This window comes from Actinacidiphila alni (assembly GCF_900112845.1).
Taxonomy (GTDB): Bacteria; Actinomycetota; Actinomycetes; order Streptomycetales; family Streptomycetaceae; genus Actinacidiphila; species Actinacidiphila alni.
The window spans coordinates 1-114558 of sequence record NZ_FONG01000005.1 but is presented as its reverse complement, the minus strand read 5'-3'; the positions used below and the strand labels follow the sequence as shown (position 1 = coordinate 114558).

Sequence of the window (114558 nt, the reverse complement as noted above, 5' to 3'; positions counted from 1 at the left end):
TGGACTCGCCCATCGCGTTCGGCAGCCAGGTGTGCAGCGGCCACAGCGGCGCCTTCACCGCGAAGGCGAAGAAGAAGCCGAGGAACAGCCAGCGTTCGGTGGACGTCTCGATGTGCAGCTTGCCCGAGCCGCGCGCCGCCAGGATCTCCTGGAGCGAGAAGGTGCCCTGGCCGAGCTGCTTGGCGGTGACCGCGTAGAGGCCGATCACCGCGGCCAGCATGATCAGACCGCCGGCCAGGTTGTAGAGCAGGAATTTGACCGCCGCGTACGACCGCTGCCGGGCCGCCTCCTCCTCACCGGCCGCGTGCGCCCGGTCGCCGAAGCCGCCGATGAGGAAGTACATCGGGATCAGCATGGCTTCGAAGAAGATGTAGAAGAGAAAGACGTCGGTGGCCTCGAAGGAGAGCACCACCATCGCCTCGACCAGCAGGATCAGCGCGAAGAAGCCCTGCGTCGGGCGCCACCGCCGGTTGGGGTTGACGTCTTCCAGGGGGTCGGCGTCGTGCCAGCCGGCCAGCATCACGAAGGGAATCAGCAGCGCGGTCAGGGCGACCAGCGTGACGCCGATGCCGTCCACGCCGAGGTCGTAGCGGAGCCCGAAGTCCTTGATCCAGGCGTGCGATTCGGTGAGCTGGTAGCGGTCGCCGTCCGGGTCGAAACGGACCAGGGCGACGATCGCGAGCACCAGCGTGGCCACCGAGAACAGCAGCGCCGTGTACTTGGCGGCACTCCGTTTCGCGGCGGGGACCGCCGCGGTGACGACGGCGCCGACCGCGGGGACCGCGGCCGTCACTGTGAGCAGAGGAAACGACATCAGCTATCAGACCGCCCTCATCAGAAGAGTCGCGGCGACGAGCACCGCTGAGCCGCCGAGCATCGAGACGGCGTACGACCGTACGTAGCCGTTCTGCAGCTTGCGGAGGCGGCCGGACAGGCCGCCGACCGAGGCGGCCGTGCCGTTGACGACGCCGTCGACCAGGGAGTGGTCGAGGTAGACCAGCGAGCGGGTGAGGTGCTCGCCGCCGCGGACGAGGACGACGTGGTTGAAGTCGTCCTGGAGCAGGTCGCGGCGGGCCGCCCGGGTCAGGAGCGAGCCGCGCGGCGCGACCGCGGGGACCGAGCGGCGCGCGTACATCGCCCAGGCGATGCCGACGCCGATGACCAGCGCGACCATCGTGCCCGCGGTGACGGTGCCGGCGCTGACCGGCGAGTCGCCCTCGCTGTGCCCGGTGACCGGCTCCAGCCACTTCACGAAGGAGGAGTTGATGCTGAACAGGCCACCGGCGAGCACCGAGCCGAACGCCAGGATGATCATGGGGATCGTCATGGACGACGGCGACTCGTGCGGGTGCGGCTCGTGGCCATCGGCGTCCGGCACCCACCGCTTCTCGCCGAAGAACGTCATGATCATCACGCGCGTCATGTAGAAGGCGGTGATCGCGGCGCCCAGCAGGGCGCAGCAGCCGAGGATCCAGCCCTCGGTGCCGCCCTTGGCGAAGGCAGCCTCGATGATCTTGTCCTTGGAGAAGAAGCCGGACAGGCCCGGGAAGCCGATGATCGCCAGGTAGCCGAGGCCGAAGGTGACGAAGGTGACCGGCATGTACTTGCGCAGGCCGCCGTAACGCCGCATGTCGACCTCGTCGTTCATGCCGTGCATCACGGAACCGGCGCCGAGGAAGAGGCCGGCCTTGAAGAAGCCGTGCGTCACCAGGTGCATGATCGCGAAGACGTAGCCGATCGGGCCGAGCCCGGCCGCCATGATCATGTAGCCGATCTGCGACATCGTCGAACCAGCGAGCGCCTTCTTGATGTCGTCCTTCGCGCAACCGACGATCGCACCGAACAGCAGCGTGACCGCGCCGACCGTGACCACGGCCGTCTGCGCGTCCGGCGCCGCGTTGAAGATCGCGCCGGAGCGGGTGATCAGGTAGACGCCCGCGGTCACCATGGTGGCGGCGTGGATCAGGGCCGAGACCGGGGTCGGGCCCTCCATCGCGTCGCCGAGCCAGGACTGCAGCGGCACCTGGGCCGACTTGCCGCAGGCGGCCAGCAGCAGCATGAAGCCGATACCGGTGACGGTGGCGTGCTGGGTGGTCGACGCCTCCTGCGCCTTCGGCAGGATGTCCGCGAAGGCGAACGAGCCGAAGGTGGTGAACATCAGCATGATGCCCACCGACAGGCCGATGTCGCCGACCCGGTTGACCAGGAACGCCTTCTTCGCCGCGGTCGCCGCGCTCGGCTTGTGCTGCCAGAAGCCGATCAGCAGGTACGAGGCGAGGCCGACGCCCTCCCAACCGGCGTACAGCAGGAAGTAGTTGTCGGCGAGCACCAGCAGCAGCATCGCCGCCAGGAACAGGTTGAGGTAGCCGAAGAAGCGGCGGCGGCGCTCGTCGTGCTCCATGTAGCCGATCGAGTAGATGTGGATCAGCGTGCCCACACCGGTGATCAGCAGCACGAACGTCATCGACAACTGGTCGAGCTGGAAGCCGACGTCGGCACGGAAGCCGCCGACCGGCACCCAGGTGAACAGGTGCGAGTGCAGGCCGCGGTCGTCGGCGTCCTTGCCGAGCATGTTCGCGAACAGGGCCACGCCGAGCGCGAACGACACCAGGGCGAGCAGCGTGCCGAGCCAGTGGCCGACGCGGTCGAGCCGCTTGCCTCCGGTCAGCAGGATGCCCGCGCCCAGCAGCGGCGACGCGACCAGCAGTCCGATCAGGTTCTCCACTGTCGCAGCCCCTCTACAGCTTCATGAGATTGGCGTCGTCGACCGAGGCCGAGTGGCGGGAGCGGAAGATCGACACGATGATCGCCAGGCCCACCACGACCTCCGCGGCGGCCACGACCATCGTGAAGAACGCGATCACCTGGCCGTCGAGGTTGCCGTGCAGCCGCGAGAAGGTGACGAACGCCAGATTGCAGGCGTTCAGCATCAGCTCGACGCACATGAAGACCACGATCGCGTTGCGCCGGATCAGTACGCCCGCCGCGCCGATGGTGAACAGCAGCGCCGACAGGTACAGGTAGTTGGCCGGATTCACTTGGCACCTTCCTCGGCCCGCTCGGATTCGTGCTCCCGGCCGGACTCGCGCTCGGTCCGCTCCTCGCGGCCGGCCCGGTCGCCGCCGGGACCCTGCGCGAGCCGCACCGGCTCGACCCGGTCGGGGTCGCGCTCCAGCCACTCCTCGGAGCGCTGCTCCAGCGCGGCCAGCCGCTCCAGCGCGTCCGCGGACACGTCACGGATCTGGCCGCGGCCGCGCAGCGTGCCGAACACCGACTTCTCGGCGATCGAGCCGTCGGGCAGCAGCGCGGGCACGTCCACCGCGTTGTGCCGGGCGTACGTGCCGGGCGCGGGCAGCGGCGCGACGTGCACGCCCTCGCGCACGCGCGCCTCGGACAGCTCCCGCTGGGTGCTGCGCCGTTCGGTGCGCTCGCGGTGCGTGAGGACCATCGCGCCGATGGCCGCGGTGATCAGCAGCGCGCCGGTGATCTCGAAGGACCACACGTACTTGGTGAAGATCAGCCGGGCCAGACCCGGCACATTGCCCGCCGAGTTGGCCTGGCCGGTGCCGGCGAAGGTGTCGAGCGAGGCGTTGCCGATCCCGGCGATCAGCAGGATGCCGAAGCCGAGCCCGCAGGCGGCGGCCAGCCAGCGCTGGCCCTTGAGCGTCTCCTTCAGCGAGTCGGCGGCGGTGATGCCGACCAGCATGACGACGAAGAGGAAGAGCATCATGATCGCGCCTGTGTAGACGACGATCTGCACGATGCCCAGGAAATACGCGCCCTGCGCCAGGTAGAAGATCGCGAGCACGATCATCGTCCCGGCCAGCGACAGCGCGCTGTGCACCGACTTCTTCATCAGGACGGTGCCGAGCGCGCCGAGCACGGCGACGGTGCCGAGGATCCAGAACTGGACGGCCTCACCGGTGGAGGTCTGGGTCGCGGCGGCGGCGAGCTGCATCATGCCTCCGCCCCCGTTCCCGCGGGAGTGCCGCCGCCGGGCGCGGACGCCGTCTCCGTACCGAAGTCCGGGGCGCCGCCGTCCGCGGTCGGCTCGACGTTCTCGTCCGGCTTCTCGCCCTTGGAGACGGCGACCTGCCGTACGGTGCCGGGCGCGGCCTCGGTGACCGCGCCGCGGTAGTAGTCGCCCTCGTCCATGCCGGGGAAGATCGAGTGCGGGGACTCGACCATGCCCTCCTCCAGGCCGGCCAGCAGCTGCTCCTTGGTGAAGATCAGCGACTCGCGGGTCCGGTCGGCCAGTTCGTACTCGTTGGTCATCGTCAGCGCGCGCGTCGGGCACGCCTCGATGCACAGGCCGCACAGGATGCAGCGGGCGTAGTTGATCTGGTAGACGCGGCCGTAGCGCTCGCCCGGGGAGTAGCGCTCCTCCTCGGTGTTGTCCGCGCCCTCCACGTAGATCGCGTCCGCCGGGCAGGCCCACGCGCACAGCTCGCAGCCGACGCACTTCTCCAGGCCGTCCGGGTGCCGGTTGAGCTGGTGGCGGCCGTGGAAACGCGGGGCGGTGGGCTTCTTGTACTCGGGGTACTGCTCGGTCAGCCGCTTCTTGAACATGGCCTTGAAGGTCACGCCGAAGCCTGCGACCGGGCCGAGGAACTCAGGCATCGCCGTCCTCCGTCTTCTCCTGCTCACTGTCCGCGGTGTCGGAGCCGGCGGCTCCCACGAGTTGTGGCTGCGCCCGGCTGGGCCGCCGCGGCACCCGCTGCGCCTGCTGTCCCGGCAACGGCGGTACGGGGTAGCCGCCGGCCATCGGGTCGAACCGGTCCGGTGGCGCCTCCCCCAGCCTTCGGCCGGGGGTGCCCCCACCGCCCTGCGCGGTCTTCTTCTCCTCGCGGTCCCGGAAGATGTCCGCGATGAGCGAGATCAGCAGCAGGGCGATCACCACCCCGCCGATGTAGAGCACGATCTTGGTGAAGCTGTAGTCCTCGTTGCGCATCGCGCGAACGGCGGCCACCAGCATCAGCCAGACCATCGAGACCGGGATGAGCACCTTCCAGCCGAGCTTCATGAACTGGTCGTAGCGGACCCGGGGCAGGGTGCCGCGCAGCCAGATGAAGAAGAACAGCAGCAGCTGGACCTTGACGATGAACCAGAGCATCGGCCACCAGCCGTGGTTCGCGCCCTCCCAGAAGGTGCTGATCGGCCAGGGGGCCCGCCAGCCGCCGAGGAAGAGGGTCGTCGCGACCGCGGAGACCGTCACCATGTTCACGTACTCGGCGAGCATGAACAGCGCGAACTTGATCGAGCTGTACTCGGTGTTGAAGCCGCCGACGAGGTCGCCCTCGGACTCCGGCATGTCGAACGGGGCGCGGTTGGTCTCGCCGACCATCGCGATGATGTAGATGATCAGCGAGACCGGCAGCAGGATCGCGTACCAGCGGTCGTGCTGCGCCTCGACGATCGTCGACGTCGACATCGAGCCGGAGTAGAGGAAGACCGCCGCGAAGGACAGGCCCATCGCGATCTCGTACGAGATCATCTGCGCGGACGCGCGCAGGCCGCCGAGCAGCGGGTAGGTGGAGCCGGACGACCAGCCCGCGAGCACGATGCCGTAGATGCCGACCGACGCGGTGGCCAGGATGAACAGCAGGCCGATCGGCAGGTCGGTGAGCTGGAGTGCCGTGCGCTGCCCGAAGATCGACACCTCGTTGTCGGCGGGGCCGAAGGGGATCACCGCGAAGGCCATGAAGGCCGGGATCGCCGCCACGATGGGCGCGAGGATGAACACCACCTTGTCGGCCCGCTTGACGATGATGTCTTCCTTGAGCATCAGCTTCACACCGTCGGCGAGCGACTGGAGCATGCCCCAGGGGCCGTGCCGGTTGGGGCCGATGCGCAGCTGCATCCAGGCGACGACCTTGCGCTCCCACACGATGGCGACCAGCACGGTGAGCATCGCGAAGGCGAAGCAGAACACCGCCTTGACCAGGATCAGCCACCAGGTGTCGTTGCCGAACATCGACAGGTCCTCTGTCGTGGCGGCGAGCTGGGTCATGGGCGCGCTCATCGCGGACCTTCCTCTTCCGTGACCTCGGCGGCAGCGCCGACGGAGACGACCTGGCCGGGTCGGGCACCGGTGTCGGAGGCGACACCGCCGCCGGCCGAGTTGAGCGGCAGCCACACCACCCGGTCGGGCATCGCGGTGACCACCAGCGGCAGCGCGACCGTGCCCGCGGGCCCGGTCACCGTCAGCAGATCGCCGTCGGCGGCGCCGGCCTCGGCGGCGGTCGCGGCCGACAGCCGGGCGACGGCCGCGTGCCGGGTGCCGGCCAGCGCGTCGTCGCCGTCCTGGAGCCGGCCCTGGTCCAGCAGCAGCCGGTGTCCGGCGAGCAGCGCCTGCCCCGGCTCGGGGCGCGGCAGCGGCGCCGCGCTCTCCAGCGGGGCGGAGCCGTACGGGCCGTCCCAGCCGGCCAGCCGGTCCAGTTCGGCGCGGGCGCCGCGCACGTCGGACAGGCCGAGGCGGACGTCGAGCGCGTCGGCGAGCATCGTCAGGACGCGGGCGTCGGGCAGCTGGTGCCGGGTGACGGCCTGGTCGGGCTTGATCGCCGCCTCGAACATCCGGGCGCGGCCTTCCCAGTTGAGGAAGGTGCCGCTCTTCTCGGCGACCGCGGCGACCGGCAGCACCACATCGGCGCGGTCGGTGACCTCGCTGGGCCGCTGCTCCAGGCTGACCAGGAAGCCGACCTCGTCCAGTGCCCGGCGGGCGCGGGCCGGGTCCGGCAGGTCCGCGACCTCGACACCGCCGACGACCAGCGCGGCCAGTTCGCCCGCGGCGGCGGCCTCGACGATCTGGCCGGTGTCGCGGCCGAAGCGGTGCGGCAGCTCCGGCAGCCCCCACACCGAGGCGACCTCGGCGCGGGCCCGCGGGTCGGTGACCGGACGGCCGCCGGGCAGCAGGCCCGGCAGGGCGCCCGCCTCGACGGCGCCGCGCTCACCGGCCCGGCGCGGGATCCACGCCAGGGTGGCGCCGGTGGCGGTGGCCAGCCGGACCGCGGCGGTCAGGGCGCCGGGCACGGTCGCGAGCCGCTCGCCGACCACGATGACCGCGCCCTCGGCGCGCAGCGCCTCGGCGGCGGCCACCCCGGCCTCGTCCAGCCCGATCCGGCCGGCCAGCGCGTCCAGCCACTCCGGTTCGGTGCCGGGCGCGGCCGGCAGCAGGATGCCGCCCGCCTTCTCCAGACCGCGGGTGGCGTGCGTGGCCAGCGCGTACGTCTGCTGCTTGCGCTTGCGGTGGGCCTTGCGCAGCCGCAGGAAGACCCCGGGGGCCTCCTCCTCGGCCTCAAGTCCGGCCAGCAGGACGGCCGGTGCCTTCTCCAGCTCGGTGTACGTCAGGCCCGTGCCGGACAGGTCCAGGCCGCGCCCGGCGACCGTGGCGGCCAGGAAGTCGGCCTCCTCGGCGGAGTGCGGACGGGCCCTGAAGTCCACGTCATTGGTGCCGAGGACGACGCGGGCGAACTTCGCGTACGCGTAGGAGTCCTCGACGGTGAGCCGGCCGCCGGTCAGTACCGCGGCCCGGCCGTGCGCCGCGGTCAGCCCGGCCGCGGCGGCGGCCAGCGCCTCCGGCCAGGAGGCCGGGACGAGTTCGCCGTCGGCGTTGCGGACCAGCGGGTGGGTCAGCCGGTCGGGGCGCTGCGCGTAGCGGAAGCCGAAGCGGCCCTTGTCGCAGATCCACTCCTCGTTGACCTGCGGGTCGTCGGCGGCCATCCGCCGCATGACCTTGCCGCGCCGGTGGTCGGTGCGGGTGGCGCAGCCGCCCGCGCAGTGCTCGCACACCGACGGCGACGACACCAGGTCGAACGGCCGGGAGCGGAAGCGGTACGCGGCCGAGGTGAGCGCGCCGACCGGGCAGATCTGGATGGTGTTGCCGGAGAAGTACGACTCGAAGGGGTCGCCGGTGCCGGTGCCGACCTGCTGGAGGGCGCCGCGTTCCAGCAGCTCGATCATCGGGTCGCCCGCCACCTGGTTGCTGAAGCGGGTGCAGCGCGCACACAGCACGCACCGCTCACGGTCCAGCAGCACCTGGGTGGAGATCGGTACCGGCTTCTCGTACGTGCGCTTCTTGCCCTCGAAGCGGGTGTCGGGGTCGCCGACCGCCATCGCCTGGTTCTGCAGCGGGCACTCGCCGCCCTTGTCGCAGACCGGGCAGTCCAGCGGGTGGTTGATCAGCAGCAGCTCCATCACACCGCGCTGCGCCTTCTGCGCCACCGGTGAGGAGAGCTGGGTGCTGATCACCATGCCGTCGGTGCAGGTGATCGTGCAGGACGCGACCGGCTTGCGCTGGCCCTCGATCTCCACGATGCACTGGCGGCAGGCGCCGACCGGGTCGAGCAGCGGGTGGTCGCAGAACCGCGGGATCTCGATGCCGAGCAGTTCGGCGGCCCTGATGACCAGCGTCCCCTTGGGGACGGACACCGGGATGCCGTCGATCCGCACGGTGATCAGGTCCTCGGGCGGGACCGCGGAACCGCCCCCTGCGGAGGCTGCGTTGGTAGTGACGGTCACGCGTGGGCCTCCGTACGGGACGTGTCGGCCCAGGCGGTGGAGCGGGCCGGGTCGAAGGGGCAGCCCCCGCGCTCGATGTGCTCCTCGTACTCCGCGCGGAAGTGCTTCAGGGAGGAGAAGATCGGGGCGGCGGCGCCGTCGCCGAGTGCGCAGAAGGACTTGCCGTTGATGTTGTCGGCGATGTCGTTGAGCTTGTCCAGGTCCTCGGGGCGGCCCTTACCTGCCTCGATGTCGCGCAGCAACTGGACCAGCCAGTAGGTGCCTTCACGGCACGGCGTGCACTTGCCGCACGACTCGTGCGCGTAGAACTCGGTCCAGCGGGTGACCGCCCGCACCACGCAGGTGGTCTCGTCGAAGCACTGGAGCGCCTTGGTGCCGAGCATCGATCCGGCGGCGCCGACGCCCTCGTAGTCCAGCGGGACGTCCAGCTGCTCGTCGGTGAACATCGGGGTGGAGGAGCCGCCCGGCGTCCAGAACTTCAGCCGGTGCCCCGGGCGCATGCCGCCGCCGAGGTCGAGCAGCTGCCGCAGCGTGATGCCCAGCGGCGCCTCGTACTGGCCGGGACGGGCGACGTGTCCGGACAGCGAGTAGAGCGTGAAGCCCGGGGACTTCTCGCTGCCCATCGACTTGAACCAGTCCTTGCCGCGGTTCATGATCGCGGGAACCGACGCGATCGACTCCACGTTGTTCACCACGGTGGGACACGCGTACAGGCCCTCGACGGCCGGGAAGGGCGGGCGCAGCCGGGGCTGGCCGCGGCGTCCTTCCAGCGAGTCGAGCAGCGCGGTCTCCTCACCGCAGATGTACGCGCCGGCGCCCGCGTGCACGGTCAGCTCCAGGTCGAAGCCGCTGCCCTGGATGTCCTTGCCGAGGTAGCCGGCCTCGTACGCCTCGCGGACGGCCTCGTGCAGCCGGCGCAGGACGGGGACGGTCTCGCCGCGCAGGTAGATGAAGGCGTGGTTGGAGCGGATCGCGTAACAGGCGATGATCATGCCCTCGATGAGGGAGTGCGGGTTGGCGAAGAGCAGCGGGATGTCCTTGCAGGTGCCCGGCTCCGACTCGTCCGCGTTGACCACGAGGTAGTGCGGCTTGCCGTCGCCCTGCGGGATGAACTGCCACTTCATGCCGGTCGGGAAGCCGGCGCCGCCGCGCCCGCGCAGCCCGGAGTCCTTCACGTACGCGATGACGTCGTCCTGCGCCATCGCCAGGGCCTTGGCCATGCCCTGGTAGCCGTCGTGCCTGCGGTAGCTGGCCAGCGTCCAGGACTCCGCTTCGTCCCAGTGCGCCGACAGCACCGGCGCGAGCAGCTTCTCCGCCGAGTCCACGGTCATCACTCGCCCTCCTCCTGGTTGGCGTTGTCGGCCACCGGGTCGGCCGGGTGCGCCGGGTCCGACTCGGCGGTGCGGCTGGGCGCGTCGTGCGAGCTGGGGTGCTCGGCGGGCGACGGGGTGCCGCTCGGCGTCGGGGCCTGGTCGCCGAAGTCGGCGGCGGAGCCGCCGCGCTGGCCGACCACCCGGGAGGGCGCCTCGCCCTTGTGCAGCCGCAGGCCCGCCAGCGAGGCGGGGCCCGCGCCGCCGCTCGCCTCGACGGCGCCGGGGCGCTCGTCGGGGAAGCCGGCCAGGATGCGGGCGGTCTCCTTGTACGTGCACAGCGGGGCGCCGCGGGTCGGGCGCACCTCGCGGCCGGCGATCAGGTCGTCCACCAACTGCTTGGCGGACTCCGGCGTCTGGTTGTCGAAGAACTCCCAGTTGATCATCACCACGGGAGCGAAGTCGCAGGCCGCGTTGCACTCGATGTGCTCCAGCGTGACCTTGCCGTCCTCGGTCGTCTCGTCGTTGCCGACGCCGAGGTGCTGCTTCAGCTCGTCGAAGATCTGGTCGCCGCCCATGACCGCGCACAGCGTGTTGGTGCAGACGCCGACCTGGTAGTCGCCGGACGGCTGCCGCCGGTACATGGTGTAGAAGGTCGCGACCGCGGTGACCTCGGCCGTCGTCAGGTCCAGCATCTCCGCGCAGAAGCGGATGCCGGTCCTGGAGACGTACCCCTCCTCGGACTGCACCAGGTGCAGCAGCGGCAGCAGGGCGCTGCGCGATCCGGGGTAGCGGGCGATCACTTCCTTGGCGTCGGCCTCCAGCCGGGCGCGGGCGTCGGCCGGGAAGTCCGGGGCGGGCAGCTGCGGGATGCCGAGCGAGACTCCTGCGGTGGCACCCATGGCCATGTCTGTCATCGGTCGACGCCTCCCATCACGGGGTCGATGGACGCCACCGCGACGATGACGTCGGCGACCTGGCCGCCCTCGCACATCGCCGCCATGGTCTGGAGATTGGTGAAGGACGGGTCCCGGAAGTGCACCCGGAACGGTCGGGTGCCGCCGTCGCTGACCGCGTGCACCCCCAGTTCGCCCTTGGCCGACTCGATCGCCGCGTAGGACTGTCCTGCCGGGACCCGGAAGCCCTCGGTCACCAGCTTGAAGTGGTGGATCAGGGACTCCATCGAGGTGCCCATGATCTTCTTGATGTGGTCCAGCGAGTTGCCCATGCCGTCGGGGCCGAGGGCGAGCTGCGCGGGCCAGGCGATCTTCTTGTCCTCGACCATCACCGGGCCCGGCGCGAGCCGGTCCAGCACCTGCTCGACGATCCGCAGGCTCTGGTGCATCTCCTCCAGGCGGACCCGGAAGCGGCCGTAGGAGTCGCAGGTGTCCTCGGTGGGCACCTCGAAGTCGTAGTTCTCGTAACCGCAGTACGGGTCGGACTTGCGCAGGTCGTGCGGGAGTCCGGCGGCGCGCAGAATCGGTCCTGTGGCGCCGAGCGCCATGCACCCGGCCAGGTCCAGGTAACCGACGTCCTGCATGCGGCCCTTGAAGATCGGGTTGCCGGTGGCGAGTTTGTCGTACTCCGGCAGGTTCTTCCGGAAGGTCTTGACGAACTCCCTGACCAGGTCGATCGCGCCGGGCGGCAGATCCTGCGCGAGGCCGCCGACGCGGACGTACGCGTGGTTCATCCGCAGGCCGGTGATCAGCTCGAAGATGTCGAGGATGTACTCGCGGTCGCGGAAGCCGTAGATCATGATCGTGGTCGCACCCAGCTCCATGCCGCCGGTGGCGATGCAGACCAGGTGGGACGCGATCCGGTTCAGCTCCATCATGAGCACACGGATGTCGGTGGCGCGCTGCGGGACCTGGTCGGTGATGCCGAGCAGCTTCTCGACGGCCAGGCAGTACGCCGTCTCGTTGAACAGCGGCGTCAGGTAGTCCATGCGCGTCACGAAGGTGGACCCCTGGGTCCACGTCCGGAACTCCATGTTCTTCTCGATGCCGGTGTGCAGGTAGCCGATCCCGGACCTGGCCTCGGTGACCGTCTCGCCGTCGATCTCCAGCATCAGCCGGAGCACACCGTGGGTGGACGGGTGCTGCGGGCCCATGTTGACGATGATGCGCTCGTCGTCGGCCTTGCCGACGCTCTCGGCCAGCTCGTCCCAGTCGCCGCCGGTGACCGTGAAGACCCGGCCCTCGGTGGTCTCGCGCTCCTCGGCCTGCTGGGGTGCGTGGTGCGTGCTCATCAGCTGTACGACCTCCGCTGGTCGGGAGCCGGGATCTGGGCGCCCTTGTACTCGACGGGGATGCCGCCGAGCGGGTAGTCCTTGCGCTGCGGGTGGCCGGGCCAGTCGTCCGGCATCATGATCCGGGTGAGCGCGGGGTGGCCGTCGAAGACGATGCCGAAGAAGTCGTACGTCTCGCGCTCGTGCCAGTCGTTCGTCGGGTAGACGGAGACGACCGAGGGGATGTGCGGGTCGGCGTCGGGGACGCTGACCTCCAGGCGGATCAGCCGGGAGTGGGTGACCGACCGCAGGTGGTAGACGGCGTGCAGCTCGCGGCCGGTGTCACCGGGGTAGTGCACACCGCTGACGCCGAGGCACAGCTCGAAGCGGAGCGCCGGGTCGTCGCGCAGGGTGCTCGCCACCCGGACCAGGTGTTCGCGGGCGATGTGGAAGGTCAGCTCGCCGCGGTCCACGACGGTCTTCTCGATCGCGTCGGCCGGCGGCAGGCCCTGCTCCTCCAGGGCGCCCTCCAGCTCGTCGGCGATCTCGTCGAAGACGCCGCCGTACGGCCTGCTGCTCGCGCCGGGCAGCCGCACGGTGCGGACCAGGCCGCCGTATCCGCTGGTGTCGCCGCCGTTGTTGGCGCCGAACATGCCCTTGCGGACGCCGATGATCTCGCCGGCGGCGTCGCGCTGATCGGGCAGGTTCTCCGGAGTCTGAGGTGCGTCGGTCACCGCAGCAGCCCCTTCATCTCGATCGTCGGGAGCGCCTTGCGGGCCGCCTCCTCCGCCTCGCGGGCCGCCTCTTCGCGGTTCACGCCGAGCTTGGAGTGCTGGATCTTCTCGTGCAGCTTGAGGATCGCGTCCAGCAGCATCTCGGGGCGCGGCGGGCAGCCGGGCAGGTAGATGTCGACGGGCACGATGTGGTCGACGCCCTGCACGATCGCGTAGTTGTTGAACATCCCGCCGCTGGAGGCGCAGACGCCCATCGAGATGACCCACTTGGGGTTCGGCATCTGGTCGTAGACCTGCCGCAGCACCGGCGCCATCTTCTGGCTGACCCGGCCGGCCACGATCATCAGGTCCGCCTGCCGCGGCGAGCCGCGGAAGACCTCCATGCCGAACCGGGCCATGTCGTACCGCCCGGCGCCCGCGGTCATCATCTCGATGGCGCAGCAGGCGAGGCCGAAGGTGGCCGGGAAGACCGACGCCTTACGTACCCAGCCGGCGGCGGTCTCCACGGTCGTGAGCAGGAATCCGCTCGGCAGTTTCTCTTCGATACCCATGCGTTGGCTCCTGGTCCCCTCTGGTCCCCTGGTCCCCTCGGTGTTCCCTCGTCCCTAGTCCCACTCCAGGCCGCCGCGGCGCCAGACGTAGGCGTAGGCGACGAAGACGGTGAGCACGAAGAGGAGCATCTCCACCAGCCCGAACATCCCCAGGCGGTCGAAGGTGACGGCCCACGGGTAGAGGAAGACGATCTCGATGTCGAAGACGATGAAGAGCATCGCCGTCAGGTAGTACTTGATCGGGAAGCGGCCGCCGCCGGCGGGCTGCGGGGTGGGCTCGATGCCGCACTCGTACGCTTCCAGTTTGGCCCTGTTGTACCGTTTCGGCCCGGTAAGTGAGGCCATGACAACGGAGAAGATCGCGAAGCCGGCCGCGAGGCCGCCCAGCACGAGGATGGGCGCGTAGGCGTTCACCGTCCCCCGCTCCTTCCTTTTCAGTCGCCAGTGACTGCGTGGGGGGTCTCCGCCGGCGGGCGGAGCACCTGGCGCCGACCTGCGGACCACCCCGCGAAACGACGAAGATCGCTTCTATGTGAGGCAGTTCACAAGCCTGAGCCGCCTGCATCCTATGCCTCCCGGTCTGTGATCTGCGACACGGGGTACGCCAAGACCTTTGTGATCTCCACCACCTGACGAACGATCATGAAGTCGGATGAGCGGTGATCATGGTGCACAACGCCCGCAAACGATCACTTCATGTCACAATCATCGACATCGTCGCTGGTCAGGGCAGTGTGCGCATTATCAAGGCGTGGGCCGCGGAAGCAAATTGGCGCTGGACGGAACGCCGTGATAGCGCGCGGCGAGCCGGCGGCCGGGGTCGCGGAGGCCGGGATTCACGCGGGATTCACGCGCGTGAAAGCGTGCACGAGCACATAGGCGGCAGCTCATTTCAAAACGGACCAAAGCGCTCGCCAAGCAAGATCGCAAACAGGGCATTTGAGCCGTGAGCACGTCAACTGTGTCGCATCCCACCTTTGTTGAACGGAACCATTCGTTCCTGATAGCCAGGGACGCATGTCCCCGAACCAGTTGCGGACCTCAGCGTCCGATCCCCATACCGCTCCGCAGGCCGACTCGCATATACGCCGCCGGCGGCACGCCGCGCCGGGCCGCCCGAACTGGGTGCGCAGGGCAGGACTCGTCGGCGGCGTCGTCAGCGCGATCGCTCTCGGCGGCTCGGCCGCCCCGGCCCTGGCCGACAACACCGACACCACCCCGGCGCACACCCCGGCCCACGGCATCCCCGCCGTGACCCCGGCGGACCTCGCCGCTTCCCTGAGCACCGCTGTCAGCGCGGAGGACGCCGCCGCGGCGATCGACCAGGCCGCCGCCGACCTCTCGCTGGACGCCGCCAAGGACCAGGCGGTCGCCGCCGCGGCCAAGGAGGCCGCCGCCACGAAGAAGAAGGCCGACGAGAAGGCCGCCGCCGAGGCGAAGGCCGCCAAGGCCGCCCAGGAGGCGCGTGAGCGCGCCGCCGCGCAGGCCGCCGCCTCCCGCTCCGCCGAGCGCACCACGCTCTCCACGGCGGCCACTTCGGCCCCCTCTCCCTCGGCGACCCCGTCCCCGTCCCCGTCGAGCACGCCGTCGAGCGACTCCACGGTCACGTCCACGGCCACCGGCAGCGCAGGGAAGCTGATCAGCTTCCTGAAGTCGCAGATCGGCAAGCCGTACGTCTACGGCGCCACCGGCCCCGACTCCTACGACTGCTCGGGCCTGACCCAGGTCGCCTACGCCACCGTCGGCGTCGACCTCCCGCGCACCTCGCAGGAACAGTCCAACGTCGGCACCCCGGTCTCGGTCTCCGACGTCCAGCCCGGCGACCTCATCTTCTGGGGCGGCCAGGGCAGCGCCTACCACGTGGGCGTCTACATCGGCGACGGCCAGTACCTGGACGCGGCCAACCCCTCGACACCGGTGGCGATCCACCCGATGTCCGACTACATGCCCGACTGGGCGGTCCGGGTCCTCTGACCCGCTCCACCCCTTTTCGGACGCTTTCCCCTTTTACGCCAGAAGGCCGCCGCAACGCCCTCCGGGGGCAACTCGCGGCGGCCTTCTGTCTGTTATGCGGCTTTCCTGCGCTTACGGCGCACCACGGAATTCCCGCTCAGACCTCCGGGAGGGACGGGTCAGGTGTCCACGGCTGGGGTGCGGCGGACGCGGGCCAGGGCGAAGAAGGCGCCGCCGATGGCGAGGGCAGTGGCAGCGCTCCAGGCGACCGGCCGGGCGCCGGAGTTGCCGGTGGAGGCGAGCGAGCCGCTGTCGTTCCCGGAGCCGCCCGTGGAACTGCTGGCGACGGCCGGGATCGCGGCCCCGTGCTGTCCGTCCGGCCGCGCCGAACCGCCGGTCCCCCCGGCGGAGCCCGTGCCGCCCGTCGCCGACGGGTCCGGGGACGGGCTGCCGGTGGCACCGCCGCGTACGCGGACGGTCAGCGGCGCGGTGTCGTCGGCATGCCGGGGGTCGAACGGCAGATCCTCGTCACCGTAGACCGTGGTGGTACGGACCAGGCCCTCGGTCACCGCGGGCGCGCCCGCGTCGATCCGCAGGGTGAAGGGCAGCCGGACCACCTGACCGGCCTTGAACGGGGCGTCGACCTCGCAGACGTACCTCGGTGCGCCGGGCTTGGACCCGGCGGGGCCGTCGCCCGCCCACACACCGCAGTTGCCCGGCACCTTCACCGCGGTGGTGCCCTTGGGGATGTCGACCATGACGCCGAGCTGACCGTCGGTGCCCAGCGCGTCCACGTCCACGGTGGCCGGGCCCTCGTTGCGCATCGACGCGATGACCACCACCGTGTCGCCGACCGACGCGCGGGCACTGTCGCCCCCGGCGACGAGATCCGCGGTGTTGTCGGTGCTGATCTTCCAGTCGGCGGTCACGGCGTCGCTCGCGAGGGCGGGGCCGTCCGGTACGAGCGAGAGCACCGGGCCGTGGCCGGCGGCCGTAGGCGCGTCACCGGTCGCCACGGTCACGCGGTAGCGCACCAGGTCCCACAGCGCGCGGTTGTTCACGTCGAGGCCGAGCGGAGCGGACAGCCTGTACTTGGTGCCGGGCGCCAGCGTGGCGGCGAAGTGGCACAGGGCGTCGTCGGCCAGCGACGGGAACGCCTTGTCGACGGCCTTGGTGCGGTAGACACAGTTGGAGAAGTGCCGCGTGAAGCCGAGACCGAGCGTGGTCGTCAACTCCAGGTCGGCTCCGGCGGCGGGGAGTTGGCCGGTGTTGGACACCGTGATGCCCGCGTCCAGCGTGTCGCCCGGTGTGGAGTGTTCCGTCTTCGGAAGCTGATTGACCACCAGCGCGACCTTGCCCACGGTGACCTTCACCGTCGTCGGGGTCAGCGTCGCTCCGTCCGCCGTGCCGGACAGCACCGCCGTGCCGCTGTCGCCGACCTCCGCGCCCGGCTTGGCGGCGAGTTCGGCCAGACCGCCCGCACCGAAGTGGAGCACGGGCTGCTTCCACTCACAGGTGTAGCCCGTGCACACCGTCGACGGCGTCACGTCGGCGAACGAGCTGATGCCCGACATGTCGAGGGTGACGTCGATGTTCGTGACGGCGGTGTTGTCGTCGTCGGAGTCCACCCGCCAGTCGATCTGCGGAAGGTGGAACGGGTCGGTGGGCTGGGGCAGCCCCACGGTGCTGAGCGCGATCAGCGGCAGCACCGGCTCATCGGCGGCCCGGACCGGTCCCGCGAAGACCGCCAGACCGAACAGCACGGCCGCGCCGACCGCCGGCGCGGCGGTCGAACGGCGCCATATCCCAAGAGCTTTCACAGTCGGCATCCCCCGGACACGTCCCTCGGAACCCGGCGTTCCTGTGCACCACAAGCGACTGCCGACAGTCCTCGAAGGTTGTACGGATCACACCGGTTCCGAGTTTGACCGCCCTTGAGGCCCGCCACGAACGCGGCGAACGCGTCCGCGCCGAAGCCGAGCACCGGCCCGGCCGGATCCTTGGAGTCTCGCACGGCAACGCCGCCGCCCGCGGGCGGGACGGTGCTGGTGACGCTCGCCGGGTGGCAGCCCAGTCCGGCTGTGGGACGCGGTCGAGGAGGCCGTCGGGCTGTGGGAGCACGCGGGTGCGCCGCATCTGGCGGAGTTCACGATGGCCGTCACGGCGGAGGGGCAGCGGGTGCGGATCGGCTCGGGCGACGGGCCGGGCTGGGCGCTGCCCGTATAGACGCGCGGATAGCGTCGAGGGTCGGGACGCACGGGAGGACGGGTATGGACGCGGAGGACGTACGGCGAACGGTGGCGGTCGGAGGGCTTCGCACGGCTGCGGGCCGCGCTGGAAGAGGGTTAGTCGGCGGACTCGTCCGCGACCGAGGAAACGCTGAGGAGTTCGGGGAAATCGGCGAGTTCGGCGACGAGACGCGCCGGATCGGTGGTGCCCTCGACGTCGACGGCGACCAGCGCCGTACCCGCCTCCGGGGCGGGGGCGTCCTCGTCGTCGGGGTGCCGCGCGGCGCGGTCGACCCGGACCTGGACCACACGGAAGCCCTGCGCGGCGGCGTGTTCCAGCACGCGGGTGAGGACACCGGTGCCGATCCGGTACGCCAGATGCAGCCGGGTGCGCTCGGGCGTGGCCAGGAAGGCGACGCGGCGGGTCAGCCACGGATAGCCCTGGACCACCAGGAAGTGCGCGAAGGTGACCCCGATGGCCAGCAGCGGCAGCCCGCCGCCGCAGGCCATGCCGACCGCGCAGGTCAGCCAGACGGTCGCCGCGGTGGTCAGCCCGCGGACCGCGTCGCGGCGCACGAAGATCAGGCCGCCGCCGATGAAACCGATGCCGGAGACGATCTGCGCGGCGACCCGCGACGGGTCGAACGACACGTTCTGCAGGCCCAGCACGGCGTTGAACCCGTGCTGGGACACCTCCATGAACAGCGCGCTGCCCACCCCGACCAGGGTGTGCGTGCGCAGCCCGGCGCTCTTCTGCTGTGTCGCCCGCTCGGCGCCGATCAGGGTGGACAGCAGCAGCGCGAGGCCGAGTTCGGCGAACTGCCGTGCCCCCTGGCCGGCGGCCGGGTCGAAGAGCGGGAAGGCGAGCTGTGACATCGGCTAGGCCCTGGGCGTGATCTTCGTCAGACCGTTGATCACGCGGTCCATCGCGTCGCCGCCGGTCGGGTCGGTGAGGTTCGCCAGCAGCTTCAGGCAGAAGCGCATCAGCATCGGGTGCGTCAGGCCGCGCTGGGTGGCGATCTGGAGGACCTTCGGGTTGCCGATCAGCTTCACGAAGGCGCGGCCGAGCGTGTAGTAGCCGCCGTAGGTGTCCTTGAGGATCTGCGGGTAGTTCTGCAGGGCCAGTTCGCGCTGCGCGGCGGTGGCGCGGGCGTGCGCCTGGGTGATGACGTCGGCCGCGATCTGGCCGGACTCCATCGCGTACGCGATGCCCTCGCCGTTGAACGGGTTGACCAGGCCGCCCGCGTCGCCGACCAGGACCAGGCCCTTGGTGTAGTGCGGCTTGCGGTTGAACGCCATCGGGAGGGCGGCGCCGCGGATCGGCTGCGTCATGTTGTCCGGGGTGAAGCCCCAGTCCTCCGGCATCGACGCGCACCACGTCTTGAGCACCTCGCGCCAGTCCAGCTCGCGGTAGGCGGAGGAGGAGTTGAGGATGCCGAGGCCGACGTTGGACGTGCCGTCCCCGAGGCCGAAGACCCAGCCGTAGCCGGGCAGTTGGCGGTCCTGCGGCCCGCGCCGGTCCCACAGCTCCAGCCACGACTCCAGGTAGTCGTCCTCGTGCCGCGGCGAGGTGAAGTACGTACGGACCGCGACGCCCATCGGCCGGTCCTCGCGGCGGTGCAGGCCCATCGCCAGTGACAGCCGGGTGGAGTTGCCGTCGGCGGCGACCACCAGCGGCGCGTGGAAGGTGACCGGCCGCTTCTCCTCGCCGAGCTTGGCCTCGACGCCGGTGATCCGGCCGGTGCGCGGGTCGGTGACCGGGCCGCCCACATTGCACCGCTCGTACAGCGTCGCGCCCGCCTTCACCGCCTGCTGGGCGAGGATGTCGTCGAAGTCGTCGCGCTTGCGGACCAGGCCGTAGTCCGGGTACGCGGCCAGGTCCGGCCAGTCCATCTCCAGGCGGACGCCGCCGCTGATGATGCGCAGGCCCTTGTTGCGCAGCCAGCCCGCCTCCTGCGAGATGTCGATGCCCATCGACACCAGCTGCTTGGTGGCGCGCGGGGTCAGGCCGTCGCCGCACACCTTCTCGCGCGGGAAGGCCGTCTTCTCCAGCAGCAGGACGTCCAGCCCGGACTTGGCCAGGTAGTACGCGGTCGTCGAGCCGGCGGGACCGGCGCCGACGACGATCACATCGGCGCTGCGCTCGGACAGGGCGGTGTCGGTCACGGTGGGCTCTCCCGTTTCGGCGAGTGACTGCTCGGTGGTGCCCGAGTCTATTTGGCCCGGCGGCCGGACGCGGCGGCGCCCGCCCCAACCGCGGGCCCGGCGGGTCGCCGGCCGGCCGCCCCGGGCGGCGTCGAGTGACGAACGTCCGTCGCCGGGCGGGCCGTTACGGCTTGTCCGGGCGTTCCGGGGTGATCAGGCCGAGGTCGAGGACGGGCGGCCCGGCCGGCTGCGGGGGTACGGACGGCTGCGGGGGCACGGCCGGCCGGGGCGGTACGGCGCCCCCGTACGCCGGGGCCGCCGCGTACGCCGCCGCCGCGTACGCCGCCTCCTCCCGCAGCAGCGCGGGCCGCGGACCCGTACCGCCGCCGAGGGCCCGCCGTACGTACGGTCCCGCCGCGACGGCGGCCACCGACCACAGCAGGCCGAAGAGCAGCGCGAACGCCACTCCCCCGCCCACCGACTGCCGGTTGGTCCAGGCGGACGCGTCGGACCCGCCGGACGCCGAACGCGCCGCCCCGAAGACGGACGTGGTGTCCGTGGAGGCGCCGCCCACCGCGACCAGGGCCGTGAACAGTACGGCGAACACTCCGGCCGCCAGGAAACCTTCGCCGCGCGTCGCCGTACGCCACGACACCAGCACGCCGTAGCCGACCGCGCACACCACGCCCGCGGCGACCGCGAGCACGCACGCCCAGCCGCCCCACACATGCGTCAGGTCCGACAGGCCGACCGTGTGGTCCGCCGTACGGGAGTCCTCGCCGCCGTACAGCGAGAAGGTCACCTTCAGCGGGCCGCCCCAGCCGACGGCGAGGCCCGCCGTGCCCAGATTCGGCAGCAGGACGGCGGCGGCCAGGACGCCCCAGCCGGTGATGTCGTCGCCGTACGCGACAGCCACGGCGAAGGCGATCGCGCCGCAGAGCAGGACCGCCAGGACGAGGCCGAGCGCGGCGGTCGTCACGACGCGCAGGGCGGCACGCGCCGCCGGGCGGGCGGCGAGCCAGGCCGCGCGGCCGGGCGCGGGCAGCGCCGCCAGGCCCGTGACCAGGCCGAGCAGCAGCGCGCCGCACACCACGGCGACGGGGCTCGGCGTCAGGCGCGTGCTGTCGATGGTCAGCGGCGCGGCCAGCGCCAGCGCCAGGGCGGCCACCGCGGAGACGACCGCGGCCCGTACCGCGGCTTGGTGGCCTCCGGCCCGGACGAAGTAACGCAGCGCCAGCCACAGCACGGCGATCCACAGGAGTGTCACGGTCAGCGGGACCACCGTGTACGACGCGTGGGCGGACGGCGCGCCCGTCAGGCCGGAGCCGGCGATCGTGCCGTCGCTGGAGGAGAAGGCTTCTCCGTAGCCGACGCCGGTCTCGCGCAGCGAGGTCTTCGCGGTCAGGGAGGGGCCGATGCCCTGGAGGAGGGCGGCCAGGGAGATGCGGGTGCGGTCCCACCAGCCGACGGTCGGTTCGTGGACCGCCGGGCCGGTTGCCGCGCCGATCACCGCGGCGAGGGTGAGGAGTGCCCCTGCCGGGGCCGCGCCGGCCGCTGCCGGGCGGGACCACGGGCCCGCTCCGAACACCCCGTTGATCTGCATCGGGCCACCCTATGGTCCCCCGCCCGGACCCGCCCGGCCTTTTCCCGACCCGCCCCTGCGCGGAGGAGGGTGCCCCTACCAGGGGCATGCGGAGGAGGGTGCCCTTCCAGGGGCGCGGGGAACTGCGCGCTCAGGCCGCGCGGGGCTGCTGCTGACAAACCGCCCCCAGCGGGGCAGACGCTGTTGTTTGTGCGACCACCGGCCGGTGGGGGCGGGCCGCGCAGTTCCCCGCGCCCCTATCGGGCACCCACTTCCGCCGGCGCAGCGCGCGTCCCCGCGCCCCTAAAAGACATCGGGCACCCTCTCCCCCCGGAGGGGCACCGCACTCCGCAGGAGTCAGGCCGTGGCCCGGTGGAGGGCGACGATGCCGCCGGTGAGGTTGCGCCAGGCGACGGAGGACCAGCCGGCGGACTGGAGTTGAGCGGCGAGAGCCGCCTGATCCGGCCAGGCACGAATGGACTCGGCGAGATAGACGTACGCGTCGGGGCTGCTGCTCACGGCGGTGGCGACCGGCGGAAGGGCCCGCATCAGGTACTCCGTGTAGACGGTGCGGAAGGGCCGGAAGGTGGGGTGGCTGAACTCACAGATGACCAGCCGCCCGCCCGGCCGGGCCACCCGCCGCATCTCCCGCAGCGCGGCGGCGGTGTCCTGGACGTTGCGCAGCGCGAAGGAGATGGTGACGGCGTCGAAGACGCCGTCGGCGAACGGCAGCCGGGTCGCGTCCCCGGCGGTGAGCGGGAGTTCCGGCCGCCGCTTCTTGCCCTCGCGGAGCATGCCGAGGGAGAAGTCGCACGGCACGACGGACGCGCCGGCCGCGACGAAGGGCAGCGACGACGTACCGGTGCCCGCGCCGAGGTCGAGGACACGTTCGCCGGGGGTGACGTCGAGGGCCTGGGCGACGGCCCGGCGCCAGAGCCGGGTCTGCCCGAGGGACAGTACGTCGTTGGTCAGGTCGTACTTGGCCGCCACGTCGTCGAACATGGCGGCGACGTCCTGCGGCTGCTTGTCCAAGGATGCCCGGGTCACGCCCCCACCTTATTCCGCCCCCGGCGGCCGGGGACGTCAGGCCCTGCGGTGCACGATCCGCCCGCCGAGCACGGTCGCCACGCACGACCCCTCGCTGTCGAAGACGGCGAGGTCGGCGCGCCCGCCGGGCGCGAGGCCGGGCGAGGTGGTGCCGGGCCACAGCCGCAGCAGCCCGGTGCGGTCGACGGCGGCCCGTACGTCCCCGTCGGTGAGGTCGTCCACGACGCCGGTGACCCCGCGGGTGAGCAGCCCGTGGATGCCGCGCCGTACGGACTCGGTACGGTCCCGGGCGCGCCCGGGGTCGTTCGGGTCCTCGTGGTAAGTCTCCTCCAGCAGCACCCGGACCCCGTCGGCGACCAGGCCGGGGCCGATGGTGCCGCGCCAGCGCCGTACCCGGGCCTCGGGGTGCGCGGCGGCGACCTCGTCCATCGGCCCGACCGCGACGACCCGGCCGCCGTCGACGAGGACGGCGCCGTCCGGGGCGGCCTCGCCGTCCGCGGTGAGCCGGAGCAGCGGGGCCACGTGAAGCGTCAGCATGCCTCCATGATCCAGCACGGCCGCCGCGCACGGGTGGCGCACCCCGATTTTCGTACGGAACCCGTAGGGATCCCCGAAAGGATCCCCGTAAGGAAAAGGGGTCAGTGCGAGGCGGAGCTGCCGAGCAGCTTCAGCTCCGGGTGCGCGGTGCCGCCCTCGATCGCGGTGGACGACAGGTGCGAGACGACGTGGTCGTTGACCGGGTCGTCCGCCGGGTCGTCGTGCACGACCAGGTGCTCGTAGGTGGTGGCGCGCTGCGCCGGGACGCGGCCGGCGGAGCGGATGAGGTGGATCAGCTCCATGCGGTTGGAGCGGTGCTTGGCGCCGGCCGAGGACACCACGTTTTCCTCCAGCATCACCGAGCCGAGGTCGTCGGCGCCGTAGTGCAGGGAGAGCTGGCCGACCTCCTTGCCGGTGGTCAGCCAGGAGCCCTGGATGTGCGCGACGTTGTCGAGGAAGAGCCGGGCGATGGCGATCATCCGCAGGTACTCGAAGAGGGTCGCCTGCGTCTGCCCCTTCAGGTGGTTGTTCTCCGGCTGGTACGTGTACGGGATGAAGGCGCGGAAGCCGCCGGTGCGGTCCTGCACGTCGCGGATCATCCGCAGGTGCTCGATCCGCTCGGCGTTGGTCTCGCCGGTGCCCATCAGCATGGTGGAGGTGGACTCGACGCCCAGGTTGTGGGCGGTCTCCATGATCTCCAGCCAGCGCTCGCCGGACTCCTTCAGCGGGGCGATGGCCTTGCGGGGGCGCTCCGGCAGCAGTTCGGCGCCGGCGCCCGCGAAGGAGTCGAGGCCGGCCGCGTGGATCCGGCGGATCGCCTCCTCGGCGCTGACGCCGGAGATCTTCGCCATGTGCTCGACCTCGGAGGCGCCGAGGGAGTGGATGACCAGCTGCGGGAAGGCCGCCTTGATCGCGGCGAAGTGCTCCTCGTAGTACTCCACGCCGTAGTCGGGGTGGTGGCCGCCCTGGAACATGATCTGGGTGCCGCCCAGCTCCACCGTCTCCGCGCACCGCCGCAGGATGTCGTCGAGCCCGCGCGACCAGCCCTTGCCGGTGTCCTTGGGCGCGGCGTAGAAGGCGCAGAACTTGCACGCCGTCACGCAGACGTTCGTGTAGTTGATGTTCCGCTCGATGATGTACGTCGCGATGTGCTCGGTGCCCGCGTACCGGCGGCGGCGTACGGCGTCGGCGGCGGAGCCGAGCGCGTGCAGGGGTGCCGAGCGGTAGAGGTCGAGCGCCTCCTGCGGGGTGATCCGGCCACCGGCCGCGGCACGGTCGAGGACGGCTGCGATATCGCTCACCGGGGAAGTCACCGGGCAGGTCCCTTCGGAGGGGGTTCAGGTCGGACCCGCCCAGCGTACGCCAGGGGCCGGGGCCGTCCCCGGGTGCCCGAAGCCCCCGTAGTCCCCGTAGTCCCCGTAGACGCGAGTGCGCCGCGGCGGACGGTGTCGTCGCCGCGGCGCATCGCGGAGCCGGACCGGCCCGTGCGTCCATCCGTAGGGACGTACGGGCGGCGGTCGGCCGTGTCAGCCGTTGACAGCTGCGTCAGCCGTTGAGGCCCTTGGCGAGCTGCTCGTCCGCCTGCTGGAACGCGTCGGCCGCGCTCTCCAGGAACTTGCCCATGCCGTCCAGACCCTCGATGGTCTTGGTGGCACCGGTGTTGAACTCGCTGTACGACTGGTCGAACTGCTTCGACGAACGGTCCGTGACGTACCCGCCGTTGACGAGGTCCTGGACGAACTTGTGCAGCGTGTTCAGCTTCTCGGTGATCTCGTGCTGACCGTTGCGCAGCTTCGTGGCCGCGTCCCGCATGTCCTGATACGTAACGTTGACATTAGCCATAGCGGCTTACCTCTCGTCGAACGTGCCGCAGGGCCGACCCCCGTGGCTCCTGGTCGCAGATGTGTCTGATGGTCTGCTGATGCTTCAACCTACAGGGGTGGACGCGGCGGGTGCAGCCCCCGGTTCCCGGTACCGAAACGTTGACGTGACCGCGTCGAAGATATCGAAGAAGGAGTCGGCGAGGTCCAGCACGGCGCTGCTGCCCGCGACCAGCGCGACCTTGTCGGCCTGGCCCGGAAGCGGAATGAAGGTCTGCATCAGCACGGTGCGGACCGGGCGCGAGTCGCCCGGCACGGTCACGTCCTCGATGCCGTACGTCCGTGCCGCCAGGCCCGTCTCCGGGATCTCGACGGTGGTCACCTTGCGCCACGGGTCGCCGTCCTTGACCGCCTCCCGGGCGCGCAGGCCGGCCACGATCGACGCCGGGTCGGCGGCCAGCAGCTGGCCGTCGGCGGTGCGCGCGCCCACCAGCGACACCGTCACCGACGCGGTGAGCGGCAGCGCGCCGAAGTTCTGCGCCATGCAGCCGATGTAGACCGCGCCGCTCTCGTACGCGTCCCGCGCCGCCTTCTTCAGGAACCGGCCCAGCACTTCCCGGTGCTCGGCCAGCGCCGGATTCTCCTTCACCCGCTGCGCGATCATGCGCCGTACGCTGTCGTCGCGGGTGGCCGGGTGCAGGTCGAACTCCCACCACGTCATCGGCACCGTCAGCGAGAAGCCCTCCCGCTCGACGGGCATCACCCGTACGGGGCGCGGGCGTTCGGTGTCCTGCTGCGTCATTTCCCGTTCCCGTTCCCGTCCCCGTCCGCGGACTTCGCCAACTGGTCGGCCAGGTCCTTGTCCGCCTTCTGGATCTCGCTGACCGCGGTGTGCGCCATCTTCGACAGGCCCTCCAACTGCCCGTCGATCTCCTTGCGGCCGTCCTTCCAGTTGTGCTCGAAGCCGTCCAGGGCGCCGGACACCTTGTCCGAGCCCATCTTCGCCTCGTACGAGTCGAACAGCTTCCGCGTGCCGTTCATGGTCGTCCGCACCGACTCCAGGGTCCGCGCGAAATCCTCAAGACCGGTCAGATCGACCGCCAGCCGGTCCGGCGTCCCGCCCATGTCCTCCCCCTCCCCCGTCCAACCCCACCCGCCCACCTTCCCGCACCCCACCGTTTGCCGCCACCCGCCGTCACCTGGCGCCGCCTTCCGGTCCCGTCAGCAGCCCCGCCGTCCCGCCGTCGGGCGGGGCCGCGGTGACGCGGAGCAGGTGGGGCGGGAGGTCGGCGTCGGGGTCCAGGGTGAAGCCCGCCGAGCCGAGCACGGCCGCCAGTGCCGGGCCCATGGCACGCTCGATCTCGCCGAACCGCCGCATCGTCCCCGCCGCGACGTCCCGCGCGGCCACCGCCCGGTCCGCGGCGGCCGCCAGGCTGGGGTGCGGGCGCCAGGACACCACGACGCCGGGATCCTCGTCGTCGAGCGCGTCGATCTCCACCCGCACGCCCCGCGCCACCAACGGGTGCGCGCCGGTCGCCGACGGCAGCCCGGCCAGGGCCAGTTCGTCCTGCACCTGCCCGGCCAGCCGCCGCATCGCCGCCGTCGTCCGGCCGCTGGGACCGGGTCCCGGCGTCACGGGATGTGTCCCGGGCGGGTGGGGTCGACGCGGACGTCGGTAATGACGTCGGCGCGGACGGTGATCCAGACCCAGTAGTCCTTGTGGCACACCGGGCACTCGACGTAGCCCTCGTTGTCGTAGTCCCCGCCGACCGGCCGCTGCTTCGGCTCGCGCAGGCCCTTGGTGCCCCAGTCGAGGATGTCGCCGACGCGGTAGTCCCGGAAGTCGAGGCGCCCGAAGGTGAACTCGATCTCGACGGGGCCGGTCTCGCCGTTGCGCGGGCAGGTCGTGGTGGCGTGCAGGATGTTGTACGACCCCACCGCGACCTCCGTCAGCCCGCCGGGGCCGGTCATGCCTGGTTCACCCACTCCCGCACGGCCCGGCCCACCGACTCCGGCGTCGCTGTGTCGGCCGGCGACTCCATGCCGAGCAGCCCCAGGGGGAAGAGCAAGACCTCCACCCGCGGCTCCTGCCCGGACGCGTTCCATTCTCGCAGGGCGTCCAGGGCACGCGAGACGCCGAAGTAGGCGGGGCTGATGTCGGCGTACTCGGGCCGAACCACCGGTTGGCCCTCGGCGTCCAGCATCGCCGGGCGCGTCGCGGGCACGACCACGAGGCCGGGGTAGCCGTCCCCCCGCCCGTTCCGCAGAATCTGCGCCCGCCCCGGCGTCGGCCGCCCCCCGTACCGTCCGTGCGCGAACATCCCGGAGACCATCACGGCGTCGGCCGGTACGTCACGAGGTTCGGCCTTCCACAATTCCACCGGAAGACCGGCGCCCAGGTGCTGCCGCCACACATCGAGGAGCTGAGCGTTGTCCGAGGTGACGATGACGTCCATGGCGCGTTCCCGTCGGAGATCGGATGGTTTGCGTATCAGGGCAGGGGCATGAAGGGCAGGATACGGACCCGTCCCGCGTGGGCCATCTCCTCCACGGACAGGGCCAGCGCGTCGATGCCACCGCCCGCGTCCGCCAGGTGGTCGATCAGGCTCTCGGGGTTGATGGCGTCCTTGTGGATCACGGATCGGACCAGCGTATAAGGGCCTTCCTCCTTGTACGCCTTGAACGCGGCGCGGGCGTAGGCCGCCGCGCCTTCCATCGTCGTCGAGAAGTACTTCGTCTCGATGCCGAGGACGTTCTCGAACCGTCGGGTCTTGAGGAGTTGCGCCAACTCCTTGGACTGGACGGCGCGGTAGATGAAGATCTCGCCGGGCTTGAGCGCGCGGCCGACCTCCGTGCAGGGCGACAGGCCGAAGGGGTCGATCTCGTCGTACGGATTCTCGACGTACGTATGGTGATTGGGCGCCGGGACCAGGCCGAGCGGATCCGGACTCTGATAGCGGGCGGTGACCGGGTCGTAGTACCGCAGATGGTTGTAGTGGAGTCCGGTCTCGGCATCGGCGTACTGGCCGGGGAAGCGCAACGGACAGCCCGTCCGGCCGCCGACGACGGGCCCGCGGTCCCACACGGTGGCCGTGCTGCGCCACGCCACGCCCCCGTCCGAATCGACGAGTTCACTCGGGGCACCGATGAGATCGGTGACGATGGCGTAGAAGCGCTCGTCGATCTGTGCCAGCGGTCGGTGGGTGCCCGGCGCGTACTCCCATGTCGTGGTCGCCCGACCGGCCGTCTCCTCGGTCATCCGTGCGCCGTCCCAGACGAACACCGTCTCGGCCGCCACGGTGTCGCCGTCCAGCCGCTGCTTGGCGATCCGGCGGCCCAGCCCGTCGTACAGATACCGCCATACGACGCCGTCGGGCGTCGTGACACCCGTCATCCTGTCCTCGGCGTCCCATCGGTACTCCCACACACGGCGACCGCCCGAGAGCAGCCGCCGCGTGTGCCGGATCACCCGCCCCTGGCCGTCGTAGGCGTAGGACGAGCGGCCCGCGTGGTGCAGCAGCGTGCCCTCGACCGCGCGGGCGCCTCCCGCGGCCGCCGTTCCGTCCTCCGTGCTCAACGACGCGTTGATGTTGCCCAGCGGATCGTAGGAGAACGACTCGCGTTCGGCGCCGTCAGCAGCCAGGACGCCGACGACCCGGCCGGCGGCGTCGAGCCGGAAGTCCAGATTGTCGTCGGGGTCCGAGCCGCTGCGGCCGGAGAGCCGGCCGTCGGGGCGATAGGTGTAACCGCGCTCGAAGCCGCTGGAACTGTCCCCGCCCACCACGGTCATGGTCTGGCTCGACAGCCGGCCCATGGAATCCCGGCCCTGGTCGAGGGTCAGCACATCGGCCAGCGTCCGCGTCCGCTCCCGCCCCGCCGCGTCGTGGGAGAACGCCAGCGTGTCCCCGCCGACGGTCAGGCTCCGCGGCAGTCCGGTGACTCCGTAGCTCCACACGGAACGGCGTCCGGCCGGCGTCACGCGCTCCACACGCCGCCCGAGCTCGTCGTAACGACTGTGCGTCGTACGGCCGTTGACCGACTCGGCCATGACCGCGCCCATCACGTCGCGTTCCATGAGAAGCAACGAATGGGCGTTCTCCGCACGCACCAGGCGGCCCACGGGGTCGTAGCCGTATGTGGTGGCCGTGCCGTCGGTGTGCCGCACGGCCACCAGTCGGCCGACGGCGTCCCGCTCGTACGACACGCGCTCCCCGGCGCCGTTGGTGCGTCCGAGGACCCGGCCCGCCGCGTCGCGCTCGTAACGCACCGTCCTGCCGTTGAAGTCGGTCTCCTCGACAAGACGGCCGGCCGGGTCGTACCGGTAGTTCCAGCGGGAGCCGACCGCGTTGACCACCTCGACCAGCCGCAGTTCGGTGTCGTAGCGGAACGTGGTACGTGCGCCGTCCGGGCCGGTTCTCGCCGCGACGCGGTCGAAGGGCGCGGTCTCGCACCGGGTCACGGCGCCCAGCGGATCCAGGTGTTCGACGAGATTGCCCTCACCGTCGTACGCCCAGCGCTCGGTCGCGCCGTCGGGCAGAACCCGCGATGCCATGCGGCCTTCCACGGTCCACGACAGCCTGGTGACCTCACCGAGCGGATTGCGTTCCATGACGATCCGGCCGAACGCGTCCCGCTCCCAGCGGGTCACGGAACCGTCGGCCTGCTCCACCGCCACCGGAAGCCCGTCGGGGGCCGACATGAACCGCTGGCGGTGGCCGAGCGCGTCCGTCACCTCGCGAAGGCCGCCGATCCCGTCGTACGTCACCGATGTCACCGCGCCCCGCGGATCGGTCGTCGTCAGCGCGTTGCCGCGCGCGTCATAGGTCTGCGACCACACCGCGCCGTCCCCGGTGGTGATCCGCAGCGGACGGCCCGGACCGTCGAATTCCGCTTGCGTGACCGTGCCGTCGGGGTGGGTGATACGGGTGGGGTTGCCATGGGCGTCGTAACGGTAGGCGGTCACACCGCCGAGCGGGTCGGTGAGGGTGAGGAGGTTGTCGCGGGTGTCCCAGGTGCGGTGGGTCGTGTGGCCCAGGGGGTCGGTTTCGCGGAGGAGTTGGCAGCGGTCGTTGAACTCGTACGTGGTGGTGTGGCCGAGGGAGTCGACGGCCTCGGTGGTGCGGGTGCGGTCGTCGTAGCGGTAGGTGTAGGCGAGGATGCCGTCGGTGCCGGTGGTGCGGACGCAGCGGCCGGCGGTGTCGTAGGTGTAGCCGTAGTGGGTGGCGTTGCGGTCCTGCCAGGTGGTGATGCGGTCGGCGTCGTCGTAGCCGAAGGTCAGCGGCAGGCCGGAGGAGTTGGTGACGGTGGTGAGGCGGCCGTCGGTGTGGCCGAAGGCGAGCAGCAGGGGCCGGTCGGGGTCGGACAGGAGGTGCAGGGCGGTGATCCGGCCGTCGGCGGTGGTGACGCCGACGCGGTAACCGGCGTGGTGGACGGCCTCGGTGGGATGCCCGGCGTCGTCGTAGTGGTACGTGATGTGGTTGTCGTTGCGGTCGGTGACGGCGGCGAGCGGCAGTTCGGCCGGGCTGCGGTCGGGCAGCGGGCGGAAGTGCAGGGTCAGGCCGGACTCCGGCTGGGCGACGGACATCGTGCCGCCGGGGGTGCCGTCCCAACTCAGCGGCCATTGCGGGCCGGTGACCGGCAGCACGGGGCGGTCGGCGTCGGGTATCGGGTAGTCCAGGGTCATGCCGTCGGCGGTGGTGAACCGCACGCCCTGGTCGTCGGCGGTCAGCCGCTGGTCGAGGGTGGAGGCCCAGGACGCGCCGAACCAGCGTCCGCCGCGGAAGCCGGTGCGGTGGGTGCGTTCCAGCACCAGCGGCAGCACGCCCGGCAGTTCGACGTCGGTGGCGCCCATGACCATCTCGCCGGTTGCCATGTCGATCGGGTCGCCGCACGTGAACAGCTTCTTCAGCATGCGGCTGGTCTCACCGATGCTGCTCGCGCCCTTGCGGATGCTGTTGGCGATGTTCTCCAGCGCGCGCCCGGACTTGAGGAGGGCGGGGAGCTCGCGGGCCATCTTCAGCAGGCCGCCGGCGGTGGTCAGGCCCTTGAACATGGGGATGCAGTCCAGGGCCGCGAACAGCACGTCCCACAGGCTGGCTTTGCCTTGCAGGTACTTCATCACCGTGTCGGCCAGCACCAGCACCGCCGCGGCCAGGACGAGCCAGGCCAGCGGGCCGCCGATGATCAGGACCACAATGCCCAGCACGGCGACGATGACCTTGCAGACGGCGATGATGTCGTCCCAGTGGTCCGCGACCCAGTCGACCGCCTTCTCCCACCAGTGCTTGTTCTTGATGCCCGCATCCGACGCCTCGTGCAGGGCGTGCTGGGCCGTCGAGGCCGCGTCGTCCCTCAACTGGGCGGCGTCAGCCGCCAGTTGCTTCGCGGCGTCGAGCTTGGCCTGGGCGTTGTGGACGGCCGTGGACGCGGTGGTGTGCGCGTTGTTCGCGTCCGTGGCATTGCGGGCCGCGGCCCGCACCTCCTCCGCCGACGGCGGCGGCACGTTCGGCTTGGGATCGTCCTGGTAGGACTTCGACTTGTCCTGGGCCCGCTTCACCCACGCATCGGCATTGGTCAGCTGCGACTGCGCGGAGTCCAACTCCTGCCGTGCCGTACGCCCCTGGGCCAGCGCCCGGTCGGCATCCGCCTGCGCCGTCTCCAGCTTCGGCCAGTAGTCGTCCAAAGCACCCGACGCCAGCCGGTAGGAACGCTCCAACTTGTCCAGACGCCCCGGGAGTTCACCGAACTGATCCCGGTACGCATCCCCCGACAGCCCCGCCCACTCCTGGACGGCCGTGTCACCGTTCAGCCCCTTCACCGACCGCAGCGCCGAGGCGACGTCATCGGCGAAATCCCCCAGCTTCCGGGCGAGTTCCTTCACCTCGAACGGATCACCCGGCACCGGATCCCGGTCCAGATCCAGCACATCCCAATCCGTCGGCCGCCCCGTCACCCGTCAGCACCCCCGCCGCCGTACGACAACACCTCTGGGCATCATGCCCACTTGGCGAATTCATTGCCATGGACGAGGCAGAAGGGGGTGCTGGTTCCCGGGGGCCGGGCCGCCGGCCCGGGTGGGGTCAGATCAGGTCGACGCGTGCGGACGGGGGGAAGCCGACGCGGCGGGCGAATTCGGCGATGCCGGTGAGCTGGTCGGCGCCGAGGGAGAAGTCGAGGGTGGTGAAGTAGCGGCGCAGCAGGTCCTGGTCGAAGGACTCCCAGCGGGCGGCCTGCTCGGCGACCTTCTCGACCTCGTCGAGGGAGAGGTCGCGGGAGGCGAGGAAGGCGCGGTGGACGTCGTGGACGGCGTCCGGGTGGGCGGTGTAGTAGTCGCGGCGGGCGGCCCAGATCGCGAAGACGAAGGGCAGGCCGGTCCAGTCCTTCCACATCTGGCCGAGGTCGTGGACCTCCAGGCCGAGCCGGGGCGCGTCGTGCAGCGAGGCGCGCAGGGCGGCGTCGCCGATCAGGACGGCGGCCTGCGCCTCCTGCATCATCAGCGAGAGGTCCGGCGGGCAGCGGAAGTAGTCGGGCGCGACCCCGTACCGCTCGGTGAGCAGCAGCTCGGCCAGGCGGACCGACGTACGGCTGGTGGAGCCGAGGGCGACCCGCTCGCCGTCCAGCCGCTCCAGCGGGACCTGGCTGACGATCACGCAGGACATGACGGGGCCGTCGCAGCCCACGGCGATGTCCGGCAGCGCGACGAGCTGGTCGGCGTGTCGCAGGTACTCCATGAGGGTGACCGGGCCGATGTCGAGGTCACCGTCGACGAGCTGGGCACTGAGCTTCTCCGGAGTGTCCTTGGTCAGCTCCAGGTCGAGCAGCGCACCCGTTCTGGCCAGGCCCCAGTAGAGGGGGACGCAGTTCAGGAACTGGATGTGGCCGACCCGGGGGCGGGTCCGGCCGCTTTCGGCGTCACGCTCTGATGTGTCCACCTGATGGACGCTACTCCTGGGGGCCGCGGGAGCCTCGCCGGGGGCTCCCGGGCAGCGGCCGGGGGCTCCCGGGCAGCGGCCGGGGGCTCCCGGGCGACGTGGAAGAGGTGACGTGGAAGTGGCCTCCGGGCGACATCCGAACGCCCAGAAAGACCGATCTTGAGACCCTTCCCCGGCCTCGACCCTGCGTGCTACGCTCATCGCAAGTTGCAGTTTGGTTTCCCTTGCAGTACAGAGCCTGCGGAGCATGTAACCCGCAGGCTTTTGTAGTTTTCAGACTTCGCAGTAGCAGGTTCTGGAGCAGGGCAACCCTTTGGGCCCAAGGAGGGCTTTATGGCTACCGGAACCGTGAAGTGGTTCAACGCTGAAAAGGGCTTCGGCTTCATCGCCCAGGACGGCGGCGGCCCGGATGTCTTCGTTCACTACTCCGCGATCAACGCCTCCGGCTTCCGCTCCCTCGAGGAGAACCAGCCGGTGACCTTCGACGTCACGCAGGGCCCGAAGGGTCCGCAGGCGGAGAACGTCACCCCGAACTAGTCCTTCACGGACCAGCTCAAGGGTGGAGATCAATCGCCCGAACCTGCTGTACCAAGGGGCCCCGCACTTCGGTGCGGGGCCCCTGCCTTTCGGGAAGTCGGGACGCGCCCTACCGGGGCCGCTTGCGGTACAGCTCCTCGATGTCGGCGGCGAAGTCGCGCGCCACCGCCGCCCGCTTCAGCTTCATCGACGGTGTGAGATGTCCGCCGTCCTCCGTGAATTCCACCGGAAGCACCCGGAATTTCCGTATCGACTCGGCTTGTGACACCGAGGAGTTGGCGTCGTCCACCGCCTTCTGGAGTTCCGCGAGCAGCTCCGGGTCGGCGGCCAGTTCGGCCGGCCGCAGCCCCTCCTTGTGGTGCATCCGCTGCCAGTGGCCGAGGCCGTCCGCCTCCAGGGTGAGCAGCGCGGCCACGAAGGGGCGGTTGTCGCCGATCACCATGCACTGGCCGACCAGCGGGTGCGCGCGCAGCCGGTCCTCCAGCGGCGCCGGGGCGACGTTCTTGCCGCCCGCCGTGATCAGGATCTCCTTCTTGCGGCCGGTGATCGTCAGATAGCCGTCCGCGTCCAGCTCGCCGATGTCCCCGGTCGGGAACCAGCCTTCAACGGCGGGTACGCCGCTGTCGGAATTCCAGTACCCGGCGAAGATCTGGCCGCCGCGCAGCAGCACCTCGCCGTCCGGCGCGATCCGTACGGCGGTGCCCGGCAGCGGCCAGCCGACCGTGCCGAGCCGCGGGCCCAGCGGCGGCGTCACCGTCGCCGCGGCCGTGGTCTCGGTCAGCCCGTAGCCCTCGAAGACCATCACGCCGGCGCCCGCGTAGAAGGCGGCGAGGCGCTCGCCCAGCGGTGAGCCGCCGCAGATCGCGTACCGCACCTTGCCGCCGAGCGCGGCGCGGATCCGCCGGTAGACCAGCGGGTCGTACAGCGCGTGCGCCAGTCGCAGCCCGAGCGAGGGGCCGGCGCCGCGGCCGGCCTGGCGGGCGACGACGGCCTCGCCGTACCGCCGCGCGATCGCCGCGGCCCGGTCGAAGGAGGCGGCCCTGCCGATCTTCTCGGCGGTGGCGCGGCCGGTGTTGTACACCTTCTCCAGGACGTACGGGATCGCCAGCAGGAAGGTCGGCCTGAAGCCCGCGAGGTCCGCGAGCAGGTCGTCGGTCGCGATGCTCGGCGCGTGCCCGAGGCGGACCCGGGCGCGCAGGCAGCCCACCGCGACCATCCGGCCGAAGACGTGCGACAGCGGCAGGAACAGCAGCGTCGAGGCGGGCTCGGTGCTCACCGACTTGAAGACCGGGTGCAGCAGTTCGGTGGCGTTGTCGACCTCGGCGAAGAAGTTGGCGTGCGTCAGGACGCAGCCCTTCGGGCGGCCGGTGGTGCCCGAGGTGTAGATCAGCGTCGCGACGGACGCGGGGGTCAGGCCCGCACGCCTGCCCTCCACGAGCGCGTCCGGCAGCTCCCGGCCCTCGGCGGTCAGCTGGGCCACCGCGCCCGCGTCCAGCTGCCACAGGTGCGCCAGGTCCGGGAGGCCGCGGCGTTCGCCGCTGACCAGGCGGGTCTGGTCGACGTTCTCCACCACGCACGCGGCGGCGCCCGAGTCCTTGAGGATCCAGGCCGTCTGGGACGCGGAGGACGTCGGGTAGACCGGCACCGTGATCAGGCCCGCGGCCCAGCCCGCGAAGTCGATCAGCGTCCACTCGTACGTGGTCCGCGCCATGATCGCCAGGCGGTCGCCCGGTTTCAGGCCCGCCGCGATCAGGCCCTTCGCGACGGCCACGACCTCGTTCCTGAAGTCCCGCGCCGTCACGTCACGCCACGTGCCCGTGCCGTCCTTCCTGCTCAGCAGCGGTTCCTCCGCGGCCTCGGCCGCGTTCGTGAACGGAATGTCGGCCAGGCTCCCCTTCGGGGGGAGCTGCACCAACGGCGGCACCGCGGCTTGGACGACGCGGTCGCCGTCCGCCTGTATCTCCGGTGCCCCGGGAGTACGGGTCTGCATTCGTCGGCTCCAGTTGTCGAGGGTGTCCGTGCCCGCACGTACGGATGGGGGTGCTCTTCAGGGGGTGCTCTTCCGGGAACGCCCTTCCGGGGGCACCCCTTTACGCAAGCGGACCGCAGGTCAGGGGCGTTCCAGGACGGCGGTGACGCCCTGGCCGCCGGCCGCGCAGATGGAGATGAGGCCGCGGCCGGGCGAGCCGCGCTCCGCGAGGAGCCGGGCCAGGGTGGCGACGATGCGCGCCCCGGTCGCGGCGAAGGGGTGCCCGGTAGCGAGGGAGGAGCCGGCGACGTTGAGCCGGGACCGGTCGAGCGAGCCGAGGGGACCGTCAAGACCGAGCCGCCCGACCGAATACTCCTTGTCCTCCCACGCGGCCAGCGTCGCCAGCACCTGCGAGGCGAACGCCTCGTGGATCTCGTAGAGATCGAAGTCGCCAAGGCCGAGCCCCGCCCGGCCCAGCATCCGCGGCACGGCGTACGCGGGCGCCATGAGCAGCCCCTCCTCGCCGCCGACGTAATCGACGGCGGCCGTCTCGTACGCGGTGAGGTACGCGAGCGGTTCGAGCCCGCGCTCGCGCGCCCACTCCTCGCTCGCGAGCAGGACGACGGCGGCGCCGTCGGTGAGCGGGGTGGAGTTCCCGGCGGTCATGGTGCCGCCGGGCCCGCCGTACACGGGCCGGAGTTTGGCGAGCTTGTCGACGGTGGAGTCCGGCCGCAGGTTCTGGTCCCGGTCCAGGCCGCGGTACGGCGTGAGCAGCGGCTCGAAGAAGCCGCGGTCGTACGCGGCGGCGAGGTGCCGGTGGCTGGCGGCGGCGAGTTCGTCCTGCGCCTGCCGGGTGATGCCCCACCGCTCGGCGGTGAGCGCGGCGTGCTCGCCCATGGACAGACCGGTGCGCGGCTCGGCGTTGCGCGGGATGTCGGGGGCGAGGTGCCGCGGCCGTACGGCGGCGAGCGCGCGGGCCCTGGCGCCCACGGACTTTGCGCGGCGGGCGGCGAGCAGGACGCGCCGCAGCTCGTCGTTGACGCCGAGCGGCGCGTCGCTGGTGGTGTCGGCGCCGCCCGCGACACCGCAGTCGATGACGCCGAGGGCGATCTTGGCGGCGACCGCGAAGACGGCCTGGAGGCCGGTGCCGCACGCCTGCTGGATGTCGTACGCGGGCGTCGTCGGGTCCAGCGCGCTGCCGAGCACCGTCTCGCGCGCGAGGTTGAAGTCGCGGCTGTGCTTGAGGACGGCGCCGGCCGCGAATTCGCCGAGGCGCGCGCCGCGCAGCCCGGTCCGGTCGGCCAGGCCGTCGAGCGCGGCGGTGAGCATGTCCTGGTTGGAGGCGGTGGCGTACGGGCCGTCCGAGCGGGCGAAGGGGATGCGGTTGCCCGCGACGACGGCGACACGGCGGAGGGTCTGCATACGGTTCTCCCGGTTCCCCGAGAGCGGGCTCGGGGCTCTCTTCAACGGACACGCGGCGGGCATGCGGCGGACCTGGTGCTGGTCCGGGCCCGGCCCGGGACCTCCGGACCGACACGGCCCGGACCGACCTGGACCGACCCGGACGGGCCCTGGCGGCCCTTTGCCGGAACAGTGACTCACCAGTAGCCTTACCGCCGGTAAACTTACTCCAGAGTAAGGAGAAGGCCAATGGCCGATCGCTACCTTCGTCTGACGGGCACGGCCCCCGGCCGCTTTCTCACCCGCCGCCTGGGCCTGCCCCAGCCGACGCCGCTGCGCCGCTGGTCCGCCGAGCACCCGGCGCTCGACGGCGCCGTACTGCGGCTGACCGCCGGCGACATCGCCGAGCCGCGCGCGGAACCGCTCGCCGCCGTCGTGCTCGACGCCACCGCGATCGCCGAGCCCGTCGGGCTCGGCGCCGTGCACGCCTCCCTCCACCCGCTGGTCCGGTCGCTCGCCGCGTGCGGCCGGGTCGTCGTGCTCGGCGCGCGGATCGACCCGGCCGACCCGCACCAGGCCGCCGCCCAGCAGGCGTTGGAGGGTTTCGTCCGCTCGCTCGGCAAGGAGATCGGCCGCGGCAGGACCGTACAGCTGGTACGTCTCGCGCCCGGCGCGGACGCGGAGGCCGCGCTCGGCTTCCTGCTGTCGCCGAAGTCCGCGTACGTCAGCGGCCAGGTCATCGAGGTCGGTCCGGCGCCGGAAGGCGGTCCGGGCGGTCCGGGGAAGCGGCGGGTCGCCCTCGTCACGGGCGCCGCCCGCGGCATCGGCGAGCAGGTCGCGGCGACGCTGGCCAGGGACGGCGCGCACGTGATCTGCCTGGACGTGCCGCAGGCCGCCGACGCGCTCACCGCCGTCGCCGACCGGCTCGGCGGCAGCGCGCTGCCGCTCGACATCACCGCGCCGGACGCGGGCGAACGGATCGCTGCGGCCGTCCAGGGCGACGGCGGTGAGCGCGTCGGCGGCCTCGACGGACCGGGCGGCCTCGACGTCCTCGTGCACAACGCGGGCATCACCCGCGACCGCAAGCTCGCCAACATGCCCGCCGACCGCTGGGACCCGGTCCTCGACGTCAATCTCGGCAGCGTGCTGCGCACCACCGACCACCTGCTGAAGTCCGGCGCCCTCACCGACCGCGCCCGGATCGTCGCCACCGCCTCCATCAGCGGCATCGCGGGCAACGCCGGGCAGACCAACTACGCCGCCTCCAAGGCGGGCATCATCGGCTTCGTCCGCGCCCTGGCCGCCGTGCCCGAGGTGCGCGAGCGCGGCATCACCGTCAACGCCGTCGCGCCCGGCTTCATCGAGACGCGGATGACCGCCGCCGTACCGCTGTTCATCCGTGAGGCCGGCCGCCGGATGAACTCGCTCGGACAGGGCGGGCTCCCGATCGACGTCGCCGAGACCGTCGCCTGGCTGGCCGCGGCCGGCTCCGGCGGCATCACCGGGCAGGTCGTCCGGGTCTGCGGGCAGTCCCTGCTGGGGGCCTGACGTGGCGGCCCTCATGCTCACCCTCGGCCGCGGCGCGCTCACCGGGATCGGCAAACACCCGTCCGCCGAGGCCGAGTTGCCGCCCGTGCGGCTCACGGCGCCGGCCGTACGGATCGACCCGGCGCGGCTCGCCGCGTACGCGGAGGTGTGCGGATTCGCCTCCGGCGGGGGTCGGTTGTCCGGCCGCGGCCGGCTGCCGCTGACGTATCCGCACATCCTCGGCTTTCCGCTGGCCGCGCGGATCATGGCGGCGCGGGCCTTTCCGCTGCCGATGCTCGGGCTGGTGCACACCTCGATCGACCTGGTCGCGTACGCGCCGCTGACCGCCGCCGACCGGCCGGACATCACCGCCTACGCGGCCGGTCTGCGCCGCCACCGGCGCGGCACCGAGGCCGAACTCGTCACCGAGGCGCGGCTGGACGGCGAGCTGGTGTGGCGGGACCGCAGTACGTATCTGGCCCGGCACGGGTCAACTCCCGTACGGGAGAAGGGTTCCGCTCCCGCGGAGGGGACCTCGGAGGGGGCCGCGCTGCCCGCCGTCGCCGAGTGGCGGCTTCCCGCCGACCTCGGGCGGCGGCACGCGCGGGTGTCCCGCGACTGGAACCCGATCCATCTGTATCCCCTGACGGCACGCCCCTTCGGCTTCCCGCGCGCCATCGCCCACGGCATGTGGACCGTCGCCCGTTGCGCCGCGCAGAATCCGGACGCGGAGCGGCTCCGCGCCGCTTTCCATGCCCCCGTCCTACTCCCGACGACGGTCACGTACGCGGCGAACGGCTCCGCTTTCGAGGTGCGCTCGGGTACACGGGTGCACCTGACCGGCACGATGTGACGGGGCCGCTGGTGGCGGCACGGGGTCGCCGAGCAGCGTCGCTGCGCGTGCCCGGCACGGTATCCCCTCCCGGGTCAGCGGGACGGGGTCCAGCGGTGGCCGGTCATCAGGTTGTCCAGGCCGGACCAGGCGAAGTTCATCAGGGTCGCGGCGGACTCCTTGCCGGAGGGGCGGCCGGGGCCGGTGGTCCCGGCGTTCCAGCCCGCGAGGGATTCGGCGGCGCCGACGAGGGCGTGCGCCAGGGCGGCGACCTCGCGGTCGGCGAGGGACTGGTCGGCGGCTTCGCAGTCGGCGTCCCGGGCCGCGGCGGCGATGAGGCCGGTGACGAAGGCCACGATCTCGGCGCGCATCACGGCCACTTCGGCGGCGAAGGGCTCGCCGACGGTACGGGCCTGGCTGTAGAGGACGGTCCAGCCGTCGGGGTGGGCCGCGGTGTGCTCGAAGAAGCCGAGCAGGCCGCTCCAGAGCTGGCGGTCGGCCGGGGCGTCCGGTTCGACGGCGGCGCGGACGGCGGCCTTCAGCGCGTCGGCCTCGCGGCGGATGCAGGCGGTGAAGAGTTCGTCCTTGGAGTTGAGGTAGAGGTAGACGAGGGGTTTGCTGACCCCGGCGGCCTCGGCGATCTCGTCCATGGAGGCGGCGCGGTACCCCCGCCGCGCGAAGGTCGCCACGGCGGCGTCGAGCATCTGCTGCTCGCGCACGGCCCTGGGCACCCGCTTGCCCTGCACTCCCACCGGATCCACCTCTCCCCTTGTGTCCCCGGAGGCAAGCCTACGGGGAGGGGTCAGGCGGTGTGCGGCTCGCCGTCGCGGGTGGCGTCACGGGCGGCGTCGTCCGCCTCGTCCTCCATGGTGATGTTCGCGGACAGGTTCTGCCGGGTCCGCTCGACCCGGTCGGAGACCTGCCGCGCGGCCTGCTCGCGGGCGCCGCGCAGCAGCACCCAGCTCAGCGGGGCCGACACGACCAGGGCGAGCAGGATCACCCACAGGTAGTTCGAGTCCCCCAGCCCCGCTGGCAGGACATGCAGCCGGACCAGCCCCCAGATGACGCCGAAGGAGGCGACGATGAGGCCGAAGCGCAGTGCGGTGTAACGGAACATATCCCCAGTGAAGCACGCCTCCGGCGCGGCATCGGAAGAGGGTCGCACCCGGTGGGTGCCGCACCTGGCTAGAGGGTCAGGAGCATCACGATGTCGTCGCGGTCGTCGCCCGGGGCGACGCGGATGGCGGCGGGGATGCGGCCGACCTCCTTGTAGCCGCAGGTGGCGTAGAAGAGGTCGACGCCGGTGCCGCCGCGGCAGGTGAGGCGGATGGCCTCGATGCCGTGGAAGCCGCGGGCGGCCTCCTCGACGGCGGCCAGCAGGGAGCGGCCGTAGCCCTTGCCCTGGCGGCCGGGGTGGACCATGACGGTGTAGAGCCAGATCCAGTGCGTCATCAGCCGGTGGCTGTTGTACGCGAGGAAGGCGGTCGCGACGACCTGCCTCTCCTCGTCGCGCCCGACGAGCAGCCGGCGCTCGCCCGCGCGGACGGCGGCCAGCGAGCGGTCCAGGTCGGGGCGGATGTCCTCGCCGGTGACGGGCGGGACGAAACCGACGGCACCGCCCGCGTTGGACACATCGGTCCACAGCGCGAGGATGCCGTCGGTCAGTTCGTCGTCGATCAGCGGATCGAGTTCGCACGTAAGGGCCATAGCGGCAGCTTAGCCATTACCCGCGGATCACGCTGTCAGCGGCGTCACACCCGCATCGGCTGCGGCGACTCGCGCCGCGACCCGTCCGGGCCCGGGTACTCGCGGATGATCTCGTAGCGGGTGTTCCGCTCGACCGGCCGGAAGCCCGCGTCCCGGATGAGGTCCAGGATGTCGTCCCTGGTCAGCTTGTTCGGCGTGCCGTAGTCGTCGGCGTCATGGGTGATCTTGTACTCCACGACCGAGCCGTCCATGTCGTCCGCGCCGTGGTTGAGCGCGAGCTGCGCGGTGGACAGGCCGTGCATCACCCAGAAGACCTTGACGTGCGGCACATTGTCGAACAGCAGCCGGGAGACCGCGAAGGTCTTCAGCGCCTCGGCGCCGGACGCCATGGTGGTGCGCGCCTGGAGGGTGTTGCGGACCTTGCCGTCCTTCATGTCCACGAAGTCGTGCTGGTAGCGCAGCGGGATGAAGACCTGGAAGCCGCCGGTCTCGTCCTGGAGCTCGCGCAGCCGCAGGACGTGGTCGACACGGTGCTTCGGCTCCTCGATGTGCCCGTACAGCATCGTGCAGGGCGTCTTGAGTCCCTTGGAGTGCGCGAGCCGGTGGATCCGGGACCAGTCCTCCCAGTGGGTGCGGTGGTCCACGATGTGCTGCCGGACCTCCCAGTCGAAGATCTCGGCGCCGCCGCCGGTCAGCGACTCCAGACCCGCGTCGATCAGCTCGTCCAGGATGTCGGAGGCCGACATCCCGGAGATCGTCTCGAAGTGGTGGATCTCGGTGGCCGTGAACGCCTTCAGCGACACCTGCGGCAGCGCTTCCTTGAGCGCCTTCAGCGACCGCGGGTAGTAGCGCCAGGGCAGCGACGGGTGCAGGCCGTTGACGATGTGCAGCTCGGTGAGGTTGTCGCCCTCCATCGCCTTGGCGAGCTTGACCGCCTCCTCGATGCGCATCGTGTACGCGTCCTTCTCCCCCGGCTTGCGCTGGAAGGAGCAGTACGCGCAGGACGCGGTGCACACATTCGTCATGTTGAGGTGCCGGTTGACGTTGAAGTGGACGACGTCGCCGTTCTTCCGCGTCCGGACGTGGTGGGCGAGGCCGCCCAGCCAGGCGAGGTCGTCGGACGCGTAGAGCGCGATGCCGTCCTCGCGGGTCAGCCGCTCGCCGGCGTAGACCTTCTCCTCCAGCTCGCGCTTGAGCCCAGCGTCCATCTGTTCCTCCTACTACGGAATCAACCTCACCGAGGCTACTCCCCCGGCCTGGTCAGGCTTCCTCGGGCAGCGCCCCGACCCGGTTCTCCCACTTGCTGGACAGCACGATCGTGGTACGCGTCCTGGCCACGCCCTTGGTGCCGGACAGCCGCCGGATGGTCCGCTCCAGGTCGTCCACGTCGCCGACCCGGACCTTGAGCATGTACGAGTCGTCGCCCGCGATGAACCAGCAGTCCTCGATCTCGTCCAGGTCGCGCAGCCGGGTGGCGACCTCCTCGTGGTCGGCGGCGTCGCTGAGCTGGAGGCCGACCAGCGCGGTCACGCCGAGGCCGAGCGCGGCGGGCGCGACGGTGGCCCGGTAGCCGGTGATCACCCCGGCCTGTTCGAGCCGGTTGATGCGGTCGGTGACACTGGGGCCCGACAGGCCCACCAGCCGGCCCAGCTCCGCGTACGACGCGCGGCCGTTCTCGCGCAACGCCTGGATGAGCTGCCTGTCCACCGCGTCCATCAGAATGGACCCTCCCGTTCATGCCGTGACTGCGCTGTCAGGACAAGAATCTAAGGCATCGGCGGGGGCGTGCCCTGCGTATCCGCCCGTCCGCCGCCCAGTTCGCCGCGCCAGCGGCGGTACAGCTTGTGCGGCACGCCCGCCGCGTCCAGGGCGCGGCCCGCCACGAAGTCGACCAGGTCCTGGATGTGGGCGGCGCCCGCGTAGAAAGCGGGCGACGCCGGGAGCACCACGGCGCCCGCGTCGTCCAGCGCCACCAGATGGCGCAGCGTCCGACCGCCGAGCGGGGTCTCGCGGACCGCGACCACCAGCGGGCGGCGCTCCTTGAGGGTCACGCTCGCGGCGCGCTGCAACAGATCCTTGGACAGGCCGAGCGCCACACCGGCCACACACGCCGTGCTCGCCGGCACGATCAGCATGCCCTTGGCCGGGTACGAGCCGGACGACGGTCCGGCCGCCAGGTCGCCCGCGGGCCAGTGGTGGACGGCCGACAGATCAGCGGTGCCGGAGGCGTAGTCGGCGAAGAAGCCGGGCGAGCCGTCGGCGCCGCGGGCCAGCCAGCGGCCCAGGTCCTCGCGCCAGTGCGCGTCCCGGAACGGCTCACCGGTCTCGTCCAGCAGCGTCAGCCGGGCGGCCCGGCTGATCACCAGGTCCACGGCCTCGCCCGCGTGCAGCAGCCCGCGCAGCACGGCGGCGGCGTACGGCGTGCCGGAGGCCCCGGACACGCCCACCACCCACGGCCTGCGCCCGCCCACGCCCACGCCCACCTCGCACCCGCTCATCACGCCCGCTCGGGGACATCCGGCCCCCGACTCCGCCGAGCCTAATGCGCGCCGAACCCGTACGCGCGAGCGGGAACCGTACGGCCGGTCACGCACGTTGTGCAGAGCAGAGGACTCAGTGGGGGGGCTTCGATGACCTACGGATACGGACAGACCACGGGCCGCCCGTCCGCGGGGACGGGCCGGACCGGTGCGCTGCTCGCGCCGCTGCGCGGCGGCGGCCGGGTGATGACCGCCGGGATACTGATGCTGTCCTGGGTCGCCCTGCTCTGGGTGCTGGAGGCGGTCGACGTGATCGCCGGGCACCGCCTGGACACCCTCGGCATCGTGCCGCGCAAGCCCGGCGAGCTGGTGGACATCGTGCCGTCCGCCTTCACCCACTTCGGCTTCGAGCACGTCGCCTCCAACAGCCTCCCGCTGCTGGTCCTCGGCTTCATCGCCGCCCTGCGCGGCATAGGCCGCTTCCTCGCGGTGGCCTTCACCATCATCGTGATCGGCGGCCTCGGCGTCTGGCTGGTCGCCCCCGCGCACACCAACACCGCCGGCGCCTCCGGGCTGATCTTCGGCCTCTTCGGCTATCTACTGGTCCGCGGCTTCGTGGACCGCAGACCGCTGGACATCGTGGTCGGCGTGATCGTCGGCGCGCTGTACGGCTCCATCCTGTGGGGCGTGCTGCCGACCGCGACGGGCGTCTCCTGGCAGGGGCACCTGTTCGGGCTGATCGGCGGTGTCGTGGCCGCGTTCGTGTTCCGCGAGCGGACAGTGGCCGTCACAGCCTGATGCCGCGGTGGGCACGGCCCGATGTTGCGAAGTCGTGACGTGCGGCGGGTGCGCCGCCGCCCGCACTCGCTGAAGTGCGGCGATGCCGGAAAAACCGCCTCGATACACAGCAACCTCATGGCTACCCTCGTAGTCATACTTTTGTCAGACAGTTCCGGAGCCTCGCCCGAGGCTCGTCGCTCGTCCTAGGAGACCGTCATCAACACCATGCGCAAGGGCCTCGCCGCCGCCGGAGTCGTGGCGTTGATCGCCGCCGGTTCCGCCGCCTGCGGAACGGCCGCTGCGGCCACCCCGGACGTCAAGGTCAAGAAGGGCCTCGACAAGCTCAGCGACGAGAAGGCGCTCAGCCTCGGGCTGCACTTCGGGGGCTCCGCCGACCAGATCTGGTCCTCCCTCCAGGGCGAGGACGACTTCACCAAGGACGACGCGGCACTGCTGGCCAAGCTGCGCGTCGACCTCTCGCTCAGCGCGGACAAGGCGCTCAAGGACGTCGAGGAGGGCGACACCAGCTCGGGCGCCTTCAGGATCTCCGCCGACGGCTCGGGCAAGAAGAGCCTGCTGGAGCTGCGCTCGGTGGACAAGAAGCTCTACGTCCGCCTGGACCTCAAGGGCTTCGAGGCGCTGGACACGGGCACGTCCTCCAACAAGGACCTCGCCGAGCTGGACAAGTTCCTCGGCTCCGCCGACGACCTGCCGTCCTCCCTCGGCTCGGTGAAGGCCGCGCTCAACGGCGACTGGGTGAGCATCGACCCCAAGGCGTTCGGCGACTTCGCCAAGTCGATGTCCAAGAACGCCGGCGGCGACTCGCCGCTCGGCGCCCTGCCCGACACCAGCAAGGGTCTGGACGCCAAGTCCCAGAAGCAGCTGGTGGACGGCCTGCGCAAGGCGCTGAAGGACAACGCGAAGTTCAAGGACCTCGGCAATCACGACGGCGCCGACCACGTCCAGGTCACCGTGCCGGCCCGGCAGGTCGCCAAGGAACTGGAGGCCAGCCTCGGTTCGCTGACCAAGCAGATCCCCGACTTCAAGCCGTCCGACCTGGACGACGTGCCGAACAAGTCGGTCTCGCTGGACGTCGCCGTCAAGGGCGGCAAGGTCTCCGCGATCACCTTCGACGCCGCCCAGCTCGACGACGGCGCGAAGGGCAAGCTGCCGATCGTCCTCGACGTCGACACCGACGCCGACGCGGTCGAGGCCCCCTCGGGCGCCAAGACGCTCAACCCGCAGGACATCATGGGCCTGATCATGTACAGCTTCGGCGGCGGCCCGGACAGCTCCTCCGGCTCCGGTACCTCCGACTCCTCGGCGGACGACAGCCTGTACTCGTAAACGGCGCCCAGCCGTAAGTGCCCCGCGTGCGCGGCCTCGGACTCCTCAGAGTCCGAGGCCGCGCACGCTCAGGTCCAGCAGCGCGCACACGAACAGCGCGATCCCGATGAAGCCGTTGACCTGGAAGAACGCCCGGTTGAGCCGGCTCAGGTCGTGCGGCTTCACGATCGAGTGCTCGTAGAGGAAAGCGCCGCCCACGATCGCCAGGCCGACCCACCAGAAGGCGCCCGCGTGCGTGGCGGCGCCGTACCAGATCAGCAGGCCGGTGGTCACCGCGTGGCAGGCGCGGGCGCCGTAGAGGGCGGCCGGGATGCCGAAGCGGGCCGGCACCGACTTCACGCCCTCGGCGCGGTCGGCGGCCACGTCCTGGCAGCCGAAGATCAGGTCGAAGCCGCCGATCCACACGCCGACCGCGAGGCCCAGGATCACCGCGTCCCACGACCAGGAGCCGGTCACCGCCAGCCACGCCCCGATCGGGCCCATCGCCTGCGCCACGCCCAGGATCGCGTGCGGGAAATTGGTGAAGCGCTTCCCGTACGGATAGACCACCATCGGCACCACCGCGATCGGCGCGAGCGCCAGGCACAGCGGGTTGAGCAGCGCGGCGGCGCCCAGGAAGACCACGACGGCGATCAGCGCGCCGGTCCACGCCGAGCGCACCGAGACGGCGCCGGTGACCAGTTCGCGGCCGGCCGTCCGAGGATTGCGGGCGTCGATCTCCCGGTCGATGATCCGGTTGCACGCCATCGCGAAGGTCCGCAGACCCACCATGGCGACGGTGACGAGCAGCAGCTGCCACCAGTGCACGGACGCGTCGTCCAGGAACATCGCGGTCAGCGCGGCGATGTACGCGAAGGGCAGCGCGAAGACCGAGTGCTCGATCATCACCAGCCGCAGAAAGGCCCTGACCGGCTCACCCCCGCTTGTGCTGGGAGGCCCAGCCTTCGCGCTGCCTCCGTCCAGGATCGCCTCGCTGCTCACAGGCCGTACTCCTTCCAGCGTTTTGTCACCCGTTCTGACGTCTCCGGGTCGGAGAGCACCATGTCCGGCCAGCCGCCGTCGCGGGTGTAGCCCTCCTCGGGCAGCTTACGGGTCGCGTCGATGCCCGCCTTGCCGCCCCAGAACTGCTGGTACGAGGAGTGGTCGAGGTGGTCGACCGGGCCCTCGACGACGGTCAGGTCGCGGGCGTAGTCGGTGTTGCCGAGTGCCCGCCAGGCGACTTCGTGCAGGTCGTGGACGTCGCAGTCGGCGTCGACGACGATCACCAGCTTGGTGAGGGACATCATGTGCGCGCCCCACACGGCGTGCATCGTCTTCTGCGCGTGCTTGGGGTACTTCTTGTCGATCGAGACGATCGCGCAGTTGTGGAAGCCGCCCGCCTCCGGCAGGTGGTAGTCCACGATGTCCGGCACGATCACCTTGAGCAGCGGCAGGAAGAAGCGTTCGGTGGCGCGGCCCAGCGGCCCGTCCTCGGTCGGCGGCCGGCCGACGACGATGGACTGGAACAGCGGCCGCTTGCGCATCGTGACGCAGTCGACGGTCAGCGCGGGGAAGGGCTCCTGCGGGGTGTAGAAGCCGGTGTGGTCGCCGAAGGGCCCTTCCGGCAGCGTCTTCCCGGGCTCCAGCCAGCCCTCCAGCACCACCTCGGCGTGCGCGGGCACCTGGAGCGGCACGGTCTTGCAGTCGACCAGTTCCACCCGCTTGTTCTGCACGAAGCCCGCGAAGAGGTATTCGTCGATGTCGCCGGGCAGCGGCGCGGTGGAGGCGTACGTGACGGCCGGCGGGCAGCCGAAGGCGATGGCGACCGGGAGGCGTTCGCCGCGCCGCTGGGCGACCTGGTAGTGGTTGCGGCTGTCCTTGTGGATCTGCCAGTGCATGCCGATGGTGTTCCGGTCGTGCCGCTGGAGCCGGTACAGGCCGAGGTTGCGGACGCCGGTCTCCGGGTCCTTGGTGTGGGTCAGGCCGAGGTTGAAGAAGGAACCGCCGTCCTGCGGCCAGGTGAACAGGGCGGGCAGCGCGTCGAGGTCGACGTCGTCCCCGGTGAGCACGACCTCCTGGACGGGACCGTCCTTGACCTTCTTCGGCGGCACGTGCGTCATCCCGGCGAGCTTGCCGAACGCCTCGCGCATCCCGACGAAGCCGTGCGGGAGTTCCGGCTTGAGCAGGCCGCCGATCTTGTCACTGATCTCCGCGTACGAGGACAGGCCGAGGGCCTTGAGCAGCCGCCGGTCGGTGCCGTACACGTTCATCGCCAGCGGGGCGACCGAGCCGCGCACGTTCTCGAAGAGCAGCGCGGGGCCGCCCGCCTTGTTGACCCGGTCGGTGATCTCGCCGACCTCCAGATACGGGTCGACCTCGGCCTTGATCCGCCGGAGGTCGCCGTCCTTCTCCAGGGCCCGCAGGAACGAGCGGAGATCGTCGTAAGCCATGCGCCCCAGTCTCCCATCCCGCCCCGGCCGGTGGCGCGCGCCCTTGGTTGGGGCCTGTCCGGTGGATCATGGGCGGTCCAGGCGGTGTCTGGTGCGTGTGAGCGCAAGGCGCCGGAAGGCCCGCATAGCGGAGCTATATGGGTCTTTTGGCAACGCGGCGGGCGTGCGTGCCAGGCGCCGAAGGGGCCGTTCATGATCCGCCGGACAGGCCCTAGGCTGGGGACTTCGTCATTGCGTCGTGGGGGTCGTTGTGCTGCGGTATCTGCCGTATCTGATGGTGATCGCGCTGTGGATCTACGCCTTCGTGGACTGCCTCGGCACGCCCGAGCGGGAGGTGCGGGGCCTGCCGAAGGTGGCGTGGGTGCTGATCATCCTGTTCTTCGGCGAGGTGCTGATCGGCCCGGTGGCCTGGCTGCTGATCGGGCGGCGGCGCGGCCCGGCGCCGGTGCGCGGCCGGGGCGGCGCGACCCCGGCGGAGTGGCACCGGGAGTACGAGGGCGGGCGCGCGGACCCGGAGAGCGAGGTGCGCGGCTTCCGGGAGCGGCGGCGCGACCGCGAGGTGGCGGAGCCGCGCCCGCGCCGGGTGTGGGTCGCCCCGGACGACAATCCGGAGTTCCTGCGCTCGCTCAGCGAGCTGAACAAGCAGAACAGGAACCGCGAGGACGGCGGTTCCGCGCCGTCCGAGGGCGACCAGTAGCTCCTGTACCGGCTCAGACGCCGGCGTAGGAGTGCTTGCCGGTGACGAAGATGTTCACGCCGTAGTAGTTGAACAGGAAGCAGGCGAAGGCGATCAGCGCCAGGTAGGCGGCCTTGCGGCCCTTCCAGCCGGCGGTGGCGCGCGCGTGCAGGTAGCAGGCGTAGGCGACCCAGGTGATGAACGCCCAGGTCTCCTTGGGGTCCCAGCCCCAGTAGCGGCCCCACGCGGCCTGCGCCCAGATGGCGCCCGCGATGATGGTGAACGTCCACAGCGGGAAGACCAGCGCGTTCATCCGGTACGCGAACTTGTCGAGGCTGGCGGCGGCGGGCAGCCGGGACATGATGTCGGCCCAGCGGCGGTTCTGCTCGCGGTTGGCGGCCAGCGCCGTCTCGTAGCGGTCGCGGAAGAGGTAGAGCATCGTGCCGACGGCGGCGAGGTAGAAGATCGCGCCGGAGATGATCGCGCACGACACGTGGATCCACAGCCAGTACGAGTGCAGTGCGGGCACCAGCTGGTCGCTCGATGTGTAGAGCACCGAGGTGGCCAGGCCCAGGTCGAGCAGGACCGACGTGGTGAGGAACAGCCCGATCCAGCGGACGTTCTTCTTCATCAGGAGCAGCACGAGGTACGCGCCGACGGCAACCATGCCGAAGGTGGTGGAGAACTCGTACATGTTGCCCCACGGCGGGCGCTGCACGGAGATCGCGCGGAAGAGCACACCGCCGAAGTGCAGCAGCCAGGCCAGCACCGTGAAGGCGATCGCGACCCGGCCGTAGAGGTCGCCCTTCTCGTCCTCGCCCGCGGCGCCCGGGCCGTCGGCGATGCCGCGGTCGGAGGCGGAGGCGCGGGTGACGACCTTGGGGACGATCCGGGGGCGGGGCCGTTCCAGGGTGGTGGTGGCGCCGCCGCGCTGGACGACCTTGACCGCGACCGTGCCGGCCTTGCCGCCGTCCTGTTCCTGCGCCTCGCGGGTCTCCGCGGCGAGCGCCGCGGACTGCACGGCGACCTTGCTGCGGCTGCCGAAGACCCACTCCGCGAGGTGCGCGAGGAAGGCGAGCGCGTAGACGAACATCGCCGAGCGGATCAGGTAGTTGCTGTAGTTCGCGAAGTTCTCGTTGACCGCCGCCGCGATGTTCACGCGCGGGCTCCTTCGTCGTCGGTCCGGGTGGCTGTGTCGGACGCCGTCCGGGAGGTTGACTCTACTTCGGCGCCGCCGTCGCCGTTCTCGCCGTTCTCGTCGTTCTCGTCGTCCGGCAGGGCGGGGGCGTCGGGCTGGAGCTGGAGGGCGAGGGCGCCGATCTCGTCGGCGATCCGCACCGACTCGCTGCGGCCGAGGCCGCCGGTCTCGACCACGGTGGTGCCGTCGGCGCCGCGCGAGGCCCGTACCCAGATCCGGCGGCGCTGGATGAACAGCGAGCCCATCAGGCCGAGGATCGCGGCGGCCCCGCTGATCAGCGCGGTCTCGTTGCCCGACTGGTGGGAGATCTGGAAGCTGGCCCAGGTCTTCACCCCGGTGAAGGTGAGGCTGCCCGCGCCGTTCGGCAGGGTGATGGCCTCGCCGGGCTTGAGCGCGACCGCGTTGATGCCCGGGGTCGAGGTCTCCAGCTTGATCTGCTTCATGTGCTTGGTGTCGAGCTGGTAGACGTTCTGCGAGATGCCCGAGTCGATGCCGAGGTCGCCGTGGTAGGCGTTGAGGAACAGCAGCGGGGCGTCCAGGCCGGGGAAGAACGAGCGCGGTCCCGCGCTCGCGTCACCGGTCGGTGTGAAGTAGCCGGTGAAGGCGAGCTGGTCGGGCTTGCCCTTCTTGTCCAGCGCGTCGGGCACCTTGATGGTGCCGGTCGAGGTGATGTTGCTGTCCTGCGGCAGGAACGGCACCGGGCCCTGGAAGGCCACATTGCCCTGCGCGTCCTTGACGGTGACGACCGGCGCGTAGCCGTGGCCGATCAGGTACACCTTCTCGCCGCCGATGCTCAGCGGGTGGTTGGTGTCGATGACGCCCTTGACGGGCTTGCCGTCGGCGCCGTTCCAGTAGTGGATGTTGGCCTTGAACACCCGCGGACTGCCGATGTCGGGGCCGCTCGTCTCGTACTTGGAGTCGAAGCTGTCCAGCGTGAAGCCGAACGGCTTGAGGTCGTCGGCGCCGTAGAGGGTGGACGGCGAGAAGTCGTCGTACTGCGTGAGGTTGTTGGCGAAGCCGTCGCCCTCGACGATCAGCTTGCCGCCCTCGGCCTTGTTGAGCGAGGTGACGGCGAAGGAGATCAGCAGGCCGAACAGGGCGACGTGGAAGAGCAGATTGCCCGCCTCGCGCAGATAGCCCTTCTCGGCGGCGACCGATCCGCCGGGGACGTCGCCGGCCGCGCTCAGCGAGGTACGGAAGCGGCGGCCGCGCAGCGCCTTGTGCGCGGCCTTGAGCACCTGGTCGGGGTCGGCGTCGGTGCGCCAGGTCGAGTACGCGGGCAGCCGGGTCAGATGGCGCGGCGCGGCCGGCGGCCTGGCCCGCAGCTGGCCGACGAACTGCCAGGTGCGCGGCACGATGCAGCCGGCCAGCGACACGAACAGCAGGATGTAGATCGCGGCGAACCACGGCGAGCTGTAGACGTGGAAGAGGCCGAGCCGCTCGTAGAGCGGGCTGATGCCGGGGTGGTGCTTCTTGAAGGTGTCGACCTTGAGCGCGTCGGAGTGCTGCGGGATCAGCGAGCCGGGGATCGCGGCCAGCGACAGCAGGAAGAGCAGGACGAGGGCGACCCGCATCGAGGTGAGCTGCCGCCACATCCAGCGCAGCCAGCCGACGACGCCGAGCGCGGGCACGCTGTTCAGGCTGTCGACGGGCTGGGTGCTCAGCTGGGCGCCGGCCGCGCCGAGTTCCTCGGGGGCGTCGCCGCTCCGGCCCGCATCCCGCTCGCTCTTCTCCGTGATGCTCATGGGTTCAGACCCCTGGATTGAAACCGCTGGACCAGATCTGCATCTGGTAGGTGATGTGGTCCCAGACGCCGGTGACGAGCAGCACGCCGACCGCGACGAGCATGGCGCCGCCGGTCCGCATCACCCACACGTAGTGGCGTTTGACCCACGCGAACGCGCCGAGCGTACGACGGAAAGCTATGGCCGCCACGATGAACGGCACACCGAGTCCGGCGCAGTAGAACGCCATCAGCAGCGCCCCGCGGCCGGCGCTGGCGTCGTTGAAGGCCAGCGCGTTGACGGCGCCGAGGGTGGGGCCGACGCAGGGCGTCCAGCCGAGGCCGAAGAGCACCCCGAGCAGCGGCGCGCCGGCCAGGCCGAGGCCGGGCCGGAAGTGGAAGCGGAATTCGCGCTGGGTGATTCCGCCGACCAGGCCGGTGAAGGCCAGGCCGAGCACGATGGTGAGGGCGCCGAAGATCTTGGTGAGGACCTGCCGGTGCACCAGCAGCTGCGCGCCGAAGTTGCCGAACAGGGCGCCGCCGGAGACGAAGACGGCGCTGAAGCCGAGCACGAACAGCGAGGAGCCCAGCAGCATCCGGCCGCGCTTGGCCTCGCCGAGGTCGGTGCCGGTGACGCCGGTCACGTACGACAGGTAGCCGGGGACCAGCGGCAGCACGCACGGGGAGAAGAAGGAGATCAGTCCGGCGAACATGGCGACGGGTATGGCCGCCAGCAGCGCCCCGGTGAGCACCGTCTGGTTGGGGTCGGCCGCCAGGACGTGCGCGGTCACGGTCGCGGTGGTGCCTGCTTGCACGTCACTTCTCCGCGACGAGCGGGTCGATGATCGAGTTGAGGTCGTCCTCGCTGAGCGGCTTCAGCGCCCGGACGGCCACCTTGCCCTGCCGGTCGATGACCAGCGTCGCGGGCAGCGTCTGCGGATTCAGGCTGCCCTTGGGGAAGCGCAGGATCAGCGAGCCGTAGGGGTCGAAGAAGCTGGGGTAGGGGATGCCGAAGCGCTTGTCGAAGCTCTTGGCGTTGGAGACCTCCAGGTCCCGGGTGTTGATGCCCAGGAACTGCACGCCCTTGTCCTTGTCGGCGTTGGCGACCTTGACCAGGTTGGGCGCCTCGGCGCGGCAGGGGGCGCACCACGAGCCCCAGATGTTGACGACGACGACCTTGCCCTTGTACGCGGCCAGGCTGTCCTTGGCGCCCGTGAGGGTCTTCCCCGAGATGTCGGGGGCGGGCTTGCGGTCGGCGGCCTTGACGACGTTGATCTCGCCGGTGCCGCCGACGAAGTTGGTGTTTCCGGCGCCCGAGGTGCCGGAGGTCGACGAGCAGGCGGCCGTCGTCATCGCGATCGCGGCGGCCCCCGCGAGTACCGCGGCACTGCGGAGGGAGCGGCGTCGGAGGGCGCGCTGAGGACTCATGTGAAAAGTTTCGCATGGGCCCTCGGACGATCTTCCACACCCCCGACGCCAACCCCAAAAACGGCAATTGCCCCAAGTAAGGATCAGGTAGCAGAGGTCGCCGCGCCGACCGGGGCGTTGCTGCTGGTGCTGCTCGTGGCGGGCGCCGCCAGGAACTCGCGCCAGCCGCCGGCCGGCGCCTTGCCGACCTCCAGGGTGCGCAGCTTGGCCAGCACCGCCGGGTCCTGCGCGTCCAGCCAGTCCACGTACTGCCGAAAGGACACCAGCCGGATGTCACCGCCGCCGGCCCGGTCCCGGGTGGCCGCGATGTGCTTGAACGCCTCCTCGACGGCGTCCATGTAGATGCCGCCGTTCCACTGCTCGAAGTGGTTGCCGATGTAGAAGGGCGCCCGGTTGGTGGTGTACGCGCGCTGGAAGCCCGCGATGTACGAGGCGGTGGCCTGCCGGCGCCAGCCCGGGTAGTTCGCCGGGTCGGACTTGGTGGCCGCGTGCGACTGGTTGGCCAGCATGTTGTAGTCCATGGACAGCACCTCGAAGGAGTGCCCGGGGAACGGGATCAGCTGCAGCGGCAGGTCCCACAGGCCGCCGCGCTTGCTGGGCCACACCTGGTTGCCGCCGGGCGAGCTGGCGTCGTAGCGCCAGCCCAGCGCCTTCGCGGTGGGCAGCAGATTGTCCTGGCCGAGCAGGCACGGCGTACGGCCGCCGACCAGCTCCTTCTCGTAGTCGAACGGCAGCGGGTCCTGGTCGTGCCAGCCGGTGCTGGTCTTCCAGCTCTTGACGAACGACTTGGCCTGGTCGATCTCGCTCTTCCAGTCCGTCGGCGTCCAGCGCCCGACGGTGCCGCTGCCGCCGCAGAAGTGGCCGTTGAAGTGGGTGCCGATCTCGTGGCCGTCCAGCCACGCCTGCCGGACGTTGTCCAGCGTCATCCGCACGTGCTGGTCGGTGAGGTAGCCGATGTCGGAGGCGCCCTGCCGGTTGTTCGGCGGGTTGTACTGGAGCTTCTTCGCCTCCGGCAGCAGATACAGCCCGGACAGGAAGAAGGTCATGGACGCGCCGTGGTCCTTGGCGAGCTGGCGGAACCGCGGGAAGAGGCCGTTGCCGACCTCGCCCGCGCCGTCCCACGAGAAGATCACGAACTGCGGCGGCGCCTGGCCAGGCTCCAGCCGCTCCGGCCGCGGCTGGTTCGGCTGCGCACCGGTGTACGCCGTCGATCCGTCACCGATCAGCGTCACCGTCTTCTTGGGGGCCTGTTGCCCGCTGGCGCCGGACTTCTCCCCCGTCTTGCGTGCCGTGGGTGTCGCGCCGTCCACCCCCTTTCCCTTGCTCCCGCAACCGGCGACACCGATGGTGGCGGCCGCCGCTCCGGCGCTGGTGGTCAGAAGGGTCCTGCGGCTCATGGCGCACATCGAAAAACGATCCCGTCTCTAGGCTTCCCCGGCCTGGTGGCTGAGATGGGCAGAAAAGTGGTCACCCACCATGACGTTCACAGGTTCCTCATGGTTACGCCGAAGGTCGCAAAATCTCCGCGAGACCCCTCGGATGGTCCTGTCATCTCACTGGGGCGGGCCATGCGAGGGGCCGGGGAAGCCCTTCGTACGGGGCCGGGGAGGCCCCTTCCGGGCGCGGCTACCTGAGTCGCTCCGGGACCAGGTCGATCGCGGGTTCGCTGTAGCCGACCGAGACGATCTTGTCGCCGTCGTACGTGAAGGAGGTCAGGGAGGCGAGGGTGCACTGGCGGCGGCGGGGGTCGTGCCACAGGCGGCGGCCCTCGGCGTAGCTGCGGGCGATCCAGATGGGGAGCTGGTGGGAGACGCAGACGGCCTCGTGGCCGCGGGCGGCGTCCCGGGCGGCGGCGAGCGCCGCGGTCATCCGGACGACCTGGTCGACGTACGGCTCGCCCCAGCTCGGCCGGAAGGGGTTGGTGAGGTACTTCCAGTTCGCGGGCTTGCGCAGCGCGCCGTCCCCGACGCCGAAGGTCTTGCCGGCGAAGACGTTGGCGGCCTCGATCAGCCGCTCGTCGGTGGCGATCTCCAGGCCGTGCGCGGCGGCGACCGGCGCGGCGGTCTCCTGGGCGCGCTCCAGCGGGGACGCCACGACATGGGTGATGTCGCGGCCGGCGAGGTGCTCCGCGACCCGGTCGGCCATCTTCCGGCCCAGCTCGGACAGGTGGTAGCCGGGGGCGCGCCCGTAGAGGATGCCCTCGGGGTTGTGCACCTCGCCGTGGCGCATCACGTGGACGACGGTCAGCTCGCTCATGCGTGGGCCTCCGCTGCGGCACGGGCGGCGGCGGGCAGCGCGGCGGCGATCCGCTCCACGGCCCGCTCGTCGTGTGCGGTCGACACGAACCAGGACTCGAAGGCCGACGGCGGCAGATAGACGCCCTGCGCCAGCATCGAGTGGAAGAAGCCGGTGAAGCGGAAGGACTCCTGCTTCTTGGCGTCCTCGTAGTCACGGACCTCGGTGTCGGTGAAGAACACCGAGAACATGCTGCCGGCGGCCTGCACCCGGTGCGCGACCCCCTCCTTGTCCAGGGCGGCGCCGACCAGCCCCTGGATCTCCTTCGACACCGCGTCGACCGTGGCGTACGCGGCGTCGTCGAGCAGCCGCAGCTGGGCGAGCCCGGCGGCGGTCGCAATCGGGTTCCCAGACAGCGTGCCCGCCTGGTAGACGGGGCCCGCGGGCGCGAGGCGCCCCATGATGTCGGCCCGGCCGCCGAAGGCCGCGGCCGGGAAGCCGCCGCCCATCACCTTGCCGAAGGTCAGCAGGTCGGGGCGGACCCCGTCGAGCCCGTACCAGCCGGCCCTGCTGACCCGGAAGCCGGTCATCACCTCGTCGGAGACGTAGAGCGCGCCGTCGGCCTCGCACAGCTCCTTCAGTCCGGCGTTGAAGCCGGGCAGCGGGGGGACGACGCCCATGTTGCCGGGCGACGCCTCGGTGATCACGCAGGCGATCTCGCCGGGGTGCGCGGCGAAGGCGGCGCGTACGGCGTCCAGGTCGTTGTACGGCAGCACGATCGTGTCGCCGGCCTGCGCGCCCGTCACCCCGGGGGTGTCCGGCAACCCGAACGTGGCGACCCCGGAACCCGCGGCGGCCAGCAGCGCGTCCACATGACCGTGGTAGCACCCCGCGAACTTGACCACCTTCACCCGGCCGGTGAAGCCGCGCGCGAGCCGGATCGCCGACATCGTCGCCTCGGTGCCGGACGACACCAGCCGCACCTGCTCCGCCGGTTCGACGCGCGCGACGATCTCCTCGCCGAGCGCGACCTCGCCCTCACCGGGCGTGCCGAAGGACGTGCCCCGGGCCACCGCGGCCTGCACGGCGGCGATCACCTCGGGGTGCGCGTGGCCGAGGATCATCGGGCCCCACGAGCAGACGAGGTCGACGTACTCACGGCCGTCGGCGTCGGTGAGATACGGGCCGCTGCCGGACACCATGAACCGGGGCGTGCCGCCCACGGCGCGGAAGGCGCGCACCGGGGAGTTCACGCCGCCTGGTGTCACGGCCGCCGCGCGGTCGAAGAGTTCCTGGGACACTGGTGCTTCGTACGGATAGCTCACAGGCACATGCTCTCAAACGCCGGGCGTTGCGCTCCAACGTCTCGACCCGGCATCTGAGACGATGATCGGGTTGCATGGTTGGGTCTGCGGATGGTCGGGTAGTGGAATGCAGCAGCGCGGTGGCGGAGCGGGCGAAGGACCGGGCGAGCACGAGCCCGAGCATGCCCGTCCCACCGGCAGGCGACGCCGTCCCGCGAACCCGGCCGACCGTGTACCGGAGAACCGTTCAACCGCAGGCGAGGGCAGGAGCAGGGGTGGCCGAGTGGGGGTGACCTACAAGTACTTCGGCGCGCCCGACGGCGCGACCGCGGCACGCGTCCCGATCTCCATGCGCCCCGAGGAACTCGGCGGCGACGAACTCGGCCACGGCATGTACACCAAGGTCAAGCCGGAGACGATGGCCGCGATGGTCCTCACCGGCATCGAGGGCATACCTCCGGCGAAGGTGCCGCCGCTCGAACTCGTCGTGCTGCACCCGGACTACGCGGTGGTGCGCCTGCCGCACTCGGTCGTCGAGCCGCTGCGCACCGCGAACGAGGAATCCCTCGGCGCGGCGGCCTTCATCTGGTCGACGGTCCCGGACCGGCGCGGGCCGCGGGACGCGTTCGTGATCTACAAGATGCTCCACGAATGGCAGGATTTCGCCCGCCGCTGCGAGGAGTCCGGCCACCAGCTCTACTGCCTCGTCTGGCCCTGATCCCACCCCTCGTACTCCCTCCCGCCCCTCCTTTCCGGCCATCCGGTATGCCCGTTTCCGGCCAGCTCGTGACTGGCGGATCACCGCAACGGCTGGATTTCGCCAGTTACCCGGCCCAAAGCCAGTCAGACAGACACGAATTGGCCCCATGACATCTGTCATGCCGGACCCGGGATTTCCGGCTCTGCCGGAGGGGCCGCGTGGCCGCGATGCTCGGGGCATGACTTCTTACGGGGCACTCAGCGCGCACGAGACGATCACCAAGACCGGCACCGAGGGCGGCACCGGCGTCGGCACCGAGGGCGAGTTCAAGGCGGTACCGGTGTGGTTCTTCGCCTTCGAGGGGCTGATGGGGGCCGCCTACGACATTCTCAAGTCGGCGCCCGACGCGTGGATGTTCCTGGCGGCGGCGCTCGTGGTGAACATCGTGCTGGCCCGCACCGTGCTGCGCGGGCGGCTGAAGATGGCCAAGGCGATGCTGAAGGGCCGCAGGACGCGGAAGATCGCGCTCGGTCTGATCGGGCTGCGGATCGGCGTGCACGTGGTGTTCGGGGCGGTCGGGGTGGAGGCGACGACGCCGGCCGCGCACCTCGCGCTCGCACTGCTGATGTCCGCCACGACCGTCTGGCTGCTCGCCTTCGACCAGCGCGTGATGCTGCGGGCGCTCAACGCGTAGGCCGCTTCCATAGCGCCGCTTATGCTGCTCACGGCCGGGGAAAGCCCCGGAGGACGGCACCGTGAACGCACCTGGGCGTACGGGCGCCGCACGACGAGCGTGGAAGGCAGCACGACATGAGCCCCCGTACCGCAGTGGTCACCGGCGCGAGCAGCGGCATCGGGGCCGCCACCGCGCGCAAGCTCGCCGAGGCCGGGTATCACGTCGTGCTCACCGCCCGCCGCGCCGACCGGCTGGAGGAGCTGGCCAAGGAGCTGACGGCGGACGGCCGTTCGGTGTCGGTGTACGGCCTGGACGTCACCGACCGGGCCGCCGTGGACGCCTTCGCGGCCGGCCTGGACGCGTACCCGCCGCTGCATGTGCTGGTGAACAACGCGGGCGGCGCCCTCGGCACCGACCCGGTGGCCAGCGCCGACCCGGCCGACTGGCGCGCGATGTTCGAGGTCAATGTGCTGGGTGTGCTCCATGTCACCCAGGCCCTGCTGCCCGCGCTGACCGCCTCCGGCGACGGCACCGTCGTCGTGCTGTCCTCGACCGCGGGCCTGGCCACGTACGAGGGCGGCGGCGGATACGTGGCCGCCAAGCACGGCGCGCACGTGATCGCCGAGACGCTGCGGCTGGAGCTGAACGGCAAGCCGGTGCGCGTCATCGAGATCGCGCCGGGCATGGTGCGCACCGACGAATTCGCGCTGACCCGCTTCCGCGGCGACGCCGACCGCGCCGCCGCCGTCTACGCGGGCGTCGCCGAGCCGCTGACCGCCGAGGACGTCGCCGACACCGTCGCCTGGGCGGTCACCCGGCCCGCGCACGTCAATGTCGACCTGCTGGTGCTGCGCCCCCGCGCCCAGGCCAGCAACTCCAAGGTGTACCGGGAGGAGCCGCGGTGATATCGGAGCCGGAGCTGACGGGCGGCGCCGGCGAGGACGGCCGGCCGGTCGACCTCGTCGCGGACACCGACGGCGCCGGCTTCGGCGACGGCCCGCGCCCGGCCGCGCGACCCCGCCCGCCCTGGGTGTGGGTGCTCGGCGCGGTCCTGCTCACCTCGGCGGTGTGGGCGGGCGGCACGTACGCGTACGACCGCGGCCACGACGGCCGGCCGGACCTGCACGGCTACCGGCTCGGCCAGAGCCCCTGCGGGGGCGACACGTTCAAGCCGCTGACCGACGCGGTCGGCGCCGAGAACGACCAGCCGGCGCCCGACCTCATGGGTACGGGGTCGCCCGCGACGCAGCACCGCGGGGCCGCGGTGGACCGGATCCGCTGCGACTTCAACACCCGGGCGAACCAGCCGGAGGGCGGCGGCACCACCGCGTACGCCGTCATGGTGAGCGTGGACCTGCACAAGAAGGTCGACCCGCGCACCGAATTCGACGACGACGTGCGGGTGCTGAACGACGGGCTGACCACCGCGGGCGACGTCAACTCCGTGCCCGAGCTGGGCGACAAGGCGTACTTCCTGAGCAGCGGCACCGACAGCATGGAGCTGAAGGTGCTGGACGGCGGCGCGGTGTTCACCCTCGACTTCTCCGCCTACGTCCAGCCCAATGTCTCCGAGGACACCCTCAACGGGCTGGACGGCGGCGACTATCCGCTGGTCGCCGATCTCACGCAGTACCGGCCCGCGATGATCCAGGTGACGCGGAATCTCATGAGCGCCTTGCGGAAGAACTGACCTTTTCCGGCGGGCACTTCACGGACAGGGGCACGACGGCTCCGTCCCGGGACCGTGTCCTCTCCCTGACCCGCGCCTTCTCCCTGACCCGCGCCAGCGCCCGCGCCGTCACCGGCTGCCCGGTCAGCACGCCCGCCAGGACGAGGACCAGCCCGCACCACTGCTGCCCGCCCAGCGTCTCCGACGCCACCAGCGTGCCCAGCAGCACCCCGGTGACCGGGTTGAGCAGGCCGATCAGCCCGACGCCCGCGGCCGTGAGGTGCCGCAGCCCCGTGAACCAGGCCGCGAAGGCGACCGCCGTCGCGATCGTGGTGACGTAGCCGAAGCCGAGCACCGCCCGGCCGTCGAGCGCGGGCGGCGCGCCCTCGACCACGGCGGCGGCCGGCAGCAGGACGAGGGCGCCGGCGATCAACTGCCAGGCGGTGCTGGACAGTACGTCCACGCCGCCGCCCCACCGCTTGGCCAGGATGTAGCCGACCGACGACATCGTCATGGCCGCGACGGAGGCGAGCAGGCCGAGCGGGTCGATGTCCGCCGCGCCGTCCAGCACCATCAGGCAGACGCCGCCGATCCCGGCGCACGCCCCGGCCAGCGGCAGCGCGCGCGGGCGTTCGGCCAGCAGCGGCCAGGCCAGCAGCGTCATCGCCACCGGCGAGGTGGCCATCACGGTGGAGGCGACGCTGGTCGGCAGCAGTTGGGCGGCGACGTAGACGAGGGCGAAGAAGGCGCCCATGTTCAGCGTCCCGAGCACCAGCGACTTCCACCACCAGGCGCCGCGCGGCAGCCGGCGGCGTACCGCGAGCAGCAGCAGACCGGCGGGCAGGGCGCGCAGCACCGCGCCGTACAGGGGGTGGTCGGCGGGCAGCGCGGCGCGCGTGACGTAATACGTCGTGCCCCAGGCGATCGGGGCGACGGCGGTGACGAGGGTCCAGCGGACGTTTGCTTCCACGGAAGCTACTTTACCTTCCAGGGAAGGTATCGTGAAGGGCGTGACCGATTCCGCCGCGGCCTCCGCGCACCCACAGCCAGAACCGCCGCTCGACCATGTCGCCCGGATCCAGCGGGAGTGGGCCCGCGAGCGGCCGGACGTCGACGTACGGCCGCAGGGGGTGATCGGCCGGCTGCACCGCCTCGCGGGCTTCCTCACCGAGGAGCTGTGCGTCGTCTACCGCGAACACGGCCTCGGCGAGGGGGACTTCGACGTCCTCGCCACCCTGCGCCGGGCGGGCGAGCCGTTCGAGCGGGCGCCTTCGGAGCTGGCCGAGCACACCATGGTGACCACCGGCGCGATGACCAAGCGGATCGACCGGCTGGAGCGCGCGGGCCTGGCCACCCGCCGCCCCAGCGAGGCGGACGGGCGGGGGCGCGTGGTCGCGCTCACCGCGCGCGGGCGCGAACTGATCGACCGCGCCTTCACCGCCCACATGGCCAACGAGCGGCGCCTGCTCGGGGCCCTGAGCGAGGACGAGGCCGGGCAGTTGGAGGCGCTGCTGACGAAGTGGCTGGCGGTCGTCGAGCCGCCGGGCGGGCCCGGCGCGTAAAGTTCCGGGCGCGTATGACCCCGGGCGTGTAATCCCGTATCTCCGGGGGGACTTACTCCGGCGGCGCGTCCAGATCGATCCGCATCGTCAGCAGTTCCGTGCCGAAGAGCCGGACGACCTTGCTGTTGCCCTTGGGCAGCCGTTCCAGGCGGGCGATCGGATCGTCGTCGTCCACGAGGGCGGCGGTGCCCGCGTACCAGCGGCCCTTGAGCTGGACGCGCACCCGCGGGTCGGCCTCGATGTTGCGGACGTACTGCGACTGGCGGCCGAATTCGCTGACCCACCAGAAGGTGCCGCCCTCCAGGGTGCCGCCGACCGGGGTGCGGCGCGGCAGTCCGGACCGCCGTCCAGTGGTCTCGACGACGGCGGCGCCCGGGGTGAAACGGGCCGTCCTGCGGGCGACCGGATTGACCAGCCACCGCTGGTACCACAGGACCGCCGGCCTCTTCCGCCCGGTCATACGCGCGCTCCTCACACCTCAACACTCCCCCGTACGGGGCGACCTGACCATGTTTAACGCACCAGTAACGTTGGGGATGATTCCCGCGGTGTTCTTCGCGCGTAGATCTTGGCGACAACAGGACCGCTCACGCTGAAGTCGCCTGATGTCGTCCAGGACCGGTGCCACTGCTCGCCCCCTCGAAGCTTTCACAGCTTCCACAGCTCGCACAGCTTGACATGCACACATCATTACCCCTCGTCATCGCTCGTTACCGATGTGTGCATGCCCCCCCGACTTGCTGAACAGCTCCTGCCGATGGAGGTTCCGTGAACCGCACCAAGACCCTGTCAGCGCTCGCCACGCTGGCCGTGGGCGGCGCCCTCGCCCTCGTGGGCGTCGGCCCCGCCGACGCCGCCGGATCGTCCTACGTCGCCCTCGGCGACTCGTACTCGGCCGGCAACGGCGCCGGGAACTACGACAGTTCGAGCGGCAACTGTCACCGCAGCTTCAGCGCGTACCCCTACCTGTGGAAGAACGCGCACGCGCCGTCCTCCTTCGCCGACACCGCCTGCTCCGGGGCGGTGACCGCGGACGTGCTCAACAACCAGCTCGGCCCGCTGAACTCCGCCACGACCCTGGTCACCATCACCATCGGCGGCAATGACGCGGGCTTCTCCGACGTCATGACGACGTGCGTGACCGGCTCCGACAGCGACTGCGTCAACAAGGTGAACTCCGCGGAGACCTTCGTCCGCAACACGCTGCCCGGCCGGCTGGACTCGGTGTACAACGCGATCCGCGCGAAGGCGCCGTCCGCGCACGTGGTCGTCCTGGGCTACCCGGACATGTACACCCTCAACACCTTCTGCATCGGCATGAGCGCCACCAAGCACAAGAAGATCGACGAGGCCGCCGACGTGCTGGACACCACGACGGCCGCCCGCGCCGCCGCGCACGGCTTCTCCTTCGGCGACGTGCGCAGCACCTTCAAGGGGCACGAGCTGTGCTCCGGCGACGACTACCTGCACTCGCTGGTCATCTCGCCGAGCTGGGAGTCCTACCACCCGACGGCGACCGGCCACTCGGCCGGCTACCTGCCGGTGCTGAACGCGAACGACTGACGGTTCGCCAGGTCTTTCGTCAGGTCTTTCGTCAGGCGGGGCCCGGTCCGTTTCCCACGGGCCGGGCCCCGTTCTCGTCCGTACGGAAGCCACGTACGGAGGCTACGTACGGACGCGCAGGCCGTCCGTAACCAGGTCGAGGATTCGGGCCGCGCGGTCGGCCGCGCCCGGGCCGGGCGGGATCCGCCACAGCACGGAGAGCTGGAGCAGGACGTCCTCGGGGTCGGTGCCCGCCTTGAGGGTGCCCTCGGCCGCGCCCGCGTCGAGCAGCGCGCCGATCGCGCCGAGGAACGGGCCGTAGTGCTCGTCGTCCAGGCCGCCGTTGGTCGCGGCGTGGATGACCTCGGCGACGCCGTACTTGAGCTGCCCGTAGCGGGCGACCTCCTGGAACCAGGCGCGCAGCGCCTCCAGCGGCGGGCGGGTCGCGGCCAGGTCGTGCGCGAGGTCGATGACCTTCTGGATCTCCTGGTGGTACAGCTCCACGATCAGCGCCTCCCGGGTCGGGAAGTGCCGGTAGAGCGTGCCGACACCGACGCCGGCGCGCTTGGCGATCGAGGTGAGGGAGGCGTTGGCCGACTCCGCGAGGGCCTCGCTCGCGGCGGCGAGTACGCGGGCGCGGTTGGTACGGGCGTCCGAGCGGGTCGCCCGCGGGGGTGTCGGGGGCTGCTGCGGGAGGTCGGTCACGGGCGGGTCCGTTCGGTCCGGTTTGCTAAACGGAAGGGCCTCCGGTACGTTCGGAGGTGTAACGGAGGGCCTTCCGTTTAATTCTCGCACATCCCCCGCACCCACTCCCGCACCCACTCCCCTGGAGGTCCCGTCATGCCCGAAACCGTGCTGGTCACCGGAGGCAGCGGCTATATCGGGGGCTGGACCGTCGCCGAACTGCTGAGCCGCGGCTACCGCGTACGCACCACCGTCCGCTCGCGCGCCAAGGAGCGGGCCGTCACCGAGGCGGTGTCCACCGTCGTCGACCCGGCCGGGCGGCTGGACTTCGCCGTCGCCGATCTCACGGCGGACGCCGGATGGGAAGCGGCGGTCGAAGGCGTCGACTACGTGCTGCACGTCGCCGCGCCGCTCGGGGTGACCGGCGGCGCGGGCACCGGCAACAATCCGGACGCGCTGGTCGCGCCCGCCCGCGACGGGGCGCTGCGCGTGCTGCGGGCGGCGACCGCCGCCGGGGTGCGGCGGGTCGTGATGACGTCCGCGGCCAACGCCGCGAGCCCGTCGTCGTACGCGACCGAGGGCGTCACCGACGAGACGCTGTGGACCGACCCCGACGACCCCACCCTCATCCCGTACCGGCGCGCCAAGACGCTCGCCGAGATGGCCGCCTGGGACTTCATGGACACCTACCGCGGCCCGACCGAATTCACCACGGTGCTGCCCGGCGCGGTCTTCGGGCCCGTCCTGACCGCGGACACCGGCGGCTCGGTCGGCATCGTCGCCCGCATGCTCTCCGGCGCCATGCCCGGCGTGCCGCGCATCGGCCTGGAGATCGTCGACGTCCGCGATCTCGTCGACCTCCATCTGCGGGCCATGACCTCACCGGCGGCGGCCGGCGAACGCTTCCTCGGCACCGGGGAGTTCGCCTGGATGGCCGACATGGCGCGCATCCTGCGCGAGGGCCTGGGCGACGCGGGCCGCCGCGTCCCCACCCGGCAGCTCCCCGACATCGCCGTCCGCCTCGCCGCCCGCTTCCGCGACCCCGCCCTCCGCGAGATCACCCCCGCCCTGGGCCGCCGCAACCGCCACACCACGGCGAAGGCCGAATCCCTGCTCGCCTGGCACCGCCGCCCCCTCCCCGAAACCCTCCTCACCTGCGCCACCTCCCTCCTGACCCACCAAGCAACCCCCACACCCCACTGACGCGCCCGCCCGCCCCTAGGCTGACCGGGTGTTCGACCACCTGGAGATCGCCGTCCTCCCGCCCGGCCCGCGCTACCCCCCGCAGGTCCGCCTCTTGGTCAACGGCGAGGACGTCCTCGACCCGGCCGTCGGCCCCGACGGCCGGGGCCCCCTCGCCGCCGACCTCTGGCCCCCGCACGGCCCCGGCCCTCTCGCGGCCACCGACGTCCCCCGCCGCGTGGAACTCGGCGCGCCCGCGTGCACCGGCGGCGGCTGCGGCTTTCTCACCGTCGTCGTCCACCGCATCGACACGGTCGTCCAGTGGTACGACTGGCAGCCCCCGGACCACATGACCCGCCCCCTGGCCTGCGATTTCGACGCAGCCCAGTACGACACCGCCCTCGCCCGGGCAGCGGTCGACCCGTGGTGGCGCGTCTACGAGCGGTAGCCGGAAGCGCCGCGGGAATCCGCCAGCAGCGACCATGCCACTTCCGAGACGTGTCGCGCCTGCGCGGCGGACAGGCGTCGCGCCTCCCACAGCAACTCCGCGGCGTCCACGGCCTCCGGAGAGGGCGGAGCCGGCATCTCGTGCAGAACGACGCCTGCCAGCCCGGCCAGTTCACGGGCGTCGAGCCCCAGGACGGCAGCGAAGTCCGTCACCAAGCGCGGGGACAGCTCCTTGCGGCCGGAGCCGATCACCCCATAGGTGGCCGCCGACAGGCACGTGGGCGTCACGAAGGCAAGCGTCCTTGCCATGCCCATCCAGTTCAGGTTGCGGTACTGGAGCATGCGGACGACCCAAGATCCCGGACCGCCGGTCAGGGGCATGGGGGGCTTCGGAGAGAAGCGGGAACCCCGTTCCTCCTGCGGCATCGATCGGATCAGCCGGAGAAGGTCACTGCGTCCCGCCGCGGGAAGGCCCACCGCGCCCGCCACAATGCTCGCCACCGAGTGCCGGGCGGCGGCGTCCAGCGGCGCCAGGTCCTCCGGAACCGCCACTCCCGCGAGGACGAACAGATCGACGGCGCGGAACGTCAGCGCCGGCGCAAGCCGTCGGAGCAGTCCCTCGCTCGGGGTCCCTCCCGCAAGAACCGCGTCGACCTCACTCGCCGCCACCCCGGCGCGGTCGGCCACTGCCCGCACACCGAACCCTCTTCGCTCCAGCAGCCGCGCCAGCAGGGCGCCGAAACCTGGATGCTCCGTCATGGCCGGAGCCTACCCAGAGGCCCGCGTGCCGCACGGGTCGTACTCCCGCGAAGACCTCGCAGCCGTGCTCGACGGCGCCCCGAGCGGCAGGCCCCGTGGTGGTCCCGTGGTGGTCCCGGGTGCGACAGGCACCCGGGACCACGCGGGGCGGGTAACGCCGCCTGCTCACGGCGCCGCCTTCCTGGGCCTCAGCCCTTGACGCAGACGATCTGCTTCAGCTGCGCCACGACCTCGACCAGGTCGGTCTGCTGGTCGATGACCTGCTTGATCGGCTTGTAGGCGCCCGGGATCTCGTCGACGACGCCGGAGTCCTTGCGGCACTCGACGCCCTTGGTCTGCTCCTCCAGGTCGCGGGTGGAGAAGTGCCGCTTCGCCGCGTTGCGGCTCATGCGGCGGCCGGCGCCGTGGGAGGCGGAGTTGAAGGCCGCGGTGTTGCCGAGGCCGCGGACGATGTAGGACTCGGTGCCCATCGAGCCCGGGATGATGCCGTGGTCGCCGGAGCCCGCGCGGATCGCGCCCTTGCGGGTGACCAGCAGGTCCATGCCGTCGTAGCGCTCCTCGGAGACGTAGTTGTGGTGGCAGGAGATGACCTGGTCGAAGGTCGGCCGGGCCTTCTTGAACTCCTTGCGGACCACGTCCTGGAGGAGGGCCATCATGATGGCCCGGTTGTTCTTGGCGTACTCCTGGGCCCAGAACAGGTCGTTGCGGTACGCGGCCATCTGCGGCGTGTCGGAGATGAAGACCGCGAGGTCGCGGTCGACAAGACCCTGGTTGTGCGGCAGCTTCTGCGCCTCACCGATGTGGAATTCGGCCAGCTCCTTGCCGATGTTGCGCGAGCCGGAGTGCAGCATCAGCCAGACCGCGCCCGCCTCGTCGAGGCAGATCTCCACGAAGTGGTTGCCGCTGCCGAGCGTGCCCATCTGCTTGGCGGCGCGCTCCGCGCGGAAGTGCACCGCCTCCGCGAGCCCGTCGAAACGTCCCCAGAAGTCGTCCCAGCCGGCGGTGGCCATGCCGTGGAAACGGTCCGGCGCCACCGGCGCGTCGTGCATGCCGCGGCCGACCGGAATGGCCTGCTCCACCTTGGAGCGCAGCCGGGACAGATCCCCGGGTAGGTCGTTCGCGGTGAGCGAGGTCTTCACCGCGCTCATGCCGCAGCCGATGTCGACGCCGACCGCCGCCGGGCAGACCGCACCGTGCATGGCGATGACCGAGCCGACCGTCGCGCCCTTGCCGTAGTGCACGTCGGGCATGACGGCCAGGCCCTTGATCCAGGGCAGCGAGGACACATTGCGCAGCTGCTGCATCGCGCCGTCCTCGACCGTGGACGGGTCCGTCCACATCCGGATCGGCACCCGGACACCCGGCACCTCGGTATAAGACATGACAATCCCCCGGAAACAACGACATCAAGGACGCCTCACGCGATAAAACCGCCCCAAGAGATGGTTTCGGTGAAGCTTGCGGTAGACATTGTCTCCACGGCGTGACCGTCCACGCCAAAGGTTTACGCCCGCACGACGGCACGGAACAGACAGTGGAACCGCCCGACAGCAGGCAGAAGTCTGCATCAGTACGACGCAATAAGTACGACGAGCTGCCTGGCGGCGGCGCGCAGATGAGGAGGCCCGGCCCGTGCGGTCCACGCGAAGAGTCCCGGCGAGGCACGGCCGTCCCCTCGCCGTCGGCCCGGCCGCGACCGCGCTGGCGGTGACCGTCGCCGCACTCGGCGCCCTCACCGCCTGCACCGCCGACGGCACCTCGGCCGACTCCGTCACCGACCAGAAGGCCGCCCAGCTCGCGGGCGGCGACAGTTCGAGCACGGTCTCCCCCGCCCCGCCCGGCAAGTACCGCACCCTGCCCTCCCCCTGCACAGCCGTCGACGCCGACCTGCTCAAGCAGCTCGTGCCCGCCGTCCCGGACATCGCCGGCTCGGAGGCGCTGACGTACGACACCAACCGCCGGGTCGGCTGCTCCTGGCGCGGTACGACCACGGCCGGCGCCTCGGACACGCTGCGGATCGACCTCGAACGCGTCGTGTCGTACGACCCGGCCATCAGCGACGAGGCGCAGGCGCAGCAGGACTTCACGCAGAAGGCCGCCGACGCCTCGATCCCGGCGCTGCCGACCTCGTCCGACACCCCGACCACCCCGACCCCCCCGACCACCACGCCGCCCACCGGCGGCACGGGCAGCGGCGGCAGCACCACCCGGGGCACCAACGGCGCGAGCACCGACAGCGGCACCGGCGACCCGAACGGCACCGGGACGGGAACCGGTACGGACGCGGGCTCGGGGAACGGTGGCAGCAGCCCCGACCTCCTCCCCCGCCGCCTGACCGATGTGGGAAACGCCGCATTTATCAATGACGTCGTCGCACCCCACTCCAAGCAGCCCCGCCGCGACGTGACGCTGGTTTTCCGCACCGCGAACGTCCTGGTGACGGTCACCTACGCGGAGTCCGCACCCAGTGGCTCTCTGCCACCGAGCAGCGCTGACCTGCAAAAAGGCGCGCAAGAGGTCGCAGACCAGATCGAGCGGAAAGTCAAGGGCTGACACGCGCGCGGGCGGGGGCGGACAGCGCGGCCCCTTAGGGTGACCCCCATGGAACGACGACACACCGCCCCGCGCCTGGCCTTGCTGCTCGCCTGCGCGGCCGTCCCCGCGTTCGCGATCGCCGGGTGCTCGTCCGGCTCGGGCTCGTCCGACTCGTCCGACGCGAAGGCCCAGTCCTCGGCGTCCTCGGCATCCTCCTCGGCCTCCGGCGGCGCCTCCGCCTCGCCGACCCCGACCGTCGCGCCCGCGAAATTCGCCGCGCTCCCCTCGTCCTGCACCTCGGTGACGAAGGCGACGGTCACGGCGCTGGTGCCGAAGGCGAAGACGCCCGGCGGCACGGCCGTGAAGTCCGACGACCTCCAGGCGCGCAGCGGCTGCTCCTGGACCGGCAACGGCAAGGACGGTTACCAATACCGCTGGCTGTCGGTCACCCTCCAGCGCTTCACCTCCTCCACCGCGCTGGGCTCGGCCGAGGACCAGGCGAAGAAGCGTTACACCGAGCAGGTCGGCACCCTCAACCAGGTGTCCGGCGCCAGCCCGGCGACCCTGACCGGCCTCGGCGACCAGGCCGCGTCGGTCGCCAGCAAGGCCACGATCGCCAAGGTCACGTCCCAGAACGACTCGGTCGTCGTGCGCAGCGGCAATGTCGTGGTGCTGGTGGAGTTCAACGGCGCGGGCCTCGAGGGCAAGAAGAACCCGTCGGCCGACACCGTGCGCAGCGGCGCCGAGCGGGCCGCCAAGGACGCCGTCGCGGCCGTCGCGGCGGCGAACGCGTAACAACTCCACAACTCCCGCCGCTCCCGCCCGGTATTCGCGCGTTTGTACGTCCGCAGTACGCCGGCACGGCGGGTCCCTGTCGCACGCGTATGGCAGTCTGGGGCCCGCCGGGGCCGGACCAGGGCTCCCGGACCGCCCGCGCGGCGGTGGCCGCCAGTGGGGCGGAGCCCGTCAGTTGGGGCAGGAGCCAAGGGGTAGGAGGGGTCGCGGGTGGCCGCGATACGTTTGACCCGGACGCACCGCGTTCTCATCGGAGTGGTCGTCACCGGTGCCGTGGTGATCGCCGCGATCGGCTTCGCCGGTTCGTACGCGGCGGTCCGCTCGCTCGCCCTGGACAAGGGCTTCGGCTGGTTCGCGAACGTCTTCCCGATCGGCGTGGACGCCGGCATCGTCGTCCTGCTCGCCCTGGACCTGCTGCTGACCTGGCTGCGCATCCCGTTCCCGCTGCTGCGGCAGACCGCCTGGCTGCTGACGGCCGCGACGATCGCCTTCAACGGCGCCGCCGCCTGGCCCGACCCGCTCGGCGTCGGCATGCACGCGATCATCCCGGTGCTGTTCGTGGTGTCGGTGGAGGCCGCGCGGCACGCGATCGGCCGAATCGCCGACATCACCGCCGACAAGCACATGGAGTCGGTGCGCATCACCCGCTGGATCCTCGCGCCGGTCCCCACCTTCCGGCTGTGGCGCCGGATGAAGCTGTGGGAGCTGCGCTCGTACGAGGAGACCATCCGGCGCGAGCAGGACCGGCTGGTGTACCGGGCGCGGCTGCGGGCCCGGTACGGCGTCGCGTGGCGCCGCAAGGCCCCGGTCGAGGCGATCATGCCGCTGCGGCTGGCGAAGTACGGGGTGCCGCTGGCGGAGACGGCGGACGCCGGGCTGGAAGCGGCGGGCATCGAACTCACCCGCCCCGCCAAGGAGTTGACCGCCGGACCGCGGAAGGCCGAGGGCGCGGAGGGTACGGAGGGCGCGGACGCGAACGGTGCCGCCGCCGGGGCCGCCGGAAGCGCCATGAACGGCACGGTGAACGGATCGGTCAACGGCGGCCTGAACGGCCGTCAGAACGGCGCCGTGAACGGTGCGGTGAATGGTGCCCTGAACGGCGCGGTGAACGGGAACGCGGGCGGGCACCCGAACGGGGCCGTCAACGGGAACGGCGCGGGGAACCGAATACCCGACCTGGCGGAGGAAGCGGCCGCGGCGATCGCCGCCGCCGAGGCCGACCGCCTGCGGGGCGGCCAGGTCCCGCAGTACGCGCAGTACGAGCAGTACGAGCAGTACAACCAGCAGCCGTATCCGCCGGCGGACCTGCCCGGCGCGCACGACAGCCCGTGGTTCGTCGCCCAGCAGCTCCAGGCCCAGCAGGACGCCCAGGCCGAGCAGGCGTTCTTCGCGCGGCAGCAGTTGCAGCAGCAGATGGAACTGCAACAGCAGCAGTTCGAGCAGCAGCAACAGCGGTACGAACAGCAACAGGCCCAGCAGTCACAGGTGCAGCAGTCGCAGGTGATGGTCCCGGCCGGGCCCAACAGGTCGCGTCCGCTGGGCGGTTCCGGCCTCAACGGGAACGCGGTGGCTCAGGGCCAGCAGCGTCCGGCGCCCGAATTCGCCGGGGAGCCCGGGCCGGAACCGGAGCCCGAGGCCGAACCCGTTCCCGAACCGCCGATCGAGTACGTCTCCGACCTCCAATTCCCCGACGGCATCTCGCAGGACGAGGCGTTCTTCGGCGCCTACCGGCGCTACGTCCGCGAGCACGGGATCTTCCCCAACGCCCGGCAGTTCGCCCGCTACCTCTCCGACATGTACAACGGCACCGCGCCGGAGGAGCGCGATCTGGTCACCGTGCTGCGCGACCTGCGCTACCGCTTCCAGTCCGAGTCGGACACCGAGCACATCCCGTAACCGGGGCGCCCTGCACGCCCGCGCCCGGACAGCGAAGGGCCGGGGTCGGGTCCGCGTGCACGGCCCGCCCCGGCCCTGTCGATGCTAGTACGTGCTGGCCGTCAGGCCCCGGCGCCGAGCAGCGTCCGCACCCGGTCCGCGCCGACGGCGAGCAGCAGCGTCGGCAGCCGGGGGCCGGTGTCCCGGCCGACCAGCAGCTCGTAGAGCAGCGCGAAGAACGACCGCTGGGCGACCTTCAGTTCCGGCGTCGGCTTGGCGTCCGGCTCAAGACCGGCCAGCACCTTCGGCACCGCGTAGACCAGCGTGGTCAGCCCGTCCAGCGACCAGTGCGCGTCCAGGCCGTCGGTGAGCAGCTTCAGCCCGGCCAGCTCGTCCGCGCCGAGCGCCGCCAGCCGCGCCGTGTCCGGCTCGGCCCGCACGACGGTGCGCTGCTCGGCGGGCACCTGCGTGGTGATCCACGCCTCGGCCCGGTCAAGACGCGGGCGCACCTCGTCCAGCGAACCGATCGGCCGTTCCGGGTCCAGCTCGGACAGGATGCGCAGCGTCTGCGCCTCCGCGCCAGCGGTGATGTCCGCGACCGACGCCAGGGTGCGGTACGGCAGCGGCCGGGGCGTACGCGGCAGCTCGCCCGCGGCGGTCCTGGCCGCCCGGCCGTGCGCGGCCAGGTCGGCCGGGAGCGCGGTGCCCTCGGCGACCTTCCGCTCCAGCGCGTCCCACTCGTCGTAGAGCCGCTGGATCTCCTGGTCGAAGGCGATCTTGAAGGACTGGTTGGGGCGGCGGCGGGCGTAGAGCCAGCGCAGGATCTGCGGTTCCATGATCCGCAGCGCGTCCGCCGGGACCGGGACACCGCCCTTGGAGGACGACATCTTGGCCATGCCGGAGATACCGACGAAGGCGTACATCGGGCCGATCGGCTGCTTGCCGCCGAAGATCGGGCCGACGATCTGCCCGCCGACCTGGAAGGACGAGCCGGGCGAGGAGTGGTCGACACCGGACGGCTCGAAGATCACGCCCTCGTAGGCCCAGCGCATGGGCCAGTCGACCTTCCACACCAGCTTGCCGCGGTCGAACTCCTCCAGCCGGACCGTCTCGCCGTGACCGCACGCGCATGTGTACGTCAGCTCGGTGGTCTCGTCGTCGTACGCCGTGACCGTGGTGAGGTCCTTGCCGCACCGCGCGCAGTACGGCTTGTACGGGAAATAGCCGACGCCGGAGCCGCTGCCGTCGTCCTCGGCCGCCGCGCCCGAGCCCTCGGCGGCCTCCAGCTCGGCGGCGTCCACCGGCTTCTGGGACTGCTTGGCGCCGCCCTTGCCCGCCTTGGCCGGGTCCTTCTTCGTCCGGTACTGGTCGAGGATCGCGTCGATCTCGGCCCGGTGCCGGACCGCGTGCAGGACCTGCTCGCGGTAGGCGCCCGCGGTGTACTGCGCCGTCTGGCTGATGCCGTCGTACTCGACGCCCAGCTCGGTGAGCGCGCCGGCCATCCGCGCCTTGAAGTGCTCGGCCCAGTTCGGGTACGGCGACCCCGCGGGGGCGGGCACGGACGTCAGCGGCTTGCCGATGTGCTCGGCCCAGGAGTCGTCGATGCCGGGGACGCCGGCCGGGACCTTGCGATACCGGTCGTAGTCGTCCCAGGAGATCAGGTGCCGCACCTCGTGGCCGCGGCGGCGGATCTCGTCGGCGACGAGGTGGGGCGTCATCACCTCGCGCAGATTGCCGAGGTGGATCGGGCCCGAGGGGCTGAGCCCGGACGCGACGACAACGGGTTTCCCGGGTGCGCGGCGCTCCGACTCGGCGATGACGTCGTCCGCGAAACGGGAGACCCAGTCGGCCTCGGTGCTCTCAGCCACGGTCCTCTTCTTCCTGGGGTTCTGGGGGGCTGTCCTTCGCCGTCGATTCTCCCAGACATCCGGGGCCCGCTCGCCAGCGGATAACGCGGCCTGTGGAAAACCACGGAAAACCCCCGGCCTGTGCCCGGCCTGTGGAAAACCCGCGCGGCCCGACCGGCCGCCCGTGGGACACTGGCATCCGGCCGCCACGCACGGCGGTCCCCGCTATCCACGACACACGGAACGGCACACCATGGCCTCGGTCACCTCCCTCTCCGCTTCACTCCAGCAGCGCGTCTCGGCCGCCCTCGCGGCCGCCGTGCCGTCGGCCGACGGTGCCGACCCGCTGCTGCGCCGAAGCGACCGGGCCGACTTCCAGGCCAACGGCGTGCTGGGCCTCGCCAAGCGGGCCAAGGCCAACCCGCGGGAGCTGGCCGCGGCCGTGCTCGCCGAGCTGCCCGCCGACGGCCCCGAGGGCCTGATCGGCGAGATCGAGGTGTCCGGGCCCGGCTTCCTGAACATCTCGGTCACCGACCGGGCGATCACCGGCAATCTCGCGCTGCGGGCCGCCGACGACCGGCTCGGCGTGCCCTTCGCCGAGCACCCGGGCATCACCGTCATCGACTACGCGCAGCCGAACGTCGCCAAGGAGATGCACGTCGGGCACCTGCGGTCCTCGGTGATCGGCGACGCGATCGTGCGGATCCTGCGGTTCAACGGCGAGAAGGTGATCCCGCGGCACCACATCGGTGACTGGGGCACCCAGTTCGGCATGCTCGTGCAGTATCTGATGGAGCACCCGGCCGAGCTGGAGAGCACCCCGCGGGCGGCGGACAGCGCGGAGGCCGGCGAGGCGTCGATGTCTCGGCTCGACCGGCTCTACAAGTCGGCGCGGACACTGTTCGACTCCGACGAGGAGTTCAAGGACCGGTCGCGCAAGCGGCTGGTGCAGCTCCAGGCGGGCGACGAGGAGACGCTGCGGATCTGGCAGTGGCTGGTGGACGAGTCGCTGATCTACTTCCACTCCGTCTACGACAAGCTCGACATCGAGATCGAGGACGAGAACGTCGTCGGTGAGTCGGGGTACAACGACATGCTGGTGGAGACCAGCGACCTGCTGGAGAAGTCCGGTGTCGCGGTGCGGTCGGACGGCGCGCTGTGCGTGTTCTTCGACGACATCAAGGGCAAGGACGGCGAGCCGGTCCCGCTGATCGTCCGCAAGTCCGACGGCGGCTTCGGCTACCCGGCGACCGACCTGTCCGCGGTCCGGGACCGGACACAGAATCTGCACGCCACCACGCTGCTCTACGTCGTGGACGCCCGGCAGGCGCTGCACTTCCGGATGGTCTTCGAGACCGCCCGGCGGGCGGGCTGGCTCACCGACGACGTGGCGGTCAAGCACATCCCGTTCGGCACCGTGCTGGGCAAGGACGGCAAGCCGTTCAAGACCCGGGCGGGCGAGAGCGTGAAGCTGGAGGACCTGCTGGACGAGGCCGTCGAGCGGGCCACGGCGGTCGTGCGGGAGAAGGACGTCAAGGGCGAGCTGACGGACGCGGAGATCGCCGAGCGGGGTGCCGAGGTCGGCATCGGCGCGGTGAAGTACGCGGACCTGTCGACCTCGCTCGGCCGGGACTACGTCTTCGACCTGGACCGGATGGTCTCGCTCAACGGCGACACGAGCGTCTACATCCAGTACTCCTACGCCCGGATCCGGTCGATCTTCCGGCGCGCGGGCGACGCGAAGCCGGTGCCGCACCCGGAGCTGCCGCTGGCCCCGGCCGAGCGGGCGCTCGGGCTGCTGCTCGACGAGTTCGCGGAGACGCTGGACTCCACGGTGGAGACGTACGAGCCGCACAAGCTGGCCGCGTATCTCTTCGCCGTGGCGTCGGCCTTCGCGACCTTCTACGAGCAGTGCCCGGTGCTGAAGGCGGAGAGCCCGGCCGAGGTGGAGAACAGGCTCTTCCTCTGCGACCTCACCGCCCGGACGCTGCGGCAGGGCCTGACCCTGCTCGGCATCCACACGCCCGAGCGGCTCTGAGCCGGGCCGCACGGGCGGCGCCGGCCGGGCTGCGCGGGCGGGCCGCACAGGCGGGGGTCGGGGCGAGTCGGTCCCGGCCCCTCCCGAAGTTGACTGACTGAACACTCTCCTACATACTCGACGCATGCCCCGCCCCAGGAGTGACGACAAGCGCGCCGCGATCATGTCCGCCGCGACGCGGATCGTCGCCGCCCAAGGGCTGGGCGCGGCGACGGCGGCCATCGCCAAGGAGGCGGGCGTCTCCAACGGCTCGCTGTTCACCTACTTCGACACCAAGGCCGACCTCTTCAACCACCTCTACCTGGAGCTGAAGTCGGACATGGGCGCCGCCGCCCTCGGCGGCCTGCCCGACGGCGCCGGCCCGCGCGAGCAGCTGCTCCACATGTGGACCGGCTGGCTGCGCTGGGCGATCACCCAGCCCGACAAACGCCGGGCCCTCGCACAGCTCCAGGTCTCCGACGAGATCACCACCGCCACGCACGAGACGGCGAGCCGCGCCATGGCCGGGGTCGCCGTGATCATGGAGCGCGGCCGGGAGAACGGCCCGCTCAAGGACGCACCGCTCGCCTTCGTCATCACGCTCGCCAACGCCCTCGCCGAGGCCACGATCGACTACGCCCTCAAGGACCCGGAGAACGCCGAGACGCACGGCCGGTCCGGCTTCGACGCGCTCTGGCGCATCTTCGGCGGCTGACACCTCCACCCCGCTCCGCCCCGGCCCCCGGGGAGCCCGAGCACCGGCCCACGACCATGAATGACTGACTAGTCAGACATCAACCGGCCCACCCATCCACTCACCCACGCACAGACGCACAGACACGCAGACGCACCCACCCACCCGCACCCCGAGGAGCGACCCGCCCATGTCCCCCACCGCCCGCACCCCCCGCCCCGGCGGCACCGGCACGCCCGCGCCGGCCGCGTACATCGTCACCGGGCCGACCTCCGGCATCGGCCGCCGCGCCGCGCTGGAACTGGCCGAGCACGGCACCGTCGTCCTGGTCGGCCGCAGCGCCGACCGGCTCGCCGAGGTCCGCGAGGTCATCGAGCGCCGCGGCGGCACGGCCGTGGCCGTCGTCTGTGACCTCGCGGAACCGGCGAGCGTACGGCGCGCCGCCGCGGAGATCGTCACGCTCGGCCTGCCGATCGCCGGCCTGCTCAACAACGCCGGCATCGCACAGGTCGCCCCGACCACCAACTCCCTCGGCTGGGACACCACCTTCGCCACCAACCACCTCGGCCCGTTCGCCCTCACCGAGGCACTCGCCCCGCATCTGCCGGACGGCGCCCAGGTGCTCTTCGTCTGCTCCGGCGTCGAGGACCCGACGCGCAAGCCCGCCGTGATGGCCGGTTTCCGCGGTGGCCGCTACGTCTCCGCCGAGGCGAGCGCGCGCGGCGAGTGGGAGCCCGGCGGCTCCAAGCTGCCCGGCGGCGACGCCTATGCCACGTCCAAGCAGTGCTCGCTCGCGACGGTCCTCGCCTTCTCCCGCGAGCTGCCCCGGCTGCGGATCAACGGGGTCGAGCCCGGCTTCAACCCCGGCACCGGCCTCGGCCGCGACAGCAACCTGGCGCTGCGGCTGCTGGGCCGGTTCGTGCTGGCGCCGCTCGCGCCGTTCATCAAGTACTGGAGCACGCCCGGGACCGCGGGCCGCGTCATCGCCCGCATCCTGACCGACGGCGGCGACCGCCCCACCGGCACCGGCGTCTACTACGACGAGAAGGGCAGGCCGATGCGCGGGTCGGCGCTCGTCCACGAGCCGGAGTTCGACGACCGCGTGGTGGCGGAGACCCGCGCCCTGCTCGCACAGGTCCCCGCCTGACGGCCACGCCGACCGGCCGCAACTACGGCCGTGACCGGGGGAGTTACTGCCCGACCCGCCCGTCCACGCACTCCCGCAGCAGATCGGCGTGCCCGCAGTGCCGGGCGTACTCCTCGATCCGGTGCACGAGCAGGTCGCGGATCGCCACCTCGTCCTTGCCGACCCGCTCCCCCAGGTCGGGGTGGGCGGCCAACACCGCGTCCGTGGCGGCCTGTTCGCGCTCCAGGTCGGCGTAGGAGGCGGCGACCACGGCCGGGTCGGCGACGGCGCCGTCGAAGTCCGCGTCGCGGACCCCGTAGATCTTCGGCTCCGGCTCGCCGTCGGTGAGCCAATTGCGCCAGTCGCGTTCGACCTCGGCCAGGTGACGGACCAGGCCGAGCAGCGACATCGTCGACGGCGGCACCGAACGGCGCGCCAACTGCTCGGCGTCCAGGCCCTCGCACTTCATCCGCAGCGTCATGCGGTAGCTGGTCAGATAGTCGAGCAGGGTGGCCGCCTCGCCCTCCGGGCTCGGCCCGTCGTTCTCGCGCGGGTCGTCGTCCGGGTCCGTCCACATGTCGGGATAGACGGTCGCCCGGGTCCACCGCTCCCTCGTACGGTCATCGCTCATAGGGCCATGCTGCTGCGTACGGCGCCGCGCCCGCCACGTATTTAATCCGCGAACGTCGCCGCTCGAACCCATTAAGGAACACGTCCGACAATCCGCGAGGCGAACCGCGGGACGAATTAAGGAACACGTCCGAATTCCCGTGGTCGACCACGTGAATCAGCCACTCCCCCTAAGATCGAAAAGGCGCGGGAGAGCACCTCGGCTCCGATATCCGCATTCGGAAGAACCGCCTCCGGGCCGCGCGTCCATGGCGTGACAGTCGCGTTCCGCGTATTGCCCTTCAGGGCATCTTTTATTGCCCGAGAGCCGTTGTTATGGTGCCGGGCATGAAAACCTCGGAAACTCTGACCCCATTATCGTTCGACCACTTCGGCCAGAACCAGCACGAGGAGAACGTACGCCTGCGGGCGGCCGGTCCGGTCGCGCTGGTGGAACTCCCCGGCGGCGTTCCGGCCTGGGCGGTCACCCACCACGAGACGCTCCGCCAACTCCTCGTCGACCCGCGGGTGTCCAAGGACCCGCGGCAGTGGCCGCGCAACACCGAGGGCCGGCTGCCCGACAAGTGGCCGCTGGAGAACTTCGTCAGCCTGCCCGGCATCCTCACCCGGGACGGCGCCGAGCACCGCCGGCTGCGCGCCCTGGCGGGACAGGCCATGACGCCCCGCCGCACCGCCGCCATGCGCCCCCGCATCGAGGAGCTGGCGCACCAACTGCTGGACGCCGCGGCCGAACGCGGCGGCGAGTTCGACCTGCGCGAGGACTACGCGCTGCCGCTGCCGGTCAAGGTGATCGCCGAGCTGCTCGGCCTGCCCCCGATGGACGGCGAGCGGCTGCGCGCACTGTCCGACGCCGTCCTCACCAGCCATCCCGCGGCCAAGGGCAACCAGACGCAGGTCGCCCAGGACCAGCTCCTCGGCCTGCTCGCCGAGGCCGCCGCGACCAAGCGGAAGAACCCCGGGGACGACCTGACCAGCGCGCTGATCGCCGCCTCCGAGGAGGGCGACAAGCTCAGCGAGGACGAGATCGTGGTCGTCATGCTCACCGTGCTGGTGGGCGGCCACGAGACCACCGTCAACCTCATCACCAACGCGGTACGCGCGCTGCTCCACAACCCCGCGCAGCTGGCCCGCGCGCGGTCCGGCGAGGTCGGCTGGGACTCGGTCATCGAGGAAGTCGTGCGCTACGACTGCCCGGTCGGCCACTTCCCGCTGCGTTACGCCATCGAGGACATCCCCGTCGGCGACGTGGTGATCCGGCGCGGCGAGGCGCTGCTCGCCTCCTACGCGGCGGCCGGCCGCGACGCCCAGCAGTTCCCCGACGCCGACACCTTCGACGTCGGCCGCCCCAACACCCGCCAGCTCTCCTTCGGCAACGGCCCGCATTTCTGCATCGGCGCCGGCCTGGCCCGGCTGGAAGGCGACATCGCGCTGCGCATCCTCTTCGAGCGTTTCCCGGAACTGCGCATGTCCCGGCCCTCCGGCTGCCCCGTGCAGTCCTTCATCATCAACAGCGCGAGCGAACTCTGGGTCTCGGGCGAATAGCCCTTTCCCTTAAGCGAGTTCACCGCAATCACCGACTCAGGACCGGCGCGCGGTGCCGCAGTGGTGCGCGGCACCGCCGTCGCTCAGGACAGCACGCGGTAAGTCACGTGTGTGACCGAGTCCGCCGCTCGCGACTCCACCTGTTCGAGATTGAGTGAGGGCACGCCGTCGAACAGCCGCGTGCCGGCGCCGAGCGTGAACGGCACAATGTGCAGCCGCAGTTCGTCGATCAGACCCGCGGCGAGGTACTGGTTGACGGTGGTCGCACCCCCGTGGACCGACACGTTGCGGCCGCCTGCCGCCTCGCGGGCCTGTCGCAGCGCGGATTCGATGCCGTCGGTGACGAAGTGGAACGTGGTGCCGCCGTCCATCGGTTGCGGGTCGCGCGGGTGGTGGGTGAGCACGAAGACCGGTGCGTGATAGGGCGGATTGTCCCCCCACCACCCCTTCCACTGCCGATCCCACGCGCCGCGTACGGGGCCGAACATGTTGCGCCCCATGATGAAGGCGCCGGCCAGTGTCAGCCGGTCGAGCTCGGCCTGCCGCCGCTCCGGGGTTTCGAACATCCAGCCGTGCAGCCTGTCGCCCCAGCCGTCGCCGGCGTCGTCGCCGAACGGACGCTGCTCGGACTGGTTGAGCCCGGCCGAGTACCCGTCGACGGAGATCGAGAGATCGCAGGTCACCTTGCCCATGTGTGCGGTCACTGTGCAGTCCTCCTTGTGGCGACTCTTTCGTTACCGGGGCAGACCGTTCCGGGCCCGCGAACTCATCGCCCGGCCGTACCGCCCTTCCCGGCGGGCGCGGCCGCACGGGGGAATTTATTCGAACACCCGTTTGATCCGCGGCCTCCCGGGCAGGGACAGGGCATGGGGTTCGTCGAGGGTTTTCCGGAGCAGTTGGTGCGGACGCGCGGGTTCGGGCTGGGGGTGCCCGGGGGGTTCGTGGTGGGGCCCGGGGGGCGGACGGTGGTGTACGGGCGGAGCCGGGACGGGGACGATCCGGCCGGTGGGTTGTGGGCGCTGGACGTGACGGAGGGGAGGGAAAGGCTGCTGGCGCGCTGGGACGGCGCGGGAGCGTACGCCGCGGACCGGGCCGTACGACGGGTCGCGCTCGTGGTGGGCGGGGAGCTGTGGACGGTGGAGGTGAGCGGCGGGCGGGCGCGGCGGCTGGCGGCGCGGGAGCCGGTGAGCGAGGCGTGCCCCGATCCGTCGGGCGAGCGCATCGCCTACATATCCGGCGGCGATTCGCTGCGGGTGATCGAGTGGGACGGCACCGGGGACCGCCCGGTGGCGGAGCCCGCACCTGGCGAGGAAGGCGTGAGCTTCGGCACGGCCGGCTTCTGGTGGGCGCCGGACGGCGCCCGGCTGCTGGTCGCCCGGGAGGACACGGCGGCCGTCCCGCTCTGGTACGTCGCGGACCCGGCCGAGCCCGCGGCGCGCCCCCGCGCGGTGCGGTACGCGGCGGCGGGCGGCCCGCTGCCCGAGGTGACGCTGTGGATCACCGGCACCGACGCGGCGGTCGGCGCGACCGAAGTCCGCTGGGACCACGGCGCGTTCGCGTATCTGGCGGACGCCGGCTGGGACGCGCACGGCCCGTACGCCACGGTCCGCTCCCGCGACCAGCGGACGGTTCGGATGCTGGCCGTCGACACGGCCGACGGCCGTACGCACGCGCTGTGCGAGCAGCGCGACGCGTGCTGGGTGCAGCCGGTCCCCGGCCTGCCCGCGCGCGCCCGCGACGGCGCCCTCCTCGCCCACGCCGACCTGCGCGGCACCCGCCACCTGACGGTCAACGGCGTCCCGGTCACCCCGCCCGGACTCCAGCTGCGCGCGCTGCTGAGCGCGGACGACGACGAGATCCTCTTCAGCGCCTCCGAGGACCCGACCGAGACCCACCTGTGCACGTACGCCCCCGCCACCGGCCTGACGCGGCTCACCACCGAACCCGGTGTGCACGACGGCGTCCGCCGCGGCGGCACCCTCGTCCACCTCAGCGGCGGCCACGCCGCCGTCCGGCGGCAGGCCGAGGCGCCCGTACCGATCGAGTCCCGCGCCGAGACCCCCGTCCTGGAACTGCGCACGACGTCCCTCGTGCTCGGACCGCACGACATACGCGCCACCCTCCACCTGCCGTCCTGGTACGAGCCGTCGAGCGGGCAGGAGCGCGGGGGGAAGCTGCCCGTGCTGCTCGACCCGTACGGCGGCGCCGCCCGCCAGCGCGTGACCGCCGAGCCGGACTGGCGGTCGCTGGTGGCGCAGTGGTTCGCCGAGCAGGGCTTCGCGGTGCTGGTCGCGGACGGCCGCGGCACCCCGGGGCGCGGCCCGGAGTGGGAACGGGCGGTGCACGGCGACTTGTTCGGCCCGGTCCTGGAGGACCAGATCACGGCGCTGCACGAGGCGGCGGCCCTGCACGACGCCCTCGACCTCACCCGCGTCGCGATCCGCGGCTGGTCCTTCGGCGGCGCCCTCGCCATGCTCGCCGTCCTGCGCCGCCCCGACGTCTTCCACGCCGCCGTCGCCGGCGCCGCCGTCACCGACTCGCTGCTCTACCACGCCGAATGGCGCGAACGTTTCCTCGGCCACCCCGACCTGTACCCCGAGCGGTACGAGGACGCCTCCCCGATACGGGAGGCGTCGGCGCTGACCCGCCCGCTGCTGCTGGCACACGGCCTGCTCGACGACAATGTGCACCCCGCGCACACCCTGCGCATGTCCGCCGCCCTCCTCGCGGCGGGCCGCCCGCACGAGGTGCTGCTGCTGCCGGGCGTCGGCCACCGCCCCTTCACCGCACCCGGCGGCGACCAACTCCTGCGCCACCAGGCCGAATTCCTGCACCGCCACCTCAGCGGACAGTAAAGAAGTGCCGCACCGCCCGGGCCGGAACCCGGGCCGTACGGCACCCCTGTCACAGGAACAGAAAGAAGCGTCAGCTCCCGTACCCGATCGCGAACAGATGCACCGTGCCGGAGGCACCCGTCACCGGCAGCGTCAGCGACGCCACCGTCTTCGACGGGTCGATCGGCACCTTCACCGAGAAGACGTACGCCTTGACGTTGTCGCGGCCCCCGTCCCCGGTGTTGCGGTAATCGGTCGTGACCGCCGTCGTGCTGCCCGGCAGCGGCTTGCTGGAACCGCCGTTGAGCGTCCAGTCCGCGAAGGTCACGGTCGCCTTGGCGGTGCTGCCGTCGGTGTACGTGACGGTCAGGTCGCCGGGGACACCGCTGCCGTCGGTCGGCGCGTTGGTGGCCGAGCCGAGCAGCCCGAGGAAGGCCCCGCTGCTGCCGGACGGCTGCGGAATCGTCTGCCCGCCGACCTCCAGGTTGTCCGGCTGCCCGGACCCGATCGTCGGCCAGGCGTACGTGATGCCGTCCGCCGTCACCTTGCCGCCGCTGGTCACGCCGGCCGCGGTCATGGCGTTCTGCGAGTACGCCCAACCGCCGTCGTCGAAGCCGCCGGAGAAGTGCGTACCGTCCGGGTACACGCCCTCGTTGGTCTCGTACGGCCACAGTTCGCCGGGCTGTGCGACGGCCACCCGCAAGGTGGCGCTGCCGACGGCCGCGCCACTGGTGTGGTCGGTGAGCGCGAAGGCCACCGAATACGTGCCCTCCTTCGTCCCGGCCGTCACCGGCACCTTGACCTGCGCGGTCGCGGAGGCCGGCACGGTCACGGACCCGGCGGACGTACCGAGGGTGACGCCGGACGGCGCGGTCGCCGTCCAGTCCACGGTGACGGCCTTGGCGCCGAGGTTGGTGACCTTCAGCGTCGCCTCACCGCTCGCGCCGGGCGCGACGATCAGCCCGTCGCTGCTCGGCCCGGTGGCCGCGAGCACCCGCCCGCCGCCGGTGGTGTCGGACGGCGGCACCGCGTCGGCACCGGTCGCCCACGAGGTGCTCGGCCGCGTGGAGAGCGCGAAGTCCAGCGTCTTGGCCGACTTGAACTGGCCGAAGGTCAGCCACGCCTTGCCGTACTCCTTGCCCTTGACGTCCAGCGCCTGCACGTACGGCGCGTCCGGCGCGGCCTGCGGGGCGTTGATCGCGACCTGCTTGCCGTTGCCGAAGGTGACCTTGGCGACGGGGAAGGCCGGGCTGCCGAGCGCGAGCGTGTCCGTGCCGGGCGTCTCCGGGTACATGCCCAGCGACGACCACACGTACCACGAACTCATCGCGCCCAGGTCGTCGTTGCCGAACGACCCGACGGGCGCGTTGAAGTAGAGCTTGGTCTGCGCCTGCCGCACCGCGTCCTGCGTCTTCCACGGCTGCCCGAGGTAGTCGTACTCCCAGGGGATCTCCAGGCTCGGCTCGTTGGACAGGTCGGCGTTGGTGCCGCCGGGCTCGCTGATATCGCTCAACAGGCTGTCCAGGTACGACGCGTACGCGTCCGTGCCGCCGCGCGCGGTGATGAGCTGCTGGAGGTCGAAGGGGACCATCGGCGTGTACTGCGCCGACGTGCCCTCGACGAAGCCGTTGGACGTGCCCGGGGTGAAGCCGCCGGCGAAGCTGCCGTCCTTGTTGCGGCCCTGCATGTAACCGGTCTGCGGGTTGAAGACGTTCATCCAGTCCTGCGCGCGGGTCGCGAACTTCTTGTAATCTGCCGTCTTCCCCAGGGACTTGGCGAAGGACGCGAGCGCGTAGTCGGCGCTGTCGTACTCCAGCTGTGTGGAGACCGGGCCGTAGAAGTTGCAGCAGCCGTAGTCGTTCTCGTCCAGCGGGAGGTAGCCCTTGGCGTCGCGCACGGCCTCGCCCGGCCGGTCCTGGTTGGGCGAGGTGGCCTCGTGCTCCATCGCCTCCAGCGCGTGCGCGGTGTCGAAGTTCGTGGCCCCGAAGGCGTACGCGTCGGCGATGATCGAGGCGCCCGGGTCGCCGACCATGACGTAGCTCTCACCGTTGTTGGACGCCCACTTGGGCAACAGACCCGTCTGGTCGTAGCCGTTGAGCATCGAGGTGACGACGTCACCGGTCTGCTTCGGCGCGACCAGCGCCATCAGCTGGGTCTGCGAGCGGTAGGTGTCCCAGCCCGAGTAGTTGGCGTACTGCGCCTTCTGACCCTTCGTCAGCTTGTGGACCTGGTTGTCCATGCCCATGTACTGGCCGTTGTCGTCGGAGAAGACGTTCGGGTGCAGCAGCGCGTGGTAGAGCGCGGTGTAGAACTGCACCTGCTGGTCGTGGCTGCCGCCGCCGACCGCGACGCGGCCGAGCACGTCGTTCCAGGCGTCCTCGCTCGCCTTCTTCAGCTTGTCGAGGTTCCAGCCGCTGATCTCCTTGGAGAGGTTGGCGGTGGCGTTGTCGTCACTGGTGTACGAGATGCCGACCGCCGCCGTGACCGCCGTGGAGGAGGCGGTGTCGAAGGTCAGATACATGCCGTTGGCGCCGGTGACGGGGGCGGCGGCGTTGCTCTTCGCCGAAGTCCCTTCCTTGGAGGCGGACTTGGCACCGGACGCCGACGGGTGCACGACCGGCGACGGCGAGGACGGCACCGTGAAGTGCTTCTCGTGCAGCGCCGCGCCCTGCGAGGTGTCCTGCTTCGGCGCGGCCGTACGGCCGGCGGTCAGGGCTTTGGCGTTCGGGTTGATCGTGCCGCCGACCCACGTACCGCTGGTGGTGAACGGCCGGTTGAACTTGATGTCGAAGTGCAGCGTGTAGCGGTTGCCCGCGCCGCAGAAGTGGCCGGAGTCCACGGACCCGCTCACCTCGCGGTTGCTGACCACTTTCACCCGCGTGCCGTCGACCTGCGTCGCGCCGCCGCTCAGCTTCAGCAGCAGATTGCCGGGCGCGCCCGCCGGGAAGGTGAAGCGGCCCAGGCCCGCGCGGGTGGTGTCGGTCAGCTCCGTCGTGACGCCGGCGGCGTCCTTGACCGTGTACGAGCCGAGCGCCGCCGTCTCGTCGGTGTGCTTGAAGCCGGCCGTGGTGTCGGAGAGGTTGCCCGACAGGGCGCCGGAGACCGGCAGGATCGGTACGTCACCGGCGACGTCGCAGCCCGGGCCCGAGACGTGGGTGAGGCTGAAGCCGGAGATCTTGGTGCTGTTGTACTCGTAGCCGCCGCCCTGCGCGCGGTGCGGCGTGGTGTCCGGACCCCACTGCATCATGCCGAACGGCATGTCGGGGCCGGGGAAGGTGTTGACCGCGCCCGAGGTGCCGATCAGCGGATTCACCAGCGCGGCGGGGTCCTTGACCAGGGGTGGGGCCGAGGCGGCGATCGCGCTGTCCAGCGACTGGAGCGGCAGGGCCGCCAGGCCCAGGAGGGAGGTCACGACGGCGAGCCGTCGCAGCTTTCTGCCGCTGCGCGAGCGGGTGTGAGGAGGGTTGTCCGGGCGACGCATGGGGACCATCGAAAGTGCCTCCGCGACTTGTTTGTGGCGATGACAACGTTGCCAGACCTGCACGACCGCTGAGTCAACGCTTCTCGCTGACGCCATGTCAATGGTCGTGCCCCATGCCCCGGTAAAGCCTCGCGCCACGCGCTACGGCCGCCCGCGGCGGCGATACGCCCGGAGACGGGCACCCTGACAGCGCATCAGCGGCCCCAGGAGCACCACGACCAGGACGTCGATAGCCACGGGATCTCCTCGGGTCCGGGCAGGCCGGGCTCGGACGGTGCCGGCGTCAGTGCCGCTGCCGGAGGGCCCCGGGGTGCGGATCGGCTCCGCGACCGGAGCGGAGGTCAACGCCACCGACGAGCAACCTTCGTCCGCTTGCGGGGTGCTGCCCGATGACAGGTGCGGAGGGCACCCTGGTCCTGTGCGACAGTTGCGAGCCGTGCCCATGACGCTGACGCTGCCCCACGTCCTCGTGACCCGTCGCAGAAGGACGGCTGCCGGCGGGACGGGTGGATTCACATGCAAGCGTGCGATGACGCCAGCGCGGCTCTTGAGCAAGCGCCCGGCGCTTCCCCCATCGGCCGTACGCTGTTCGCTGGGGCACAATGTGTCGACGCCGTGCGGGATTTGCGCCTTTGCGGCTTCCTCCGAAGTTGGTTCCACCCGGCCCGTGGCGACACAATGCCCCCAGGTCAAGCAGTCTGCTCCCCGCGCACGCAGGGATGGCCCCTGGCCACGCCCTTGACCCGGTAGGACGCCCGCCTGCTCCCCGCGCACGCAGGGATGGCCCCGGCGGCACGGCCGACTCCTTCGTCACCGTCATCTGCTCCCCGCGCACGCAGGGATGGCCCCGAGTGGGAGCGCGAGGAGCGAACTGTCGGCGCCTGCTCCCCGCGCACGCAGGGATGGCCCCAACGGCGGCGGAGTCTCGACCGCCAAGATCGACTGCTCCCCGCGCACGCGGGGATGGCCCCGTACGGACCGCCCTGCACCTGATCGGTCACGCCTGCTCCCCGCGCACGCGGGGATCGTCCGGTCTGGGGAGGGTTGGCCGGCGAGGAGCGAGGCGGCGGCCGCGCGGGCGGTCGATGGGTGGAGGGGCCGCTACGGCGCGTTCTGCGGCCGGCACCGGCAAATGTCGTGGGCCGCGCGGACGAGGGCGGCGTTGTCCGGGGCGGGGGTGCCGTCGGGGAGGTGGAGCACGTCTTCAAGGCCGATGCGGGCGTCCAGGCGGCGGGCGGCCGCGAGCCGCAGGACGGGCCACGCGGCGGCGTCCTCACCGTGCAGGAGAATCGGCGCGAGCGCCGGTCCGAGGTCGTCCAGCAGGCCGGCTGCCGCCCGGAGCGCGTCCCGCGGCGAGGTCTCGGTGACCTCGGCCAGCACGCGCAGGACCCGGCGGGACCCGGACCAGTCCAGGAAGCGCCGCGCCGCGGACGTACCGGAGTAGATGCCGGCCTCGACGCCGATCCCCCGGTCCAGCAGGGCGGCGGCGACCTCGGCGGCGCCGTCCTCGTGCCAGTTCACGGAAGCGTGGTCGGGCAGGACGGTCCAGGACCGGACCTGCGCCGCGCGGGCGCGCGGGTCGGGCGTGGCCCACGCTCCGGTCGTGACACCGACCGGGACACCGGGGACAGCACGCCGTACCGCGTTCACAGCGGCGGCGACGGCGGCGGCTTCCAGCGTGTCCTGACCGTCGCGGTCCTTGGGGTGCAGATGGATGTCCTCGGCGCCCGCGGCCACGGCCTCACGAGCCGCCGCGGCCAACTCCTCGGCGGTCACGGGCAGACGGGAACACTCGGCGCGGTTCCGCGAACCGTTCAGGCAGACCTGGATCATGGCGCTCATTGTGCGCGTCGCCCGATGACCGCGCTGCCGCGGCGCCGGGGAGGCACAGCCCTACGGGACCGGGTGACGTACGCCGAACCACTGCTCCGCGCCGTATTCCTCGAAGCGGGCCGCCTCGGTGAAGCCGAGTTTGGTGGCGAGGCGGAGGGACGGGGCGTTGGCGAGCTGGGTGGTGAGGACGATGGGCTCGCCGGGGAAAGTGGCGTCGTACCAGGCGAGAGCGGCGGTGCAGGCTTCGAGGGCGTAGCCGTGGCCCCAGGCGTGGGGCAGGAACATGTAGCCGAGTTCCGCTTCGTCGCCGCCGGGCAGGACGTGGCCGGGCCGGTCGGCGGGACGCCGGTCGAGCAGCTGGACACAGCCGATCATGGTGCCGTCGAGTTCGACGACGAAGAAGCCGGGCCGCTGCCCGGGGACGGCGGGCACGGCCCGCTCCAGGTCCTCGCGCGGCTGGGCGCCGCCGACGTACGTGCCGACCTCCGGCGAGGCGGACAGGTCGATGCACCGCGGCCGGTCACGCGCCTCGGCGACGCGCAGGACGAGGCGCTCGGTACGTATCGGCTCGGGCGGCCAGACGGCGGCGTCGCGTGAGGTCATGACGGGAAGCTACCGCACACCCCGGCGCCCAACCGGGCGAAAGTTGGCATATGCGGATACGGGACCGGGAGGGGCGTGGAAGGGATGGAGGCGTCCCGTCCCCACACGATCAACAGGAGTTACGCCATGCGCAAGTTGTCCGCCCGGATCGTCGCCGTCGCGGCCCTCGCGATACTTGCCCTCGCGTCCGTCACGGGTACGGCCTCGGCCACCGCGCCCGTGCGAGCGACGCCCCCCTCGACGCACACCACCCATGGCCTGGGCGTGGGCCTCTGACGGCTGACGCACTCGGGGGGCCCGGCGCCTGACCGCCGGGCCCGGCACCGTCCGTACGCCCCGGATCCCGTCCCCACGGTCCGGGGCGTACGACGGCGGAGCCGGCGAAGCCCGAGTGTCAGTGGCCGGCCCTAGAGTTCGGGGCATGGCGATGCTCCCGAACCCCCTGCCCCACCTGGCGGCCGACCCGACCGGCGCGGCCCTCGACCTGCGGCTGCCGCCCGGCTCCCTGGTGGACACCACGCACGAGGGCCGCTGGCACGAACCGCTGCTCTGGTACGCGGACGGCCCCGCGACGGCCGATACGTGGCGGAGCCTGCTGCCCGCGCGCACCGCGGGACTCCAACCGGTGCTGATAGAGGCGGGAGCGCCGCATTCGAAGGGCCCCTCCGGCTGGGACCTGATGCCGGATCTGACGTCCTACCCCGGCGACCACGACGCCGAGGAAGTCCTGGCCGGCTTCTGGACCGACCTGCTGGAGGACGTGGCCGAGGAGGGCGAGGAGGACGACGTCCTCGCGCCCTACGGCACCCAATGGCCCGGCCTGGCAACGGCGTTGGCGCCCGCCGTCGACCCCGACGAGGCCGCCGCCGCGATCACCGCCGACCTCGTCACCACCGACTGGCTGGAGAAGCCGCACGCCGCCCTCGTGCACGCCCGCCGCAGCGCCGACATACCGGCCGCGCTCGGCTGGAGCGGCCCCCTCAACTACGAGAACGACCCGGCCCGCCTCTGCGCCGTCCTCCGCTCCTGGGAGGACCGCTTCGGCATACGCGTCGTCGCCCTCGCCTTCGACCGGCTCACCCTCACCGTCGCCGCTCCCCCGCGCACCCAGGAGGAGGCCGAGGCCGTCGCCGCCGAGCACTACGCCTTCTGCCCGGACAACATCGACCAGGGCACGTACGAGACGCTGCGCGAATACGCGGCCAAGGCCGTGCTCGACGTCCACACCTGGTCCTTCTGGTGGGACTGACCCGGCCTTGACCCTACGGTCAGCGGGCCGCGAACTCGCACCACACGATCTTGCCCGGATCGCGGTCCGCCACGTCCCACTTGTCCGCCAGCGCGTCCACCAGCACCAGCCCGCGCCCGCACTCCGCCTGGTCCCGGCCCCGCTCCGGCCCCTCCGCCATGTGCGGCCGCCCGCCCCCACTGTCGTGCACCTCCACGCGGAGGGCTCCGCCCAGGTCGCGCCGCAGCAGTAACAGGAACCCCCTCCCGGGCGGCACCCCGTGCAGCAGCGCGTTCGTCGCCAACTCGCTGACACAGAGGAGGACTTCGTCCTCCCGGCTGCCGTATCCCCACTCGGTGAGGGCTTCCCGCGCGAACTCCCGCGCGGCCGGCACCGACCGCCGCTCCCTGCGGTAGAACCGCTCCCGGTGGTGGGTGTGGATGACGTCTTCGCTCATGAAGCTCAGCGTCGCGCAGCGTGATCGCGGTATACCAGAGCTGTTACTCGTACACGTGCGGTGTACGGGTAACGGCCGATACGTGTCGGGTGGGAGTGGGGTAGTTACGGTCCTATGGCACCTCGCAAACGGCGTCCGCCGAACAAGAAGAATCCGAGTCCCTTCGAGGCTTTGGGGTTGCTGTTAGCCCATTTCCGCGTCGTGGCGGGCCACACCCAGGCGGAGCTGGCGCAGACGCTCATCATCAGCGAGAGCAAGCTCGCGTCGATGGAGCAGGGACGGCGTCCCCTCACCCTGACGATGGCCCAGGAGCTGGACCGCATCCTTGAGACCAAGGGCGCCTTGGAGGTTTCGGTCAGCAATCTCCCCGAGGTGGACGAGGCCATCCCGACCTTCGCGGCGGAATTCATCGAGTTGGAGCGCGAAGCTCTCGCATACAGCTCGTACCAGAACCAGGTGCTGCCCGGCCTTCTCCAGACCGAGGAGTACATGCGGGCCGTGTTCCGCGACGACACCCCTACGCTCACCGAAGAAGAGATCGAGTTCCGCGTCACCGCACGTCTGAAACGGCAGGAGATCCTCCAGGGCAGGATCCCGCCAGCCGCCAGTTTCGTGATCTCTGAGGCCACTCTGGTGGACCGGATCGGCGGCGACGACGTCTGGCGCAGGCAAATGCGCCACCTGCGCGAATGTGCTGACGTACCGGGCATCACCATCCAGGTCCTGCGACTAGGCCGGACCACGCACGCAGGGCTCGACGGACCCTTCGTTCTGTTGGAGACACCAGACCACGATCATCTCGCCTACGCTGAAACTCAGCGCGGCAGCCTGATGGTTCACGACCCAGACGGGGTCAGCATCCTGGCTCGCAAATATGCGATGCTGCGCTCTCAGGCCCTCAACCCCGAGGAAACGAAGGGCCTGTTGGACCGGCTGCTAGGAGAGTAATGAGCGCCCCACTGAAGTGGTTCAAGTCCAGCTACAGCGGCAGCCAAGGCGGCGACTGCGTCGAGGTCGCGGCCCACCCGGCCGCCGTCCACGTGCGGGACTCCAAGGATCCGGAAGGACCCACCCTCACTTTCGCACCCGCCGAATGGTCCGCTTTCGCAGCTTTTGCCGCCGCTCACGCGGCGGACATCGCTGGACCAAACGGGCAGGTTTAGCACAGAGAAGACATATTTTCGGGGCGTAGGGTAGGCGGATTCGATAGTTCCCCCACCGTCGAACAACCGCTAGGAACGCCCGTTTATGACCACCTTTGTCCGTGAGGAAACAGCCGCGCTCGAAGGCTCGATCGAGCCCGCAGCGGACCCGGGGCGTCGGGCGACGCCCGCCGGGAGTCCGCCTGCGGGTGGCGAGCGGCCGGGTGCGGCCCGGACACGGCTGTACGTTCTCGACGGGCTGCGGCTGGTCGCGGCCCTGATGGTGGTGATGTTCCACTACATGGGGTTCGACGACTGGTTCGAGTCCCCGTGGGGGAAGTCGTCGCGCGATACGTTTCCCCAGGTGCACGAGGTGGCCGGGTACGGCTGGCTCGGGGTGGAGCTGTTCTTTCTGATCAGCGGGTTCGTGATCTGCATGTCGTGCTGGGGGCGGACGCCGAGGCAGTTCGCGGTGTCACGGTTCGTACGGCTGTACCCGGCGTACTGGTTCGCGATCGCGGCGACGACGACGGTGCTGGTGACGCGGCCGGGCGGCACCGACCTGCCCGCCTCCGACGTGCTGACGAACTTCTCGATGTTCCAGGAGCTGCTCGGCGCGCGTGATGTGGACGGCGTGTACTGGTCGCTCTGGGCGGAGCTGCGCTTCTATCTGCTCTTCGCGATCGTGGCGGTGATGGGGCTGACGTACCGCCGGGTGGTCGGCTTCTGCGCGGCCTGGCTGCTGCTGGCGGCCATCGCCTCCTCGTCGGACATCGGGCTGCTGACGCTGATCGCCGTGCCGCAGTACGCGGCCTTCTTCGTCGGCGGCATCGTCATCTACCTGATGCGGCGTTTCGAGCCGAAGCCGGTGCTGTGGCTGATGCTCGGGGCGTCCTGGCTGCTGGCGCAGAACCAGCTCCCCGGACTCGTGTCGGACGCCGAGGCGTCGACGCACACCAATCTGTCCTGGTGGTGGTCGCTGGCCGTCGTCACCGTCTTCTACGCACTCGTGCTGGGCGCGGCCCTCGGCAGGCTGGACTTCTTCAACTGGCGCTGGCTGACGGTCGCCGGCGCGCTGACGTACCCGCTCTATCTCCTGCACGAGGACATCGGCTGGGAGATCATCCGCCACACGCACGACGCCCTGCCGCCGCGCTACCTCGTCCCGGTACTGGTCGCCGCAATGCTCGGCGCCGCCTGGCTCGTCCACAAGTTCGTGGAAAAGCCGTTGGCGAAGGCCCTGAAGACGTGGCTGACGCCGGCCGGCGAGAAGACCCCGCGCCGCGATCGGGAACGCCTTCCCGGGCAGACGTCCTGACGACGTCCTGACGGACCGGATCGGCGGCCGAGGGGCGGCGGGCCCGGCCCTCACACCGAATCCGCGGCCCCCGGAACGCCGGCCCGGGCCGCCGCGACCGCCGCGTCCTCCGCCGCGTCGGCGATCGCCCGCAAGCTCGCGATGATCTCGCTCGCGCGCTCCTCGACCGGGCCGAGCCGCAGGACCGTCTCACGGCTGGCGACGCTGTCAGGCGCCGCGACGCGGTCCGCGATCTGCGCCAGGGTGCGTTCCAACCGGTGCCGGTACCGGACGAGGTGCGCCTCCACGGCGTCGATCAGCGTGTCGGCCTGTTCCTTCGCGGCCGCGACGAGGCTGTCCCTGATCCGATCGGCCTGGCCGTCGATGAGCTGCTTGCGGTAGGTCCGCGCCTTCTGCAGGGCGGATTCCCGTTCCTTCACCACATCAGTGATCTTCGCCATCGCGATGGCGGCGGCGACCGTCGCGGCGACCGGGAACGCCACCGCCGCCAGACTCAGGCCGGCAAGCCCCATCGCGACTCCGCCCACGACCGGGCTCACCACGCCCATGGTGGTGGCCGCGGTCTTCACGACGCCGTAGGCGCTCATCGGCTGACGCCCGTCGTTCGAGAGGAGAACGGCGCGGCCGTCGAACGCCTCCCAGGCGACCAGTTGCGACTCCCTCGTGTCCGTGCCGCGAATGAGCCGGAGCCCCGTCGCTGCGCGGTCGTTGAGCCCGGCGAGCTGTCGCTGCCAGGTCTGATCGGGCCCTCCGGCAGCCGCGATCCACTCCGAGAAGATCTCCACCTGCCGGACGTTGATCTCACTGACGTGCTCGGCCTTGAGATCCCCGGAGTCGATCAGATCGTCCAGGCCGGCGTGCAGCGCCGCCGCCAGACCGCCGAACGAGCGGCGCACCGTGCGCAGAGCGCCCTCCGACTCGTTGCGCAGTTCCGACAGGACCTTGTCCGTCTCCCGCTTCACGCGGTCCAGTCGTTCGCTCACGATGTGCTGCTGGCGGTCCAGATCGGCCACCGACACCCGGTGGGTGGCCAGGGTGTCCGCGATCGGCCTGCGCAGCCGACGGACGAGCCTCATCGCCTCTTCCGCGACGTCCGCCAAGTGCCGCTGTCCGGCCCCGCCCTCGATCACGTCGGTCAGCCGGCGGCGCAGCTCGTCCATCCTGCTGTTGCGGCCCACCGCGTTTCCGCCCGTGCCGGAGTCCGCGCCCACGGCGTCGGCGTGCACGGCTTTCGCCTCCAAGGCCGGCGACACCGGCAGGAATCCTTCGCCGATGAAGCGGTGCACGGCGTCGGACGAGTTCCCGAAACGGTCGCGCAAGTACTCGTCGCTCTTCTCCTTGACGATCTTCCACGCCTTGCGGCCGTCCTCCGCCTGCTCCGCGCGGTCGATCCCGGTGAGCACCCACAGGACCTGCCGCCCGGTGCGCAGATGGTACGCGTACAGATCCCGCATCAGGTCGAGGTCGTGCGCGTCCGGGCCCGCCGTGGCATGGCTGACGTAGATGAAGCAGTCCGCGTGGTCCCACGCCTCCTTCATCACGACGTCCAGCTCTTCGTCGGCGCCTCCCGCGCCGGGCAGGTCGTAGAGCTTGGCAGGCAACCGGTAGCGGGACAGGAGGAGTTCGATCTGCAGCACGACGCGGCCCCGGTGCTCGGGCAACCGCTTCGACTGATCGCCGTCCACGGCCCCGTACGCCGCCATGACCTCCGCCGACGGGTTCGGACCGACGTCCGTCCACGGCGAGTTCCACGGGGAGTCGGCGAACTGCACCCGCAGGAAGCCCCGTCCGGACGCGTCGTTCGGTCCGTCCGCCTCGACCGGGACGACAGTGGTCGGGCAGGCCGTGGTGGCGTTGACGCCGATCGGCAGGACACCGTCGTAGCTGTCCTGGAGGTCGCCGTCCTCGTCAGTGGTGAGACTGTACGTGAGGCCGCCCTGCAACCCGCTGATCAGGAAGCTCTTGCCCGCCGACTGCCGGCCGACCAGCCCGACGTTGAGCCGACCGGAGAGCGAGCGGGTCCGCAGGCCGCGCAGCCTGCGGACCTCGGCCTCGATCTCCGCGGCGGGCAGCGCCCGTTCACCCAGTGCGCGAAGACCGCCCACCCACGTCTCGGCCAGGCCGAGAACCCCGGAAAGCTCATCCCGCATCTCGTCGATCGATCGCATGGCCAAGGTGTAGCGCACGCGCGACGGCGTGGTCACGGATAGCTGCGAAGAGTGCCGGAACCGTGACGGGACGTCGGACGACGCTTGTCGCGGACCGACCGGCGGCGGACCCTACAGGCGCTGGGCGACCTCGGTGGCCCAGTACGTGAGGATCATGTTCGCGCCCGCGCGGCGGATGGAGGTCAGGGTCTCCATGATCGTGCGGTCGCGGTCGATCCAGCCGTTGGCCGCGGCGGCCTCGACCATCGCGTACTCGCCGGAGATCTGGTAGGCGGCGACCGGTACGTCCACCTCGTCGGCGACCCGGCGCAGCACGTCGAGGTAGGGCAGGGCGGGCTTGACCATGACGATGTCGGCGCCCTCGTCCAGGTCGAGCGCCAGCTCGCGCATCGACTCGCGGAGGTTGGCCGGGTCCTGCTGGTACGTCTTGCGGTCGCCCTTGAGCGAGGAGTTGACCGCTTCGCGGAAGGGGCCGTAGAAGGCGGAGGCGTACTTCGCGGTGTACGCGAGGATCGCCACGTCCTGCTTGCCGATCTCGTCCAACGCGTCGCGCACGACGCCCACTTGACCGTCCATCATGCCGGACGGGCCCACCACGTGGACGCCCGCGTCGGCCTGGACCTGGGCCATCTCGGCGTAGCGCTCCAGCGTCGCGTCGTTGTCGACGCGGCCCTCGGCGTCCAGGACGCCGCAGTGGCCGTGGTCGGTGTACTCGTCCAGGCACAGGTCGGACATCACCACGACCGTGTCGCCGACCTCGGAGATCACATCGCGGATGCCGGCCTGGAGGATGCCGTCCGGGTCGGTGCCGGCGCTGCCGACCGCGTCCTTCACCTCGGGCACGCCGAAGAGCATGATGCCGCCGACGCCGGCGGCCGCCGCTTCCGCCGCGGCCTTGCGCAGCGAGTCGCGGGTGTGCTGGACGACGCCCGGCATCGAGGAGATTTCCTGCGGGGCGGTGATTCCCTCGCGGACGAACATCGGAAGGATCAGCTCCGCTGGGGAGAGCCGGGTTTCCGCCACCAGGCGGCGCATTGCGGGGGTCGTCCGCAGACGTCGCGGGCGGGCGCCCGGGAATTCGCCGTACCGGCTGCTCATGCCGCACTGCCTTCCATGAGGGTTCCTTCTCTCCCACGGTACGCCCGTGCCGGCCATGCTCTTCCCGACTCCGAGTCGGCGAAGGTTCCCCCTCCGGGGCCGGTGGCGTCCCCACCGACGCGGGCGGCCGGAAACGCACCTGCTCCCCCGGGCCGCACGGACCCTATCGCGGGCGAAAGGATCTCGGGACGGCAATTGCGAACCGGGGATCCCCTCCCGTACATTGGACTTTTCTGTGCCCATAAAGCACATGAAAAAAGCCCCGCTCAGCGGGGCCAACTGGTAACACCATATCGGACCGGGAGCCGTTTTGTCAATCCGGGAAAACGCCGAATTGCGGGAAGAGCAGGAATTCATCGACCGGGTGCACGCCCGTGTCGACGTCCTGCGCGGGGTCGCCGCGCATGGCGTCACGGACGCGCTGACACCCGTCGGCACCGGCCTCCAGGCCCGGTTGGAGCGCGACATCCGGGTCGCCGAGCGCTCGGGCCTGCTCGCCGCGCTGGACGCGGTGGACGGCTCGCTGTGCTTCGGCCGGATCGACCCGGCCGACGGCGCCGCGCACCACATCGGCCGGATCGGCGTCCGCGAGGACGACGCGGACCGCACCCCGCTGCTGATCGACTGGCGGGCCCCGGTGGCCCGCCCCTTCTACCTGGCCACCGGCCACACCCCGATGGGCCTGCGGCGCCGCCGGCACATCGCCACGCAGGGCCGTACCGTCACCGAACTGCACGACGAGATCCTGGATCTGGCCGACCACGAACGCACCGGCTTCGAGGACCCCAACGGCGACAGTGTGCTGCTCGCGGCGCTGAACTCGGCGCGCACCGGCCGCATGGGCGACATCGTGCGGACCATCCAGGCCGAGCAGGACACCATCATCCGCGCCCCGCACCGGGGCGTGCTGGTCGTGGAGGGCGGCCCCGGCACCGGCAAGACCGCCGTCGCCCTGCACCGCGCCGCCTTCCTCCTCTACGAGCAGCGCGAACTCCTCGCCAAGCGCGCGGTGTTGATCGTCGGCCCCAATCCGGCGTTCCTGCGCTACATCGAGGAGGTGCTGCCCGCGCTCGGCGAGACGGGCGTCCTGCTCGCCACGCAGGCCGAGTTGTTCCCCGGTGTGCACGCCACCGGCACCGACACCCCGCGCGCCGCCGCCGTCAAGGGCGGCGCGGACATGGTCGAGGCGCTGGCGCTCGCCGTCCGCGACCGGCAGCAACTGCCCGAGCCCGGCGACCCGTTGATCATCCGGCACGACGACGGCGATCTGATCCTGGACTGGGAGATCGCCTACGAGGCCCGGCAGGCGGCCCGCGACACCCTGCTGCCGCACAATCTGGCCCGCCCGCACTTCGCCTTCCGGATCATCGACGCGCTCACCGAACAGCTCACCGAGCGGCTGGGCGCCGACCCGTACGGCGGCCCCAATTTCCTCGGCCCCGACGACATCGCGCTGCTGGCCAAGGCAGTGGCCGCGAGCAGCGAAGTGCACGCCGCCATCGACGAGTTGTGGCCGCCGCTGACCCCGCAGCGCTTCCTCGCCGACTACTTGGCCGCGCCCGTCTACCTGCCGGCCGAGGACGCCGACGCGATCCGCCGCACGAGCCCGGACGACCCCGAGTCCGCATGGACCCCGGCGGACGTACCGCTGCTGGACGAGGCGGCCGAGCTGCTCGGCGTGGACGACAGCGCGGCCCGGGCCCGCGCCGAGGCCGTACGGCAGGAGCGGATCGCCTACGCGCAGGGCGTGTTGGAGCTGTCGCGGGGCTCGGAGTCGTACGAGTTCGAGGACGAGGAGTCCGAGGTGCTGGCCGCGCACGACATCATCGACGCCGAGCGGATGGCGGAGCGGCAGGAGGAGGCCGACCACCGCAGCGCCGCCGAACGGGCGGCCGGCGACCGGACCTGGGCGTTCGGGCACATCATCGTGGACGAGGCGCAGGACCTGTCACCGATGGCCTGGCGGCTGCTGATGCGGCGCTCGCCGACCCGCTCGCTCACCCTCGTCGGCGACCCGGCCCAGACGTCCGAGGCGGCCGGGGTCGGCGCCTGGGAGGACATCCTGCGGCCGTACGTCGGCGACCGCTTCGAGCACGTCCTGCTGAAGGTCAACTACCGCACGCCCGCCGAGATCATGGAGCTGGCGGCGCGCGTGGTGCGCGAGCTGGACCCGTCGTACGCGCCGCCGGTGTCGGTGCGGTCCACCGGTGAGGAGCCGTGGATCCGGGACGCGGGCGACGACCTGGCGGGGACGGTCGCGAAGGCGGCGGCCGAACTGCTGCCCGCGCCGGGGCAGGGGCGGCTCGCGGTGATCGCGCCGCGCGCCCTGCACGAGGAGATCGCGGACGCCCTGGACGGTGTCACCGCGGGCGCGGAACCCGATCTCACGCACCCGCTGGTGCTGTTGGCGCCGCGCCAGGCCAAGGGCCTGGAATTCGACCATGTGCTGGTCGTGGAGCCCGCCCGCTTCGGGGCGAGCGACCTGTACGTGGCGCTGACCCGCGCCACCCAGCGCCTGGGGATCGTCCACCGGGACGAACTCCCCCAAGCGCTGAGCTGAACAAGAGCTCCTGAAAAGGCGTCAGACCCGGGCCCGGCGGCGCGAGCCGGGACGGCGCTCGCTCGGCCGGGTCACGGGGTCGCCCGCCTCCTGCGCGGCGACCCTGCGGGCCGTACCGAAGTCGGCGAGCGCCTGCGCGAGGGCCAGCACCGACGGCTCCGGCGACATGACGTCCACCCGAAGGCCGTGCTCCTCCGCCGTCTTGGCGGTGGCCGGGCCGATACAGGCGATCACCGTCACATTGTGCGGCTTGCCCGCGATGCCGACGAGATTGCGCACCGTCGAGGACGACGTGAACAGCACCGCGTCGAAACCGCCGCCCTTGATGGCCTCCCGGGTGTCGGCGGGCGGCGGCGAGGCACGTACGGTCCGGTAGGCCGTCACGTCGTCCACCTCCCAGCCCAGCTCCACCAGACCGGCCACCAGCGTCTCGGTGGCGATGTCGGCGCGCGGCAGGAAGACACGGTCGATCGGGTCGAAGACCGGGTCGTACGGCGGCCAGTCCTCCAGCAGCCCGGCCGCGGACTGCTCACCGCTGGGCACCAGGTCCGGCTTCACACCGAACTCCACCAGCGCCTGGGCGGTCTGCTCGCCGACGGCCGCGACCTTGATGCCGGCGAACGCCCGCGCGTCCAGGCCGTACTCCTCGAACTTCTCGCGCACCGCCTTGACCGCGTTGACCGAGGTGAAGGCGATCCACTCGTAGCGCCCGGTGACCAGGCCCTTGACGGCCCGCTCCATCTGCTGCGGGGTGCGCGGCGGTTCGACGGCGATGGTCGGCACCTCGTGCGGCACCGCGCCGTACGAGCGGAGCTGGTCCGACAGCGACGCCGCCTGCTCCTTGGTGCGCGGCACCAGGACCTTCCAGCCGAACAGCGGCTTGGTCTCGAACCACGACAGGTGCTCGCGCTGCGCGGTGCGTTCGCCGACGACGGCTATCGCGGCGATCGGGCCCTCGGGCGTCGGCAGCGCCTTGGTCGCCTTCAGCTCCGCGGCGATCGTGGCGAGCGTCGCGGTCCAGGTGCGCTGCCGGGTGGTCGTACCGGCGACGGTCACCGACAGCGGGGTGTCGGGCTTGCGGCCGGCCGCGATGAGTTCGGCGGTGGCCACCGCGACGGTCTGGAGCGTCGTGGAGACCACCAGCGTCGCGTCGCTGCCGCCGACCTCGTTCCAGCAGGCGTCGCTCGCGGTCGCGGCGTCCACGAAGCGGACGTCGCCGCTGAGGTGGACGCCCGCGTAGGCGGGGACACCGACGGCCGCGGCGACGCCCGGCACCACCTCGAAGGGGATGCCCGCGTGGGCGCAGGCCAGCATCTCCTCGGCCGCGCCGGAGTCCAGGCCCGGGTCGCCGGCCACCGCACGGACGACCCGCTTGCCGGTCCGCGCGGACGCCATGACAAGCTGGGTGGCAGCAGCCGCGACGGCCGAGAGGTCCAACACCTCGCCGTCGGCGGCGGGTTGGGCCGTGCCCACGTCCGCGCGGGCGTGCGTGCGGACGACGTCGAGCACGGGTCCGTCGCCGACCAGCAGGTCGGCACGGGCCAGCGCCTCCACGGCGCGCAAGGTCAGCAGCCCGGGGTCTCCGGGTCCGGCACCGAGGAAGGTGACGTGCCCGGAATTCGGTCCGGGGGAACCGGCGGTCCCGGCGGGCTTCGTGGTGCCCGCGGTCGTGGCCGATGTGGCGGTCGGCCCGGCGGTCGTTCCGGCAGTAGTCGTCGTTGCAGCGACGGCGGCGGGGTTCAAAGTGCGCGCTCCCCCATAAGACCGGCCGCACCCTTGGCGAGCATCTCGACGGCCAACTCGCGCCCGAGGGCACGCGCTTCCTCGTCGGATGCCGGTACGGGACCGGTGATGGACATCTGCACCAGTGAGGTGCCGTCGGTCGTGCCGACGACACCGCGCAGGCGCAGCTCGGTAGTCTGCCCGTCGGCCACGAGGTCGGCGAGCGCGCCCACGGGGGCGGAGCAGCCGGCCTCGAGGGCGGCGAGCAGGGTTCGCTCGGCGGTCACGGCGACCCGGGTGAACGGGTCGTCGAGTTCGGCGAGCTGTGCGGCCAACTCCTGGTTGGAGGCGGCGCATTCGACCGCCAGCGCTCCCTGGCCGGGTGCTGGCAGCACGGCGTCGGCAGCGATCAGCTCGCTCGCCTCCGCGAGCCTGCCGATACGGTTCAGCCCGGCGGCGGCCAGTACGACCGCGTCGAGCGTGCCGGAAGTAACGTACCCGATGCGGGTGTCAACATTGCCACGGATCGGGACGGTCTCGACGGCCCTGTGGTGTGACCGTGCCCACGCGTTGAGCTGCGCCATTCGGCGCGGTGAGCCGGTTCCGATCCGCGCTCCGTCGGGGAGCGCGTCGAAGGTCAGACCGTCCCTGGCCACGAGGGCGTCCCGCGGGTCCTCGCGGACGGGGATCGCCGCGAGCGTCAGCCCGGCCGGCTCCGCCGTGGGGAGGTCCTTGAGGCTGTGCACCGCGAAGTCGATCGTGCCCTCGAGGAGGGCGTCGCGCAGCGCCGAGACGAAGACGCCGGTGCCGCCGATCTGTGCGAGGTGTTCGCGGGAGGTGTCGCCGTACGTGGTGATCTCGACCAACTCGACCGGGCGGCCGGTCAGTTCCGTGACCTGCGCGGCGATCATGCCGGACTGGGCCATGGCGAGCTTGCTCTTCCGGGTGCCCAGGCGAAGGGGCTGCGCCCCTTCAGGGGCGCGTCCTTCTGCGGCGGGACTCGTCGCCGGACGGCGGGTCATCGGGAGCCTCGATTCGGTTCTGGTACGACCGGCGCGGAGCGCATGGCGGCGACGGTCTGCGGGTCGAGGTCGAAGAGCTCGCGCAGGGCGTCCGCGTAGCCGGCGCCGCCCGGCTCGCCCGCGAGCTGCTTGACCCGCACGGTGGGCGCGTGCAGGAGCTTGTCGACGACGCGGCGCACCGTCTGGGTGATCTCCGCGCGCTGCTTGTCGTCCAGATCGGGCAGCCTACCGTCGAGCCGGGAAAGTTCACCCGCTACGACGTCGGCGGCCATCGCGCGCAGGGCGACGACGGTGGGCGTGATGCGGGCCGCGCGCTGGGCCGCGCCGAAGGCGGCGACCTCCTCGGAGACGATGCCGCGCACCGCGTCCACATCGGCGGCCATGGGGGCGTCGGCGGAGGCGGCGGCCAGCGACTCTATGTCGACCAGGTGCACGCCGAGCAGTTGGTGCGCGGCGCCGTCCACGTCGCGCGGCATGGCCAGGTCGAGCACGGCCAGGTCACCGGAGTCCGCGGGCCGGCCGTCGAGCGCGGTGCGCAGGTCGTCGGCGGTCAGCACCAGGCCGGTCGCGCCCGTACAGGAGACGACGATGTCGGCGGTGCGCAGCACGTCGGGGACCTCGGCCATGGTGACGGCGCGGCCGTCGAGCGCGGCGGCCAGCCGCTGCGCGCGCTCGACCGTACGGTTGGCGATCACCAGCTCGCGCACGCCGGCGCGGGCGAGCGTCGCCGCGGCCAGTGAGGACATCGAACCGGCGCCGACGACCAGGGCGCGGCGGCCGGTGAGCGGGCCGGTCGTCACGGCGAGCTGGTCCAGGCCGAAGGTGACCAGGGACTGCCCCGCCCGGTCTATCCCGGTCTCGGAATGCGCCCGCTTGCCGACCCGCAGCGCCTGCTGGAACAGGTCGTTGAGCAGCCGGCCCGCGGTGTGCAGCTCCTGCCCGGCGGCCAGCGCGTCCTTGATCTGGCCGAGGATCTGACCCTCGCCGACGACCATCGAGTCAAGACCGCACGCCACCGACAGCAGGTGGTGGACGGCCCGGTCCTCGTAGTGCACGTACAGGTGCGGTGTCAGTTCCTCCAGGCCGACGCCGCTGTGCTGCGCCAGCAGCACCGACAGCTCGGCCACCCCGGCGTGGAACTTGTCGACGTCCGCGTACAGCTCGACGCGGTTGCACGTCGCCAGCACCACAGCCTCGGTCGCGGGCTCCGCGGCCAGCGCGTCCTGGAGCAGCTTGGCGCGGGCGTCCGCGCCGAGCGCGGCCCGTTCCAGGACGCTCACGGGAGCGCTGCGGTGGCTGAGTCCGACGACGAGAACACTCATGCGGGCATCACGGCGGGTACGTCACCGTCCGGGTCCTGGCGGTCCTCGCCGGCCTTGCGCTGCTCGTGGAAGGCGAGGATCTGCAGCTCGATGGAGAGGTCGACCTTGCGGACGTCCACACCGTCCGGCACCGTCAGCACGGTCGGCGCGAAGTTGAGGATGGAGGTCACGCCGGCGGCCACGAGGCGGTCGGTGACCTCCTGGGCGGCGCCGGCGGGCGTGGCGATGACGCCGATCGAGACCTGGTTGTCCGCGACGATCGACTCCAGCTCGTCGATGTGCCGCACCGGCAGCCCGGCGACCAGGCGGCCCGCGAGCGCCGGGTCGGCGTCGAGCAGGGCGGCGACGCGGAAGCCGCGGGAGGCGAACCCGCCGTAATTGGCGAGCGCGGCGCCGAGGTTGCCGATACCGACAATGACGACCGGCCAGTCCTGCGTGAGGCCCAGCTCACGGCTGATCTGGTAGACGAGGTACTCGACGTCGTAGCCCACGCCGCGCGTCCCGTAGGAGCCGAGGTAGGAGAAGTCCTTGCGCAGCTTGGCCGAGTTGACCCCGGCGGCGGCGGCGAGTTCCTCCGAGGACACGGTGGGCACCGAGCGCTCGGAGAGTGCTGTCAGTGCCCGCAGGTACAGCGGAAGTCTGGCGACGGTGGCCTCGGGAATCCCTCGGCTGCGGGTCGCCGGTCGGTGTGATCGGCCAGTTGCCACGGTGCTCCTGCGGGTAGAGCTGGGCTGAAGACGACCACGGTCTTTGGGGCCGCCCCGTGGACGCCAGGCTATGTCTTTGTGAACGCGTGCACAAAGATGGTGTCCGATTTGCCCGGCGGACGTGACCGGCATCACGCGCTCCCATTGCGGACATTGGGCACCATTCGCCGTGCGGAATCGTTGCTGCGGCGCTTCCAGAGTGCGTCCGCGACGCCCGTGAGACCAGTGGTCCGGGGCCATTCCACCGCCGCCGCGAGCGCCAGCCGGTGCTCGGGACCGGCCGCTTCCGCGTATTCGTCCGCTTCCGTACCCCGCATGTAGTGCGAGAACAGCTCGGCGGTCGCACGGGCGTCACCGAGCGCGGTGTGCGCGTTCCACTCCGTGACGCCCGCCCGGGCCGCGCAGTCGCGCAGTGACAGACCGTGCGGAACGGGCAGCCGCTCGGCGGCCATCCGCATCGTGCAAAGTTCTGGTATGGACGGCAGCCGCACCCCGATCCGGGCGAACTCCGCCGCCAGGAACGACCGGTCGCAGCCCACGTTGTGCCCCACCAGGACCCGGCCGCGCAGCAGATTCAGCAGCCGCACCGCGATGCCCTCGAAGGAGGGCGCGCCGCCCAGGTCGCCGACCGCGATCCCGTGGATGTGCGTCGGACCGACCGGCCCGTGCGGATCGACCAGCGTCGTGAACTCGCCCTGCGGACCCAGCTCCCCGTCCAGCAGGACGACCGCCAGCTCCACCACCCGGTGCCGCCGCGACGACGAGCCGGTCGCCTCGACATCGACCACGGCATAGCCGTACGACGCCTGCTGGCTCCGACCCGAGAGCACGCGGTCACACTCCTCACGCAACGCCCCCGGCCGTACAAAACGACCTCGATCGTAATCGAAGGTGCGCGAATACGAGTAACGCCCGCATATCACCTACGGCACGATCAGTGCAGTACGCAGCCTTTTCTCGTCCACCCGCCAGAACGTGTGCTGTTCGCCGTCGACCAGGACCACCGGGATCTGCTCCCAGTAACGGGCGTGCAGTTCCGCGTCCTGCGTGATGTCGCGCTCCTCCACCGCCGCGCCCGTCTCGCCCGCGACCTTCTCGACCACCGTCCGCGCGTCGTCGCACAGATGACAGCCGGGCTTCCCGATCAGCGTGACCGTACGGACCGGCCGCGCGGCGTTCTCGTTCGTCATACGCGTCATACGGGCCATTGTGCGCCGGTGCGTGCGCAACGCCGTCGTCGTGTGACGTTCACGCCCCCGCACCGTGGGCGAACAGGGCTTGACGCGCCGGGTGGTTATGCTCGCGACATGGCCGCACGCAGATGGCTCACCCCACGTAAGCAGGCCGGCACCGAACGCAGTGTGCTGGCCGGCGAAGCCGCGGCGCAGGCCGCGGAAGCAGCCCTGGCCACCAAGACCCGGCCCGAGAGACCCGCACCGGAGCCGGAGGCGGAGTCCGTCGTGGAGGCCGCGACGGAGTCCGAGGCAGAGTCCGCGGCGGAGGAACAGCCCGAGCCTGAGTTCCCCGACCCCGACCAGCCCCGCGCGGCGGCCTTCTTCGACCTCGACAACACCGTCATGCAGGGCGCGGCCATATTCCACTTCGGCCGCGGCCTGTACAAGCGGAAGTTCTTCGACACCCGCGACCTGCTGCGCTTCGCCTGGCAGCAGACGTACTTCCGGATGGCGGGCAACGAGGACCCCGAGCACATGCAGGACGTGCGCGAGAGCGCGCTGTCCATCATCAAGGGGCACCGCGTCGAGGAACTGATGTCCATCGGCGAGGAGATCTACGACGAGTACATGGCGGGCAAGATCTGGCCCGGCACCCGCGCGCTGGCCCAGGCCCACCTGGACGCCGGCCAGCGGGTCTGGCTGGTGACCGCCGCGCCCGTCGAGACCGCCACGATCATCGCCCGCCGCCTCGGCCTGACCGGCGCGCTCGGCACCGTCGCCGAGTCCCGCGACGGCGTCTACACCGGCCACCTGGTCGGCGAGCCGCTGCACGGCCCCGCCAAGGCCGAGGCCGTACGGGCGCTGGCCGCCGCCGAGGACCTGGACCTGTCGCAGTGCGCCGCGTACAGCGACTCCGCCAACGACATACCGATACTGTCCCTGGTCGGCCACCCGTACGCCATCAACCCCGACAGCAGGCTGCGCAAGCACGCCCGCGCCGAGGGCTGGCGGCTGCGCGACTACCGCACCGGGCGCAAGGCGGCCAGGATCGGCATCCCCGCGGCGGCCGGCATGGGCGCGGCGGCGGGCGGCACGCTCGCGGCGATCGCCCTCAGTCGCCGCCGGCACCGCTGACGACCGCGCGGCGGCCCTGACTGTCCGTGACTCCCGTCACTGTGGCACCAGTGGTGAACACGACCACAACACGCTCTCTGCGCGAGCCATTCACGAGCAGAAGTGGTCAACTAACGTCGCTTGTTCGATAATTGGTCGATCACCATTCCGCTCCGGAAGTGGCGGAAACGGCGATTTGAACAACTCGGTGTAGCGTCGCCTGTACGAAGCGTTATTCTCCTCAGACGCATTCCGGTACCCACACGTCGCCACGACGGGTGAACGGTCCCGTACTGCACGTGATGGAAGTTCTGCCTCTGGGAGTCCCGTGTACCCACACGACGGGGTTAGCACCTCTGGCCTGGCTGCGTTGCGCGCATTGGTTGTCGACTACCTGATGCGCTCGGTCCCCCCGCACGCCGTGCCCGCCTTCGCCACGTCCGGTCCCACCGTCCCCGGCCACGCCTACGCACTGGCCGAAGTCAGCACCGCCGCAGGCAGACGCACCCGCAGCAATTCGCACGGCGCCGGCGGCGCCTCCGGCAGCGGCACGGCCGCCGTCACCACCGCCCGCCGCCCCTCGTCCGACACCGACAGCGGCCGGATGATGGACCTGGTCGAACGCGCCCAGGAAGGCGAGACCGAAGCCTTCGGACGGCTCTACGACCACTACTCCGACACCGTGTACCGCTACATCTACTACCGGGTCGGCAGCAAGGCCACGGCCGAGGACCTGACCAGCGAGACGTTCCTGCGCGCCCTGCGCCGGATCGGCACCTTCACCTGGCAGGGCCGCGATTTCGGCGCGTGGCTGGTCACGATCGCCCGCAATCTGGTCGCCGACCACTTCAAATCGAGCCGCTTCCGCCTCGAAGTGACCACCGGCGAAATGCTCGACGCCAACGAGGTCGAGCGCAGCCCCGAGGACTCCGTCCTGGAGTCGCTGTCCAACGAGGCGCTGCTCCAGGCCGTGCGCAAGCTCAACCCGCAGCAGCAGGAGTGCGTGACGCTGCGGTTCCTGCAAGGTCTCTCGGTGGCCGAGACCGCCCGCATCATGGGCAAGAACGAGGGCGCGATCAAGACCCTCCAGTACCGGGCGGTGCGCACCCTGGCGCGGCTGCTGCCGGAAGACGCCAGGTGAGCGTGCGGTGCCGCAGCCGTCCCAGCCGTCACCTGTGTCACCTGCTCACCGGTCGGTATGTCATACGGCCTACCGATCGGATCATCACAGCCGACCCGATCATCGGACCCGCGTAACCCAACTGGCCCGGCGCTCGTTGCATCACATGCAGACATTTCTGTGCCGCGCGCGGCCTGGTGCTGTTCACTCGATCGGGTGGACGGCAACCGGGAACGCAACCTTCCGGGCGGCACCGGGAGTCGAGTGTGGATGACGAGAGGAGGTGCCGCCGGTGATCGGACAGGCAACGGCACATCGCCGGGCGAACGCCTTCGCCCAAGCGCTTGAGGCCGCGGAGGACGCCGAGGACCTCGACAGCACGGTGGTCCTCGACGGGACCGCCGGCGCGCACGGCAGTTCCGGCGGCGGACCGGCGGGCGGTCACGGGGGTCACGGCGGCCAGCACGGCCAGCACGGCAGTCATGCCGCGGCCCGGCACGCCGACCCCGAGCAGGCCACGCTGCTGGCGCTCGCCAAGGCCATCGGCGACCGGCCGGCGCCCACGATGGACGCCGACAAGAAGACCGTCCAGCGCGCGCAGCTCATCGCCGCCATGGAACAGGCCATCGCCGACGGCAGCTTCGAGGCCACCGGCCGCGTCCCCGAGCAGCGCTCCGAGGGCGGACACGGCGCCCACCGGCTGCGCAAGCTCACCCCGCGCTCCCGGCTCTCCCGCCGGCTCGCCGTCGGCGGCCTGTCCGTCGGCGTCGCCGCGGGCGCCTTCGGCGGCGTCGCCGCCGCCAGCACCAACGCGCTCCCCGGCGACACCCTCTACGGCCTCAAGCGGGGCATGGAGGACCTCAAGCTCGACATGGCGGGCAGCGACGCCTCCCGCGGCAAGGTCTACCTCGACATGGCCGCCACGCGCATGCAGGAGGCCCGTCGGCTGATGGACCGGGGCCGCGGCGGGCAGCTCGACGACGAGTCGGTGGGCGAGGTCCGCAAGGCACTGTCCGGTATGCACCAGGAAGCCTCCGAGGGCCACCGGCTGCTCAGCGCCGCCTACGCCAAGGACGGCTCGCTGCGGCCCATGGAGGTGCTCAACACCTTCGCGGCGGCGCACCGGCAGGGCTGGACCGATCTGCGCGGCAAGCTGCCGAGCCAGCTCACCGACGTCTCCGACCAGGTGAGTTCGGTCTTCGACGCCATAGACCACGACGTGGCGCCGCTGGAGTCGGTGCTGCCCAAGCCGAAGGACGACTCGTCCTCCGGCGGTTCGCACGGCCGCCACAAGTCCGGCGGCGGCACGGACGACGGCAACGGCACGGGCTCGGCCACGCCGTCCGCCCCGGCGTCGGGCACCGCGCCCTCCGGGCAGCCGAGCGACAGCCCGTCGCCGTCCGCCTCCACCACCGCGGCGCCGCACGACGGCCTGCTCGGCGGCCCCGACGGCCTCTTCCCGCCCCCGCCCACCAGCGGCGACGGCACGGCCACGGACACCCCGAGCGCCACGGCCACACCCCCGCACTCGGTCACCCTCCCGCCCCTCCTCCCCGGCCTCCTCCCGGGCCTGGGCCTGGGCGTGGACGACGCGAACGAGTAACGCGGAGCAGCTCCCTGGTGGACCGGCGTTCGGTCTTCTTCGTCAGAAGAAGACCGAACGCCGGTCCACCAGCAGTTTGTAGAGCGTGTGCTGAATCGTCTCCCGGACCTGGTCGGTCAGGTTGAAGACCAGCATCGGGTCCTCCGCCGCCTCGGGCGGATAGGTGTCGGTGGGGATGGGCTCGCCGAATTGGATGGTCCACTTCGTGGGGAGCGGGACGAGACCGAGAGGGCCGAGCCAGGGGAAGGTCGGAGTGAGGGGGAAATACGGGAAACCCAGCACCCGGGCGAGGGTGCGGGAATTCCCGACCATCGGATAGATCTCCTCCGCGCCCACCACCGAGCACGGAATGATCGGCACCTTCGTCTTGAGCGCCGTCGCGACGAATCCGCCCCGCCCGAACCGCTGGAGCTTGTACCGCTCCGAGAACGGCTTCCCGAGCCCCTTGAAGCCCTCCGGCATCACCCCGACGACCTCGCCGCGTTCCAGCAGCGTCTCCGCGTCCTCCGCGCACGCCAGGGTGTGCCCGGCCTTGCGGGCCAGTTCGTTGACCACCGGCAGCATGAAGACCAGATCCGCGGCGAGCAGCCGCAGGTGCCGCCCGGCCGGATGGTGGTCGTGCACGGCCACCTGCGTCATCAGACCGTCGATCGGCAGCGTCCCCGAGTGGTTGGACACCACCAGCGCCCCGCCCTCGGCGGGGATGTTCTCGATGCCCTTGACCTCGACCCGGAAATACCCGTCGAAGACCGGCCGCAGCAGCGACATCAGCACCTGCTCGGTCAGCTCGGCGTCGTACCCGAACTCGTCGACCTCGTAGTCCCCGGTGACCCGGCGGCGCAGGAAGGACAGGCCCGAGGCGACCTTCCGCTCCCAGTGCCCGCCGAGCAGCCGCTCGGCGACCTGGCCGAGGACGTCGGCGGCGGAACCCGGGGCGGCCGAGGAAGCGGAACCGGCCGAAGCGGAAGCGCCGGACGCGTCGGCGCCGGATTCCGCTTCCGGGCCCGTGCCGCCCTGTGCGGGGATCGCCGCGCCCTCGGCACCGCCCGCCGCGCCCTCCTCGGGCACGGCCGCCAGCGGCGCCGTACCGCCGCTCTTGCCGTCGGACTTGCGCGCCCCCGCGCCCCGGCCGCGCGAACGGCCCGAGCCCGAACCGGAACCCGAGCCGGAGCCCGAACCCGCGCGCCGCGCCCGCGAGTCCTCGTCGAACGGGATCACCTTGGCGTCTGCCATGGTCCGGCTCCTTCTGCGGATTCGGATACGGGCACGGATACGGGCGCGGATACGGACTCGGGCGCGGGCGCCGGAAGCGCCGCCGCGGTGAGGCGGTCGACGGCCTGCGCCAGCCGCTCCGGCGGCAGCAGCCCGGGCCCGCGACTGCGGGCGAAGTCGTGGAACGTACCGGCGGTCGTGTACTCCGGTACAAAACCGAGCGTCTCACGCATTTGCCTGGTGTCCACCACCCTGCCGTGCGTGAGCAACCTGATCTGCTCCCGGGAGAAGTCGGTGACGCCCGCCGCCCGCAGGGTGCGGCCGATCCAGGTGACGGCCGGCAGCAGCACCGGCACGGTCGGCTTGCCCAGCCGCCGCGCCGTCTGCGACAGCAGCAGCACCCCGTCGCCCGCGATGTTGAACGTGCCGCTGTTGAGCGTCCCGCGCCGCGCGTCCAGCGACGCCCGCACCAGTACCTCGGTGACGTCGTCCTCGTGCACGAACTGCAGCCGCGGGTCGTAGCCGAACACCGTCGGCAGCACCGGCAGCGCGAAGAACTCCGCCAGCGGGCTGTCCGCGTGCGGCCCCAGGATGTTCGCGAACCGCAGCACCGCCGTCGCCACGTCCGGCCGGCGCCGCGCGAAGCCCCGTACGTACCCCTCGACCTCGACCGCGTCCTTCGCGAAACCGCCGCTCGGCAGCGACTTCGCGGGCATCGTCTCGGTGAACACCGCCGGGTCGCGCGGCGCGGCCCCGTACACGCTGGTGGTCGACTTCACCACAAGGCGCCGTACGGTCGGCGCCTTCTGGCACGCGCCGAGCAGCTGCATCGTGCCGATGACGTTGGTCTCCTTGACCTGCGCCCGGCCGCCGGAGCCGATCGTGGTGGTGGCGCTGACGTCCAGGTGCACCACGGTGTCCACCGACGTCTGCGCCAGGACCTTCGCGATCATCGGCTGCCGGATGTCGGCCCGGACGAATTCCGCCGCGCCCAATTCGTGCCGCGGCGGCACCGCGTCGACGGCGATCACCCGGTCGACCTCGGGCTCCCGCTGGATACGCCGGACGAAACGGCCGCTCAACGGTCGCGCGGCTCCGGTGACGAGTACCACCTTGCCCACGGTTCAGCGCCTTCCTACGGGGATGTACGCACCGTACCCGTTCGTTGTTGCGCGATGGTGAAACGCCACCGCGCGGGAAACACACCGCCCGCCCCGGAAACACCCGCCCCCGGAAACACCTGCCCCGGAAAACGCCACTGCCCCCTCCGCCGCCTGCGGGCGGTGGAGGGGGCAGGAAGAGCGGCGTACCGCGCGTATGTCGCTTACTTCTTGTTGCGGCGCTGAACACGCGTCCGCTTCAGCAGCTTGCGGTGCTTCTTCTTGGCCATACGCTTACGCCGCTTCTTGATGACAGAGCCCACGACTACCCTCGCTTCGTTTTCACTCGGTGCGGGGCGTCCGAGCCCACACGACCTACGTCGGCCAAGCCTACCCGCCCGAGGCGGACGAGCATAAACCGAGGCCCACGCAGACGGTCAGCAGCCCTCGACGGGCGAGATCAGGCAGATTCCGCCACCCCCACCCCCACATAGGACTCGCGCAGGTAGTCGTGGACGGCCTGCTCCGGAACCCGGAACGACCTCCCCACCCGGATCGCCGGCAGATGACCGGAGTGCACCAGGCGGTACACCGTCATCTTGGACACGCGCATCACCGAGGCAACCTCTGCCACGGTAAGGAACACGACCTCGTTGAGAGGCCTGGTTTCGCTTGAAGCCATGACACACCTGAACCTTCCGCACCTGACGGCCACCGGCTTCCCCTCCGGCGACTCCAACGGTCAGGTGCGCTCTCCCCCAGATTAGGGGCGCATGATGCAAGTGGGGAAGAGGAGTTGCCAATGATTGACTACTGTGACAACCACGCCCGATTGAGTACGTAGCGAGTAAGCGGACGGTAGTAATCGGACCGTACGGTGTCATCCAGCGGCACCGCCACGGACACACTTCCCTCCGCTTCCGCGACGAACACCGCGGGGTCGTCGGAGTCCGCGAGACCGATCGCCTCGATCCCCAACTGCCCTGCCCCGCACACGAATCCGTGGTCCCCGACCACCAGTCGCGGCAGCACCCCGCCGTGCTCGGCGGCCGCCGCGAGAGCGGCCCTGACCGGCAGCGGAGAGTGGGTGTGCGCGCCCGTTCCCAGGGCCTCCGCAGCCTCTGCCGCACCCCCCGCACCGGGCGCCGGACGCACCACCGCGACGCCCCCCACGTACCAAAGATTGTGACGGCGTACCCCGAAGCGCGTCGGCATATCGACGTAGCCGCCGTACGCAGGGGTGAGGACCACACAACCCGCCGCGGACAGCGCCGCGGCCAAAGAAGCGTAGAAGCCGAGCAGGCGGTGCGGATGCCCCGTGCCGAGAAGAACCGGAATCCGGTCCTGCGCCGCGCGGCCGAGGCGCTCGGCGAAAGCGTCCAGCGCCGCGACCGTACAGTCCGGATCGATCACGTCCTGCCCGGACGTCTGCCCCGGATCCGGCGAAACACCGCACCGGTCCGCCATGAGTTTCAGCAACTCGTCCGCGTCCCAGACGCCTTCCGGATCGAGCCCCAGCGTCTGGCGCGGATCGCGCGCCGCGAACAGCCGATAACTGTGCAGGCTCTTCTCCCGGGAAGTCGACACCCGTCCCGCCAGCCCGGCCGCCACCAGATGCGCGCGCAGCGCGCCGACACTCACCACCCCGCCGATCCTGCCGACCCAACTCGCCCACGGGGGAGCAAACCACCGAAAACGCCCCGGGAGAGTGATCAGTGGCACAGCCCTGCGGACGGTACGCACACGTACGTGTTACGCGTACACGGCTACGGCTACGGCTACGGCTACGGCAGCAGACCGTGCAGCGGGAACACCGCGCGCCGCGTCGCGATCACCGCCTGGTCCAGCCGGTCCGCCGGGTCGTACCCGGCCTCCGCGAAGTCCTGGTACTCCGGCCGGCGGCCGTCCGTCATCCGCTGCGGCGCCGTCTGCCTCGTGCGCGCGTACACCTCGTGCCGCCACTCCTCCGGCACCAGCGACTCCGGCGCCAGCGGGGCGCCCGCCGCGATCGCCACCAGGTGCGTCCAGGTGCGCGGCACCACGTCGTGCACCGCGTAACCGCCGCCGCCGAGCGCCACCCAGCGCCCCCCGGCGTGCTCGTGCGCCAGCGCGTGGCACGCCTCGGCGACCGCCCGCTGCGCGTCCAGCGACACCGCCAGATGCGCCAGCGGATCCTCGAAATGGGTGTCGGCGCCGTGCTGCGACACCAGCACCTGCGGCCGGAAGGCCGCCACCAGCTCCGGCACCACCGCGTGGAAGGCCCGCAGCCAGCCCGCGTCCCCCGTCCCGGCCGGCAGCGCCACGTTCACCGCGCCGCCCTCCGCGTCCGCACCGCCCGTCTCCTCCGGCCAGCCCGTCTGCGGGAACAGCGTCCGCGGATGCTCGTGCAACGAGATCGTCAGCACCCGCGGATCGTCCCAGAACGCCGTCTGCACACCGTCCCCGTGGTGCACGTCCACATCGACGTACACCACCCGCTCCGCGCCCAGCTCCAGCAGCCGCGCCACCGCGAGCGCCGCGTCGTTGTAGACGCAGAAACCCGCCGCCGCACCCGGCATCGCATGGTGCAGCCCGCCCGCGAAATTCACCGCGTGCAGTGCCTCGCCGCCCCACACCGCCTCGGCCGCGCCCACCGACTGCCCCGCGATCAGCGCCGACGCCTCGTGCATCCCCGCGAACGCCGGATTGTCGTCACTGCCGATCCCGTACGACAGATACGCCGCCCCCGCCGCGCCCGGGTCCTGCGACACCGCCCGCACCGCCGCCACATAATCCGGGCGGTGCACCAGCGCCAGCGTCGAATCCCCCGCGGGCGGCGCCGCCACCACCGACAGCTCCCGGTCGAGCCCGAACGCCCGTACCAGGCCCCGCGTGAGCGACAGCCGCACCGGGTCCATCGGATGCCCCGGGCCGAAGTCGTACTTGGTTACCTGCTCATCCCACATCAACCGTGCGCTGCCGCTCATGGCCGACACCGTACCCGGCGGGCCCCGCCTCGAAAGACCTGGCGTACAGCAGGGTCGCCCCCACCAGCAGCATCGGTACGAGCATGGCACCGCGGTAGCTCCACACGTCACCGAGCGCGCCCACCAGCGGGGAGCCGACCAGGAAACCCACGTAGTTGAAGATGTTCAGCCGCGCGATCGCCGCGTCCGAGTCCCCCGGGAACATCCGCCCGGCCGCCGCGAACGTCTGCGGCACGATCACGCACAGCCCGAGCCCCAGCAGCGTGAACCCCAGCATCCCCACCCACGCCCCGGGCGCCGCCGCCACCACCGCGAACCCCGCCATCGCCACCACCGTCCCCAGCCGCACGACGGGCGCGGCACCGTACCGCCGCACCCCGAAGTCGCCCACGGACCTGCCGATCAGCGTCGTCACCATGTACACGGCGTACGGCACGGTCGACAGCTGCTCCGAGCTGTGCAGGGTGTCCTGGAGGTACTTCGCGCTCCAGTTGGAGACCGTCGAGTCACCGATGTACGCGAACGCCATCACCAGGCACAGCGGCATCAGCATCCGCATCACGACCGTCTGCCGGCCGCCCTCATCCGCTGTTTCGACCGCCGGCTGCTCCTGGTCGGCGTACCACCGGCTCGCCACCAGCGTCAGCGGGATCAGCACCGCCACCGCCGGCCCGTACAGCGCCACCAGCGACACATGCCAGTGCGCCCCCGACCACGCCAGCGACGCCCCGACGATCCCGCCCAGGCTGTACGACGCGTGGAAGCCGAGCATGATGCTGCGCCGGTAGGTGTGCTGGAGGCTCACCCCGAGCATGTTCATCGACGCGTCCAGGCCGCCCACGCACACCCCGAACAGCGCCAGCGTCACCGCCGCCACCCATAGCTGGTCCCCCGCGCCGAGCAGCAGCAGAACCACCGCCACCACCGGCTGCACCCAGCGCAGCACCACGCTCGGCCGGACCCGCTTGACGATCTGCTCGGTCGCGATACTGCCGCCGCCCGCGAGGATCGGCACGGCCGCCAGGAACACCGGCAGCAGCCCGTCGCTGATCCCGTACCGGTCCTGGATCGCCGGAATACGCGTCACCAGCAACGCGAACAGCGCGCCCTGCGTGAAGAAACTGACGGCGAGCGCGGCCCGGCCGTGCCGCAGCCGGTCGTCCGGCTGCCGGTACTTGGTCGTCTGCGCGGGTGTCGGCGCGGCGGCAGGGTCCATGAGCGAGCAGCGTAAACGCGGAAGCTACGGATGAGTAGGTGGCGGGGGTCACAATTGTGATCACCCGCCTCCACCCGCGGTCCGACGCTACCCCGCGAGCAGCTCCGGCAGGTCCTTCATCACGCTGAACAGCGCCGTCGCGTCCGCGACCTTCTCCGCCGGCGTCATCGTCGTGAACGCGTACACGTCCATCCCCGCCGCGACCGCCGCCCGCACACCGAGCGGACTGTCCTCGACGACGGCGCACCTCGCGGGGTCCACCCCCATCACGGCCGCCGCGTGCAGAAACAGATCCGGCGCCGGCTTCCCCCGCCCCACGTCCTGCGACGAGAAGATCCGCTCCTCCCCGAACCGCCCGTACAGCCCGGTCGTCCGCAGCGCCACCCGGATCCGCTCATGGCTCCCCGACGACGCCAGGCAGTACGGCACACCCGCGGCCGTCAGCCCGTCCAGCACCTCGGCGACCCCGGCCACCGGCTCCAGGTCCCGCTCGAACGCCGCGAACACCCGCGCCTGGAACGCCTCGTCGAAGTCCGCCGGCAGCCGCTCCCCCGACCGCTCCCACACCACGTCGTGCACCCGGTGCAGCGCGGCCCCCATGTAGTCCCGCACCGAGTCCTCGAACGTCGTGGGGTGCCCCAGCTCCGTGAGATACCCGGCGAGAATCCGATTCGATACCGGCTCGCTGTCCACCAGGACGCCGTCGTTGTCAAAGATGACCAGGTCGTACCGCATGCGTCCACTGTAAACGGACGCGGACATACGAAAGAGGCCCGGTCCCGGATCCCTGAAGATCCGAGGCCGGGCCTCTGACAAGAATTGTTCGGCGGTGTCCTACTCTCCCACAGAGTCCCCTCTGCAGTACCATCGGCGCTGAAAGGCTTAGCTTCCGGGTTCGGAATGTAACCGGGCGTTTCCCTCACGCTATGACCACCGAAACACCATGAAACACACACCCGCCCCAAGGGGACAGGTGGGCTGGTTGTTTCAGAACCACACAGTGAACGCGAGCAACAATGGACAAGCCCTCGGCCTATTAGTACCAGTCAGCTCCACCCCTCACAGGGCTTCCACATCTGGCCTATCAACCCAGTCGTCTACTGGGAGCCTTAACCCCTCAA

General features: G+C 71.3%; 106 protein-coding genes, 2 rRNA genes and 1 CRISPR repeat array (1 of these 109 only partly in view). Of the genes, 32 read left to right on the top strand and 76 right to left on the bottom strand.

What is annotated here, in order from left to right; all coding sequences use genetic code 11:
- The 13 genes in view from BM076_RS10295 to BM076_RS10235 are tightly spaced (at most 54 nt apart) and all read right to left on the bottom strand, a layout consistent with a single transcriptional unit that may run on beyond the window.
- Window positions 1–814, bottom strand: the 5' portion of a protein-coding gene (locus tag BM076_RS10295; RefSeq protein WP_093713137.1) for an NADH-quinone oxidoreductase subunit M. The gene continues 782 nt to the left of window position 1, outside the view; the window shows 814 of its 1596 coding nt (coding positions 1–814); the start codon lies at window positions 812–814; the stop codon falls past the left edge of the window.
- A 6-nt stretch (window positions 815–820) separates the two neighbouring features.
- Complete coding sequence (gene nuoL / locus BM076_RS10290; protein WP_093713136.1) at window positions 821–2725, bottom strand: NADH-quinone oxidoreductase subunit L; 1905 nt, start codon at window positions 2723–2725, stop codon at window positions 821–823.
- Between the two features lie 13 nt (window positions 2726–2738).
- Complete coding sequence (gene nuoK / locus BM076_RS10285; protein ID WP_033177728.1) at window positions 2739–3038, bottom strand: NADH-quinone oxidoreductase subunit NuoK; 300 nt, start codon at window positions 3036–3038, stop codon at window positions 2739–2741.
- The gene (locus tag BM076_RS10280; RefSeq protein ID WP_093713135.1) at window positions 3035–3961 is read right to left on the bottom strand and encodes an NADH-quinone oxidoreductase subunit J; all 927 of its coding nucleotides are present in this window, start codon (window positions 3959–3961) and stop codon (window positions 3035–3037) included. The genes nuoK and BM076_RS10280 overlap by 4 nt, the downstream gene beginning before the upstream one ends.
- A complete protein-coding gene (gene nuoI / locus BM076_RS10275) occupies window positions 3958–4620 on the bottom strand; it encodes an NADH-quinone oxidoreductase subunit NuoI (RefSeq protein ID WP_245795947.1) in 663 nt (220 codons plus the stop codon). The genes BM076_RS10280 and nuoI overlap by 4 nt, the downstream gene beginning before the upstream one ends.
- Window positions 4613–6022: an NADH-quinone oxidoreductase subunit NuoH gene (gene nuoH / locus BM076_RS10270; RefSeq protein WP_245795945.1), complete on the bottom strand. Its 1410-nt coding sequence runs from the start codon at window positions 6020–6022 to the stop codon at window positions 4613–4615. Before nuoH ends, nuoI begins: the two co-directional genes overlap by 8 nt.
- On the bottom strand, window positions 6019–8517 hold the full coding sequence (locus BM076_RS10265) for an NADH-quinone oxidoreductase subunit G (protein ID WP_093713134.1): 2499 nt from the start codon (window positions 8515–8517) through the stop codon (window positions 6019–6021). The genes nuoH and BM076_RS10265 overlap by 4 nt, the downstream gene beginning before the upstream one ends.
- Window positions 8514–9848 (bottom strand): NADH-quinone oxidoreductase subunit NuoF, encoded by a 1335-nt coding sequence (nuoF, locus tag BM076_RS10260; protein WP_093713133.1) that lies wholly within the window; start codon window positions 9846–9848, stop codon window positions 8514–8516. The genes BM076_RS10265 and nuoF overlap by 4 nt, the downstream gene beginning before the upstream one ends.
- On the bottom strand, window positions 9848–10735 hold the full coding sequence (nuoE, locus tag BM076_RS10255) for an NADH-quinone oxidoreductase subunit NuoE (RefSeq protein WP_093713132.1): 888 nt from the start codon (window positions 10733–10735) through the stop codon (window positions 9848–9850). The genes nuoF and nuoE overlap by 1 nt, the downstream gene beginning before the upstream one ends.
- Before the next feature lie 5 nt (window positions 10736–10740).
- Entirely contained in the window at window positions 10741–12075 is a 1335-nt protein-coding gene (locus BM076_RS10250; protein ID WP_093713131.1) for an NADH-quinone oxidoreductase subunit D, read from the bottom strand.
- Window positions 12075–12788 (bottom strand): NADH-quinone oxidoreductase subunit C, encoded by a 714-nt coding sequence (locus BM076_RS10245; protein ID WP_093713130.1) that lies wholly within the window; start codon window positions 12786–12788, stop codon window positions 12075–12077. Before BM076_RS10245 ends, BM076_RS10250 begins: the two co-directional genes overlap by 1 nt.
- On the bottom strand, window positions 12785–13339 hold the full coding sequence (locus BM076_RS10240) for a NuoB/complex I 20 kDa subunit family protein (RefSeq protein ID WP_093713129.1): 555 nt from the start codon (window positions 13337–13339) through the stop codon (window positions 12785–12787). The genes BM076_RS10245 and BM076_RS10240 overlap by 4 nt, the downstream gene beginning before the upstream one ends.
- A gap of 54 nt (window positions 13340–13393) precedes the next feature.
- Window positions 13394–13753 carry an NADH-quinone oxidoreductase subunit A gene (locus tag BM076_RS10235; protein WP_093713128.1) on the bottom strand — a complete coding sequence of 120 codons (360 nt, stop codon included), beginning with the start codon at window positions 13751–13753 and terminating at the stop codon, window positions 13394–13396.
- A 711-nt stretch (window positions 13754–14464) separates the two neighbouring features.
- On the opposite strand from BM076_RS10235, the gene BM076_RS10230 reads away from it, so the two are divergent.
- Window positions 14465–15313 carry a C40 family peptidase gene (locus tag BM076_RS10230; RefSeq protein ID WP_245795943.1) on the top strand — a complete coding sequence of 283 codons (849 nt, stop codon included), beginning with the start codon at window positions 14465–14467 and terminating at the stop codon, window positions 15311–15313.
- Between the two features lie 158 nt (window positions 15314–15471).
- Here BM076_RS10230 and BM076_RS10225 read toward each other — a convergent pair whose 3' ends face one another.
- The 16 genes from BM076_RS10225 to BM076_RS10150 all read right to left on the bottom strand — a co-directional run bounded on the left by BM076_RS10225 (window position 15472) and on the right by BM076_RS10150 (window position 32582).
- On the bottom strand, window positions 15472–17121 hold the full coding sequence (locus tag BM076_RS10225; protein ID WP_143120549.1) for a COG1361 family protein: 1650 nt from the start codon (window positions 17119–17121) through the stop codon (window positions 15472–15474).
- Window positions 17109–17366 (bottom strand): DUF397 domain-containing protein, encoded by a 258-nt coding sequence (locus BM076_RS38290; protein ID WP_093713125.1) that lies wholly within the window; start codon window positions 17364–17366, stop codon window positions 17109–17111. The genes BM076_RS10225 and BM076_RS38290 overlap by 13 nt, the downstream gene beginning before the upstream one ends.
- A 271-nt stretch (window positions 17367–17637) precedes the next feature.
- Window positions 17638–18396 (bottom strand): MgtC/SapB family protein, encoded by a 759-nt coding sequence (locus BM076_RS10215; protein WP_093713124.1) that lies wholly within the window; start codon window positions 18394–18396, stop codon window positions 17638–17640.
- A 3-nt stretch (window positions 18397–18399) separates the two neighbouring features.
- Entirely contained in the window at window positions 18400–19686 is a 1287-nt protein-coding gene (locus tag BM076_RS10210; RefSeq protein ID WP_093713123.1) for a geranylgeranyl reductase family protein, read from the bottom strand.
- A 163-nt stretch (window positions 19687–19849) separates the two neighbouring features.
- The gene (locus BM076_RS10205) at window positions 19850–21268 is read right to left on the bottom strand and encodes a hypothetical protein (protein ID WP_093713122.1); all 1419 of its coding nucleotides are present in this window, start codon (window positions 21266–21268) and stop codon (window positions 19850–19852) included.
- 336 nt (window positions 21269–21604) lie between these two features.
- Window positions 21605–22294: a demethylmenaquinone methyltransferase gene (locus BM076_RS10200; RefSeq protein WP_093713121.1), complete on the bottom strand. Its 690-nt coding sequence runs from the start codon at window positions 22292–22294 to the stop codon at window positions 21605–21607.
- A 36-nt stretch (window positions 22295–22330) separates the two neighbouring features.
- Window positions 22331–22831 carry an imidazolonepropionase-like domain-containing protein gene (locus tag BM076_RS10195; protein WP_093713120.1) on the bottom strand — a complete coding sequence of 167 codons (501 nt, stop codon included), beginning with the start codon at window positions 22829–22831 and terminating at the stop codon, window positions 22331–22333.
- Between the two features lie 101 nt (window positions 22832–22932).
- Window positions 22933–24132 (bottom strand): cyclic dehypoxanthinyl futalosine synthase, encoded by a 1200-nt coding sequence (gene mqnC, locus BM076_RS10190; RefSeq protein WP_093713119.1) that lies wholly within the window; start codon window positions 24130–24132, stop codon window positions 22933–22935.
- Window positions 24133–24376: 244 nt separating this feature from the next.
- The gene (locus BM076_RS10185; protein WP_093713118.1) at window positions 24377–24673 is read right to left on the bottom strand and encodes a WXG100 family type VII secretion target; all 297 of its coding nucleotides are present in this window, start codon (window positions 24671–24673) and stop codon (window positions 24377–24379) included.
- Window positions 24674–24757: 84 nt separating this feature from the next.
- Window positions 24758–25453 (bottom strand): hypothetical protein, encoded by a 696-nt coding sequence (locus BM076_RS10180; protein ID WP_245795942.1) that lies wholly within the window; start codon window positions 25451–25453, stop codon window positions 24758–24760.
- Complete coding sequence (locus tag BM076_RS10175) at window positions 25450–25776, bottom strand: hypothetical protein (RefSeq protein WP_093713117.1); 327 nt, start codon at window positions 25774–25776, stop codon at window positions 25450–25452. The genes BM076_RS10180 and BM076_RS10175 overlap by 4 nt, the downstream gene beginning before the upstream one ends.
- Before the next feature lie 70 nt (window positions 25777–25846).
- Complete coding sequence (locus BM076_RS37955) at window positions 25847–26287, bottom strand: hypothetical protein (RefSeq protein ID WP_143120548.1); 441 nt, start codon at window positions 26285–26287, stop codon at window positions 25847–25849.
- Window positions 26284–26622 (bottom strand): hypothetical protein, encoded by a 339-nt coding sequence (locus tag BM076_RS10165; RefSeq protein ID WP_245795940.1) that lies wholly within the window; start codon window positions 26620–26622, stop codon window positions 26284–26286. Before BM076_RS10165 ends, BM076_RS37955 begins: the two co-directional genes overlap by 4 nt.
- A complete protein-coding gene (locus tag BM076_RS10160) occupies window positions 26619–27107 on the bottom strand; it encodes a hypothetical protein (protein WP_093713115.1) in 489 nt (162 codons plus the stop codon). Before BM076_RS10160 ends, BM076_RS10165 begins: the two co-directional genes overlap by 4 nt.
- Window positions 27108–27142: 35 nt before the next feature.
- On the bottom strand, window positions 27143–31576 hold the full coding sequence (locus BM076_RS10155; protein WP_093713114.1) for a DUF6531 domain-containing protein: 4434 nt from the start codon (window positions 31574–31576) through the stop codon (window positions 27143–27145).
- A 154-nt stretch (window positions 31577–31730) separates the two neighbouring features.
- Window positions 31731–32582: a menaquinone biosynthetic enzyme MqnA/MqnD family protein gene (locus tag BM076_RS10150; RefSeq protein WP_093713113.1), complete on the bottom strand. Its 852-nt coding sequence runs from the start codon at window positions 32580–32582 to the stop codon at window positions 31731–31733.
- Window positions 32583–32915: 333 nt separating this feature from the next.
- Between BM076_RS10150 and BM076_RS10145 the strand changes: the two genes are divergently transcribed.
- Window positions 32916–33119, top strand: coding sequence for a cold-shock protein (locus tag BM076_RS10145; RefSeq protein WP_033177709.1), 204 nt, complete (start codon window positions 32916–32918; stop codon window positions 33117–33119).
- A gap of 109 nt (window positions 33120–33228) precedes the next feature.
- Here BM076_RS10145 and BM076_RS10140 read toward each other — a convergent pair whose 3' ends face one another.
- Both BM076_RS10140 and BM076_RS10135 read right to left on the bottom strand, forming a co-directional pair.
- Window positions 33229–35109 (bottom strand): AMP-dependent synthetase/ligase, encoded by a 1881-nt coding sequence (locus BM076_RS10140; RefSeq protein ID WP_093713112.1) that lies wholly within the window; start codon window positions 35107–35109, stop codon window positions 33229–33231.
- A 120-nt stretch (window positions 35110–35229) separates the two neighbouring features.
- A complete protein-coding gene (locus BM076_RS10135) occupies window positions 35230–36510 on the bottom strand; it encodes an acetyl-CoA C-acetyltransferase (protein ID WP_093713111.1) in 1281 nt (426 codons plus the stop codon).
- Between the two features lie 228 nt (window positions 36511–36738).
- Here BM076_RS10135 and BM076_RS10130 point away from each other — a divergent pair, with 228 nt between their 5' ends.
- Window positions 36739–38037, top strand: a complete 1299-nt coding sequence (locus BM076_RS10130) for a 3-oxoacyl-ACP reductase (RefSeq protein WP_093713110.1) — start codon at window positions 36739–36741, stop codon at window positions 38035–38037.
- A 1-nt stretch (window position 38038) separates the two neighbouring features.
- A complete protein-coding gene (locus BM076_RS10125; RefSeq protein ID WP_245795939.1) occupies window positions 38039–38869 on the top strand; it encodes a MaoC/PaaZ C-terminal domain-containing protein in 831 nt (276 codons plus the stop codon).
- A gap of 74 nt (window positions 38870–38943) precedes the next feature.
- Here the strand turns inward: BM076_RS10125 and BM076_RS10120 are convergent, their stop codons facing one another.
- The 6 genes from BM076_RS10120 to BM076_RS10095 all read right to left on the bottom strand — a co-directional run bounded on the left by BM076_RS10120 (window position 38944) and on the right by BM076_RS10095 (window position 43053).
- Window positions 38944–39552: a TetR/AcrR family transcriptional regulator gene (locus tag BM076_RS10120; RefSeq protein ID WP_093713382.1), complete on the bottom strand. Its 609-nt coding sequence runs from the start codon at window positions 39550–39552 to the stop codon at window positions 38944–38946.
- A 98-nt stretch (window positions 39553–39650) separates the two neighbouring features.
- The gene (locus BM076_RS10115; RefSeq protein ID WP_093713109.1) at window positions 39651–39965 is read right to left on the bottom strand and encodes a DUF4229 domain-containing protein; all 315 of its coding nucleotides are present in this window, start codon (window positions 39963–39965) and stop codon (window positions 39651–39653) included.
- Window positions 39966–40033: 68 nt separating this feature from the next.
- A complete protein-coding gene (locus tag BM076_RS10110) occupies window positions 40034–40555 on the bottom strand; it encodes a GNAT family N-acetyltransferase (RefSeq protein WP_093713108.1) in 522 nt (173 codons plus the stop codon).
- Window positions 40556–40599: 44 nt separating this feature from the next.
- Window positions 40600–41763, bottom strand: a complete 1164-nt coding sequence (gene mqnE / locus BM076_RS10105; RefSeq protein WP_093713107.1) for an aminofutalosine synthase MqnE — start codon at window positions 41761–41763, stop codon at window positions 40600–40602.
- A gap of 52 nt (window positions 41764–41815) precedes the next feature.
- Window positions 41816–42271, bottom strand: a complete 456-nt coding sequence (locus BM076_RS10100; protein ID WP_093713106.1) for an Lrp/AsnC family transcriptional regulator — start codon at window positions 42269–42271, stop codon at window positions 41816–41818.
- A gap of 50 nt (window positions 42272–42321) precedes the next feature.
- The gene (locus tag BM076_RS10095) at window positions 42322–43053 is read right to left on the bottom strand and encodes a UbiX family flavin prenyltransferase (RefSeq protein WP_093713105.1); all 732 of its coding nucleotides are present in this window, start codon (window positions 43051–43053) and stop codon (window positions 42322–42324) included.
- Between the two features lie 228 nt (window positions 43054–43281).
- Here BM076_RS10095 and BM076_RS10090 point away from each other — a divergent pair, with 228 nt between their 5' ends.
- Window positions 43282–43833: a rhomboid family intramembrane serine protease gene (locus BM076_RS10090; protein WP_245795979.1), complete on the top strand. Its 552-nt coding sequence runs from the start codon at window positions 43282–43284 to the stop codon at window positions 43831–43833.
- Window positions 43834–44040: 207 nt separating this feature from the next.
- Window positions 44041–45162 carry a hypothetical protein gene (locus BM076_RS10085; protein WP_093713103.1) on the top strand — a complete coding sequence of 374 codons (1122 nt, stop codon included), beginning with the start codon at window positions 44041–44043 and terminating at the stop codon, window positions 45160–45162.
- A gap of 45 nt (window positions 45163–45207) precedes the next feature.
- Here the strand turns inward: BM076_RS10085 and mqnP are convergent, their stop codons facing one another.
- On the bottom strand, window positions 45208–46128 hold the full coding sequence (gene mqnP, locus BM076_RS10080; RefSeq protein ID WP_407640644.1) for a menaquinone biosynthesis prenyltransferase MqnP: 921 nt from the start codon (window positions 46126–46128) through the stop codon (window positions 45208–45210).
- A gap of 11 nt (window positions 46129–46139) precedes the next feature.
- Window positions 46140–47591 carry a menaquinone biosynthesis decarboxylase gene (locus BM076_RS10075; protein WP_093713101.1) on the bottom strand — a complete coding sequence of 484 codons (1452 nt, stop codon included), beginning with the start codon at window positions 47589–47591 and terminating at the stop codon, window positions 46140–46142.
- 250 nt (window positions 47592–47841) lie between these two features.
- On the opposite strand from BM076_RS10075, the gene BM076_RS10070 reads away from it, so the two are divergent.
- On the top strand, window positions 47842–48288 hold the full coding sequence (locus tag BM076_RS10070) for a PLD nuclease N-terminal domain-containing protein (protein WP_093713100.1): 447 nt from the start codon (window positions 47842–47844) through the stop codon (window positions 48286–48288).
- 13 nt (window positions 48289–48301) lie between these two features.
- Here BM076_RS10070 and ccsB read toward each other — a convergent pair whose 3' ends face one another.
- From ccsB to hemL, 7 genes are all read right to left on the bottom strand, one after another.
- Window positions 48302–49426, bottom strand: a complete 1125-nt coding sequence (gene ccsB / locus BM076_RS10065; protein WP_093713099.1) for a c-type cytochrome biogenesis protein CcsB — start codon at window positions 49424–49426, stop codon at window positions 48302–48304.
- Window positions 49423–51210: a cytochrome c biogenesis protein ResB gene (gene resB, locus BM076_RS10060; protein WP_093713098.1), complete on the bottom strand. Its 1788-nt coding sequence runs from the start codon at window positions 51208–51210 to the stop codon at window positions 49423–49425. Before resB ends, ccsB begins: the two co-directional genes overlap by 4 nt.
- Before the next feature lie 4 nt (window positions 51211–51214).
- On the bottom strand, window positions 51215–52003 hold the full coding sequence (locus tag BM076_RS10055) for a cytochrome c biogenesis CcdA family protein (RefSeq protein ID WP_245795937.1): 789 nt from the start codon (window positions 52001–52003) through the stop codon (window positions 51215–51217).
- Window position 52004: 1 nt separating this feature from the next.
- Window positions 52005–52616, bottom strand: a complete 612-nt coding sequence (locus tag BM076_RS10050) for a TlpA family protein disulfide reductase (protein WP_093713097.1) — start codon at window positions 52614–52616, stop codon at window positions 52005–52007.
- Window positions 52617–52699: 83 nt separating this feature from the next.
- Window positions 52700–54022 (bottom strand): polysaccharide deacetylase family protein, encoded by a 1323-nt coding sequence (locus tag BM076_RS10045; RefSeq protein ID WP_093713096.1) that lies wholly within the window; start codon window positions 54020–54022, stop codon window positions 52700–52702.
- A gap of 220 nt (window positions 54023–54242) precedes the next feature.
- On the bottom strand, window positions 54243–54872 hold the full coding sequence (locus tag BM076_RS10040) for a histidine phosphatase family protein (protein ID WP_093713095.1): 630 nt from the start codon (window positions 54870–54872) through the stop codon (window positions 54243–54245).
- Entirely contained in the window at window positions 54869–56176 is a 1308-nt protein-coding gene (gene hemL / locus BM076_RS10035) for a glutamate-1-semialdehyde 2,1-aminomutase (RefSeq protein WP_093713094.1), read from the bottom strand. Before hemL ends, BM076_RS10040 begins: the two co-directional genes overlap by 4 nt.
- A gap of 106 nt (window positions 56177–56282) precedes the next feature.
- Between hemL and BM076_RS10030 the strand changes: the two genes are divergently transcribed.
- The 4 genes from BM076_RS10030 (at window position 56283) to BM076_RS10015 (ending at window position 59221) form a co-directional block, all read left to right on the top strand.
- Complete coding sequence (locus tag BM076_RS10030; protein WP_245795936.1) at window positions 56283–56873, top strand: hypothetical protein; 591 nt, start codon at window positions 56283–56285, stop codon at window positions 56871–56873.
- Between the two features lie 220 nt (window positions 56874–57093).
- A complete protein-coding gene (locus BM076_RS10025) occupies window positions 57094–57549 on the top strand; it encodes a hypothetical protein (RefSeq protein WP_245795935.1) in 456 nt (151 codons plus the stop codon).
- Window positions 57550–57665: 116 nt separating this feature from the next.
- Complete coding sequence (locus BM076_RS10020; protein WP_093713092.1) at window positions 57666–58436, top strand: SDR family NAD(P)-dependent oxidoreductase; 771 nt, start codon at window positions 57666–57668, stop codon at window positions 58434–58436.
- Complete coding sequence (locus tag BM076_RS10015) at window positions 58433–59221, top strand: hypothetical protein (protein WP_093713091.1); 789 nt, start codon at window positions 58433–58435, stop codon at window positions 59219–59221. Before BM076_RS10020 ends, BM076_RS10015 begins: the two co-directional genes overlap by 4 nt.
- Here the strand turns inward: BM076_RS10015 and BM076_RS10010 are convergent.
- Window positions 59196–60170 carry a DMT family transporter gene (locus tag BM076_RS10010; RefSeq protein WP_093713090.1) on the bottom strand — a complete coding sequence of 325 codons (975 nt, stop codon included), beginning with the start codon at window positions 60168–60170 and terminating at the stop codon, window positions 59196–59198. The two genes, BM076_RS10015 and BM076_RS10010, sit on opposite strands and share 26 nt — an antisense overlap.
- A gap of 40 nt (window positions 60171–60210) precedes the next feature.
- On the opposite strand from BM076_RS10010, the gene BM076_RS10005 reads away from it, so the two are divergent.
- The gene (locus BM076_RS10005) at window positions 60211–60762 is read left to right on the top strand and encodes a MarR family winged helix-turn-helix transcriptional regulator (RefSeq protein ID WP_093713379.1); all 552 of its coding nucleotides are present in this window, start codon (window positions 60211–60213) and stop codon (window positions 60760–60762) included.
- A gap of 52 nt (window positions 60763–60814) precedes the next feature.
- On the opposite strand, the gene BM076_RS10000 is transcribed toward BM076_RS10005, so the two are convergent.
- Window positions 60815–61222, bottom strand: a complete 408-nt coding sequence (locus BM076_RS10000) for a nitroreductase/quinone reductase family protein (protein WP_093713089.1) — start codon at window positions 61220–61222, stop codon at window positions 60815–60817.
- Window positions 61223–61530: 308 nt separating this feature from the next.
- On the opposite strand from BM076_RS10000, the gene BM076_RS09995 reads away from it, so the two are divergent.
- Window positions 61531–62325, top strand: coding sequence for an SGNH/GDSL hydrolase family protein (locus BM076_RS09995; RefSeq protein ID WP_407640641.1), 795 nt, complete (start codon window positions 61531–61533; stop codon window positions 62323–62325).
- 102 nt (window positions 62326–62427) lie between these two features.
- Here BM076_RS09995 and BM076_RS09990 read toward each other — a convergent pair whose 3' ends face one another.
- The gene (locus tag BM076_RS09990) at window positions 62428–63009 is read right to left on the bottom strand and encodes a TetR/AcrR family transcriptional regulator (protein WP_093713088.1); all 582 of its coding nucleotides are present in this window, start codon (window positions 63007–63009) and stop codon (window positions 62428–62430) included.
- A 135-nt stretch (window positions 63010–63144) separates the two neighbouring features.
- On the opposite strand from BM076_RS09990, the gene BM076_RS09985 reads away from it, so the two are divergent.
- Window positions 63145–64191, top strand: a complete 1047-nt coding sequence (locus BM076_RS09985) for an NAD-dependent epimerase/dehydratase family protein (protein WP_093713087.1) — start codon at window positions 63145–63147, stop codon at window positions 64189–64191.
- A 28-nt stretch (window positions 64192–64219) separates the two neighbouring features.
- Entirely contained in the window at window positions 64220–64618 is a 399-nt protein-coding gene (locus BM076_RS36545; protein WP_093713086.1) for a hypothetical protein, read from the top strand.
- Here the strand turns inward: BM076_RS36545 and BM076_RS09975 are convergent.
- Both BM076_RS09975 and BM076_RS09970 read right to left on the bottom strand, forming a co-directional pair.
- Complete coding sequence (locus BM076_RS09975) at window positions 64606–65376, bottom strand: helix-turn-helix domain-containing protein (protein ID WP_143120547.1); 771 nt, start codon at window positions 65374–65376, stop codon at window positions 64606–64608. The two genes, BM076_RS36545 and BM076_RS09975, sit on opposite strands and share 13 nt — an antisense overlap.
- 188 nt (window positions 65377–65564) lie before the next feature.
- Window positions 65565–66758 (bottom strand): RtcB family protein, encoded by a 1194-nt coding sequence (locus BM076_RS09970; RefSeq protein ID WP_093713084.1) that lies wholly within the window; start codon window positions 66756–66758, stop codon window positions 65565–65567.
- 250 nt (window positions 66759–67008) lie between these two features.
- On the opposite strand from BM076_RS09970, the gene BM076_RS36540 reads away from it, so the two are divergent.
- The 3 genes from BM076_RS36540 to BM076_RS09955 all read left to right on the top strand — a co-directional run bounded on the left by BM076_RS36540 (window position 67009) and on the right by BM076_RS09955 (window position 70602).
- A complete protein-coding gene (locus BM076_RS36540; protein WP_093713083.1) occupies window positions 67009–67929 on the top strand; it encodes a hypothetical protein in 921 nt (306 codons plus the stop codon).
- Between the two features lie 48 nt (window positions 67930–67977).
- The gene (locus tag BM076_RS09960; RefSeq protein ID WP_177246396.1) at window positions 67978–68706 is read left to right on the top strand and encodes a DUF3558 domain-containing protein; all 729 of its coding nucleotides are present in this window, start codon (window positions 67978–67980) and stop codon (window positions 68704–68706) included.
- A 210-nt stretch (window positions 68707–68916) separates the two neighbouring features.
- Window positions 68917–70602 (top strand): DUF2637 domain-containing protein, encoded by a 1686-nt coding sequence (locus BM076_RS09955; RefSeq protein WP_093713082.1) that lies wholly within the window; start codon window positions 68917–68919, stop codon window positions 70600–70602.
- A gap of 101 nt (window positions 70603–70703) precedes the next feature.
- Here BM076_RS09955 and lysS read toward each other — a convergent pair whose 3' ends face one another.
- The gene (gene lysS, locus BM076_RS09950) at window positions 70704–72449 is read right to left on the bottom strand and encodes a lysine--tRNA ligase (RefSeq protein ID WP_093713081.1); all 1746 of its coding nucleotides are present in this window, start codon (window positions 72447–72449) and stop codon (window positions 70704–70706) included.
- 232 nt (window positions 72450–72681) lie between these two features.
- Between lysS and argS the strand changes: the two genes are divergently transcribed.
- The 3 genes from argS (at window position 72682) to BM076_RS09935 (ending at window position 76286) form a co-directional block, all read left to right on the top strand.
- Window positions 72682–74466 (top strand): arginine--tRNA ligase, encoded by a 1785-nt coding sequence (gene argS, locus BM076_RS09945; protein WP_093713080.1) that lies wholly within the window; start codon window positions 72682–72684, stop codon window positions 74464–74466.
- A 124-nt stretch (window positions 74467–74590) separates the two neighbouring features.
- Complete coding sequence (locus BM076_RS09940; RefSeq protein WP_093713079.1) at window positions 74591–75160, top strand: TetR/AcrR family transcriptional regulator; 570 nt, start codon at window positions 74591–74593, stop codon at window positions 75158–75160.
- Between the two features lie 169 nt (window positions 75161–75329).
- On the top strand, window positions 75330–76286 hold the full coding sequence (locus BM076_RS09935; protein ID WP_093713078.1) for an SDR family NAD(P)-dependent oxidoreductase: 957 nt from the start codon (window positions 75330–75332) through the stop codon (window positions 76284–76286).
- A gap of 43 nt (window positions 76287–76329) precedes the next feature.
- Here the strand turns inward: BM076_RS09935 and BM076_RS09930 are convergent, their stop codons facing one another.
- A complete protein-coding gene (locus BM076_RS09930) occupies window positions 76330–76896 on the bottom strand; it encodes a DinB family protein (RefSeq protein ID WP_093713077.1) in 567 nt (188 codons plus the stop codon).
- A gap of 326 nt (window positions 76897–77222) precedes the next feature.
- Between BM076_RS09930 and BM076_RS09925 the strand changes: the two genes are divergently transcribed.
- Window positions 77223–78437 (top strand): cytochrome P450 family protein, encoded by a 1215-nt coding sequence (locus BM076_RS09925; RefSeq protein WP_093713377.1) that lies wholly within the window; start codon window positions 77223–77225, stop codon window positions 78435–78437.
- A gap of 83 nt (window positions 78438–78520) precedes the next feature.
- Here the strand turns inward: BM076_RS09925 and BM076_RS09920 are convergent, their stop codons facing one another.
- A complete protein-coding gene (locus BM076_RS09920; protein ID WP_245795934.1) occupies window positions 78521–79129 on the bottom strand; it encodes a dihydrofolate reductase family protein in 609 nt (202 codons plus the stop codon).
- Window positions 79130–79303: 174 nt separating this feature from the next.
- On the opposite strand from BM076_RS09920, the gene BM076_RS09915 reads away from it, so the two are divergent.
- A complete protein-coding gene (locus tag BM076_RS09915) occupies window positions 79304–81292 on the top strand; it encodes a S9 family peptidase (protein ID WP_093713075.1) in 1989 nt (662 codons plus the stop codon).
- Window positions 81293–81362: 70 nt separating this feature from the next.
- Here BM076_RS09915 and BM076_RS09910 read toward each other — a convergent pair whose 3' ends face one another.
- From BM076_RS09910 to BM076_RS09900, 3 genes are all read right to left on the bottom strand, one after another.
- Window positions 81363–84752: a lectin gene (locus BM076_RS09910; RefSeq protein ID WP_093713376.1), complete on the bottom strand. Its 3390-nt coding sequence runs from the start codon at window positions 84750–84752 to the stop codon at window positions 81363–81365.
- 698 nt (window positions 84753–85450) lie between these two features.
- A CRISPR array of direct repeats spans window positions 85451–85784; the repeat unit is 29 nt; unit sequence CTGCTCCCCGCGCACGCAGGGATGGCCCC.
- Window positions 85785–85853: 69 nt separating this feature from the next.
- Complete coding sequence (locus BM076_RS09905) at window positions 85854–86585, bottom strand: 3-keto-5-aminohexanoate cleavage protein (RefSeq protein ID WP_093713074.1); 732 nt, start codon at window positions 86583–86585, stop codon at window positions 85854–85856.
- 60 nt (window positions 86586–86645) lie between these two features.
- Window positions 86646–87188 carry a GNAT family N-acetyltransferase gene (locus BM076_RS09900; RefSeq protein WP_093713073.1) on the bottom strand — a complete coding sequence of 181 codons (543 nt, stop codon included), beginning with the start codon at window positions 87186–87188 and terminating at the stop codon, window positions 86646–86648.
- Window positions 87189–87314: 126 nt separating this feature from the next.
- On the opposite strand from BM076_RS09900, the gene BM076_RS36535 reads away from it, so the two are divergent.
- Together BM076_RS36535 and BM076_RS09890 are read left to right on the top strand one after the other, a co-directional pair.
- On the top strand, window positions 87315–87464 hold the full coding sequence (locus BM076_RS36535; RefSeq protein WP_177246395.1) for a hypothetical protein: 150 nt from the start codon (window positions 87315–87317) through the stop codon (window positions 87462–87464).
- Window positions 87465–87609: 145 nt separating this feature from the next.
- Window positions 87610–88437, top strand: coding sequence for a DUF4253 domain-containing protein (locus BM076_RS09890; RefSeq protein ID WP_093713071.1), 828 nt, complete (start codon window positions 87610–87612; stop codon window positions 88435–88437).
- Between the two features lie 19 nt (window positions 88438–88456).
- On the opposite strand, the gene BM076_RS09885 is transcribed toward BM076_RS09890, so the two are convergent.
- Window positions 88457–88873: an ATP-binding protein gene (locus tag BM076_RS09885; RefSeq protein ID WP_093713070.1), complete on the bottom strand. Its 417-nt coding sequence runs from the start codon at window positions 88871–88873 to the stop codon at window positions 88457–88459.
- Between the two features lie 114 nt (window positions 88874–88987).
- Between BM076_RS09885 and BM076_RS09880 the strand changes: the two genes are divergently transcribed.
- From BM076_RS09880 to BM076_RS09870, 3 genes are all read left to right on the top strand, one after another.
- Window positions 88988–89821, top strand: coding sequence for a helix-turn-helix domain-containing protein (locus BM076_RS09880; protein WP_093713069.1), 834 nt, complete (start codon window positions 88988–88990; stop codon window positions 89819–89821).
- Entirely contained in the window at window positions 89821–90036 is a 216-nt protein-coding gene (locus tag BM076_RS09875) for a DUF397 domain-containing protein (RefSeq protein WP_093713068.1), read from the top strand. The genes BM076_RS09880 and BM076_RS09875 overlap by 1 nt, the downstream gene beginning before the upstream one ends.
- A gap of 85 nt (window positions 90037–90121) precedes the next feature.
- Window positions 90122–91333, top strand: a complete 1212-nt coding sequence (locus BM076_RS09870; protein WP_093713067.1) for an acyltransferase family protein — start codon at window positions 90122–90124, stop codon at window positions 91331–91333.
- A gap of 50 nt (window positions 91334–91383) precedes the next feature.
- On the opposite strand, the gene BM076_RS09865 is transcribed toward BM076_RS09870, so the two are convergent.
- Together BM076_RS09865 and hemB are read right to left on the bottom strand one after the other, a co-directional pair.
- Window positions 91384–93501: a P-loop NTPase family protein gene (locus tag BM076_RS09865; protein ID WP_143120546.1), complete on the bottom strand. Its 2118-nt coding sequence runs from the start codon at window positions 93499–93501 to the stop codon at window positions 91384–91386.
- A 111-nt stretch (window positions 93502–93612) separates the two neighbouring features.
- Window positions 93613–94599, bottom strand: coding sequence for a porphobilinogen synthase (hemB, locus tag BM076_RS09860; RefSeq protein ID WP_093713065.1), 987 nt, complete (start codon window positions 94597–94599; stop codon window positions 93613–93615).
- 334 nt (window positions 94600–94933) lie between these two features.
- On the opposite strand from hemB, the gene BM076_RS09855 reads away from it, so the two are divergent.
- On the top strand, window positions 94934–97159 hold the full coding sequence (locus tag BM076_RS09855; RefSeq protein ID WP_093713064.1) for a HelD family protein: 2226 nt from the start codon (window positions 94934–94936) through the stop codon (window positions 97157–97159).
- 21 nt (window positions 97160–97180) lie between these two features.
- On the opposite strand, the gene BM076_RS09850 is transcribed toward BM076_RS09855, so the two are convergent.
- The 6 genes from BM076_RS09850 to BM076_RS09825 form a co-directional block, all read right to left on the bottom strand.
- A complete protein-coding gene (locus BM076_RS09850) occupies window positions 97181–98902 on the bottom strand; it encodes a bifunctional uroporphyrinogen-III C-methyltransferase/uroporphyrinogen-III synthase (protein WP_093713063.1) in 1722 nt (573 codons plus the stop codon).
- Window positions 98899–99903, bottom strand: a complete 1005-nt coding sequence (hemC, locus tag BM076_RS09845; protein WP_093713062.1) for a hydroxymethylbilane synthase — start codon at window positions 99901–99903, stop codon at window positions 98899–98901. The genes BM076_RS09850 and hemC overlap by 4 nt, the downstream gene beginning before the upstream one ends.
- Complete coding sequence (locus tag BM076_RS09840) at window positions 99900–101225, bottom strand: glutamyl-tRNA reductase (protein ID WP_093713061.1); 1326 nt, start codon at window positions 101223–101225, stop codon at window positions 99900–99902. The genes hemC and BM076_RS09840 overlap by 4 nt, the downstream gene beginning before the upstream one ends.
- Complete coding sequence (locus BM076_RS09835; RefSeq protein WP_093713060.1) at window positions 101222–101932, bottom strand: redox-sensing transcriptional repressor Rex; 711 nt, start codon at window positions 101930–101932, stop codon at window positions 101222–101224. The genes BM076_RS09840 and BM076_RS09835 overlap by 4 nt, the downstream gene beginning before the upstream one ends.
- Before the next feature lie 131 nt (window positions 101933–102063).
- Window positions 102064–102762 carry a 3'-5' exonuclease gene (locus BM076_RS09830; RefSeq protein ID WP_245795933.1) on the bottom strand — a complete coding sequence of 233 codons (699 nt, stop codon included), beginning with the start codon at window positions 102760–102762 and terminating at the stop codon, window positions 102064–102066.
- A gap of 93 nt (window positions 102763–102855) precedes the next feature.
- Window positions 102856–103131, bottom strand: coding sequence for a glutaredoxin family protein (locus BM076_RS09825; protein WP_407640640.1), 276 nt, complete (start codon window positions 103129–103131; stop codon window positions 102856–102858).
- A 108-nt stretch (window positions 103132–103239) separates the two neighbouring features.
- Between BM076_RS09825 and BM076_RS09820 the strand changes: the two genes are divergently transcribed.
- From BM076_RS09820 to BM076_RS09810, 3 genes are all read left to right on the top strand, one after another.
- Window positions 103240–104241, top strand: a complete 1002-nt coding sequence (locus tag BM076_RS09820; RefSeq protein ID WP_093713058.1) for an HAD family hydrolase — start codon at window positions 103240–103242, stop codon at window positions 104239–104241.
- 307 nt (window positions 104242–104548) lie between these two features.
- Complete coding sequence (locus BM076_RS09815; RefSeq protein ID WP_093713057.1) at window positions 104549–105361, top strand: ECF subfamily RNA polymerase sigma factor, BldN family; 813 nt, start codon at window positions 104549–104551, stop codon at window positions 105359–105361.
- 271 nt (window positions 105362–105632) lie between these two features.
- Window positions 105633–106943: a DUF5667 domain-containing protein gene (locus BM076_RS09810; protein WP_093713056.1), complete on the top strand. Its 1311-nt coding sequence runs from the start codon at window positions 105633–105635 to the stop codon at window positions 106941–106943.
- A 42-nt stretch (window positions 106944–106985) separates the two neighbouring features.
- On the opposite strand, the gene BM076_RS09805 is transcribed toward BM076_RS09810, so the two are convergent.
- The 10 genes from BM076_RS09805 to BM076_RS09760 form a co-directional block, all read right to left on the bottom strand.
- A complete protein-coding gene (locus tag BM076_RS09805) occupies window positions 106986–108176 on the bottom strand; it encodes a lysophospholipid acyltransferase family protein (protein WP_093713055.1) in 1191 nt (396 codons plus the stop codon).
- Window positions 108158–109276 carry an NAD-dependent epimerase/dehydratase family protein gene (locus BM076_RS09800; RefSeq protein WP_093713054.1) on the bottom strand — a complete coding sequence of 373 codons (1119 nt, stop codon included), beginning with the start codon at window positions 109274–109276 and terminating at the stop codon, window positions 108158–108160. The genes BM076_RS09805 and BM076_RS09800 overlap by 19 nt, the downstream gene beginning before the upstream one ends.
- 203 nt (window positions 109277–109479) lie before the next feature.
- A complete protein-coding gene (locus BM076_RS09795; RefSeq protein ID WP_003948845.1) occupies window positions 109480–109578 on the bottom strand; it encodes a 30S ribosomal protein bS22 in 99 nt (32 codons plus the stop codon).
- Window positions 109579–109715: 137 nt separating this feature from the next.
- Window positions 109716–109937 (bottom strand): helix-turn-helix domain-containing protein, encoded by a 222-nt coding sequence (locus BM076_RS09790; RefSeq protein WP_177246394.1) that lies wholly within the window; start codon window positions 109935–109937, stop codon window positions 109716–109718.
- A 128-nt stretch (window positions 109938–110065) separates the two neighbouring features.
- Window positions 110066–110899, bottom strand: a complete 834-nt coding sequence (locus tag BM076_RS09785; protein ID WP_093713052.1) for a phosphatase — start codon at window positions 110897–110899, stop codon at window positions 110066–110068.
- Between the two features lie 140 nt (window positions 110900–111039).
- A complete protein-coding gene (locus BM076_RS09780; protein ID WP_093713051.1) occupies window positions 111040–112221 on the bottom strand; it encodes an acetoin utilization protein AcuC in 1182 nt (393 codons plus the stop codon).
- Window positions 112190–113374: an MFS transporter gene (locus BM076_RS09775; protein WP_093713374.1), complete on the bottom strand. Its 1185-nt coding sequence runs from the start codon at window positions 113372–113374 to the stop codon at window positions 112190–112192. The genes BM076_RS09780 and BM076_RS09775 overlap by 32 nt, the downstream gene beginning before the upstream one ends.
- 150 nt (window positions 113375–113524) lie before the next feature.
- Window positions 113525–114172, bottom strand: a complete 648-nt coding sequence (locus tag BM076_RS09770) for an HAD family hydrolase (RefSeq protein ID WP_093713050.1) — start codon at window positions 114170–114172, stop codon at window positions 113525–113527.
- An 86-nt stretch (window positions 114173–114258) separates the two neighbouring features.
- A 5S ribosomal RNA gene (gene rrf, locus BM076_RS09765) occupies window positions 114259–114375 on the bottom strand.
- Between the two features lie 78 nt (window positions 114376–114453).
- Window positions 114454–114558, bottom strand: a 23S ribosomal RNA gene (locus tag BM076_RS09760); the annotation flags it as partial.

Bases quoted from the DNA above. Each gene is read 5' to 3' on its own strand.
- BM076_RS10280 (WP_093713135.1), bottom strand. From the start codon at position 3,961: ATGATGCAGCTCGCCGCCGCCGCGACCCAGACCTCCACCGGTGAGGCC.
- nuoI (WP_245795947.1), bottom strand. From the start codon at position 4,620: ATGCCTGAGTTCCTCGGCCCGGTCGCAGGCTTCGGCGTGACCTTCAAG.
- nuoH (WP_245795945.1), bottom strand. From the start codon at position 6,022: ATGAGCGCGCCCATGACCCAGCTCGCCGCCACGACAGAGGACCTGTCG.
- nuoF (WP_093713133.1), bottom strand. From the start codon at position 9,848: ATGACCGTGGACTCGGCGGAGAAGCTGCTCGCGCCGGTGCTGTCGGCG.
- nuoE (WP_093713132.1), bottom strand. From the start codon at position 10,735: ATGGCCATGGGTGCCACCGCAGGAGTCTCGCTCGGCATCCCGCAGCTG.
- BM076_RS10250 (WP_093713131.1), bottom strand. From the start codon at position 12,075: ATGAGCACGCACCACGCACCCCAGCAGGCCGAGGAGCGCGAGACCACC.
- BM076_RS10240 (WP_093713129.1), bottom strand. From the start codon at position 13,339: ATGGGTATCGAAGAGAAACTGCCGAGCGGATTCCTGCTCACGACCGTG.
- BM076_RS10225 (WP_143120549.1), bottom strand. From the start codon at position 17,121: ATGCCGACTGTGAAAGCTCTTGGGATATGGCGCCGTTCGACCGCCGCG.
- BM076_RS10215 (WP_093713124.1), bottom strand. From the start codon at position 18,396: ATGTCACAGCTCGCCTTCCCGCTCTTCGACCCGGCCGCCGGCCAGGGG.
- BM076_RS10205 (WP_093713122.1), bottom strand. From the start codon at position 21,268: ATGCAGATCAACGGGGTGTTCGGAGCGGGCCCGTGGTCCCGCCCGGCA.
- BM076_RS10195 (WP_093713120.1), bottom strand. From the start codon at position 22,831: ATGCTGACGCTTCACGTGGCCCCGCTGCTCCGGCTCACCGCGGACGGC.
- BM076_RS10185 (WP_093713118.1), bottom strand. From the start codon at position 24,673: ATGGCTAATGTCAACGTTACGTATCAGGACATGCGGGACGCGGCCACG.
- BM076_RS10180 (WP_245795942.1), bottom strand. From the start codon at position 25,453: ATGACGCAGCAGGACACCGAACGCCCGCGCCCCGTACGGGTGATGCCC.
- BM076_RS10175 (WP_093713117.1), bottom strand. From the start codon at position 25,776: ATGGGCGGGACGCCGGACCGGCTGGCGGTCGATCTGACCGGTCTTGAG.
- BM076_RS10165 (WP_245795940.1), bottom strand. From the start codon at position 26,622: ATGACCGGCCCCGGCGGGCTGACGGAGGTCGCGGTGGGGTCGTACAAC.
- BM076_RS10160 (WP_093713115.1), bottom strand. From the start codon at position 27,107: ATGGACGTCATCGTCACCTCGGACAACGCTCAGCTCCTCGATGTGTGG.
- BM076_RS10145 (WP_033177709.1), top strand. From the start codon at position 32,916: ATGGCTACCGGAACCGTGAAGTGGTTCAACGCTGAAAAGGGCTTCGGC.
- BM076_RS10140 (WP_093713112.1), bottom strand. From the start codon at position 35,109: ATGCAGACCCGTACTCCCGGGGCACCGGAGATACAGGCGGACGGCGAC.
- BM076_RS10135 (WP_093713111.1), bottom strand. From the start codon at position 36,510: ATGCAGACCCTCCGCCGTGTCGCCGTCGTCGCGGGCAACCGCATCCCC.
- BM076_RS10130 (WP_093713110.1), top strand. From the start codon at position 36,739: ATGGCCGATCGCTACCTTCGTCTGACGGGCACGGCCCCCGGCCGCTTT.
- BM076_RS10120 (WP_093713382.1), bottom strand. From the start codon at position 39,552: ATGCTCGACGCCGCCGTGGCGACCTTCGCGCGGCGGGGGTACCGCGCC.
- BM076_RS10115 (WP_093713109.1), bottom strand. From the start codon at position 39,965: ATGTTCCGTTACACCGCACTGCGCTTCGGCCTCATCGTCGCCTCCTTC.
- BM076_RS10110 (WP_093713108.1), bottom strand. From the start codon at position 40,555: ATGGCCCTTACGTGCGAACTCGATCCGCTGATCGACGACGAACTGACC.
- mqnE (WP_093713107.1), bottom strand. From the start codon at position 41,763: ATGGACGCTGGGCTCAAGCGCGAGCTGGAGGAGAAGGTCTACGCCGGC.
- BM076_RS10100 (WP_093713106.1), bottom strand. From the start codon at position 42,271: ATGGACGCGGTGGACAGGCAGCTCATCCAGGCGTTGCGCGAGAACGGC.
- BM076_RS10095 (WP_093713105.1), bottom strand. From the start codon at position 43,053: ATGAGCGGGTGCGAGGTGGGCGTGGGCGTGGGCGGGCGCAGGCCGTGG.
- BM076_RS10090 (WP_245795979.1), top strand. From the start codon at position 43,282: ATGACCGCCGGGATACTGATGCTGTCCTGGGTCGCCCTGCTCTGGGTG.
- BM076_RS10085 (WP_093713103.1), top strand. From the start codon at position 44,041: ATGCGCAAGGGCCTCGCCGCCGCCGGAGTCGTGGCGTTGATCGCCGCC.
- BM076_RS10075 (WP_093713101.1), bottom strand. From the start codon at position 47,591: ATGGCTTACGACGATCTCCGCTCGTTCCTGCGGGCCCTGGAGAAGGAC.
- resB (WP_093713098.1), bottom strand. From the start codon at position 51,210: ATGAGCATCACGGAGAAGAGCGAGCGGGATGCGGGCCGGAGCGGCGAC.
- BM076_RS10050 (WP_093713097.1), bottom strand. From the start codon at position 52,616: ATGAGTCCTCAGCGCGCCCTCCGACGCCGCTCCCTCCGCAGTGCCGCG.
- BM076_RS10045 (WP_093713096.1), bottom strand. From the start codon at position 54,022: ATGTGCGCCATGAGCCGCAGGACCCTTCTGACCACCAGCGCCGGAGCG.
- BM076_RS10040 (WP_093713095.1), bottom strand. From the start codon at position 54,872: ATGAGCGAGCTGACCGTCGTCCACGTGATGCGCCACGGCGAGGTGCAC.
- BM076_RS10030 (WP_245795936.1), top strand. From the start codon at position 56,283: ATGCAGCAGCGCGGTGGCGGAGCGGGCGAAGGACCGGGCGAGCACGAG.
- BM076_RS10025 (WP_245795935.1), top strand. From the start codon at position 57,094: ATGACTTCTTACGGGGCACTCAGCGCGCACGAGACGATCACCAAGACC.
- BM076_RS10020 (WP_093713092.1), top strand. From the start codon at position 57,666: ATGAGCCCCCGTACCGCAGTGGTCACCGGCGCGAGCAGCGGCATCGGG.
- BM076_RS10000 (WP_093713089.1), bottom strand. From the start codon at position 61,222: ATGACCGGGCGGAAGAGGCCGGCGGTCCTGTGGTACCAGCGGTGGCTG.
- BM076_RS09985 (WP_093713087.1), top strand. From the start codon at position 63,145: ATGCCCGAAACCGTGCTGGTCACCGGAGGCAGCGGCTATATCGGGGGC.
- BM076_RS09975 (WP_143120547.1), bottom strand. From the start codon at position 65,376: ATGACGGAGCATCCAGGTTTCGGCGCCCTGCTGGCGCGGCTGCTGGAG.
- BM076_RS09970 (WP_093713084.1), bottom strand. From the start codon at position 66,758: ATGTCTTATACCGAGGTGCCGGGTGTCCGGGTGCCGATCCGGATGTGG.
- BM076_RS09960 (WP_177246396.1), top strand. From the start codon at position 67,978: ATGGAACGACGACACACCGCCCCGCGCCTGGCCTTGCTGCTCGCCTGC.
- argS (WP_093713080.1), top strand. From the start codon at position 72,682: ATGGCCTCGGTCACCTCCCTCTCCGCTTCACTCCAGCAGCGCGTCTCG.
- BM076_RS09940 (WP_093713079.1), top strand. From the start codon at position 74,591: ATGCCCCGCCCCAGGAGTGACGACAAGCGCGCCGCGATCATGTCCGCC.
- BM076_RS09935 (WP_093713078.1), top strand. From the start codon at position 75,330: ATGTCCCCCACCGCCCGCACCCCCCGCCCCGGCGGCACCGGCACGCCC.
- BM076_RS09930 (WP_093713077.1), bottom strand. From the start codon at position 76,896: ATGAGCGATGACCGTACGAGGGAGCGGTGGACCCGGGCGACCGTCTAT.
- BM076_RS09925 (WP_093713377.1), top strand. From the start codon at position 77,223: ATGAAAACCTCGGAAACTCTGACCCCATTATCGTTCGACCACTTCGGC.
- BM076_RS09920 (WP_245795934.1), bottom strand. From the start codon at position 79,129: ATGGGCAAGGTGACCTGCGATCTCTCGATCTCCGTCGACGGGTACTCG.
- BM076_RS09915 (WP_093713075.1), top strand. From the start codon at position 79,304: ATGGGGTTCGTCGAGGGTTTTCCGGAGCAGTTGGTGCGGACGCGCGGG.
- BM076_RS09910 (WP_093713376.1), bottom strand. From the start codon at position 84,752: ATGCGTCGCCCGGACAACCCTCCTCACACCCGCTCGCGCAGCGGCAGA.
- BM076_RS09905 (WP_093713074.1), bottom strand. From the start codon at position 86,585: ATGATCCAGGTCTGCCTGAACGGTTCGCGGAACCGCGCCGAGTGTTCC.
- BM076_RS09900 (WP_093713073.1), bottom strand. From the start codon at position 87,188: ATGACCTCACGCGACGCCGCCGTCTGGCCGCCCGAGCCGATACGTACC.
- BM076_RS36535 (WP_177246395.1), top strand. From the start codon at position 87,315: ATGCGCAAGTTGTCCGCCCGGATCGTCGCCGTCGCGGCCCTCGCGATA.
- BM076_RS09890 (WP_093713071.1), top strand. From the start codon at position 87,610: ATGGCGATGCTCCCGAACCCCCTGCCCCACCTGGCGGCCGACCCGACC.
- BM076_RS09885 (WP_093713070.1), bottom strand. From the start codon at position 88,873: ATGAGCGAAGACGTCATCCACACCCACCACCGGGAGCGGTTCTACCGC.
- BM076_RS09880 (WP_093713069.1), top strand. From the start codon at position 88,988: ATGGCACCTCGCAAACGGCGTCCGCCGAACAAGAAGAATCCGAGTCCC.
- BM076_RS09875 (WP_093713068.1), top strand. From the start codon at position 89,821: ATGAGCGCCCCACTGAAGTGGTTCAAGTCCAGCTACAGCGGCAGCCAA.
- BM076_RS09870 (WP_093713067.1), top strand. From the start codon at position 90,122: ATGACCACCTTTGTCCGTGAGGAAACAGCCGCGCTCGAAGGCTCGATC.
- BM076_RS09865 (WP_143120546.1), bottom strand. From the start codon at position 93,501: ATGCGATCGATCGACGAGATGCGGGATGAGCTTTCCGGGGTTCTCGGC.
- hemB (WP_093713065.1), bottom strand. From the start codon at position 94,599: ATGAGCAGCCGGTACGGCGAATTCCCGGGCGCCCGCCCGCGACGTCTG.
- hemC (WP_093713062.1), bottom strand. From the start codon at position 99,903: ATGACCCGCCGTCCGGCGACGAGTCCCGCCGCAGAAGGACGCGCCCCT.
- BM076_RS09840 (WP_093713061.1), bottom strand. From the start codon at position 101,225: ATGAGTGTTCTCGTCGTCGGACTCAGCCACCGCAGCGCTCCCGTGAGC.
- BM076_RS09825 (WP_407640640.1), bottom strand. From the start codon at position 103,131: ATGACGCGTATGACGAACGAGAACGCCGCGCGGCCGGTCCGTACGGTC.
- BM076_RS09820 (WP_093713058.1), top strand. From the start codon at position 103,240: ATGGCCGCACGCAGATGGCTCACCCCACGTAAGCAGGCCGGCACCGAA.
- BM076_RS09805 (WP_093713055.1), bottom strand. From the start codon at position 108,176: ATGGCAGACGCCAAGGTGATCCCGTTCGACGAGGACTCGCGGGCGCGG.
- BM076_RS09790 (WP_177246394.1), bottom strand. From the start codon at position 109,937: ATGGCTTCAAGCGAAACCAGGCCTCTCAACGAGGTCGTGTTCCTTACC.
- BM076_RS09780 (WP_093713051.1), bottom strand. From the start codon at position 112,221: ATGAGCGGCAGCGCACGGTTGATGTGGGATGAGCAGGTAACCAAGTAC.
- BM076_RS09770 (WP_093713050.1), bottom strand. From the start codon at position 114,172: ATGCGGTACGACCTGGTCATCTTTGACAACGACGGCGTCCTGGTGGAC.